The 112,585-nt window shown below is 58.7% G+C and carries 105 protein-coding genes and 2 tRNA genes (2 of these 107 running past the window's edge); 57 read left to right on the top strand and 50 right to left on the bottom strand.

The genetic code is table 11. The features are described from left to right. From HU739_RS16285 to HU739_RS16275, 3 genes are all read left to right on the top strand, one after another. On the top strand, positions 1–1,006 hold the 3' portion of the coding sequence (locus tag HU739_RS16285; RefSeq protein WP_186548539.1) for a RecQ family ATP-dependent DNA helicase. It extends 929 nt beyond the left edge of the window; the window shows 1,006 of its 1,935 coding nt (coding positions 930–1,935); its start codon lies off the left edge, out of view; the stop codon is at positions 1,004–1,006. A 123-nt stretch (positions 1,007–1,129) separates the two neighbouring features. After that, entirely contained in the window at positions 1,130–2,356 is a 1,227-nt protein-coding gene (locus HU739_RS16280; protein ID WP_186548537.1) for a 3-hydroxyacyl-CoA dehydrogenase, read from the top strand. Between the two features lie 130 nt (positions 2,357–2,486). Further along, positions 2,487–2,918, top strand: a complete 432-nt coding sequence (locus tag HU739_RS16275; RefSeq protein WP_186548535.1) for an acyl-CoA thioesterase — start codon at positions 2,487–2,489, stop codon at positions 2,916–2,918. 50 nt (positions 2,919–2,968) lie between these two features. Here the strand turns inward: HU739_RS16275 and HU739_RS16270 are convergent, their stop codons facing one another. The 4 genes from HU739_RS16270 to HU739_RS16255 form a co-directional block, all read right to left on the bottom strand. Beyond that, on the bottom strand, positions 2,969–3,454 hold the full coding sequence (locus HU739_RS16270) for a glycine zipper domain-containing protein (protein WP_186548533.1): 486 nt from the start codon (positions 3,452–3,454) through the stop codon (positions 2,969–2,971). A gap of 330 nt (positions 3,455–3,784) precedes the next feature. Further along, positions 3,785–6,133, bottom strand: coding sequence for an FdhF/YdeP family oxidoreductase (locus tag HU739_RS16265; RefSeq protein WP_186548531.1), 2,349 nt, complete (start codon positions 6,131–6,133; stop codon positions 3,785–3,787). Beyond that, a complete protein-coding gene (gene fdhD, locus HU739_RS16260; protein WP_186548529.1) occupies positions 6,130–6,966 on the bottom strand; it encodes a formate dehydrogenase accessory sulfurtransferase FdhD in 837 nt (278 codons plus the stop codon). Before fdhD ends, HU739_RS16265 begins: the two co-directional genes overlap by 4 nt. A 92-nt stretch (positions 6,967–7,058) precedes the next feature. After that, the gene (locus HU739_RS16255; RefSeq protein ID WP_186548527.1) at positions 7,059–7,946 is read right to left on the bottom strand and encodes a LysR family transcriptional regulator; all 888 of its coding nucleotides are present in this window, start codon (positions 7,944–7,946) and stop codon (positions 7,059–7,061) included. Between the two features lie 138 nt (positions 7,947–8,084). Between HU739_RS16255 and lysM the strand changes: the two genes are divergently transcribed. Next, on the top strand, positions 8,085–8,534 hold the full coding sequence (lysM, locus tag HU739_RS16250) for a peptidoglycan-binding protein LysM (RefSeq protein WP_186548525.1): 450 nt from the start codon (positions 8,085–8,087) through the stop codon (positions 8,532–8,534). Between the two features lie 150 nt (positions 8,535–8,684). Here the strand turns inward: lysM and yrfG are convergent, their stop codons facing one another. Continuing rightward, entirely contained in the window at positions 8,685–9,347 is a 663-nt protein-coding gene (gene yrfG, locus HU739_RS16245) for a GMP/IMP nucleotidase (RefSeq protein WP_186548523.1), read from the bottom strand. Between the two features lie 88 nt (positions 9,348–9,435). Here yrfG and nudE point away from each other — a divergent pair, with 88 nt between their 5' ends. Both nudE and cysQ read left to right on the top strand, forming a co-directional pair. Further along, the gene (gene nudE, locus HU739_RS16240; protein WP_186548521.1) at positions 9,436–10,005 is read left to right on the top strand and encodes an ADP compounds hydrolase NudE; all 570 of its coding nucleotides are present in this window, start codon (positions 9,436–9,438) and stop codon (positions 10,003–10,005) included. A 7-nt stretch (positions 10,006–10,012) separates the two neighbouring features. Further along, on the top strand, positions 10,013–10,840 hold the full coding sequence (gene cysQ, locus HU739_RS16235) for a 3'(2'),5'-bisphosphate nucleotidase CysQ (RefSeq protein WP_186548708.1): 828 nt from the start codon (positions 10,013–10,015) through the stop codon (positions 10,838–10,840). A 50-nt stretch (positions 10,841–10,890) separates the two neighbouring features. Here cysQ and HU739_RS16230 read toward each other — a convergent pair whose 3' ends face one another. From HU739_RS16230 to rfbC, 4 genes are read right to left on the bottom strand one after another with little or no spacing between them, the layout of a single operon-like run. Continuing rightward, a complete protein-coding gene (locus tag HU739_RS16230) occupies positions 10,891–11,346 on the bottom strand; it encodes a thioesterase domain-containing protein (protein ID WP_186548519.1) in 456 nt (151 codons plus the stop codon). Next, positions 11,343–12,728: a sigma-54-dependent transcriptional regulator gene (locus HU739_RS16225; RefSeq protein WP_186548517.1), complete on the bottom strand. Its 1,386-nt coding sequence runs from the start codon at positions 12,726–12,728 to the stop codon at positions 11,343–11,345. Before HU739_RS16225 ends, HU739_RS16230 begins: the two co-directional genes overlap by 4 nt. Then, complete coding sequence (locus HU739_RS16220; protein WP_186548515.1) at positions 12,725–14,533, bottom strand: sensor histidine kinase; 1,809 nt, start codon at positions 14,531–14,533, stop codon at positions 12,725–12,727. The genes HU739_RS16225 and HU739_RS16220 overlap by 4 nt, the downstream gene beginning before the upstream one ends. 42 nt (positions 14,534–14,575) lie before the next feature. After that, positions 14,576–15,121, bottom strand: coding sequence for a dTDP-4-dehydrorhamnose 3,5-epimerase (gene rfbC / locus HU739_RS16215; RefSeq protein WP_186548513.1), 546 nt, complete (start codon positions 15,119–15,121; stop codon positions 14,576–14,578). 161 nt (positions 15,122–15,282) lie between these two features. On the opposite strand from rfbC, the gene HU739_RS16210 reads away from it, so the two are divergent. From HU739_RS16210 to HU739_RS16195, 4 genes are all read left to right on the top strand, one after another. Next, positions 15,283–18,195, top strand: a complete 2,913-nt coding sequence (locus HU739_RS16210; RefSeq protein ID WP_186548511.1) for an aminotransferase — start codon at positions 15,283–15,285, stop codon at positions 18,193–18,195. A gap of 302 nt (positions 18,196–18,497) precedes the next feature. Further along, positions 18,498–19,376 carry an N-carbamoylputrescine amidase gene (aguB, locus tag HU739_RS16205; RefSeq protein WP_186548509.1) on the top strand — a complete coding sequence of 293 codons (879 nt, stop codon included), beginning with the start codon at positions 18,498–18,500 and terminating at the stop codon, positions 19,374–19,376. After that, positions 19,376–20,482 carry an agmatine deiminase gene (aguA, locus tag HU739_RS16200; RefSeq protein WP_186548507.1) on the top strand — a complete coding sequence of 369 codons (1,107 nt, stop codon included), beginning with the start codon at positions 19,376–19,378 and terminating at the stop codon, positions 20,480–20,482. The genes aguB and aguA overlap by 1 nt, the downstream gene beginning before the upstream one ends. A gap of 246 nt (positions 20,483–20,728) precedes the next feature. Further along, complete coding sequence (locus HU739_RS16195) at positions 20,729–20,941, top strand: hypothetical protein (protein ID WP_186548505.1); 213 nt, start codon at positions 20,729–20,731, stop codon at positions 20,939–20,941. A 185-nt stretch (positions 20,942–21,126) separates the two neighbouring features. Here the strand turns inward: HU739_RS16195 and HU739_RS16190 are convergent, their stop codons facing one another. Then, a complete protein-coding gene (locus HU739_RS16190) occupies positions 21,127–23,220 on the bottom strand; it encodes a TonB-dependent receptor (protein WP_186548503.1) in 2,094 nt (697 codons plus the stop codon). Between the two features lie 254 nt (positions 23,221–23,474). On the opposite strand from HU739_RS16190, the gene HU739_RS16185 reads away from it, so the two are divergent. The 6 genes from HU739_RS16185 to HU739_RS16160 all read left to right on the top strand — a co-directional run bounded on the left by HU739_RS16185 (position 23,475) and on the right by HU739_RS16160 (position 28,169). After that, positions 23,475–24,143 (top strand): DsbA family protein, encoded by a 669-nt coding sequence (locus HU739_RS16185; RefSeq protein WP_186548501.1) that lies wholly within the window; start codon positions 23,475–23,477, stop codon positions 24,141–24,143. A gap of 296 nt (positions 24,144–24,439) precedes the next feature. Then, entirely contained in the window at positions 24,440–25,726 is a 1,287-nt protein-coding gene (locus HU739_RS16180; protein ID WP_186548499.1) for an OprD family porin, read from the top strand. Positions 25,727–25,956: 230 nt separating this feature from the next. Further along, positions 25,957–26,703, top strand: a complete 747-nt coding sequence (locus tag HU739_RS16175; protein WP_186548497.1) for a 2OG-Fe dioxygenase family protein — start codon at positions 25,957–25,959, stop codon at positions 26,701–26,703. 79 nt (positions 26,704–26,782) lie between these two features. Then, complete coding sequence (locus HU739_RS16170; protein WP_186548705.1) at positions 26,783–27,160, top strand: GNAT family N-acetyltransferase; 378 nt, start codon at positions 26,783–26,785, stop codon at positions 27,158–27,160. Beyond that, on the top strand, positions 27,157–27,873 hold the full coding sequence (locus HU739_RS16165; protein ID WP_186548495.1) for an AzlC family ABC transporter permease: 717 nt from the start codon (positions 27,157–27,159) through the stop codon (positions 27,871–27,873). The genes HU739_RS16170 and HU739_RS16165 overlap by 4 nt, the downstream gene beginning before the upstream one ends. Further along, entirely contained in the window at positions 27,852–28,169 is a 318-nt protein-coding gene (locus HU739_RS16160; RefSeq protein ID WP_024011198.1) for an AzlD domain-containing protein, read from the top strand. The genes HU739_RS16165 and HU739_RS16160 overlap by 22 nt, the downstream gene beginning before the upstream one ends. On the opposite strand, the gene HU739_RS16155 is transcribed toward HU739_RS16160, so the two are convergent. Further along, positions 28,086–29,012: a LysR family transcriptional regulator gene (locus HU739_RS16155; RefSeq protein ID WP_186548493.1), complete on the bottom strand. Its 927-nt coding sequence runs from the start codon at positions 29,010–29,012 to the stop codon at positions 28,086–28,088. The genes HU739_RS16160 and HU739_RS16155 overlap by 84 nt on opposite strands. Before the next feature lie 320 nt (positions 29,013–29,332). On the opposite strand from HU739_RS16155, the gene HU739_RS16150 reads away from it, so the two are divergent. Both HU739_RS16150 and HU739_RS16145 read left to right on the top strand, forming a co-directional pair. Next, positions 29,333–29,740 carry an MbcA/ParS/Xre antitoxin family protein gene (locus tag HU739_RS16150; RefSeq protein ID WP_186548491.1) on the top strand — a complete coding sequence of 136 codons (408 nt, stop codon included), beginning with the start codon at positions 29,333–29,335 and terminating at the stop codon, positions 29,738–29,740. Between the two features lie 11 nt (positions 29,741–29,751). Then, entirely contained in the window at positions 29,752–30,417 is a 666-nt protein-coding gene (locus tag HU739_RS16145) for an RES family NAD+ phosphorylase (protein ID WP_186548703.1), read from the top strand. 44 nt (positions 30,418–30,461) lie between these two features. Here the strand turns inward: HU739_RS16145 and HU739_RS16140 are convergent, their stop codons facing one another. Next, positions 30,462–30,743 (bottom strand): DUF3077 domain-containing protein, encoded by a 282-nt coding sequence (locus HU739_RS16140; RefSeq protein ID WP_186548489.1) that lies wholly within the window; start codon positions 30,741–30,743, stop codon positions 30,462–30,464. A gap of 470 nt (positions 30,744–31,213) precedes the next feature. Here HU739_RS16140 and HU739_RS16135 point away from each other — a divergent pair, with 470 nt between their 5' ends. The 6 genes from HU739_RS16135 to HU739_RS16110 all read left to right on the top strand — a co-directional run bounded on the left by HU739_RS16135 (position 31,214) and on the right by HU739_RS16110 (position 38,026). Continuing rightward, on the top strand, positions 31,214–31,396 hold the full coding sequence (locus HU739_RS16135; RefSeq protein WP_186548487.1) for a type II toxin-antitoxin system HicA family toxin: 183 nt from the start codon (positions 31,214–31,216) through the stop codon (positions 31,394–31,396). Between the two features lie 31 nt (positions 31,397–31,427). Continuing rightward, positions 31,428–31,853, top strand: coding sequence for a type II toxin-antitoxin system HicB family antitoxin (locus HU739_RS16130; RefSeq protein ID WP_186548485.1), 426 nt, complete (start codon positions 31,428–31,430; stop codon positions 31,851–31,853). Positions 31,854–32,373: 520 nt separating this feature from the next. Next, positions 32,374–32,727, top strand: a complete 354-nt coding sequence (locus HU739_RS16125) for a type II toxin-antitoxin system HigB family toxin (protein ID WP_186548483.1) — start codon at positions 32,374–32,376, stop codon at positions 32,725–32,727. 52 nt (positions 32,728–32,779) lie between these two features. After that, positions 32,780–33,253 carry a helix-turn-helix domain-containing protein gene (locus tag HU739_RS16120; RefSeq protein ID WP_186548701.1) on the top strand — a complete coding sequence of 158 codons (474 nt, stop codon included), beginning with the start codon at positions 32,780–32,782 and terminating at the stop codon, positions 33,251–33,253. Positions 33,254–33,977: 724 nt separating this feature from the next. Next, positions 33,978–36,116: an ATP-dependent nuclease gene (locus HU739_RS16115; protein WP_186548481.1), complete on the top strand. Its 2,139-nt coding sequence runs from the start codon at positions 33,978–33,980 to the stop codon at positions 36,114–36,116. Beyond that, positions 36,101–38,026 carry an ATP-dependent helicase gene (locus tag HU739_RS16110; RefSeq protein WP_186548479.1) on the top strand — a complete coding sequence of 642 codons (1,926 nt, stop codon included), beginning with the start codon at positions 36,101–36,103 and terminating at the stop codon, positions 38,024–38,026. The genes HU739_RS16115 and HU739_RS16110 overlap by 16 nt, the downstream gene beginning before the upstream one ends. Before the next feature lie 116 nt (positions 38,027–38,142). Here the strand turns inward: HU739_RS16110 and HU739_RS16105 are convergent, their stop codons facing one another. After that, positions 38,143–38,502, bottom strand: coding sequence for a hypothetical protein (locus tag HU739_RS16105; RefSeq protein WP_124372913.1), 360 nt, complete (start codon positions 38,500–38,502; stop codon positions 38,143–38,145). Positions 38,503–38,770: 268 nt separating this feature from the next. Further along, positions 38,771–39,751, bottom strand: coding sequence for an integrase domain-containing protein (locus HU739_RS16100; RefSeq protein ID WP_017478148.1), 981 nt, complete (start codon positions 39,749–39,751; stop codon positions 38,771–38,773). Positions 39,752–40,862: 1,111 nt separating this feature from the next. Here HU739_RS16100 and HU739_RS16095 point away from each other — a divergent pair. After that, positions 40,863–41,210: a hypothetical protein gene (locus tag HU739_RS16095; protein ID WP_186548477.1), complete on the top strand. Its 348-nt coding sequence runs from the start codon at positions 40,863–40,865 to the stop codon at positions 41,208–41,210. A 31-nt stretch (positions 41,211–41,241) separates the two neighbouring features. Here the strand turns inward: HU739_RS16095 and HU739_RS16090 are convergent, their stop codons facing one another. The 8 genes from HU739_RS16090 to HU739_RS16055 all read right to left on the bottom strand — a co-directional run bounded on the left by HU739_RS16090 (position 41,242) and on the right by HU739_RS16055 (position 48,278). Then, a complete protein-coding gene (locus HU739_RS16090) occupies positions 41,242–42,561 on the bottom strand; it encodes a tyrosine-type recombinase/integrase (protein ID WP_186548475.1) in 1,320 nt (439 codons plus the stop codon). Positions 42,562–42,733: 172 nt separating this feature from the next. Beyond that, positions 42,734–42,809, bottom strand: a tRNA-Thr gene (locus HU739_RS16085). A gap of 75 nt (positions 42,810–42,884) precedes the next feature. Beyond that, positions 42,885–43,721, bottom strand: a complete 837-nt coding sequence (locus tag HU739_RS16080; protein ID WP_186548473.1) for an FkbM family methyltransferase — start codon at positions 43,719–43,721, stop codon at positions 42,885–42,887. Between the two features lie 344 nt (positions 43,722–44,065). Continuing rightward, a complete protein-coding gene (locus HU739_RS16075) occupies positions 44,066–45,301 on the bottom strand; it encodes a methyltransferase (protein ID WP_186548699.1) in 1,236 nt (411 codons plus the stop codon). Next, complete coding sequence (locus tag HU739_RS16070) at positions 45,282–45,971, bottom strand: ABC transporter permease (protein WP_186548471.1); 690 nt, start codon at positions 45,969–45,971, stop codon at positions 45,282–45,284. Before HU739_RS16070 ends, HU739_RS16075 begins: the two co-directional genes overlap by 20 nt. Then, entirely contained in the window at positions 45,968–46,663 is a 696-nt protein-coding gene (locus tag HU739_RS16065) for an ABC transporter permease (protein ID WP_186548469.1), read from the bottom strand. Before HU739_RS16065 ends, HU739_RS16070 begins: the two co-directional genes overlap by 4 nt. 78 nt (positions 46,664–46,741) lie before the next feature. Continuing rightward, positions 46,742–47,491, bottom strand: coding sequence for an ABC transporter substrate-binding protein (locus HU739_RS16060; RefSeq protein ID WP_186548467.1), 750 nt, complete (start codon positions 47,489–47,491; stop codon positions 46,742–46,744). 13 nt (positions 47,492–47,504) lie between these two features. Further along, a complete protein-coding gene (locus HU739_RS16055) occupies positions 47,505–48,278 on the bottom strand; it encodes an ABC transporter ATP-binding protein (RefSeq protein ID WP_025110949.1) in 774 nt (257 codons plus the stop codon). Positions 48,279–48,832: 554 nt separating this feature from the next. On the opposite strand from HU739_RS16055, the gene gabP reads away from it, so the two are divergent. Continuing rightward, positions 48,833–50,224 (top strand): GABA permease, encoded by a 1,392-nt coding sequence (gabP, locus tag HU739_RS16050; RefSeq protein ID WP_186548465.1) that lies wholly within the window; start codon positions 48,833–48,835, stop codon positions 50,222–50,224. A 70-nt stretch (positions 50,225–50,294) separates the two neighbouring features. Here gabP and vapC read toward each other — a convergent pair whose 3' ends face one another. From vapC to HU739_RS16025, 5 genes are all read right to left on the bottom strand, one after another. Next, complete coding sequence (vapC, locus tag HU739_RS16045) at positions 50,295–50,702, bottom strand: type II toxin-antitoxin system tRNA(fMet)-specific endonuclease VapC (RefSeq protein ID WP_186548463.1); 408 nt, start codon at positions 50,700–50,702, stop codon at positions 50,295–50,297. Next, entirely contained in the window at positions 50,702–50,932 is a 231-nt protein-coding gene (vapB, locus tag HU739_RS16040; RefSeq protein ID WP_039756568.1) for a type II toxin-antitoxin system VapB family antitoxin, read from the bottom strand. Before vapB ends, vapC begins: the two co-directional genes overlap by 1 nt. Positions 50,933–51,096: 164 nt before the next feature. Next, positions 51,097–51,549, bottom strand: a complete 453-nt coding sequence (locus HU739_RS16035) for a hypothetical protein (RefSeq protein WP_186548461.1) — start codon at positions 51,547–51,549, stop codon at positions 51,097–51,099. A gap of 6 nt (positions 51,550–51,555) precedes the next feature. Continuing rightward, positions 51,556–51,969 (bottom strand): hypothetical protein, encoded by a 414-nt coding sequence (locus HU739_RS16030; protein ID WP_186548459.1) that lies wholly within the window; start codon positions 51,967–51,969, stop codon positions 51,556–51,558. A gap of 29 nt (positions 51,970–51,998) precedes the next feature. After that, positions 51,999–52,940 carry an alpha/beta hydrolase family protein gene (locus HU739_RS16025; RefSeq protein WP_186548457.1) on the bottom strand — a complete coding sequence of 314 codons (942 nt, stop codon included), beginning with the start codon at positions 52,938–52,940 and terminating at the stop codon, positions 51,999–52,001. A 32-nt stretch (positions 52,941–52,972) separates the two neighbouring features. Here HU739_RS16025 and HU739_RS16020 point away from each other — a divergent pair, with 32 nt between their 5' ends. Both HU739_RS16020 and HU739_RS16015 read left to right on the top strand, forming a co-directional pair. Further along, positions 52,973–53,179, top strand: coding sequence for a hypothetical protein (locus HU739_RS16020; RefSeq protein WP_186548455.1), 207 nt, complete (start codon positions 52,973–52,975; stop codon positions 53,177–53,179). Positions 53,180–53,272: 93 nt separating this feature from the next. Beyond that, on the top strand, positions 53,273–53,563 hold the full coding sequence (locus HU739_RS16015) for a YceK/YidQ family lipoprotein (RefSeq protein ID WP_186548453.1): 291 nt from the start codon (positions 53,273–53,275) through the stop codon (positions 53,561–53,563). 12 nt (positions 53,564–53,575) lie between these two features. Here the strand turns inward: HU739_RS16015 and HU739_RS16010 are convergent, their stop codons facing one another. From HU739_RS16010 to HU739_RS15985, 6 genes are all read right to left on the bottom strand, one after another. Then, complete coding sequence (locus tag HU739_RS16010; RefSeq protein WP_186548451.1) at positions 53,576–53,923, bottom strand: hypothetical protein; 348 nt, start codon at positions 53,921–53,923, stop codon at positions 53,576–53,578. A gap of 95 nt (positions 53,924–54,018) precedes the next feature. Next, positions 54,019–54,094, bottom strand: a tRNA-Phe gene (locus tag HU739_RS16005). A 91-nt stretch (positions 54,095–54,185) separates the two neighbouring features. After that, positions 54,186–54,458 carry an oxidative damage protection protein gene (locus HU739_RS16000; RefSeq protein ID WP_186548449.1) on the bottom strand — a complete coding sequence of 91 codons (273 nt, stop codon included), beginning with the start codon at positions 54,456–54,458 and terminating at the stop codon, positions 54,186–54,188. Beyond that, positions 54,455–55,522: an A/G-specific adenine glycosylase gene (mutY, locus tag HU739_RS15995; RefSeq protein WP_186548447.1), complete on the bottom strand. Its 1,068-nt coding sequence runs from the start codon at positions 55,520–55,522 to the stop codon at positions 54,455–54,457. Before mutY ends, HU739_RS16000 begins: the two co-directional genes overlap by 4 nt. Then, complete coding sequence (locus HU739_RS15990) at positions 55,519–57,768, bottom strand: AsmA family protein (RefSeq protein WP_456154055.1); 2,250 nt, start codon at positions 57,766–57,768, stop codon at positions 55,519–55,521. The genes mutY and HU739_RS15990 overlap by 4 nt, the downstream gene beginning before the upstream one ends. Before the next feature lie 45 nt (positions 57,769–57,813). After that, entirely contained in the window at positions 57,814–58,218 is a 405-nt protein-coding gene (locus HU739_RS15985; RefSeq protein WP_186548445.1) for an acetyl-CoA sensor PanZ family protein, read from the bottom strand. Between the two features lie 221 nt (positions 58,219–58,439). Between HU739_RS15985 and HU739_RS15980 the strand changes: the two genes are divergently transcribed. The 6 genes from HU739_RS15980 to hisF all read left to right on the top strand — a co-directional run bounded on the left by HU739_RS15980 (position 58,440) and on the right by hisF (position 63,419). After that, entirely contained in the window at positions 58,440–60,104 is a 1,665-nt protein-coding gene (locus tag HU739_RS15980) for an OFA family MFS transporter (RefSeq protein ID WP_186548443.1), read from the top strand. A gap of 262 nt (positions 60,105–60,366) precedes the next feature. After that, complete coding sequence (gene hisB / locus HU739_RS15975; protein ID WP_007909204.1) at positions 60,367–60,960, top strand: imidazoleglycerol-phosphate dehydratase HisB; 594 nt, start codon at positions 60,367–60,369, stop codon at positions 60,958–60,960. Then, entirely contained in the window at positions 60,960–61,598 is a 639-nt protein-coding gene (gene hisH, locus HU739_RS15970) for an imidazole glycerol phosphate synthase subunit HisH (protein ID WP_186548441.1), read from the top strand. Before hisB ends, hisH begins: the two co-directional genes overlap by 1 nt. After that, entirely contained in the window at positions 61,599–61,859 is a 261-nt protein-coding gene (locus tag HU739_RS15965) for a DUF2164 domain-containing protein (RefSeq protein ID WP_137218353.1), read from the top strand. A gap of 42 nt (positions 61,860–61,901) precedes the next feature. Beyond that, positions 61,902–62,639 carry a 1-(5-phosphoribosyl)-5-[(5-phosphoribosylamino)methylideneamino]imidazole-4-carboxamide isomerase gene (gene hisA / locus HU739_RS15960; RefSeq protein WP_186548438.1) on the top strand — a complete coding sequence of 246 codons (738 nt, stop codon included), beginning with the start codon at positions 61,902–61,904 and terminating at the stop codon, positions 62,637–62,639. Positions 62,640–62,648: 9 nt separating this feature from the next. Continuing rightward, complete coding sequence (gene hisF / locus HU739_RS15955; RefSeq protein WP_007909211.1) at positions 62,649–63,419, top strand: imidazole glycerol phosphate synthase subunit HisF; 771 nt, start codon at positions 62,649–62,651, stop codon at positions 63,417–63,419. 72 nt (positions 63,420–63,491) lie between these two features. Here the strand turns inward: hisF and HU739_RS15950 are convergent, their stop codons facing one another. After that, positions 63,492–65,243: a trypsin-like serine peptidase gene (locus tag HU739_RS15950; protein WP_186548436.1), complete on the bottom strand. Its 1,752-nt coding sequence runs from the start codon at positions 65,241–65,243 to the stop codon at positions 63,492–63,494. Positions 65,244–65,266: 23 nt separating this feature from the next. Between HU739_RS15950 and HU739_RS15945 the strand changes: the two genes are divergently transcribed. Next, positions 65,267–66,022: a substrate-binding periplasmic protein gene (locus tag HU739_RS15945; RefSeq protein WP_186548434.1), complete on the top strand. Its 756-nt coding sequence runs from the start codon at positions 65,267–65,269 to the stop codon at positions 66,020–66,022. Here the strand turns inward: HU739_RS15945 and HU739_RS15940 are convergent. From HU739_RS15940 to gpmI, 5 genes are all read right to left on the bottom strand, one after another. Next, entirely contained in the window at positions 66,003–67,316 is a 1,314-nt protein-coding gene (locus HU739_RS15940) for a Vps62-related protein (RefSeq protein WP_186548432.1), read from the bottom strand. The genes HU739_RS15945 and HU739_RS15940 overlap by 20 nt on opposite strands. Positions 67,317–67,434: 118 nt before the next feature. Then, entirely contained in the window at positions 67,435–68,211 is a 777-nt protein-coding gene (locus HU739_RS15935) for a divergent polysaccharide deacetylase family protein (RefSeq protein ID WP_186548430.1), read from the bottom strand. A gap of 2 nt (positions 68,212–68,213) precedes the next feature. Continuing rightward, positions 68,214–69,533: a S41 family peptidase gene (locus HU739_RS15930; RefSeq protein WP_042608642.1), complete on the bottom strand. Its 1,320-nt coding sequence runs from the start codon at positions 69,531–69,533 to the stop codon at positions 68,214–68,216. A gap of 31 nt (positions 69,534–69,564) precedes the next feature. Next, the gene (locus HU739_RS15925) at positions 69,565–70,851 is read right to left on the bottom strand and encodes a murein hydrolase activator EnvC family protein (RefSeq protein ID WP_186548428.1); all 1,287 of its coding nucleotides are present in this window, start codon (positions 70,849–70,851) and stop codon (positions 69,565–69,567) included. Positions 70,852–71,081: 230 nt separating this feature from the next. Then, positions 71,082–72,611: a 2,3-bisphosphoglycerate-independent phosphoglycerate mutase gene (gene gpmI / locus HU739_RS15920; protein WP_186548426.1), complete on the bottom strand. Its 1,530-nt coding sequence runs from the start codon at positions 72,609–72,611 to the stop codon at positions 71,082–71,084. 153 nt (positions 72,612–72,764) lie between these two features. Between gpmI and HU739_RS15915 the strand changes: the two genes are divergently transcribed. Genes HU739_RS15915 through secB form a run of 3 tightly spaced genes read left to right on the top strand, consistent with a single transcriptional unit; the run spans position 72,765 to position 73,977 of the window. After that, positions 72,765–73,178 carry a rhodanese-like domain-containing protein gene (locus HU739_RS15915; protein WP_186533775.1) on the top strand — a complete coding sequence of 138 codons (414 nt, stop codon included), beginning with the start codon at positions 72,765–72,767 and terminating at the stop codon, positions 73,176–73,178. Position 73,179: 1 nt separating this feature from the next. After that, a complete protein-coding gene (gene grxC, locus HU739_RS15910; protein ID WP_186548424.1) occupies positions 73,180–73,434 on the top strand; it encodes a glutaredoxin 3 in 255 nt (84 codons plus the stop codon). A gap of 57 nt (positions 73,435–73,491) precedes the next feature. Continuing rightward, entirely contained in the window at positions 73,492–73,977 is a 486-nt protein-coding gene (secB, locus tag HU739_RS15905) for a protein-export chaperone SecB (RefSeq protein WP_016772114.1), read from the top strand. 234 nt (positions 73,978–74,211) lie between these two features. Here the strand turns inward: secB and HU739_RS15900 are convergent, their stop codons facing one another. Next, positions 74,212–74,667, bottom strand: a complete 456-nt coding sequence (locus tag HU739_RS15900; RefSeq protein WP_186552135.1) for a tRNA (cytidine(34)-2'-O)-methyltransferase — start codon at positions 74,665–74,667, stop codon at positions 74,212–74,214. Here HU739_RS15900 and HU739_RS15895 point away from each other — a divergent pair. Both HU739_RS15895 and HU739_RS15890 read left to right on the top strand, forming a co-directional pair. After that, a complete protein-coding gene (locus tag HU739_RS15895) occupies positions 74,666–75,106 on the top strand; it encodes a hypothetical protein (RefSeq protein WP_186552134.1) in 441 nt (146 codons plus the stop codon). The two genes, HU739_RS15900 and HU739_RS15895, sit on opposite strands and share 2 nt — an antisense overlap. Positions 75,107–75,292: 186 nt before the next feature. Continuing rightward, entirely contained in the window at positions 75,293–77,761 is a 2,469-nt protein-coding gene (locus tag HU739_RS15890) for a leucine-rich repeat domain-containing protein (RefSeq protein WP_186552133.1), read from the top strand. Positions 77,762–78,313: 552 nt separating this feature from the next. Here the strand turns inward: HU739_RS15890 and ntrC are convergent. From ntrC to glnA, 5 genes are all read right to left on the bottom strand, one after another. Continuing rightward, a complete protein-coding gene (ntrC, locus tag HU739_RS15885; protein ID WP_186552132.1) occupies positions 78,314–79,750 on the bottom strand; it encodes a nitrogen regulation protein NR(I) in 1,437 nt (478 codons plus the stop codon). Then, positions 79,747–80,832, bottom strand: coding sequence for a nitrogen regulation protein NR(II) (glnL, locus tag HU739_RS15880; protein ID WP_186552131.1), 1,086 nt, complete (start codon positions 80,830–80,832; stop codon positions 79,747–79,749). The genes ntrC and glnL overlap by 4 nt, the downstream gene beginning before the upstream one ends. A 230-nt stretch (positions 80,833–81,062) precedes the next feature. After that, positions 81,063–81,677, bottom strand: coding sequence for a DUF4124 domain-containing protein (locus tag HU739_RS15875; protein ID WP_186552130.1), 615 nt, complete (start codon positions 81,675–81,677; stop codon positions 81,063–81,065). Continuing rightward, on the bottom strand, positions 81,674–82,186 hold the full coding sequence (locus HU739_RS15870) for a DUF4124 domain-containing protein (RefSeq protein WP_186552129.1): 513 nt from the start codon (positions 82,184–82,186) through the stop codon (positions 81,674–81,676). Before HU739_RS15870 ends, HU739_RS15875 begins: the two co-directional genes overlap by 4 nt. Positions 82,187–82,470: 284 nt before the next feature. Then, a complete protein-coding gene (glnA, locus tag HU739_RS15865) occupies positions 82,471–83,877 on the bottom strand; it encodes a type I glutamate--ammonia ligase (RefSeq protein ID WP_186552128.1) in 1,407 nt (468 codons plus the stop codon). A 329-nt stretch (positions 83,878–84,206) separates the two neighbouring features. On the opposite strand from glnA, the gene thiI reads away from it, so the two are divergent. Together thiI and typA are read left to right on the top strand one after the other, a co-directional pair. Then, complete coding sequence (gene thiI, locus HU739_RS15860; protein WP_186552127.1) at positions 84,207–85,661, top strand: tRNA uracil 4-sulfurtransferase ThiI; 1,455 nt, start codon at positions 84,207–84,209, stop codon at positions 85,659–85,661. A 139-nt stretch (positions 85,662–85,800) separates the two neighbouring features. Beyond that, positions 85,801–87,621, top strand: coding sequence for a translational GTPase TypA (typA, locus tag HU739_RS15855; RefSeq protein ID WP_186552126.1), 1,821 nt, complete (start codon positions 85,801–85,803; stop codon positions 87,619–87,621). A 272-nt stretch (positions 87,622–87,893) separates the two neighbouring features. On the opposite strand, the gene HU739_RS15850 is transcribed toward typA, so the two are convergent. Continuing rightward, the gene (locus tag HU739_RS15850; protein ID WP_064117051.1) at positions 87,894–88,331 is read right to left on the bottom strand and encodes a YkgJ family cysteine cluster protein; all 438 of its coding nucleotides are present in this window, start codon (positions 88,329–88,331) and stop codon (positions 87,894–87,896) included. A 259-nt stretch (positions 88,332–88,590) separates the two neighbouring features. On the opposite strand from HU739_RS15850, the gene HU739_RS15845 reads away from it, so the two are divergent. The 5 genes from HU739_RS15845 (at position 88,591) to HU739_RS15825 (ending at position 98,199) form a co-directional block, all read left to right on the top strand. Next, entirely contained in the window at positions 88,591–91,041 is a 2,451-nt protein-coding gene (locus tag HU739_RS15845; RefSeq protein WP_186552125.1) for a glycogen/starch/alpha-glucan phosphorylase, read from the top strand. Positions 91,042–91,296: 255 nt separating this feature from the next. Then, positions 91,297–94,890 carry a DUF2339 domain-containing protein gene (locus HU739_RS15840; RefSeq protein ID WP_186552124.1) on the top strand — a complete coding sequence of 1,198 codons (3,594 nt, stop codon included), beginning with the start codon at positions 91,297–91,299 and terminating at the stop codon, positions 94,888–94,890. Beyond that, positions 94,887–96,251 (top strand): DUF3999 domain-containing protein, encoded by a 1,365-nt coding sequence (locus tag HU739_RS15835; RefSeq protein ID WP_186552123.1) that lies wholly within the window; start codon positions 94,887–94,889, stop codon positions 96,249–96,251. Before HU739_RS15840 ends, HU739_RS15835 begins: the two co-directional genes overlap by 4 nt. A 331-nt stretch (positions 96,252–96,582) precedes the next feature. Then, complete coding sequence (locus HU739_RS15830; protein ID WP_039756611.1) at positions 96,583–97,593, top strand: class 1 fructose-bisphosphatase; 1,011 nt, start codon at positions 96,583–96,585, stop codon at positions 97,591–97,593. Between the two features lie 3 nt (positions 97,594–97,596). Then, positions 97,597–98,199 carry a DUF924 family protein gene (locus tag HU739_RS15825; RefSeq protein WP_186552122.1) on the top strand — a complete coding sequence of 201 codons (603 nt, stop codon included), beginning with the start codon at positions 97,597–97,599 and terminating at the stop codon, positions 98,197–98,199. Between the two features lies 1 nt (position 98,200). On the opposite strand, the gene HU739_RS15820 is transcribed toward HU739_RS15825, so the two are convergent. The 3 genes from HU739_RS15820 to HU739_RS15810 form a co-directional block, all read right to left on the bottom strand. Continuing rightward, positions 98,201–98,533 (bottom strand): type II toxin-antitoxin system RelE/ParE family toxin, encoded by a 333-nt coding sequence (locus tag HU739_RS15820; protein ID WP_186552121.1) that lies wholly within the window; start codon positions 98,531–98,533, stop codon positions 98,201–98,203. Next, on the bottom strand, positions 98,530–98,802 hold the full coding sequence (locus HU739_RS15815; protein ID WP_186552120.1) for a type II toxin-antitoxin system Phd/YefM family antitoxin: 273 nt from the start codon (positions 98,800–98,802) through the stop codon (positions 98,530–98,532). The genes HU739_RS15820 and HU739_RS15815 overlap by 4 nt, the downstream gene beginning before the upstream one ends. A 218-nt stretch (positions 98,803–99,020) precedes the next feature. Beyond that, positions 99,021–100,913, bottom strand: a complete 1,893-nt coding sequence (locus HU739_RS15810) for a methyl-accepting chemotaxis protein (protein WP_202884250.1) — start codon at positions 100,911–100,913, stop codon at positions 99,021–99,023. Positions 100,914–101,194: 281 nt separating this feature from the next. On the opposite strand from HU739_RS15810, the gene HU739_RS15805 reads away from it, so the two are divergent. Beyond that, positions 101,195–101,449 carry a hypothetical protein gene (locus HU739_RS15805; protein ID WP_186552118.1) on the top strand — a complete coding sequence of 85 codons (255 nt, stop codon included), beginning with the start codon at positions 101,195–101,197 and terminating at the stop codon, positions 101,447–101,449. A gap of 30 nt (positions 101,450–101,479) precedes the next feature. Next, a complete protein-coding gene (locus HU739_RS15800) occupies positions 101,480–102,049 on the top strand; it encodes a lipocalin family protein (RefSeq protein ID WP_186552117.1) in 570 nt (189 codons plus the stop codon). A 148-nt stretch (positions 102,050–102,197) separates the two neighbouring features. On the opposite strand, the gene HU739_RS15795 is transcribed toward HU739_RS15800, so the two are convergent. After that, positions 102,198–103,562 carry a formimidoylglutamate deiminase gene (locus HU739_RS15795; RefSeq protein WP_186552116.1) on the bottom strand — a complete coding sequence of 455 codons (1,365 nt, stop codon included), beginning with the start codon at positions 103,560–103,562 and terminating at the stop codon, positions 102,198–102,200. 146 nt (positions 103,563–103,708) lie between these two features. Between HU739_RS15795 and hutC the strand changes: the two genes are divergently transcribed. The 8 genes from hutC to hutH form a co-directional block, all read left to right on the top strand. Continuing rightward, complete coding sequence (gene hutC / locus HU739_RS15790) at positions 103,709–104,419, top strand: histidine utilization repressor (RefSeq protein ID WP_163013658.1); 711 nt, start codon at positions 103,709–103,711, stop codon at positions 104,417–104,419. After that, positions 104,416–104,988 carry a HutD/Ves family protein gene (locus tag HU739_RS15785; RefSeq protein WP_186552115.1) on the top strand — a complete coding sequence of 191 codons (573 nt, stop codon included), beginning with the start codon at positions 104,416–104,418 and terminating at the stop codon, positions 104,986–104,988. The genes hutC and HU739_RS15785 overlap by 4 nt, the downstream gene beginning before the upstream one ends. A gap of 474 nt (positions 104,989–105,462) precedes the next feature. Further along, complete coding sequence (gene hutU / locus HU739_RS15780) at positions 105,463–107,154, top strand: urocanate hydratase (protein WP_186552114.1); 1,692 nt, start codon at positions 105,463–105,465, stop codon at positions 107,152–107,154. Between the two features lie 163 nt (positions 107,155–107,317). Then, complete coding sequence (locus tag HU739_RS15775) at positions 107,318–108,790, top strand: purine-cytosine permease family protein (protein WP_186552113.1); 1,473 nt, start codon at positions 107,318–107,320, stop codon at positions 108,788–108,790. A gap of 69 nt (positions 108,791–108,859) precedes the next feature. Next, positions 108,860–109,828 carry an ABC transporter substrate-binding protein gene (locus tag HU739_RS15770; RefSeq protein WP_186552112.1) on the top strand — a complete coding sequence of 323 codons (969 nt, stop codon included), beginning with the start codon at positions 108,860–108,862 and terminating at the stop codon, positions 109,826–109,828. Positions 109,829–109,898: 70 nt separating this feature from the next. After that, on the top strand, positions 109,899–110,750 hold the full coding sequence (locus HU739_RS15765) for an ABC transporter permease (RefSeq protein WP_186552111.1): 852 nt from the start codon (positions 109,899–109,901) through the stop codon (positions 110,748–110,750). Then, entirely contained in the window at positions 110,747–111,577 is an 831-nt protein-coding gene (locus tag HU739_RS15760; RefSeq protein ID WP_186552110.1) for a quaternary amine ABC transporter ATP-binding protein, read from the top strand. Before HU739_RS15765 ends, HU739_RS15760 begins: the two co-directional genes overlap by 4 nt. Positions 111,578–111,761: 184 nt before the next feature. Beyond that, on the top strand, positions 111,762–112,585 hold the 5' portion of the coding sequence (gene hutH, locus HU739_RS15755) for a histidine ammonia-lyase (protein ID WP_186552109.1). It continues 700 nt past the right edge of the window; 824 of the gene's 1,524 nt are visible here — the first part of the coding sequence; it begins with the start codon at positions 111,762–111,764; the stop codon falls past the right edge of the window.

Here is a 112,585-nt window from a genome sequence, read left to right as displayed (position 1 = left end):
CAGTCAGGAGATCGGCCGCGCCGGGCGTGATGGGCAGCCCTCGGATTGCCTGGTGCTGGCCAACCGCGACAGCCTCAATGTGCTGGAAAACTTCGTTTACGGCGATACGCCCGAGCGCGACGGCATTCGTTATGTTCTCGACGAACTGAAAGCCTCGGAGCCGGAAGGACAATGGGAGTTTTTGCTCGGCCCGCTGGCGGATCAAAGCAATATTCGCGCGTTGCCGCTGAAGACGTTGTTGGTGCAACTGGAGCTGCGCGGTCTGATCGCTCCGCGTTACGCCTACTACGCCGAGTACCGCTTCAAATATTTGCTGGAACCTGAAGCACTGCTCCAGCGCTTCGAAGGCGAGCGCAGGGATTTCGTCGCGGCGATCATCCAGACGTCACCGCGCGCACGAACCTGGGCCACGGTGAATTTCGAGGCCATGTATACGCAGTATTCCGCCGAGCGCAATCGCGTGGTGACGGCGCTCGATTACTTTCAGGAAAAAGGCTGGGTCGAGCTTGAAAGCAAGCAAATGACCGAGGTTTACAGCCTGCTGCACAGCGACTTCGACAGCGATGCCCTGAGCGCTGAGCTGCACGAGTATTTCTCCCGGCACGAACAGACCGAAGTGGCGCGGATTCACGCCATGCTTGAGGTGTTCGCCACTGAACGCTGCCTGGGTTATCGCCTGGCCGAGTATTTCGGTGATCACCATGCCCCTGAGCGTTGTGGCCATTGTTCGGTGTGTCATGGCCAGGTCGCACGATTGCCGGAGCCGCCAGCGTTGCCAGCGCTTGTGGATAAAAACTTTGCGGCGTTGTGTGGGGACTTTATCCACAAGCATGAACAGCACACGGGCAGCGTTCCGACGGCTGAACGCCTGACGCGGTTCCTGTGCGGTATCAGCGTACCGTTGTTCACCAAGCTGAAGGCGCGGGCGATCCCGGGGTATGCGGCGCTGGAGGAATATCCCTACGCGCAAGTGCGTCATTGGGCTGACGACCATTTGCTCGATTAACGAGGATTTCGCGAGCGCTGCATCCATCCGCTGAATGTCGCTCATCACGCTAATAAACTTCAAAAACCGCGACGGGCTGACTATGGTTGGGATCTGTCTTCGGATCGCCAACAAGAGAACAACATGAGCCAGACATCCTTCGATATTCAGCAGGCTGCCGTGATCGGCGCGGGCACCATGGGCCGGGGCATTGTCATGTGCCTGGCCAATGCCGGCGTGGCTGTGCAGTGGGTCGACAACAATCCACAGATGCTCGATCAAGCGCTCGACAGCGTGGCCGAGACTTACGCCCACAACGTGCGGCAGGGGCGGATCGATCAGGCCGAGGCCGATGCGCGTATGGCTCGGGTCAGTGCAGCGGCGGATTACTCAGCAATCCGCAACGTCGACCTGGTGATCGAAGCGGTGTACGAAAACCTTGAACTCAAGCAAAAGATCTTTCGTGAACTGGATGGCCTACTCAAGCCCGAAGCGCTGCTGGCGAGCAACACCTCGGCGCTGGACATCGATGCTATCGCGGCGGCTACGCGGCGCCCGACACAGGTGTTGGGTCTGCATTTCTTCAGCCCGGCGCACATCATGAAACTGCTGGAAATCGTGCGCGGTGCGCAAACTTCACCGGCAGCGCTGGAAGCTGCCTTGGCGTTAGGCAAACGCATGAGCAAAGTCAGTGTCGTGTCGGGCAACTGCCACGGTTTTATCGGCAACCGCATGCTGCATCCGTATGTTCTGGAGGCACGCAAGATGCTGCTTGAAGGCGCTTATCCACATCAGGTTGACGCGGCGCTGCAGGGTTTCGGTTTTGCCATGGGCCCGTTTCGCATGTACGACGTGGTGGGCATCGATCTGGAATGGCGCGCCCGCGACCTGGCAGGCAAAGGGCAGGATGCGCCGGAGGTCCAGGTGGATAACCGCTTGTGCGAAATGGGGCGTTTTGGTCAGAAGTCTGGCAATGGCTACTACCACTATGAGCCGGGAAGCCGGCAGGCCGAGCATGATCCTGAGGTGGATGCGCTGGTATTACGCGTCAGCGAGGAACTGGGTTTCCAGCGGCGCGAGATCGGGCCTGACGAGATCCTGGAGCGCTGCCTGCTGGCCCTGGTCAACGAAGGCGCGAAGATTCTTCAGGAAGGCATTGCCGGGTCGGCCCATGACATCGATCTGGTGTATCTGAACGGCTATGGGTTTCCCGCCGACAAGGGCGGGCCGATGGCCTGGGCGGACCGGCAAGGGCTGGCCGCTATCCATCAGCGCTTGCTGGCGCTGGAGACGCGGCAGGGCGATCAGTGGCAGCCGGCGCGGTTGATCGGCGATTTGGCAGCGCAGGGGAAAGGGTTTGCTGAGCGTTGACACTGCTCGTCCATGCTGACGTCTTCGCGAGCAGGTTGGCCTATTCCATTGTGGGAGCGAGCCTGCTCGCGAAAGCCATATCCGGATTATGAATTAGACTCGCAGAAATACTCTTGGGAATTGCCGATCAATGTCCAACCCCACGCCTCAACGCACCGACTACCCACACTTCCAGCCCATCACCACGCGCTGGCACGACAACGACGCTTACGGTCATGTGAATAACGTCACCTATTACAGCTTCTTTGACACGGCGGTAAACACCTACCTGATCCAGGTCGGCGGTCTGGATATCCATGACGGTGAGGTGGTGGGATTCGTGGTCAGCTCGGCGTGCGATTACTTCGCGTCGATCGCTTTCCCGGATCTGATCGAGATCGGCTTGCGGGTAGGCAAGCTGGGCAACAGCTCGGTGCAGTACGAACTGGCGGTATTCAAGGTGGGCGAAAGCGAAGCGTGTGCGGCGGGGCGGTTCGTGCATGTGTTTGTGGATCGTGCGAGTAATCAGCCTGTGCCGATTCCTGCCGGGTTGCGCGGGGCGTTGGAACGACTGGTTATCTAGCCGAAAAAAATCGCAGCCCTGGGGCTGCGATTTCTATTCAAGCCTTCGCCTTAATCGTGGCGATAGTGCTTGTGGTGCTTGCGATGGCCGTAAGCGTGGCCGCGACCTGGGTGGCCACGGTCGCGATAGTAGCGACGATCGTCATAGCGGCGATCGTAGTGACGATCATCGTCGTCGCTCTTGTTGCCCATGTAGTTACCCAGCGCGCCACCCGCGCCGCCGCCTGCGGCGGAGCCGATCAGGCTGCCGGTGGTGCCGCCCAGGCTGCGGCCAACCACGTTACCGCCCGCTGCACCCAGTGCACCGCCGATGGCGGCTTCGCCACGGCTGCGTTTGTCTGCGCCGACTGCGCTACCACCCGCGCCGCCCAGGGCTGCGCCGATAGTGGAACCTGTGTTGCCGCCTAACGACTGACCGACGACCGAGCCAAGAACCCCGCCCAATGCGCCGCCCACACCTGCTTCGGTGGTGCCTCCGGCAGAAGCTAAGCCACTGACCAGGCCAAGGGACAACAAGAGAATCGAGGAGAACTTCATAGAGGATGAGCCTCAAAGGGATGACGGCGCCGATCCTGAGGCTCTGCGATGGGCGTGACAATCAAAATCCGACGAATAACACGACTTGTATACAATATTGCAAGTTACTGTTTTTTCACCGGAACTTAACCGGTTTTCGCCGGTCTTTAGCTACTTCGGACAGGCCGTTTTTATGCAAAAACGGCCTTTTTTGTGGGCGGTCGAAAAGGGACTGAGCTTAGAAATTCATCGCCTGAATCGACGCCTTCGCGAGCAAGCCCGCTCCCACATTTGAAACGCATTCCAGGGTGGGAGCGGGCTTGCTCGCGAAGGGGCCAGTTCAAGCGCCGGTTAAGCCGACCTGGCCATGATCAACCCCGTCTCACTCGCCGCTTCCAGCCGGATCGCAATGAACTTGGAAGTCGGCGTGTGGCTGCCATCGCCCGTGCTTTCCAGCGGCACCAGCGGATTGACTTCCGGATAGTACGCCGCCGCCTGTCCTGCGGGAATATCGAACGCCAACAATGTAAAACCTTTCACCCGGCGCTCACGTCCATCGTCCCACAGCGACACGATGTCGGCCTTCTGTCCTGGCCGGAAGCCCAGGCGGATGATGTCGGCCTCGTTGACAAACAATACGTCACGCTGGCCCTTCACTCCGCGATAACGGTCGTCGAGGCCGTAAATCGTGGTGTTGTACTGGTCGTGTGAACGCATCGATTGCAGGATCAGATCCGGCAATTGCCCGGTGGCGCGGGTGCGTTCGTGGACCAGGTCTTTTGGCAGCTGATTGGCGCGGAAGTTGGCGCGGCCCGAGGGCGTGTTCCACTTGCGTGCACCGGCCGAGTTGCCCAGATAGAAGCCGCCCGGGTTTTTGATCTTTTCGTTGAAGTCTTTGAAGTTCGGGATCGTGTCGGCGATCAGTTCGCGAATGCGCCCGTAATCGGCCACCAGCCAGTTCCAGTCTACCGGCTTGCTGCCCAGTGTCGCGGCGGCGATGCCGGCGATGATCGACGGTTCCGAGCGCATCTGGTTCGACAGCGGCTGCAACTGGCCGTTGGAGGCGTGAACCATGCTGAACGAATCTTCGACGGTCACCGCTTGCGGGCCTTCGCTCTGGATGTCGATGTCGGTCCGTCCCAGGCACGGCAGGATCAGCGCATCTTTACCGTGAGCCAGGTGACTGCGGTTGAGTTTGGTGCTGATTTGCACGGTCAGGTCGCAATTGCTCAGTGCTGCGAAGGTGCGCGGACTGTCCGGCGTGGCCTGGGCAAAGTTGCCGCCCAGACCGATGAAGACTTTGGCGCGACCCTCGGCCATCGCATGGATCGCCTCGACCACGTTGTGACCGTTGTGGCGCGGCACCTTGAACTGAAAGCGCCGCTCCAGCGAATCGAGGAATGCCACCGGCGGACGCTCGTTGATGCCCATGGTGCGGTCGCCCTGCACGTTGCTGTGGCCGCGCACCGGGCACAGACCGGCACCCGGCTTGCCGATGTTGCCGCGCAGCAGCATCAGGTTGGCGATTTCTTGAATGGTCGGCACCGAGTGGCGATGCTGGGTGATGCCCATCGCCCAGCACATGATCACGTTCTTGCCTTTGGCGTACATGCGCGCGGCTTGCTCGATTTCGACCAGCGTCAGACCGGACTGCTCAACGATTTGCTCCCAGGGTGTGTCATCGACCACTCCGAGGTACTCCAGCACGTTGGTACTGTGGGCATTAAGGAAATCGTGATCGAACACCGCCGGCTCGCCGGCCTTCTGCGCGTCGCGTTCCCATTGCAGGAGGAACTTGGCCATGCCGCGCAATACCGCCATGTCGCCGCCGAGGGCCGGGCGGAAATACGCAGTGTTGGTCGGCTTGTCACCGTTGGTGAGCATTTCGATCGGGTGCTGCGGATGCTGGAAGCGCTCCAGGCCGCGCTCTTTCAGCGGATTGACACACACCACCTGAGCGCCACGCTTGACCGCTTCACGCAGAGGTTCAAGCATCCGCGGATGGTTGGTACCGGGGTTCTGGCCCCAGACGAAAATCGCATCGGCGTGTTCGAAATCATCGAAGGTCACCGTGCCTTTACCAACCCCGACGCTCTGCGCCAACGCCACGCCGCTGGCCTCGTGGCACATGTTCGAGCAATCCGGGAAGTTGTTGGTACCGAAGGCGCGTACGAATAATTGGTAGAGATAAGCCGCTTCGTTGCTGGCGCGCCCTGAGGTGTAAAACTCGGCTTGGTCCGGACTCGACAGGCTCTGCAGATGCCTGCCGATCATGGCGAAGGCATCGTCCCAACTGATCGGTTTATAGCGATCGGTCTCGGCGTCATACACCATCGGCTCGGTCAGACGGCCCTGGTATTCAAGCCAGTAATCGCTCTGCTCCAGCAGCGACGTAACACTGTGCTTGGCGAAGAATTTGCCATCCACACGGCGCTTGGTCGCTTCCCAGTTAACCGCTTTGGCGCCGTTCTCGCAGAACTTGACCATGCCGCTTTCCGGCGAATCGCCCCAGGCGCAACCCGGGCAGTCGAAACCGCCGTTCTGGTTGGTCTTGAGCATCATGCGCAAGTTCTTCAGGGCATTGTCGCTGGTCAACCAGGCCTGAGCCACACTGATCAGGGCGCCCCAGCCGCCGGCGGCGCCTTTGTACGGCTTGTAACGCGGGACAGGTTTCTGGTCGGCTTGATGATGTTGGCTCACGCTTGATTCTCCATCGCGGGGCTGTACACCCGCGGCGCACTTTTCTGCGGCAGGTGGATGAGATTGAGGTTGTGGCGCCGGGCCCATTGCACGGCAAGGCCCGTGGGTGCGGACAGGCTGACTAACGTCTGAATGCCGGCACGCAACACTTTCTGAATCAGTTCGAGGCTGCAACGGCTGGTGACGATCGCCAGCCCGCCTGTTGTGCAAATCTTCTGACGGATCAGCCCGCCGATCAGCTTGTCGAGGGCGTTATGCCGACCGATGTCTTCGCGGCCCAGCAGCAGTTCTCCGCTGGCGTTCATGAACACCGCCGCGTGTACCGCGCCGCAATGCTGGCCGAGCGGCTGGAAGGCGCCGATGCGTTGGCGCAGGCCATCCAGCCATTCGATCGGCGGCAACGCCGCGCCAAGCAACACCTTGAGAGCAGGGAGGGCTTGCTCGACAGCTTCTACACCGCACAGACCGCAACCGCTGGTGCCGGCCAACTGGCGACGTTGCTGTTTGAGGTTCCAGAAGGCGCGGTTGGCGATGGTCACTTGGGCGTATTGCGCTGAGCCGGCAGCGGTCAGTTGCAGGTCGTAGATATCGCTGGCGTGTTCAATGATGCCGCTGCCAAGACTGAAGCCGACGATGAAATCTTCAAGGTCGGTCGGCGTCACCAGCATCACGGCCTGGCTGATGCCGTTGTAGGCAATCGCCAACGCGACTTCCTCGGCGAGCGCAGTGCTGGCCGATTCCTCGCGGGGCAAATCGCTGTAACTGTACGTCTGGCTGGCGGTCGCGGGCGTTTCGAGTGCAGGCGCCGCGCAGGCTGGGCGCTTGGCGTTCATGGCATCACCGACGGTTTGATCAACGTTAAGACTAGGCGCGGCAAGATGTCGCGTCTAATCGCTATTACCGATCTACCGATAGATGCCGTCGATCAAGCGTCTTCGGGCAATTTCTGGTACAGCGCGAAACAGGCTTCCGCCAGCGCCGAACGCGGCGCGCCGCGGCGCATGATCAGGCCCAGCGGGGCGAGGGTGCGGGCGTTTTCGATCGGGTGCAGACGCAGGTGATCGGCCAGCGTTTCCGCACCGCCATCCAGCGGCATGATCGCGCAGCAAAAACCGCCGTGTACCGCTTGCAGCAATTGATGGACGGCGTCGGTTTGCAGCAGCGGTTGCGGCGTCAGACCACGGCTGTGGAAGTTGTGGTCGATGGACTGGCGAAAGTGCATGCCGCTGGTGAGCATGCACAGCGGCAATTCAATCAGCGCCTCCCAGCTCAGCGGCGCCTCGCCAAACGTGAAGGAGCGCTCGTCGTAGAGCAAACCCATGCGCGTCTCATTGAAGGCCAGCGATTCGAATCGCTCATTGTCCAGACGCTCCAGATACGACACACCGATATCGATGCGGTTGTTCGCCAGATGTTCAAGCACCTGCTCGGAGCTCAGTGACGACAGCTCGAAGCGCAGCTCCGGGTGCGCGGCGTGCAAACGCTGCATCAGCGGCAACGGATCGAAACTCGACAGCGGCACCACGCCCAGACGCAGCGTACCGATCAGGTTACCGCGACACGCCGCCGCCTCGGCCTGTAAGCCGTCGTACGCCGCAAGCACCGTGCGTGCCCAGGCCAATACGCGTTCGCCCGGTGCGGTAAAACCTTCGAAGCGCTGGCCACGGTTGACCAACGGCAGGTCGAGTTCCTCTTCGAGGCTGCGCAGGCGCATCGACAGGGTCGGCTGGGTGATGTGACAACGCGCGGCGGCCTGGCCGAAATGGCGCGTTTCGTCGAGGGCGATGAGGAATTTCAGCTGCTTGATGTCCATCTTCGCTCCGGGCGGTTGGCGGGGTGCGACGATTCTACCGCCTGCGGCGCGGCAGCGTCATTGGTCGGACTGGAACCGGGATTGTCCGGGGTGGTCTAGGCTTGTGCGACTGACCTTTTATTCCATGGAGAGAACGCAATGAGCCTATTCAGCTTTTTGAAAGATGCCGGTGAAAAAATCCTCGATGCCCTGACGCCGGACAAGGCCGAAGCCAACAGTGCAGCATTGACCAAGCATGTGCAGGAAGCGTTGACCGGTATCGACACATCGAAGATCCAGGTCAAGGTTGAAGGCGAGAAGGTCATCGCTACGGGTGAAGCGGCCAGCCAGGAAGAGAAAGAGAAGATCCTGTTGGCGTTGGGCAACGTGGCTGGTGTGAGTGGCGTGGACGATCAGATCACCGTGACCGGACCGGTGGTGGTGGCAGCCGAATTTGTCGAGGTCAAAGCAGGCGACACACTCAGCGCAATTTCGCTGCGCGTCTATGGTAACGCCAACCAGTACCAGAAGATTTTCGAAGCCAACAAACCGATGCTCAAGGATGTGAACAAGATCTATCCGGGGCAAAAGCTGCGTATTCCGAAGTAGTTCGCAACCCTGTGGCGAGGGAGCTTGCTCCCGCTGGGCTGCGCAGCAGCCCCAGACCGACAAACGCGGATTGTCTGACACCGCGTTTTTCGGGTTTCGGGAGTCCTTCGGCCTCCAGCGGGAGCAAGCTCCCTCGCCACAGTTCGGCGTTTATAAACCGGCAATCAAATGGCGGTAATCCTCCACCGCAGCAAATTCCGCCGTGTCCTTCGGCCCCTTGCGGCTGTCCGGCTCTTTCACCGCGAGCAAATGCGCCACGCCAAAATCCCGCGCGCTGCGCAGGATCGGCAAGGTGTCGTCGATAAACAGGCTGCGCGCCGGATCAAAACCGATGTCCGCCTTCAGGGCATCCCAGAACTGCGGATTTTCTTTCGGATAACCATAATCATGCGAACTGATCAGCCGTTCGAAGTACGGCGCCAGTTCGATTCTTTCCAGCTTGAGCGACAGCGAATCGCGGTGCGCATTAGTGATCATGATCACCCGTTTGCCGGCACGCTTGATCGCGTCGAGAAAGGTATCGGCATCCGGGCGCAGGGCAATCAAGTGCGCGGTCTCCTGTTTCAGCTCGCGCACCGACAGCTTCAGTTCCGCACTCCAGAAATCCAGGCAATACCACTGCAACTGGCCGGCGTGGCGCTCGAACAGCGGCTGCAACTCCATCTCGGCCATGGCCCGGCTGACGCCGTGCAGTTCGGCATAACGCTGGGGCAGATGTTCCAGCCAGAAGTGGTTGTCGAAGTGCAGATCCAGCAACGTACCGTCCATGTCCAGCAGAACGGTATCGATGTCGGACCACGGTAATGAAGGCATGGCAACGTCTCGAACAGTAGAAAGATATCCGACGCAAACAATCGGGAAAGCCGCGTTATAGTAGCGCGTTCACGCCAAGGAGCTTTGCATGCGCCAGAAACCCACCGTACTTGCCCGCGAGATTGTCGCCACCAGCCGCCTGTTTTGTGTCGAAGAGCTGAAGTTGCGTTTTTCCAATGGCGTGGAGCGCACTTACGAGCGCCTGGTCGGCAAAAGTGCAGGTTATGGCGCGGTGATGATTGTGGCGATGCTCGACGCCGAACATGCGGTGTTGATCGAAGAATATTGCGGCGGCACGGACGAATACGAACTGTCGCTGCCCAAGGGCCTGATCGAGCCGGGCGAAGACGTGCTGGCGGCGGCTGAGCGCGAACTCAAGGAAGAGGCCGGTTTTGGCGCGCGGCAATTGGAGCATCTGACCGAGCTGTCGCTGTCGCCCGGTTACATGAGCCAGAAGATCCAGGTGGTGCTGGCGACCGATCTCTACGAAGAGCGGCTGGAGGGCGACGAGCCGGAGCCGATGCGGGTCGACAAGGTCAATCTGCGCGAATTGTCGGCGCTGGCGCTCAACCCGCAATTTTCCGAAGGGCGCGCGCTGGCGGCGCTTTATTTGACCCGCGATCTGCTGAGCCAGCGCGGGGTGTTCAATTATGAGTGAGACGTCGATGAATTTCCCCCATCCCCTGATGGCACCCGTGGTGCAACTGGCCTTGCAGTCCGGCGAGGCGATTTTGCCGTTCTGGCGCGCCGGTGTTGAAGTGACGGCCAAGGCCGATGATTCGCCGGTGACGGCTGCCGACATGGCTGCGCACCACATCATCGTTGCCGGCCTGACAGCGCTGGATCCGAGCATTCCCGTGTTATCCGAAGAAGACGCCAATATCCCGCAAAGCGTTCGCGCCGGATGGCAGCGCTGGTGGCTGGTCGATCCGCTGGACGGCACCAAGGAATTCATCAGCGGCAGCGAAGAATTTACCGTCAACATCGCGCTGATCGAAAATGGCCGAGTGGTGTTTGGCGTGGTGACGATGCCGACCAGCGGTCGTTTTTACGTTGGCGGTGCCGGGCTCGGTGCCTGGCGCGGCGACAAGGGCGCCACGCCGGTCGCGATCCAGGTGCGCGATGTCCCGGGGCCGGGAGAAGCGTTCACAGTGGTCGCCAGCCGCCGGCATTCCAGTGCCGAGCAAGAGCGTCTGCTGGCGGGGTTGAGCGCAAGTCTCGGTGAGCTGCAACTGGCGAATATCGGCAGCTCGTTGAAGTTTTGTTTGCTGGCCGAAGGGGCTGCCGATTGCTATCCGCGACTGGCGCCGACCTCGCAGTGGGACACGGCGGCGGCGCAGGGCGTTCTGGAAGGGGCGGGGGGCGAGGTGCTGGATCTGAACGGTGAAGCGTTTTGTTACCCGGCGCGTGAATCGTTGTTGAACGAGTTCTTTCTGGCATTGCCGGCGAAGGCTGCATGGCGCGCGCGGTTGTTGGAGCTGGCTCGCTCCTGAGATCAACAGATCGTCCGAACGCGGCCCGAGCCTTCGGACGATCTTTTGCCTCAACGGTGCAAAACGTACTGCCCGGTAAACCTCACCGCATCGTCTGCAGTTCCCGCATTCACAATCCGCGTATCGAGCGCCAACCTCGCCCGGCCATAACGCCGATACATCGCCACAAACCGCTTCCATACCGCTGCCTCCGGTGCTGGACAAATCGCCACGGCGTCGCCCGTCACAGGGAGCGGATAATGGATCTGCCCTTCTTGAATCACGATGTGTCCGTCTTCAATCCCTTCTTCTTTCAAGCGCAGATGCAGCCAGCCCCAACCCGCCAGCACCGCGCCGCAGTACAGGCTGCCGCCAAACATGGTGCTCTTGTGATTGACGTTGGGCGCAAGCGGCAAGCGCAGGCTCAATTGCTGCTCACGCCATTCAAGCACCTCAAGACCCATCTCGGCGGTCAGCGGAATGTCGTGATGCAGCACCGTTTGCAGATATTCCCTTTCGCTGCTCATTCGTTGTCTTCCCCGTGGCTGCTGTCGCCAAAATTCAGGCCGTGCTTGCGCAGCTTGTCGTGCAAGGTTTTGCGAGGAATACCCAGCGCTTCCGCGAGGCTGCGCACTGAGCTGTGCGAGCGTGCCAATTCTGCGGCAATCAACGACTTTTCGAAATTTTCCACCTGCTCGCTGAGGCCGCCGTGGATGACCGTGGCGGGCGTGCCGCCAGGGCCTTCGGCAGCGCCGTTGTCCAGCGCCAGTTCCAGGCCGAGGGCAAAGCGCTCCGCGGCATTCTGCAATTCGCGGACGTTGCCCGGCCAGGTATGGCGCAGCAGCAACGCACGTTGTGCCGGTTGCAGTTCGTGGGGCGGCAAGCCGTGGCGGGCGCTGGCTTCATCGGCGTAATGCTGGAACAGCATCAGCGCGTCTTCGCCACGCTCGCGCAGCGGCGGAATGCGCAGCGGCGCGACGTTGAGGCGGTAATACAAGTCAGCGCGGAAACGGCCTTGATCGGCGGCCTGACGCAGGTCTTCCTTGGTGGCGGCGATGACCCGGATGTCCAGCGGGATCAACTGGTTGCCGCCCAGGCGTTCGACCACGCGCTCCTGCAACATGCGCAGCAGCTTGACCTGCACGTCCATGCTCATGCTTTCGATTTCATCGAGAAACAGCGTGCCGCCATTGGCGAATTCGAATTTGCCGATTCGGCGCTTCTGCGCGCCGGTGAATGCGCCGGGCTCGTGACCGAACAGTTCGCTTTCCACCACCGACTCGGCCAGCGCGCCGGCGTTGATCGCCACGAACGGGCCGTTGCGGCGGCTCGACAAGTCGTGCAGTGCGCGGGCGACGACCTCTTTGCCGGCGCCGGTTTCGCCGAGGATCAGCACGTCAGCCTTGGTCGCTGCCAGGGCGCCGATCTGCTCGCGCAGGCGCAGCATCGGCGTCGAGTGGCCGACCAGCCGCGCACTCAGTTCGTTGCGATCGCTGAGGGCCAGGCGCAGGCTGCGGTTGTCCAGTACCAGGCGGCGCAGCGACAGGGCGCGGCGCACGCTGTCGAGCAGGGCATCGCTGGCAAACGGTTTTTCCAGAAAGTCGTAAGCGCCGGCGCGCATCGCCTGCACCGCCAATGGCACATCGCCGTGGCCGGTGATCAGCAGCACCGGCAACTCAGGATCCTGCGCGTGCAATTCACTGAGCAGTTCGAGGCCGTCCATGCCCGGCATGCGAATGTCGCTGACCACAACGCCCGGCCAGTCACGCTCAAGTTGTGCGGCCAGGCCCTTGGCTTCGGACAGCGGCAGGATTTTCAGACCGGCCAGATCCAGTGTCTGGCCGAGGGCCTGGCGCAGATGTGGATCGTCGTCGATCAGCACCACCTGAATGCGATTGTCGATGGTCATGCACTTCGGTCCTCGGACGGTTGCAGGCTGACCCCGGGTGCGCCGGCGCGCAGGCGCAGGGTGATCAGGGCGCCGCCTTGTTTGTGGTTGGCGAACGACAGTTCACCGCCAAAGGCGCGCATCAGGGTTTCACAGATGGCCAGGCCCAGACCCAGGCCCTGGGTGCGCGTCTTGGTGGTGTAAAAGGGCTCGCTGGCGCGCCCCAGGGCTTCCATGCAGAACCCCGGGCCGTTATCGCGAATGTACAGATTGACGCCGTCGGCGGTGGCTTCGGCACTCAGCCAGAGTTTGCGCGGCGGGCCTTTTTCGGTCAGTGCGTCGAGGGCGTTGGCCAGCAGATTGCCGAGCACCTGGCGCAGACGCGTCTCGCCGGCTTCGACCCAGAGCGTGGCGGCCGGCAGATCGCGGATCAGTTCGACTTCCATGCTGCGCCGACGTTTGGCCAGCAACGCCAGCGCATCGTCCAGCGCCGGTTGCAGGGCGACGCTTTCCGGGGCGTGGCGATCACGGCGGGCGAAAGCGCGCAGGTGGGCAATGATCGAGGCCATGCGCCCGGTCAGTTCGCTGATCAGTTTAAGGTTGCCGCGGGCGTCTTCGGTGCGCTGATGATCAAGCAACACTTCGGCGTTTTCCGCGTAACTGCGAATCGCCGCCAGCGGCTGATTGAGTTCGTGGCTGATGCTCGCGGACATGGTGCCCAGCGCCGACAGTTTGCCGGCCTGAACCAGATCGTCCTGAGCGCGCACCAGTTCCTGCTGCGCCTGTTCGCGCTCCAGCACTTCCTGTTTCAACCGGCGGTTGAGGCCTTCGAGATCGCTGGTGCGTTCGGCGACCCGGCCTTCCAGCTCGCGGCGGGCCTTGGCTTCAAAGGCGATGCGCTCCAGATAATGGCGGCGACGCTGCATCATCAACCCCACCAGCAGCATCACCACCAGCAGGGTGGCGCCGCCGATCGCGACAACGGTGCGCACCGGTCGATCGATCAGCGTGCGCGGGGCGAGAATGCTGACGCTCCAGCCGGTTTCGGCGATGTCGTGGGTCTGTGTCAGCCAGGCGTCGGAACTCAGGTTGAGCGGCCGTGGTTCGCGGGTCGGGTAGGGCTGGATTGCGGTGATCGCCGCACGCTCGGCATCGCTCAGCGTGCGGGTTGCGCGAAAACGCCATTCCGGGCGCGAGGTCAGGATGACCACACCGTTGTGGTCGGTGACCAGCAGCTGTTCCGGGGTTTTGCCCCACAGGCTTTCGGTGTGGTCGAGGTCGACCTTGATGACCAGTACGCCGATGATCGTTTCGCCCTTGCGCACAGCCGCGGCGAAAAAGTAGCCGCGTTTGGCCGAGGTGGTGCCGAGCCCGAAAAAGCGCCCCAGGCGCCCGGCCATGGCTTCGCTGAAATACGGCCGGAAGGAAAAATTGCGGCCGACGAAGCTGTCGCGTTTGTCCCAGTTTGACGCTGCCAGGGTCTTGCCTGAAGTGTCCATCAGGTACATGACTTCGGCGCCGGTCTGCGCCGCGATGTTGTTCAACAGACGATTGGCGTTGCCTTGGGTAACGCCGTCATCAGGCGCTCCGAGTACAGCGCGCAGGGCCGGCAGGTCGCCGAGGATCTGCGGCAACACTTCGTAGCGGTGCAGGGTGCCCAGCAGGTTGGCAACATAGAGGTCGAGGGTCTGGCGGTTCTGGCTGGCCAGTTCGCTGCGGTAATAGCGCTCGGCTAGATGTTCCAGTGGCCACAGCAGTGGCGCCAGGCACAGGGCCAGCAGCGCGAGGCTGCGCCAGCGGGGTCTGTGGGGGAGAGTGGGTTTCATAAGCCGGTTGCGCCTGAGGTGACAGGCGCATTATGCCCGGCCTCAAGCGAAGACGTCAGCGTCCTTGAGCAGCGCGGCAGCCGCATCCTTGGCCGACAGCTTCGGCGCTTCGTCCAGTTGCCAGTCGATGCCCAGCGCTGGGTCATCCCAGCGAATGCTGCGCTCGGAAGACGGGTCGTAGTAGTTGGTGGTCTTGTAGAGGAATTCTGCGAACTCGCTCAGGACCACGAAACCATGGGCGAAGCCTTCCGGTATCCACAACTGACGGTGATTCTCAGCGGAAAGACGCACCGTCACCGACTTGCCGAAATGCGGCGAGCTGCGGCGGATGTCCACAGCCACGTCAAGCACTTCACCGACGGTCACGCGGACCAGTTTGCCCTGAGTGTTTTGCAGTTGGTAATGCAGGCCACGCAACACGCCTTTTTGCGAACGAGAGTGGTTGTCTTGAACGAATTGGGTATCCAGACCGGTCGCTTCCTGGAACGCCCTGGCGTTGAAGCTCTCGTAGAAAAAACCGCGCTCGTCGCCGAAAACCTTGGGTTCGATGATCAGAACACCGGGCAGATCGGTGGTGATTACATTCATGAGAGTTTCCATTGATAGGGTGTGAATGGGCGACATTCTTGCGCAAAGTGCCGAAGGGTGCGAGCGTCGGGTGGAAATACCGGTCTGCACGCGCCTGGGGGTTGCGTAACGACCGAGGCAATGGCGATATAAGCGCCTAATAAAATTTCAGGGGTCGTTTCATGCCGCTCGCCACGTTGATTCATCGCGCCAGTTTGCCCGCTCCTCAGGTTTCAGAAGCCCAGGCGCTGCAATGGCTGCACGAACATTACGGTCTCAGCGGCACGTTGCGGGCACTGGGCAGCCAGCAGGATCTGAACTATCGCCTCGACAGCGCACGCGGGCGCTTCGTGCTGAAAATCTGTCGTGGCGATTACGCCTTGGTGGAGCTGCAAGCCCAGCATGCCGGCCTCAAGTACCTCGCCGAGCATTCTTCGATCAGGGTGCCCGGCGTGATTACGGCCAATAACGGCGAAGATCTGTTGTCATTGCAAGCCGATGGCGCAGCGGTGCACGTGCGGCTGCTGGAGTACATTGACGGCCAGCCGCTGACCGATTTCAATCATCTGGGCCATGAGGTGGTAGCCGGTTTTGGCCGGCTCTGCGGTGAGATGGACCTGGCATTGGCAGCCTTTGACCACCCGGGTCTTGAGCGCACCTTGCAATGGGACGCGCGTCACGCCAATGCGTTGATCCAGCATCTGCTGCCAGTGATCACGGACGCGTCGCAACGCGCATCGATCAGCGCTGCGGCCGAGCAGGCCGAGCGCCGTTTGCAGCCGCTGCTGGACACACTGCCGGTGCAGGCAATTCACATGGATATCACTGACGACAATGTCGTCTGGCAGCGGGATGCCCAGCGTCATTGGCAATTGCAGGGAGTGATCGATTTCGGCGATCTGGTGCGCACCTGGCGCATCACGGATTTGTCGGTGACTTGCGCCGCTTTGCTGCATCACGCCGATGGCGATCCGTTTGTGATCCTGCCGGCAGTCAAGGCCTATCATGCCGCCAACCCGTTGCAGTACGAAGAGCTGCAAGCCTTGTGGCCATTGATCGTGGCGCGGGCAGCGGTGCTGGTGCTCAGTGGCGAGCAGCAGGTCAGCATCGATCCTGGCAACATTTACAGTCGTGACAATCTCAGCCACGAATGGGAGATTTTCCGCGTGGCCACTTCCGTGCCGTTGGCACTGATGGAAGCGGCGATTCTCGACGCCGTCGGTTACGCCTTGCCCGCCATCGACAGCGATGGGTTTGCGCCGCTGCTGCCGAGCCTGGTGGGACGTGAATTCGCTTTGATCGACCTGGGCGTGCTCAGTCCGCATTTCGAGGCTGGCAACTGGGAGCAGGCGGGCATCGATCAGCGCCTGCTGGCTGAAGCGGCCGCTGCCCATGGCCTGGCGGCAAGCCGTTACGGCCAATACCGGTTGTCGCGTACCCGTGCCGACAGCGCTGAAGAGCCGGACACCTTCGCGCTGCATGTCGAATTGCACGTGCCCCATCGCACCGCTGTGGCAGCGCCGTTTGCCGGAGTGCTGCAGTCAGCAGGTGACGGCGCGGTGCAACTCAACGGTGCGCAACTGAACGTTCGCCTGTGGGGCGTCACGACCCATCTGCCCAGCGGCACGGCGCTCGACAAAGGGCAGGCGCTGGGTGAAATCAGCGGGCCGTTGCGCGTGCAATTGTGCCGGGGCGAACACCTCGACGCGCCGTTGTTCTGCATACCCTCGCGTGCGCCTGCGTGGCAGGCCTTGTGTCCGTCGCCGGCAGCGCTGCTGGGACTGGCCTGCGATGCCGAACCGGAGCTGGACGGAAAAACCGTGCTGGAGCGTCGCGCGGCCAGTTTCGCCCGCACGCAAAAACACTATTACGTTGACCCGCCGCGCATCGAACGCGGCTGGCGCAATCACCTGATCGATATGCAGGGCCGTTCGTACCTCGACATGCTTAACAACGTCGCGGTGCTCGGTCACGGTCATCCGCGCATGGCCGCGGTCGCGGCGCGTCAGTGGTCGCTGCTCAATACCAACTCGCGCTTCAACTACGCCGCGGTCGCGGAGTTCTCCGAGCGCCTGCTCAAACTGGCGCCGGCGGGCATGGATCGAGTGTTCCTCGTCAACAGTGGCAGCGAGGCCAACGATCTGGCGATTCGCCTGGCGTGGGCCTACAGCGGCGGTCGCGACATCATCAGCGTGCTGGAGGCCTATCACGGCTGGACGGTTGGCGCCGATGCGGTGTCGACATCGATCGCCGACAATCCGAAAGCGCTGGAAAGCCGCCCGGACTGGGTACATCCGGTGACTGCGCCGAATACCTATCGCGGTGAATTCCGCGGCCCGGACTCGGCGCCGGATTACGTGCGCAGCGTCGAGCATCATTTGCACAAACTCGCTGAACACAAACGCCAACTGGCCGGCTTCATCTGCGAACCGGTTTATGGCAACGCGGGCGGTATCTCGCTGCCGCCGGGCTATCTGCAACAGGTCTACGCGTTAGTACGTGCGCAGGGCGGCGTGTGCATCGCCGATGAGGTGCAGGTCGGTTACGGGCGCATGGGCAAGTTTTTCTGGGGCTTCGAAGATCAAGGCGTGGTGCCGGACATCATCACCATGGCCAAAGGCATGGGCAACGGCCAGCCGCTGGGTGCGGTGATCACCCGCCGGGAAATCGCCGAGGCGCTGGAAGCCGAGGGTTATTTCTTCTCGTCAGCCGGCGGCAGCCCGGTGAGTTGTCAGATCGGCATGGCGGTGCTGGATGTCATGGAGGAAGAAAAACTCTGGGAAAACGCGCAGGCGGTGGGCGGTCACTTCAAGGCGCGACTCGAGGCCTTGATCGATAAACATCCGCTGGTGGGCGCGGTGCATGGTTCCGGGTTCTACCTCGGGCTTGAATTGGTCCGCAACCGCGAGACGCTGGAACCGGCGACCGCAGAGACTGCATTGCTGTGCGATCGCCTGCGTGAGCTGGGGATTTTCATGCAGCCGACCGGCGATGACCTGAATATTCTCAAGATCAAACCGCCGATGGTGACGTCGCGCCAGAGTGTGGACTTCTTCGTCGATATGCTGGATCGGGTGCTGACCGAAGGGTTGTAAACACCGCAAATCCCTTGTGGGAGCGGGCTTGCTCGCGAATGCGGTGCGTCCGTCCCACCTTGGGTGGCTGACACACTGCATTCGCGAGCAAGCCCGCTCCCACATTTATTTTGCAGTGAATTATCGATTTTTATCGGCTTAATTTAATTATTTTCAGATGGAGCGCTCTCGTAGCGCTTCTAAACCAGATATTTATCGGCTATAAAGTCGCCATTGCTCCGGCATGGCGGTTTCATTCCGGTGCGCGCGTTTCCTTTTCGGTCGACTTTCCGACTGTCAAAGCACTTGCCCGGAGATGATTCATGAGCCGTATCGTTACCGTCGCCGCCACGCAGATGGCCTGTTCCTGGGATCTGCAAGCCAACCTCGCAACCGCTGAAAGACTGGTCCGCGAAGCCGCCGCCGAAGGCGCGCAGATCATCCTGATTCAGGAACTGTTCGAGGCGCCGTACTTTTGCCAGAAGCCGAATCCGGATTACCTGCAACTGGCGACCCCGGTCGAGGACAACCCGGCGATCAAGCACTTCCAGGCCATCGCCAAAGAGCTGCAAGTGGTGCTGCCGATCAGCTTCTACGAATTGGCTGGGCGCGCGCGTTTCAACAGCATCGCGATCATCGACGCCGACGGCAGCAACCTCGGTATTTATCGTAAAAGCCACATTCCGGACGGTCCGGGTTATCACGAAAAGTATTACTTCAACCCGGGTGACACCGGTTTCAAGGTGTGGAATACCCGTTACGCGAAAATCGGCGTGGGCATTTGCTGGGATCAGTGGTTTCCGGAAGCGGCGCGCAGCATGGCCCTGCAAGGCGCGGAAATTCTCTTTTACCCAACCGCCATCGGCAGCGAACCGCACGACAAGACCATCTCGTCGCGCGATCACTGGCAGCGTGTGCAGCAGGGCCATGCCGGCGCCAACCTGATGCCGCTGATCGCCAGCAACCGCATCGGCAACGAAGAACAGGACGGCTACGACATCACGTTCTACGGCTCGTCGTTCATCGCCAATCAGTTCGGCGAAAAAGTGCAGGAGCTGAATAAAACCGAAGAAGGTATTCTTGTGCACACGTTCAACCTCGACGAGCTGGAACATATTCGCAGCGCGTGGGGTTCATTCCGCGACCGCCGTCCCAATCTGTACGGCGCGTTGAAAACCCTCGACGGTTCCCTGGAGTCCTGATGACCACATTGACAAGTACCCCGCGCGCCGACGGCTTCCACATGCCGGCCGAGTGGGCGCCACAGACGCAAACCTGGATGATCTGGCCCGAGCGCCCGGACAACTGGCGCCTGGGCGGCAAACCGGCGCAAGCCGCACACGCGGCGGTGGCCAAGGCCATCGCCCGTTTTGAACCGGTGACCGTGGCGGTCTCCGCCGGCCAATACGAAAACGCCCGCGCGCGCCTCGACGTGCCGAATATTCGTCTGGTCGAGATGTCCAGCGATGACGCCTGGGTCCGTGACAGCGGCCCGACCTTTGTCATCAACAACAGCGGCGAAGTGCGCGGTGTGAACTGGGATTTCAACGCCTGGGGCGGCTTCGATGGCGGCCTGTATTTGCCGTGGAACCGCGACTCGCAAGTCGGCGGCAAGATCCTCGAGATCGAGCGCAGCCCGCGTTATCGCACCGAGGGCTTCGTGCTCGAGGGCGGTTCGATTCACGTTGACGGCGAAGGCACGCTGATCACCACCGAAGAGTGCCTGCTCAACCGCAATCGCAATCCGCACCTGAGCCGCGAAGAGATCGAAGCGGTGCTCAGCGCCAATCTGGCTGTGGATAAGATCATCTGGTTACCGGACGGCTTGTTCAACGACGAAACGGACGGGCATGTGGATAACTTCTGCTGCTATGTGCGTCCGGGCGAAGTGCTGCTGGCGTGGACGGACGATCCGCAGGATCCGAACTACCCGCGTTGCCAGGCCGCGATGAAAGTGCTGCAAGGCAGCACCGACGCCAAGGGTCGCCCGTTCACGGTGCACAAAATGCCGATTCCGGGGCCGTTGTACGCGACCGAAGAAGAGTGCGCCGGGGTCGATGCGGTCGAAGGTTCCCAGGAGCGTAACCCGTCCGTGCGCCTGGCCGGTTCCTACGTGAACTTCCTGATCGTCAACGGCGGCATCATCGCGCCAAGCTTCAACGACCCGATGGACGCACCGGCCAGGGAGATTCTGCAGAAGCTGTTCCCGCAGCATGAAGTGGTGATGGTGCCGGGCCGCGAACTGTTACTGGGCGGCGGCAATATTCACTGCCTTACCCAGCAACAGCCAGCGCCGCACAAAGAGTGAGTTGAGTCGTAACAGCTTGAGTTGGTTAATAAATCGGCCAGGCTAATGATTAGCTCGCTACGCATGGACACAAGCCCGCAGCCCGAAAGGACGGCGGGCTTTTTTGTATCCGCCTGTCGACAGATGCCGAGTCTTGGCATAGCTCTTGTATCGGTTCCAGTGCACTAGGGAGGGAGAAGAACTTCAACAGTTCTGTCATGAATCTTGGATACCGTAGCCGCTCATGAACGGGGAGAGAGCGCTGAAATGAACGCCGAAATGAACGTAGTCAGCGAGCGGACTGTGCATCCCATGGCGGTAAACGGCGAATCGCTGCAGTTGGTCGCGCACTGGTTGAAGTCCAATGGAACGCGTCAGATCAGGGAACCTGATCCGCGCCGGATGATGATCGAGCGCTACCCCGCTGGCCTGTTCAGCGAGGCCGAACTGCAAGCGTTATGGGATGTAATGGAAGGATAAGAACAACAAGGACAGGTCAAAGCGCTGCCGGGATGGCGGCGCTTTTTTATGCAGGACACAAAAACCATTGTGAACATTGAACCTGTGGGGGGGCTTGCTCCCGAATGCGTCGGGTCAGTGACAATAATGTCGACTGACCCGACGCCTTCGGGAGCAAGCCCCCTCCCACAGTTTTTTGCGCTGGCCTAAAAGCTGTAGGTGCCCGTCATCACCACGCTACGCGGCGCTCCCGGCTGAATCTGGAAAGCGCTGGTCGCCGAAGCGTAGTACTCGCGATCGGTAATATTGTTCAGCGCCGCGCGCAGATCCCAGTCTTTCAACCGGTAACCCAGCAGCGCATCCCAGCGGCCATAGCCCGGCAACACCACAGTGTTGGCGTTGTCCGCATAGCGCTGGCCGACCAGTGTCAGGCCGGTTTCGCCGTACCAGCCCATTTGCGGTTTCCAGGTGAGAAACAGGCTGCCATTGCGCTTGGCCACGTTGTTGATGCGCTTGCCTTCCAGGCCGTTGTTGTCTTTTTCGATGGTTGCATCCTGCACACCGACGCCGCCACGTAGGTACCAATTGCCGACGATGTTGCCGGTGGCGGTCAGTTCGATCCCGCGTGAGCGTTGCAGACCGGACATTACCGTCAGCGTCGGATCATTCGGATCGGTGGTGCGGCGGTTGTAGAGTTCCAGGTCATAGACCGCCAGCGTGGTGCTGAGGCGATCGTAGAGCCAGTCGCTTTTCACGCCGATTTCTTTCTGCTTGGTCAGCTCGGGGCTCAAGTCGTTGGTATTGCCGGCCGCGCCCGGGGTGATGCCGATCAATCCACCGCCCACGGGTGAAAACGTCTTCGACCACGAGGCATAGACGGAATGATTCTGCAGGGGCGTCCAGACCAGGCCCACGCGCGGGCTGGTGCTGTGGCTGTCACGGTCTTCGGAAATGTTGCGCAGCTTGTTGGTCGATTCGATGTCGAAGGTGTCGTAGCGCAAACCGCCGAGCAGTTGCCATTGATCGTTCAGGCGTAGCTGATCCTGAACGTACACTGCGCGGCTTTCGACCTCGGTGTGGCTGCTGCTGGAGACTTGCATGCGACCGATGTGACGCAGGTCGCGGTTGGGGTTGTACAGGTCGAGTGACGGCACGGGCTGCGCGCCGGGCGTCCTGCCGGTGGCGGCGTTGTACAAGGTTGGATCGCGGCGCTGGCTGCCGATTTCAACCCCGGTGAGCAAGCGATGCTCAAGTCCGAACGTATCGAAACCGCCTTCCAGTTCAAGGTTGTTGTAGACGTTGCGGGTGGTCAGGTCCTGCTGCCAATGCTGGCGCGTGACCTTGTTGGTCGCCGGCGTGTAGCCGGTGAGGTAGGTGTTGTCGAAATCACTGTCGAGCTTGAACACGCCGAGGGTCTGGCGCAGTTGCCAGTTATCGTTGATCTCATAGGTGAGTTTCGAGCGCAGCGATTGCGATTTGTCGTCGATGAAGTCGTGGTCGTTGCCGTAGCTCGTGTCGCGGCCGACGTCGGCGGGGCGCCCGTTGACCCCGGGAATACCGCGATCCGGCGTGCGGTTGTAACGGCTGTATTCGTACTGCACCAGCCAGTTCAGGTCGGGCGTCAGTTGCCAACTCATCGACGGCGCGAGCAACTGGCGATTGCCACTAACGCCATCGCGGAAGCTGTTTTCATCCATGTTGCCCAGGTTCAGGCGCAGGCTGATGGTGTCGCTCGGGTCGGTGCTGAGGTCGGCGTAAAGACTGCGCAAATCTTCGCTGCCACCCTGGGCTTCAACAGTGGAGCGACGCCCGGCTTCCGGCGTTTTGCTCACCCGATTGACGATCCCGCCCTGACTGCCACGGCCATAAAGCACGGCGGCCGGGCCTTTGAGCACTTCGACGCGTTCGATGTTGTGCAGGTCGCGTTTGTACTGGCTGTCGTCGCGGATGCCGTCCAGATAGAAATCATTGCTGGCATCGAAACCACGGATGCGCAGGCTGTCGAAGCGGGTGTCGGCGCTGCTGCTGACGTTGGGCATGCCGCTCAGGGCGTCGCCGATGTCATTGCTGCCGTAGTTGGCGACGTTGGCGGTCTTGATCGAGTCGATTGCCTGCGGTACGTAGCGTACGGGTGTCGAGGTACGGGTCGCGGTATTGCTGACTTTCACGCGCGGATCGTCCGCTGCTGCTTCGGCGCTGATCGAGGTGGCGGGCAGTTCGGTCGCCGCGAAGGCAAGACTGCTGGACAAAAAAGCCGAGAGCCCAAGGGTGACGGGCGTAAAACGGAACGGGGCAGGCATCTGAAGCGCATCCGAAAGGGTGGAAGAATTCGAGCGCGCGAATGGTAATGCTTAGCATTTGCTAGCGTTAATTATTCCTGAGAAGTGCGGTCGCTTGATTGTTTCATTATGTGTCCGTTTCGATACACAGCTTCGCAGCCGGTATTTGACCGATCAGCGAAACAGACTGAAAGCCTTTCCGAGGTTTTTCCGCAGCAGTTCCAGGATTAGTCTGCCGGCATTGATTTCTCTTACTTTTTGCCGGAGCTTTATCGATGATGCTTCACTATATTTACGACCCACTGTGCGGTTGGTGCTATGGCGCAAAACCTTTGGTGGAAGCCGCGCAACAGGTGGTATCCGTGACGGCTCACGCGGGCGGAATGATGAGCGGCACCAACCGCCAGCAGGTGTCGCCGCAGTTACGCGATTACGTCATGCCCCACGATCGACGCATCGCCGAGTACACCGGGCAGCCTTTTGGCGAGGCGTATTTCGATGGCTTGCTGCGTGACCCTTCGGCGGTCTTCGACTCGATGCCGCCGATCACCGCTGTGCTGGCGGCGGAGAAGATCGACGGGCGCGGCCTGCGACTGCTCGGCTGCTTGCAAACGGCACACTACGTTGAAGGACGGCGCATTGCCGATGCGGCTGTGCTCATGGAGCTGGCGGCCCGAACGGGATATGCCGAAGCGCTGTTTCGGGCGACGTTTGACGCCATTGATGCGCAGGCCCATGTACAGGCCAGTCGCGCATTGCTCGCGCGGCTCGGCGGCCAGGCTTTTCCGACGTTCGCTCTGGAACAGGCTGGGCAATTCACGCTACTCGATATCACTCCCTGGTTGGGCAAGCCTCAGGCATTTGCCGCTTGGCTAGGCCAGGCTGTTAGCGCCGACAAAACGGGCGAACCCCCGTCGTTTTGTGGTGTGCACGGCTGCGCGTGACAGGCGTTGGATTCACTGAATCGAGGCATTTCTGTGCAAGGAGTCAGCGCAAACTTTACGTTTCTTAGACGTTTTTCGCCTATTTAAAGACGATTCTTGAAATTGACACACTGTTCAGGGCGCGGCTACGATTCGGCCCAACGCCTGTGGCCAACCGCCATGATTCAAAACAAGGAGCAGGCCCGCCATGATTCGATCAAGGCGGGTCTTTTTGTTTCGGGGTGAATAGAAGAGTGCAAAAGCGCCGTTTCAGCCGTTCGACACAGCGCGTTTCAACCCGTAATAAGGAAAACAACATGTTGAACAAGCGGATCAGTCTGATCGCACTGGGGATGTTGAGTGCTACACAGGCCATGGCTAACGACCAGGCCGAATCCAAGGGGTTCGTCGAAGACAGCAGCCTTAAAGTGCTGTTGCGCAACGCCTACATCAATCGTGATTACAAAGACGGTCGTCCGGACAAGGCTGAGTGGGGCCAAGCGGCGATCGGGACGTTCTCGTCCGGCTTCACGCAGGGCACCGTGGGTGTCGGTGTTGACGCCTTTGGTCTGTACGCACTGCGTCTGGATGGCGGCAAGGGCCGCACCGGCGCGCAAGGTATCGACTTCTTCAAACAGGAAAATGACGGTCGTGCGGCGCATGACATCGCCAAGGGCGGCGCAGCGGTCAAATTCCGTTTCTCCAACACCGTACTGACCTACGGCGACCAGATGCCGGCCCTGCCGGTGCTGAGCTACGACAACGTGCGCCTGCTGCCGGAAAGCTACACCGGTACCTTGATCACCTCCCGCGAGATCAAAGGCCTGGAGCTGAACGCCGGGCGTTTCACCGCCGAATCGCGCAAGAGCGATGAAGGCCGTGACAGCGGTGGTCTGAAGGCGATCAACGTGTTGGGCGGTAGTTACCAGTTCACCGAAAACTTCAAAGGCGCGCTGTACGCGTCCGACGTTGAAGACGTGTTGAAGAAACAATACGTGAACGCCAACTACGTGATTCCTTTCAACAAGGAACAATCGCTGACCCTGGACTTCAACGGCTATCGCACCAAGCTGGACAACTCCTATGTCCGCGAAAACGCTGTAACCGGCGACGACAACAAGATCTGGAGCCTGGCCGCCACCTTCGCTACCGGCCCGCACTCGTTCACCGTGGCGCACCAGCGTTCCACCGGCGACAGCAATCTGGGTTACGCCTACGGCGGCTATCAGAAAGATCAGGGTCGTGTCGGTGACGGTGGTAACTCCATCTATCTGGCCAACTCCTACTGGTCGGACTTCAACGCTGAAGACGAACGCAGCTGGCAGCTGGGCTACGGCCTGGACTTCGGCGCATTCGGCGTACCGGGTCTGAGCTACAACTTCGCGTATGTGCGTGGCGACAACATCACCACGTCCACCAGCGAAGGCGGCACCGAGCGCGAGATCTTCAACCAGTTCAAGTACGTCGTGCAAAGCGGCCCGGCCAAAGACCTGAGCGTGAAGCTGCGCAGCTCGATCCTGCGCGTGTCGCAGAAATCCAGCGAATACAACGTCAGCGGCAACGAGCTGCGCGTGTTCGTGGACTACCCGATCAACATCTTCTGATGAACGATCGCGCGTAAGAAACAAGAGAAAACCCCGAGGCCTTCGGGGTTTTTTTTTGATGTTTTTCCAGCAAAAAACCGGAAAACCCGTGTTTTTGTCATGTAAAAGTGGTTTTCAAGTCGCTACAAGCCTCGTTTCAAATGGCTTTTCAAATGCCTGAAATTCTTTCTCATGGACGCAAATTCTCCACCTAATAGATTAGGCCGCTCAACGCAGCGGAGATTTGGGTAATGATCGTTTTAAACAGAGAAGTGGGCGAATCGCTACGGCGCGACAAGTTTGTCAACGTCCAGGGTGGTGACTTCAATCTCTACGGTCATTTCGCCGACTTTGTCAGACTGACCAAAAGTTGGGAGAACATGGAGCCAGACAGTTATTACGGTCAGGCCGACGCGGGTATGCGTTACCGTCGTTACAGCGACTTCGAGTACAACCCGAAGACGCGTGAACTCAAGCAACTCGAACATCGCGCCTACGTGCAGTCGAAAGAGCACAACGCCTATGTTGGCGGCGTGGTACGGCACTTTCAGGACTTCTCCGAGGAAGTGCTGACTTCACCGGTGATGCGCAGCCTGATCGACACCGATTTCGAGGTGTACAAAAGCGTGTTGCCGGAAGAACTGCACGACGAAATCTGGCAGTGCCAGATTCATCAGATCCGCATCGAAATCAAACCCGGCAAGCAGCTGGAAATCACCCCTGAAGGCATTCACTGCGACGGCTATCCGTTCAGCGGCGTGCACTTTTGGGGGCGTAACAATGTCGAGGGCGCGGAGAGTCGTTTGTACGACATCCACGAGCATCAACTGGCGGCGACTACGTACGAGGAAATTCTCGATACCACCTACTTCCTCGACCGTGACATGCGCCACTATGTGACCGCTGCGCGCAACACCCATACCCATGCCATGGCGTACCGGCAGATTCTGGCAATTTCTTTCTCGCGGCCCGGGACCGCTTTCGACATTGTTCGCTAATCAGATCACCCCAATCGACGGCGTCGAATGCTCGACGCCGGTGGTGCTGCGCCGCGCCACGGCCAAGGATGCACAGCGCATGGAGCGTTTCTTCCGGCAGTTCGACGAAGTGTCGTTCTGCGAATGGCAGGACGCCAAATGCCTGCGCGGCGTACTGATCCAGAAAACCACCACGGCTTACCTCGCCTTCGACGTGACCGGCGAGATCGTCGGCGCGGTGCTTGGTGGCATGCTTGGCAGCCGCGGCACGATCAATCATCTGGCCGTCAGTTCGCGCTATCGCAGCCAGGGCGTGGGGCAGCGCCTGGTTGAAGCGGCGTCGTCGGACATGAAACGGGTCGGCGTGCTGCGGATGTTTCTGTTCGTCGACGATGCTAACCTCGCGGGCAAGCGATTCTGGACCGCCCAGGGTTTTTGCGAGCCCCATGGCGAACGGACATTTGAGAGGGACCTATGAATGAAACGTCCGGCAGTGCGCCGCTGATGGCTGCTGATCAGCCGTCGCGCACATTTGCCGAAGCCAGTCCGGTGGTCGCCGGGTATTTCACCGTGTCGTTCGTGTTCGGGCTGATGGCCGTCAACGCCGGGTTGCCGATGTGGCTGCCCGTGGCGATGTGCCTGTTCGTTTATGCCGGTGCTTCGCAGTTCGCCGCGCTGGCGCTGATTTCCAGCGGCGCTTCGCTGACCACCATCGTACTGACCACGTTTCTGATCAACGCCCGCCATATGCTGATGTCGGTGTACATGGCCAAGGCCCTGCGCGCATTGGGCTTGAGTCGTATGGAGCGCTGGTGCTACGCCAGCGGCCTGACCGATGAGTCCTTTGCGTTTCACAGCGTGAAGCTCGGCAGCGGTGCGCCGGTGAACGTGCGCTACCTGATCGGCTTCAACCTGTTCTGCCACACTTCGTGGGTACTCGGCGGCTTGCTCGGTGCGGTGTGCGCGCAGTACGCGGCGCACCTGATCAAATATCAGCTCGACTACGCGCTGACGGCGATGATGCTCTACGTACTGGTCTCGCTGTGCAATACGCGCAACAAACTCATTGCGGCCGCGGCTGCCGTGGTGTGCATGGGGGTGCTGAGCCTGATCGGCAGTTCGCCATTCAACGTATTCATCGCCACGTTTGTGGGCTGCGGAGTGGGTGTATGCCTGACCAAACGTTCCTGATTCTGGTGGTCGTGCTGATGATGGCCGTGACCTTTCTGCCACGCGCCTTGCCGCTGCAAATCAACACCGAGCACTGGCCGCCGTTCGTGGCGCGGGCGCTGGAATATTTGCCGGTGGCGATCGTCGCTGCGATCAGCCTCACGCCCTTGTTGATCAAGGACCGGCAGATCCAGCTCGATCGCCCGGAATTCTATGCCGCGATTCCGACGTTGTTATGTGCGTATTTCAGCAAAAACCTCTTTCTCAGTGTGGCGGTGGGGACGGCTGCGTACATTGCGCTCGGCTCGTTCATGTAGCGGCAAATCGACGACATCGTTCAACGCCTGGTGCGACAACTCCGGATTGTTTACCGCCAGGCGCACTTCGAGGAAATCCTCGAACCCGGGGAAAATTGTCAGGCCGTTTTTCTGCGCCGCTTCACGCGAAACCATGCCGACCGCATCCATCTGGGTGATCAGCGACAGCGTCAGGGTTTCGCTGCACGAATAGACCATGCGCTGGCCGTTCTCTTGATTGCCCAGCCCAGCGTCGAGAAAACGCAAAAAGCTGTGGGAATAAGGACAATCCTCCGCAGGACGCACCTGAAACTTATTGCCCAGCAGCGTCAGCGGATCGTTTTCCTGGCCGCAATGCGCGCCCACCACCTGCACCTGTACCTCCGGCAGAACGATGCTCGGCAGCCCCGGCCGCTGCGGGCCGATCAGCACGGCGAGGTCAAAATCCTCGTTCTTCAGCTTGCTGAGGTTTTCCATCGACTCGGCGTAACTGAATTCCATCTGGTAATCGGGAAACACCTCGATCAGCCGTCCGATCATGCGTCGGTTGAAGTCAGGCGACAGCGTGTTGTTCAACGCCACCTTCAACGTGCGCTGGCCCGGCACTTTCAAGGCCGCGACTTTTTCTTCCATCTGTCGCGTCGCAATCAACACTTTGTCGATGTAAGGCGTTAGCTCCGTGCCTTGCGGCGTCAGCGTCAGGCCCTTGTTGGAACGCCGAAACAAGCGGAAACCGAACTGCTCTTCGACCTTGTTCAATTGCGCGGCCAACGCCTGCACCGTCAGGCACGAATGCTCGGCTGCGGCCGACAACGAGCCGGTCTGCACGATGCGCATGAGGTTGCGTAGGGTTCTGCTATCCATGGGTAATGCCCTCTGAAGTGGGCTGGGTATTGTTGTTTACGGGGCGACCGGTCCGGCGCCTATGCCGGCTATATTCCTGCACCTGAGCATAGTTGTCGCGGATTTAGTAGCGAATTGATTTCCCCGCCGATGGCTGGAGGCTGACAGAGGATTGGGGTTTTTGCTGGGGTGCGGGTGATGAGGGTCAAAAAATAGCTACGGTTTCGACAACACGGACGGCTTGGTTTAAGCAGGGCTTAAATCCAGTTATGTACTAATCTTGGATTTAGATACATATCTGTACTACGCTGCGAGCATCGATAAATCTAAGGAGGCGGCAAATGCCATCTTCATCCCCCGCTTTACAACCACGCGAACAACTCGATGCCCCCGAAGCCGGTCGCGTTGCGCTGAAGTTCTTCTTTAACCTCATGGAGCACTGGGGCTGCAACGCTGAGCAGCAGCGCACCCTGCTCGGTGGCGTCGGCAACACCACGTTCTACAAATACAAACACCTGCCAAACATACGTCTGCCCCATGACACCCTTGAGCGCATCTCGTATCTGATGGGCATTCACAAGGCGTTGAGCATCATCTTCAGCAACAGTCGCGAGCGCGCTTACGCCTGGGTCAGCAGCCCGAACACAGCAGCGCCGTTCAATGGCAAAACCGCCCTGGATTACATGCTGGCGGGGAGGGTGGTCGACATCGCCGATGTGCGCCGCTACCTCGACGGAGTCCGCGGTTGAAAGCGCCGGCGCTGGTCGATGTGCCATGGCCGCGCGCCTATCGCATCGTTAACAGCAGCTTTCCGCCGATTGCGCTGTTCGAAGACGTACTCGACCCCGAAGACCTCGAAGTCGCCTACGCCATCGAAGCGCTGACCAACGATCGCCTGATTGAGCAGGCCGGCGTACTCGCCCGCGTCCGTCCCGAAGACCGCCTGTCCGGCCCCGGTTCCAGCCCGGTAATGGCCGCGTTCACCCACGTCGGCAAACGCAGCCGCTTCAGCGACGGCACCTTCGGCGTCTACTACGCCGCCAGCAGCCAGGCCGCCGCCATCGCCGAAACCTGTTTCCATCAGGAGCGTTTTCTTGCTGCGACTCAGGAAGCCGACCTTGAATTGACCATGCGCACTTACGTCAATCAGGTGGTCAAACCGTTGCATGATGTTCGCCACGGCTTCGAACATTTGCATCAACCCGATCCCGAAGCATACGGACCATCACAGGCGTTCGCGCGGCAACTGCGCGATGCCGAATCCTGGGGGCTGCTCTATAACAGCGTGCGATTGCCCGGTCAGGAATGCGTTGCTGCGTTTCGGCCGCCTGCCGTGTCGATTCCGAAACAGGGCAAGCATTTGCGCTATGTGTGGAGTGCGAGTCAGGGGAGGATTTCGTTTGTGTTTGAAGTGAGTCAGGTCTGAAACGCAAAAAGCCCTCGCATCAACGAGGGCTTCATACGCATGATTTACATCAACGGCTTGTCTGGCGGCGCGTCCATCACTTTCACCACATCATCGATCAGCGCCTTGCTTAACTCTTGCAGATATTGAGAGGCGTAGGCGTGAAGGTCAGGGTCGCTAGAGACCGTAGAGTCCGCGGTGAGTAGTTTCGAGATGTGAAGCAGGTGTGAGGCGTGCGAGAGGGCGGCGATCACTGGCACACCGCGGTTGGTGCGGAACATCGCTTTATTGGATTGGAAGGAGAAGTGCGTGAGGCCTGGGGTTTTCAGATCCGGATAATTGGTCATTTTCGCTTCACCTGTTATTCGACAAGAGGTGGGAAGCGACGGGCATCGCTGACAGGCGGATTGCGGATGGATCAATGGCATTCATTTGTGAACTCCCTGTATCAAATGAGAGCCGCCATTTTCGTTCTCAGGCGAAAGGGTGGCAGCTATGCGCAGGCTGAGAAACCGGAGATACAGGAACCCGGCAGACCCGAAGGTCTCCCACGCACAGCCGCCATTACACGTGAATGCAGACACAAAAAAGCGCCGGCAATCGTGGGTTGGCGCGCTGGTGCGCCTGTATCTTACCCGGGTTCTCAGGCCCGGTCGCTGAATTGGCAGCGACGGGTGTGACGGTAGCCTGAGAAGATCGAGCGCACAATCGTGGCCGAGTGCTGGCCTTGAGGGTTTCAGTTGCACATGCAACACTCGTGTTGCAGGTGCAACAAATATGTTGCACATTCGCTCTACCGAAACAGCGAGTGATGCACATGAAGTACAGCGAGTTTCGGCGATGGTTGAAAGCCCAAGGCGTTGAGTTCCAAGCCGGTAAGGGCAGCCACTTCAAGGTTTCCTTGAGTGGCAAATCAACTGTGTTTCCCGACCACGGAGCCAAGGAAATGGGCGAAGGATTGAGAAAAACGATAATCAAACAGTTGAGCCTCAAGGACTGAGGCTCAGCTGTACCCCATGAGAGGAAGCGTGATGTTCGAATATGCCTTGGAAGTTCACGAAGAGCCGGGCAGCGTCTGGCTGACTTGCGCGGCGATTCCAGAGATGCACGCCGTCGGCGATACCCTCGGGGAGGCATTGGATACCGCCATTGACGCGATTGAGACAGCATTCTCCATCTATGCGGATGACCGCCGGATGATTCCTACTGGTCATTCAGGAGACCAGGAGAACGATATCGTGTTGCGTCTTCCTGCTCTGACTGCCGCGAAGGTTGCGTTGTGGAATACGCTTTTGGAATCAGGTTTAAGCAAGGCCGAATTGGCGCGTCGTCTCGGCGTGCAACGGCCGCAGGTCGATCGGCTGGTCGATTTCCTGCACCACTCCAAGATCGAAAACGTTGAGCGAGCGCTGCAGCAGCTAGGGCGAAGGATTTCGCTTTCGGTTGAGGCTGCGTAGGTTCAGCGCGGACGGTTGGAAAAGCAGCGCCGTGGCCCTCAGCCTGAGAAAGTATGTTCGGGGCGAGCTCGATGTTTTTACAGCAGGCTTGCCGAAGGCGAAATTCTGTTATCTGCCTGCGACCGTCCTTGTGCAATTCAAGGAGGAGTGATGAGCACATCCCAGAAAAAACGAAGCCCCTGCATTATGCAGGGGCTTCGTTTTGTATGGTGCAGCACCAGGAGTCGATTGTTTCCGCACGACATTTGATGCCAGCCAATCTGGCTGGAACAGATGCTTCGTTGGACATAACGATTCTCCGGCCCCGCCACTGCGTACCCGGCTACCGCAGCTTCCAGGACTAAAAAATCATGGAAATCGTCAAACAACGCAGTACCGTTTCCAGCTTTGCAAAGACGGGTAGATTTGTGCTTTGGCAGGTGTTCGAAATGTTATCTGCAATCCAGATATATCTGTTTGACAGATATCTGAATTCGCGATAATCTTCGCTGCATGTAGGGACGCCGGAGAAAAAAAGAACATGCGAGTGATTGCCAAAACGGCGGTAGCTGAAGCCATCGAAAAATACAGCCAGTGGAAAGACCCACTCACATTGTGGCTTTCCACCTTTGACAGACCGCCCCTTCGGTTCGAGTCCTTTGAGCAGATTCGTGAGGTTTGGGTCAATACTTCAGGATGGAACGTTGACCGTATTCCTCGCTCCAAGCTAAGACTCCCAAGCCAAAAAGGACCTCTTGATATTTATGTGTTTGATATCAAGAAGAATGAGTGTCGAATTATCGTGTGGATCAACACGCGGAATGGCACCATTTTTATCAAGGATATTTTGCCCCATGCTGGATATGACAAGTGGTGCAATAGTGATGTTAAGTAGTTGACAAGGAAGATCGACTCAATTTATGTATTATGAAATTATAGGTGACGAGATGAAGCGTGATAAGATCGAAGCCACTGGACTAGAGACCTTCATAGCTAATATTTCACCAATGTTTGATAGTATGAGCGATCAAATAGCGACAGTGTCCAAGTTGTTATCTGCATGTCATGATCCTATAGAAAGCGATGATGACTTGCGGGGGCGGATGACGCTTATTGATGAGCTCTACTCTCATGCAGATAGTGAAGATCACGCAGCTGCCCGTTTTGCGGAGTTGGTTGCAGATCGCGTGTATGAGTATGAGACTGCAACCGTGCTGATTCCGTACTCTTCACAATCGGAAGCATTAGCCTTTCTAATGAATGATCGTGGCATAAAGCAGAAAGATCTAGCTGATATTGCAAGTCAGAGTGCTATTTCGGAAATATTGAACAACAAACGAAAAATGACTGTAGCTCAAATAAAAGGCTTTTCTGACTTTTTTAAAGTTCCAGTTGAGTTTTTTATGCATGGTGTTGTGTAAGAACTTGAGAGTTGTACAGTTTAATATTTAAAGTAACTGGTAAATTAACGAAGAGCAGATCGTGCTAACTAACAAATAATTGTACTCAGAGCCCCGCCACAGTCGATGTGGAACGGGGCTTTTTAATAGCTCTAAAGCATCCTCTTCAGGAAACGCCTCGTAAAATAAGCAGCGCCTACGTCTCTAACAAATTTTGCCTAGAGTAGCCGCAACATCATCAACCACCGCTTTTCCCATCCCGACACTTTCAGCAAAAGGCAGAAGTCAATGATTGACTTCTGAAACGACAAAGCCCCGCATTGCGGGGCTTTGAATATGGTGCGGCACCAGGAGTCGAATATCAATCTAATTTATTGTTTTTATTTGATATTTATAATGTTTCTGAAATTTCTACCTCTAAATTTATCCTGAGATCTAGAACATCTCTCTCACTCGAAGAGTGCGATGCCAGATGCGCCTTTGCTAGCTGCTTGCAAGGTAGACCAAGCTTTAGCTACTGTCTGGCAAGTGGCCAGCTCCTTGGGTCATGTAACCCTTAGCAGCGGCGAGGCTTGATTAGCATGGATGCAAATAATCCGCTTAAGCGATTAAGCTCATTAATATCAACCTCTTACACATCGATAGCTCTAATGTTGTTGATTGCTAACTGATTGTTTTATGTCAGGGACTAGATGTGTCTGATATCTAATTGCGGGGCAATTTATTTTAATACAAGGATAGGTTTATGAAAGTAGTAAGGATCGAAGTTAATAATTTTCGCTTGCTGAAGAAGTTCTCTCTTGACCTTGAGAGCAATCTTTCTCTGGTGTTGGGTAAAAATAATAGCGGAAAGACTTCGCTGCTCTCTGCATTAGAGAAGTTTATAAATTCTTCTGAAAAGCAGAAAATAGTTTTTGACGATTTCAACGTCGATTTAAAAGCAGCCTTAATTAAATTGGTGAGTGGGGCTGACCCGATAGGTCCAGAGAATGCCTATACCCCCTTGGGTATAACGTTGAAGTTATATATTGAGTACGATGGAATCGATAATTTATCACCAGTAAGCCAGTTAATAATGAGCTTGGATCCTGATGATAATCATATAGTGCTTGGGTTTGAGTATCTGGTTAGCTATCCGCAGTTAACGGCGATGCGGAATGATTACAATGATGTAAAAGAAAAATATGACAACGATTCGAGTTTGTTTCTTAAGGAAAATCAGCATATTTACTTTGATCAAGTCAGGAAGAAAAGTTTTTCCTATAGTGATCCGGATGTGTTCACAGACTTGACTAAAGAAAATATTAGTTTGGCTGATGTTATTTCATTTAGATCTATCGGTGCGAAGCGGAGTGTTACGAATAAAGATAATGATAAAACACTCTCTTCTCAGACTGCAATCATATACAAAAAGACATCTGAGAACCAAGAGCAGCAAGAGGCTGTCGAGGGCTTTAAGAAGCAACTGCGTTCGACTGATAAGGAGCTGAGCGAAATATATCAGGATATGTTTTCTGGATTGTTGGGGAAAGTTGCAAAGTTTGGCGGATCTAGATTGTCCGAGACGCATATTAAGATTGCATCCACCCTGCAGCATCGAGAACTGTTGGATGGAAATACAACTGTGATGTATACCCACGATACCCATGATCTTCCAGAGCACTTTAATGGGCTTGGCTATATGAATCTAATCAGCATGATTTTTGAAATAGAAATGCTGATGACTTCTTTTCGGAGATCTAGTAAAGAAAATCCTGCTGCGATTAATTTACTTTTTATTGAGGAGCCGGAAGCGCATACACATCCTCAGATGCAATATACGTTTATAAAGAATATAAAGTCCCTGTTGAAAGAAAGCAGGATGAGAGAAGATGGGGTGGAGATTCATCTTCAAACGATTATCAGCACTCACTCATCTCATATCGTGGCAGAGTGTGACTTCGACGATATCAAGTATTTGAGGAAGTCACCTCTTGCTAACAGTGTGGACGCAAAAAATCTTAAGGCGCTCAAGTCGGAGTATTCGTCCGATGATGTGAATGACAATGCCCAGGCTGAACTCCACTACAAATTCCTTAAGCAATATCTTACGTTGAACCGCGCCGAGCTATTTTTTGCTGATAAAGCAATACTTATTGAGGGTGATACTGAGAAAATTCTTCTACCAGCAATGATGAGAAAGTTTGACCAAGAGACTCCTGATGCTGGCGCTATACCTCTACTTTCACAGAATATTTCAATTGTGGAGGTAGGAGCACATGCTCAAATTTTTGAAAAATTTATCCATTTTATTGGTATTAAAGCTTTAATTTTGACTGATATAGATAGCGGGATTAAAGAATTGCTTTTTGAAAAGGATGGAGTTACTCCCCAGCTATACAAAAAAGGCACTCAGAAAATAGAGACTATAAAATGTCGTCCTGATGACCCAGCGGCAGACCATACAGCTAATGGATCATTAATATTTTATCACGGCAAGGTCAGAGAGGATTTGGGCTACTTTACCTCCCTTAATATTGAAGGTAAGGCTTTATCTAAAGTCGGAGGCGAATGGAAGGTCGATGTTGATGGCTGTATTTTTCTAGCATATCAAACTAAAGACGATGGCTATCATGGAAGAAGCTTCGAAGATGCATTCTTTTCGCTAAACAAAGCACTACTTGGAACTGACTCTGAAAAATTCCCATCTCTAACGCCTAAGTGGTTCAACAAATATATAAATGGCGAGTGCGATGCATTTGAGTTTGCAGAGAAGGCAGTTGGCAAAAAGCCTTCGTTAGCGATTGAAATCTTGCTTAATAGTATACCTGATAAAAAATCTGACTTTTCCAATTGGAAGACTCCTCACTATATTCAAGAGGGCCTGGGATGGTTGCGCAAATGAAGAACTTAGAGGAGGTTAGTGACGAGGCGAAAAAGATTCTTGATACTATCTGTGAGGGTAAGAGTTTTTTACTGAGTGGCGGTGCTGGAAGTGGTAAAACCTACTCTTTGGTAGAAGTTATAACGAATCTGGTTACCCTCAAGCCTTTGGCACGCGTAGCGTGTATTACCTACACCAACGCCGCGGTGCGGGAGATTGAGGGCAGAGCCAGCCATCCAAATCTGCACGTTTCTACGATTCATGACTTTCTCTGGGGAGTAATAAAACATTTTCAAGTAGAACTAAAGGAGGTTTTGTTAGCGCTGATTAATGATGACGAAATATTAGGTTTTAAAGTTTTAGATGGCAACGGCGAACCAGAAAAGTTAGATGCTATTGAGGGGGATGTTAGGTATAAGGAGTACGTAAAATTTAGGGAGGGGGTAATTTCACATGATGAAGTTATTGTACTTGCTAACGAGATGTTTAAAAGATACGACAAACTATGCCGAATACTGAAAGATTGTTATCCATATATCATGGTGGATGAGTATCAAGATACTCAGGCGGAAGTTGTAGATATACTTCTTACGCAGTTGACTAGAGTTGGCGATCCAAATGTTATTGGTTTTTTTGGCGATGCAATGCAGGCAATTTATGATGAAGGCATTGGTGATTTAGATGCTTACAAAGGGGAGGGGGTTGGGCAGGTTAGAGAAATAAAGAAAGAAGAAAATCGAAGAAATCCAAAAAATGTAATCGATTTGGCAAACAAACTTAGGAATGATGGACTTTTCCAAGTTCCTTCTAAAGATTTAAATGCTCCCAATATGACCAGCGATGGGGGTGTAAAAGATGGTCATATACAATTTCTATATTCATCAAATGATGACGTTAATATTGTAAAAGAATATTTGGGCTGGGAGTTCTCCGAGTCATCAGGCGCTAAGGAACTCAATCTCACTCATAACCTTATCGCTGCCAAAGCAGGGTTTAGTGAGTTGATGAGGATTTATGATGGCGATAAGATTTTAGAGTATGTCCGTAGGATCAAAAGTTATATTAAGAAAAAGGAGCCTGCTTTTAACTCCGAGGGAAAATCGTTCGGAGAAGTATTGGCCGAGTTGAAGTATCAAAAGACAGGTAAAGCCTTAAAAGAAGTTGATCCCACAGACGGCATGGCCATATATATTGCAGAACACCAAGCTATATATGATCGAGCGCTAGATTTCCCATATGGTGAGCTGGCTTCTTTATATATCGACAAAGACCAGCTTATAGACGATCAGAAATCTGATCGAAGTGAGCTGGGGCGTGGCGGGGGTAATAGAGATGACCTGATAAAACATTTATTTAAAATACAAAAAAATGTCCAGCTTTACTTGGATGGAAATTTTAATGAGTTTCTTCGCGTAACTGAGCATGCGGTCACATCTAAGAGTGATAAAGTTAGACTGAAGGAGAGGATTGTCAATTTATCTAAAATCGATGATAAAACAGTACAGCAAGTTATCGATGAGGCAAATGTAAACGGCCTTGTTAGGGTTGACGATCGCCTTCAATCATTTATCGAGTCGAAGCGTTATATTTATAACCAAGTGGCTGCGCTCCCATTCTCTCAATTTCAGAAATTATTTGAATATCTTGAAGGATTCACACCATTCTCTACTCAGCATAAAACCAAAGGTCGAGAATTTCCTGATGTTCTGGTTGTTCTGAATAATGGGCGGTGGAACTCCTATAACTTTGATTATTTGTTTACTGATCGTATGGATAAAGAAAGTGTGGTGAATAGGACGCGTAAAATTCTCTACGTATGCTGTACCCGTGCAAAATCAAATTTGGCTTTATTTTATCACTCGCCATCTGACGCAGTTGTTGAAAAAGCGAAGGACTGGTTCGGCCATGAGAACGTAAAAAATCTAGATTAGCTTCCGGTGCTGGAAGGCAGTGCCTGATACTATCTGGAAATCTGGATAAGTCAGGCAGTGCTAATGAAGTTCAGATGCATATTTAATTGGTGACGCTTTTAGTTAGTTCTTAGCGTTTAAATGCTGTAGTTGTAGTGTGTTCCAGTATCGTAATCGTACAGAGAAATATTTTTTCCATTTATGGTTCCGCTAAAATATTTTTTTGTGTCGTAGTCATAGCCATCAAATTTATTTCCGTTCATTTTGAGATTTACATGTTTTGAATTGTTGTAGTCATAGAAGTCTAGTGAGTTGTTGCTGCTTCCAGAAAAGAAGCTAGATGTTGTATAGTCATACCCTTCAACTTTTCCGTTTGAGATGCTAGCTGAAATATTCCTATGGCATGAAGTCGAATAGTCGTAAATAGAACTTATTTTTTTCTGATTTTTGGCAGCGCCGACTATGGCGGCGACCCTAGCTCGCGTTGTTTCTTTCATGTGTCAAATCTCCATTTTTTACTTAATCGCATAGCAATTAACTCTGCAGTCAGCTTATAGTAATAACGCGTGGACGCGGCTCGATGTCGTATTTTCCTGCACAAAAACCATAGCACATGCTTTCTTTGCCACGTCCATGGATTGTCTCGGTTCCAGCGCACAGCTATAGCTGCTTGGATGGCTTTTGCTTGGTGTAGGTGGCGCTGACGTGTCGTTTGCGATCCGCTCATGACTCCCGCGAGGAATACCTCCATATCGAATGGCTTGCTCATGCTCGGCCACCGATGTAAGCCGAAACTACGTCGATACGACCGTGCCCCAGCTCATAGCTGATTTGTGCGCGTGCCTCCTGATCGAGGTGTTGGTCGAGCTGGTAGCAACTACCTCCTTTGATTGGCGCAAGTTGGTTTGTAATCTGCTCATACCGTTCGCATGCGTAGGCCGCACGCAATTCGTGGAATCCCTTGAGGTTGTGCGCGTGAAGGATGTCCCGTGCAGGGCGGATGATTCGCTGTTGAAAGTCTAGGTAGCTTTCGTTCAGTGCAAGCAAGTTGTCGCTTCCGACGGGAGAGGCCTGCTTGGCGTACGTGAGCGCTTCACGAATATGATTATCCACCCAGATCCAACGAGGCGCCGACGCACCCGAGCGGCCACCTTTGGTGCCATCTTGAATGTTGATCTTGCCGTATCGTTCGGCCTCCCTTTGCAGTCGAGGAAGATCAGCCAAAATGGCCTCTCGCAGGCGCATGCCGGTTGCTCGCGCCAACTGAGCGATGGCCGCGGCGCGCGGTTGCAGATGTTCAGAGAGGACGTCGACGATACGTTTTACGTGATCGCGGTCCTGGCCTTGCGGAGGCATGGTGCGGACGCCGGTGCGCTGCATCCCAAGCACCTTGCTCGGACTTGCCACCCTTACATACTGATCACCACGAAGCGCTGCCATGGTTCTGTTGACGCTGGACAATCGGTTTTGCGCAGTCGCGATGGCAAGCTCACCATTTTCAACTTGCTGGCGTAGGTACCCGGCGTAGTCCAGCAAGGTCTGCCGATTGATCTTCCTCGCATCGTTGAATTCCGGCCCACCTTCGGACCGACACCAGCGCACAAACGCCCGCCACCGATCACTGTGCGCTTTGACCGTGCCGTAATGCCCGTCGCCAAATAGATCTTTCAGCGCCTGCGGCCCGGCATAACTCAGTTGTCGCCCATAGCCAAAATTGCGCCCATCCCGTCTACCGACCAATGCCATGATCCAACTCCTCTCGAAGCCAAAACCCTTGAAGCTTTCCCCACGTCATCCCGCCACGGATGTTGAGTGTTATCAGGGATCAAGGCCCCTGCGACCTGTGAGGGTTGTCCACTAACGCGGGACTGGCGGCTCTTTACGACCGGGAGCTTGGGCATCTCATGATCTGGCCTCCTGAGCACTTCCGAGGAAGTGGGCGGGTGGAGGCTGCACTGGCTGACGAGACCGGTGCCGCGAGATCCTGAGTCAGGTGAAGGCAGTGAAGCGATGACCGGGGCGTGCCTGACTGTCAGTCAGGTGCAGTCCATTCTGTAGGCTGCGGCACCATCATCTGCATCGCTGTTGCTGGTGACTTTCCGGTGTTTGTCACGCCGATTGTCACGAGGGGAAATGCCGCAATGCCTTGTACGAGTAGGGCTGCAGCAGTGGTAGGAGCGCCCGTCTCTTTCCGGGAGAAAGAGACGGGCGCAGGTTGGCACAAGGAAATGGCCAAGCGGATAGGTTGCTGCAGGGCAGCTATGAAAGGGGGAAGTTGCCGCAGTGGGCACACTGGTAAAAGTAGGCATCCATCACATCGCTGTGACCGTGCGAGCCGCCGGACGCTAATCGCACTTTGGGAGAACCACCACGGTGTGGCGTAGCCTTAAAGGTTCTGGCTACCTGGGTTGCTGTCAACGACAGCGCTTTGCCCGATCTTTTCTACGCCTGTGGATAATTTGGGTCAAGGCTCGAATTTTCGAGAGTTCTGCGGCTGTGGATGAAATTATCCACCGGTGGAAATCTGTGGTTTTCCACAGACAGTTGCGTGGGCTTTAGATTTTTTAAGTGAGGTCCATCCAAGCAGGGCGGCTTTGCAGCCCTGTTTGGATGGACCCGCATGGACAAGCAGGTCACCGAGATATGAAGGCCGAGCGCTTACTCAATTGCGCCACGTTTTGCTTTTAGGCGAGTGACGTTCGCTCCGGTCTGATTTGCGAATTCGTGTGGAGTGACATGCTCCTGTCAATTTGCGGGGGTAATGCGCCTGCTTTGGGTGGAAACGGTCAGAGAGAGTTCTTAATCTGTGACTGGATGACATGGTGATCGGCACTGTGATCTCAAAAGGAGCATATCAATGAGACCGAATTTCTTTCTGGACGATGAAGATGAAGCCATCGCCAAGAGCTATTTCAAGAAGGTTAATAGCATTGGTTTTGTTTGTGTCGGTTTGGCGTTGACGATAATCACGATGCCTCATCCCGAGCGCGCTGCATGGTTTGTCTTCGCGGTGGCGATCATCTATGCGTTTAGCCACGGCGATGGTTACAGGAAGATTGTTGCCAGCTATTTGTTGCGTCATAAAGGATTCGGCGGTGGTATTCGTTTGGTGTTGAAAGTAGCTCTCTTCGTGTTGGGCACAAGTCTGTTGTCTGGGATTGGGCTTCAGGTCTTGACGCCTGAGGTTTTAGGCATGCTCCCATAGCAGGACTGTCTCAGTGACTTGGGTGGCGGATTCAATCATTGGTCCGCTTCACCTTCATCCGGGTAACATTCGCCCGAATCTGATTAGCGAACTCATGCGGAGTGACATGCTCCTGCCGGTTGGCCTCCAGGTACCGGCTCCACCAGTTCATGATCAGCCTGCGCTCCTCAATGAACTCTGCCTTGTGGATGTAAGCGGCGCGGACGTTGTTGCGCTCCTTGTGGCTCATCTGCCGTTCAATAGCTGTCTCGGACCACAATCCTGACTCGATCAGTGCGCTGCAGGCCATCGAACGAAATCCATGCCCGCAGATATCGGTTTTGGTGTCGTATCCCATCGTCCGAAGCGCGTTGTTCACGGTATTTTCGGACATGGGCTTCCAGGGTTTGGCATCCCCTGCGAAGACCAATGCGAATTTGCCTGTGAGTGCATGGATTTTTTCGAGTAGCGCCACTGCTTGCGGCGATAAGGGTACTAAATGGATATCCCCTGCCATCTTCGTACCCCTTGTGGAAAAGGGTACTCCCTCCAACGCGGGTCGAGTGTCCGGTATCTCCCAGGTGCCACGCTTGAGGTCGAACTCGCTCCAGCGTGCGAAACGCAGCTCGCTGGATCGTACAAACACATGCAGCGACAGCATCACCGTCAGACGGGTAAGTGCCCGGCCTTTATAGGTGTCGATCCGCTCCTGTAGTTCCGGTAGTCGCGATAAGGGTAGAGCGGGGCGATGTACCACCCGCGGGGCTTTGATCAAGCCTTCGAGGTCGTAAGCAGGGTTTGAGGTAATAAGCCGGAGGCGTTTTGCTTCGCGCATGATGCTCTGCAGGTAGTTTTGTACCCTTAAAGCTACGTCTATCGTTCCGCGCTTCTTGATCGCTTCCAAGGGCTGCATAAGGTCATGGGTGTCGAGATCAACAATGGCGCGTGCGCCGATCAGCGGGAATACGTGGGTTTTGAGGCGGCTCATCACTGTCTTGGAATGGCCTGGTGCCCACTTGGCCGACATTTCCGTATGCCAGTCGAGCGCAACGCTTTCAAAGGTTCTGCCTTTGATTACGGCTTCCGCCTTGGCTTGGTGCTTGGTCTCTATAGGATCAACGCCATCCGCCAGCATTCGCTTGACTTCCAAGCGCTTGCGGCGCGCATCGGCGAGGCCAATCACGGGGTAGTTGCCGAACGAGGTCAGTCCTTCCCGTCCGTCAGGTTTGACGTAACGGAGCCGCCAGCCTTTGCGGCCATTGGGTTGGACTAGGAGATAGAGGCCATCGCCATCGAAAAGCTTGTAGGCGCGGTCTGTAGGTTTTGCCAAGCGGCAAGCTACGTCGGAGAGCGGAGCTGTGGTGCGCGACATAAGGGTACTCCCTTTTATCGAAGTGACCTGTACCCCAAACTCTACCCTTAAAACGATTGGAATCCACCAGTTTCTGACGGAAACCGATGGAACGCCAAAACGAAAAAACCCGCCAGAAGGCGGGTTTTTCGGGGGTTCCAGAGATTTTGAAAGCCTTCTATGGAACCTTGGATGGTGCCGGCACCAGGAGTCGAACCCGGGACCTACTGATTACAAGTCAGTTGCTCTACCAACTGAGCTATACCGGCGTGTGGGCGACGATTATAGCGATTGGGTGGATCCTGTAAACCCCTGAATTCAGACTATTTTTGTGGCGGCTGCAATCAAGCGCTGCGCAGGGTGTTACGCAGCTTTTGCAGAAGGCGCACGGTGCGGCTGTTTTGCAGTGCGTGCAGTTGCGTTTCGGCCTGTTCGGCGCGGTGCAGGGCTGCGGCGAGTTGTCGGGCGGTGTCGGGTTCGTCGGGGGTTAGCGGATGGGCGAGGGCGTGGCCGCGGCAGAGGTGGAAGTTATCGAGGTTGCAGGGTGGGATGTCGAAGGCGGGTTTGAGGTTGAGGTGTTCGTCGGCGAGGAACCAGGTGTTGAGGCCGTCGAACAGGATTGACTGGTAGCCGGCATCTGTGACCAATGGCTCCCAGGTGTGGTCGCGCAGCCATGGGGTTTCGACAACGATGATCCATGGGCGGAAGCGGCTGAAGTCCATGCCGCGCAGGACGGTCTCCTCGTGGCCTTCGACGTCGATCTTGAGGAAGTGGATGGGTCGGTCGGCAGCGTGTTGTTCGCAGATTGAGGTGAGCGTGCGGGCCTGGACCGTGAGCGGGTGCACGTTCATGCCGAGGTCTTTGCGTTGCTGGGCCACGGCGGGATCGGCGGTGGACAGGCCGGTGTCGGGGATGCCGTAGAAGGTGACTTCGCCGGGCTGGTCGCTGGCGATGCACTGCACGGTGGTGTCGCGCGGGCGTTGCTGGCAGAGCGCGTCGTAGAAATTCTGCATCGGTTCGACGTTGATTCCCTGCCAGCCATGGTCGTAGAACGCTTTGGTGACCGAATCGTGGCACGGGTCATTGGCGCCGACATCGATGTAGAAGCCGTTTTCGAATTGCTTGAGCGCGCGCCACAGGCGGACGTCTTCAAAGTTCTGTGCATAAGAAATGAACGGCACGGTCGCTTCCTGTCGGTCGGTTTTTCTTGTTCTGCGGTGCGCGGGCGGCGCGTTCAGGCTTTGTATAGCAAGGCTGGCGGACACTCGCAAATATTCGCTGTGCAGGCTGCAGATTCGGCGGTTATGTCGTTTCGATTGGCGCCTTATGCACAACTCGCAGGCGCGATGGGGCGCTTAGGCCTGTTTTTGCGGAGCCGTTCTCATTTTGGGTGCAAATCCCTGTTTTGCAGGTTTTTTATTCATGTGAACAAAAAGTGACCAATGTCAATATTGCCGTGAAACAGGCGAGGATATTGGATCCAGCGAAATTTCATCAACAGAGTTATCCACAGGCTGCCGGCCGTCTATTCGCGTTCGGCGAGCAGCAGCAAGTTGCGCGGTGTGAGCGGTATTTCGCAGAAGGTGCCGAGGCGGACGTTGTAGCCCTGCTCGACAAGGAAAAGTGCTCGATCCAGGTTCAGCCAAAGCTCCAGCGGACGTCGGAAAAGTCCGCGCAGTAATTCCAGATTGCGTACTTCGGCCAGGCGCTGCCAACCGGCGGCTTCCAGTGCTGCCCAATCTGGCGAGCCGACGGTGGATAAGTTTTTCAGCGCTGCCAGATCCCGGCAGTAGTCGGCGAACGGCTTATCTAGCCACGCACTTGGCAGCGAGGGGGTAGGCAAGTACTCGTCGATGCCGCGCGATGTTCTTTGCAGCAAGTCGAAGGCGAGGCGTCGGGCCATGGAGTTGTCGCGCTGGCGTCGGACCCGTGTCCCGGCGGTTACGGTTTCGCTCATTGGCAAGGCCAGATCTTCCAGCGAGAGCTGTAGGACTGATCGCCGGCCCGCCGCAGATAACGCCTGATATTCGTTGCGGCTGATACGGTTGTAGCAGCACGGGGCAATCGCCATCTGTTGGCAGCCGGCCGCGCTGGCCAGTTGTATCAACCGCACATGCAGATCGCCGCAGGCATGGAGCGCGACGGGGGTGTGGGCCGCGCTCAAGACCTTGGAGGCATCTGCCGCCAGGACATCCTGCTCAACATGCAAGGCATGCAAATGATGACGCTGGCTCAACGCCTGACCGCTGGCAACGAGCGCGGGATCGTATTCGACACAGGTCAGCTGTTGCGCGCCACTCAACAAGCGCCGCCCCAGATGTCCCTTGCCCGAACACCAATCCAGCCAATGCGTCGGCTGCGCAGAAAAAGACAAGCGACTGGCAAACGCCTCGATCTGCTGCCATTTGCGTCCCGGTACGTCGACATTCAAGCGATGGCCGGCGGCGTCCAGTGGATGCCCCGGCAACTCACCGACAGCACTCAGCTCGGCCGACAACCTCGCCAGAGAAGCGAACGGCTCCGGAGCGTCGATGAGATCGGCAGGATGATTATGAGCTTGCTCGGCGTCTTCAAGCGATCGCCCGCGTAGCCACGAAGACAACTCGGGGCAGGACGCTTCCCAAGCAAGCGAAAGATGAGTGAACGGTCGGGGTTTCCACAACGCCTGATGCGTCGTAAGAAAAGCATCCAGTGCGGTGAAGCGGGCGAGTAAGTCCTCGCCCGTCAGCACGTGGGAAGTTTCAGCGGCCTTGGCAGGCATCGACACGCAGCCAGCGCTCCAGCAGCTTGAAGCCGCGCACCAGCACATAGGCCATGACCAGATAGAACACGCCCGCCGCGAAGAAAATCTCCACTGGCAGGTAGGTGCGGGCAATGATCGTGCGCGCCATCCCGGTCAGTTCGAGCAGGGTGACAGTGCTGGCCAGTGCGCTGGCCTTGAGCATCAGGATCACTTCGTTGCTGTAGGCAGGCAGGCCGATGCGCGCCGCACGGGGCAGGATGATGTAGAACATCGCTTTGGGCCTGGACATGCCCAAGGCCCGCGCCGCTTCGATCTCGCCCGGTGGAATCGCCTGAATGGCGCCACGTAGAATCTCGGCGATATACGCCGCCGTGTGCAGGGTCATGGTCACCGTGGCGCACCAGAACGGATCGCGCAGGTACGGCCACAGCGAGCTTTCTCGTACGGCGTCGAATTGCGCCAGGCCGTAATAGACCAGGAACAGTTGAACCAGCAGCGGCGTGCCGCGGAAAAAGAAGATGTAGGCGTAGGGCAGCGAACGCACGTACCACAGCTTCGAGGAGCGGGCGATGCCCAGCGGAATTGCCAGCAGCAGGCCGGCTATTACCGCGATGGCGACCAGTTCCAGGGTCAGGGTCGCGCCTTGTGCCAGTTTCGGCAGCCATTTGATGATGACGTCCCAGTTCATTGAGCGCTCCTCGCAAAGCCGCGGGCGGCGCGTTTTTCCAGGAAGTGCATGCCGGTCATCGCCAGCACCGTCAGGCCGAGGTACATCACCGCCGCCACCATATAGAAGGTGAACGGTTGTTTCGACACGGTCACGCCGATCTGCGCGTGACGCATGATCTCTTCCAGGCCGATCACCGACACCAGCGCGGTGTCCTTCATCAGGATCATGAACAGGTTGCCCAGGCCCGGCAGGGCGATGCGCCACATCTGCGGCATGATCAAGCGGGTGAAGATCCGCCATTTCGACAGGCCCAAGGCCTGGCCGGCCTCACGGTGGCCTTTGGGAATGGCGAGGAGCGCGCCGCGGAATACTTCCGTGGCGTAGGCGCCGAAGCACAGGCCCAGTGCGATTACACCGGCGGCGAAGGCGTTGAGTTGCAGGTCGGGGTTGCCGAAGTACTCACCGAGGGCGCGCATCAGGTTGACCGTACCGAAGTAGATCAGCAGCACCCAGAGCAATTCCGGGACGCCTCGCACCAGGGTCGAATAGGTGCCGCCAAGCCATTGCAGCGGCTTGTACGGGGAAGTCTTGGCCAAGGCGCCGAGCAGGCCGAGCACCAGCCCCAGGCACAGGGCCGTGAGCGCCAGCTGGACAGTCATCAGCGCGCCGGCAGCAAGGGCCGGGCCGAATCCGTAGAGGTTGATAATCATGGATTTCTGTTCAAATCGCGGCAGGCAAGGTCGGGAACCGACGCCGAACGATCTCGGCGCCGGTCCCGCAGGTCAGAATCAATAGATGCTGAACGGGAAGTACTTGTCGTTGATCTTTTTGTAGGTACCGTCAGCGACGATTTCCTTCAGTGCGGCGTTCAGCTTCTCGCGCAGTGGATCACCCTTGCGCACGGCGATGCCGATCTTGTCGCTTTCCACGACCGGGTCGCCCTTGAACTCGTAGTTCTTGCCGGCGTCGGTTTTCAGCCAGTCATAGTTGGCGTACTTGTCGGCGAGGATGGCGTCGACACGACCGGAGGTCAGGTCGAGATAGGCGTTTTCCTGGGTGTCGTAGAGGCTGACTTTGATGTCATCGCCATAAGTGTCTTCCAGCCAGGTGCCGGCCAGCGTGGCGCGCTGGGTACCGATGGTCTTGCCCTTGAGCGAGTCCTTGTCGGTTTTGAAATCGACGTTTTTTGGTGCGATGTATTGCAGCTTGTTCGAGTAGTACGGGTCGGTGAAATCAACCGCGCCCTTGCGCTCTTCGGTGATCGACAGCGAGGAGATCAGGAAGTCGAACTTCTTCGCGTTCAGGGCCGGGATGATGCCGTCCCAGTCGGACGTGACCACGGTGCATTCGGCTTTCATCTTCGCGCACAGGGCGTCGCCGATGTCTTTGTCGAAGCCGACAACCTGACCGCTGGCGTCTTTGTTGTTGAACGGCGGGTACGCCGCTTCGATGCCCATCTTCAAGGTTTCAGCCATGGCACCGGCGCTGAACGCGAGGGTGACGGCTGCGGCCAGGAAGACCTTTTTATAGTTCTGCATGCATGTTGCTCCGTTAGCGGTTGCTGGACATGAATTGTTTGCAGCGCGCCGAAAGCGGGTTTTCGAACACCTGCTGTGGCGATCCTTGCTCCTCTACCAAGCCCTGGTGAAGGAACACCACTTCGCTGGAGACCTGACGGGCGAAGCCCATTTCGTGGGTCACGAGCAGCATGGTGCGGCCTTCTTCGGCCAATGCGCGGATGACACTAAGTACTTCCTGAACCATTTCCGGGTCAAGGGCGGAGGTGGGCTCGTCGAACAGAATCACCTTCGGCTGCATCGCCAGTGTGCGAGCGATCGCTGCGCGTTGCTGCTGACCGCCGGACAGTTGCGCTGGATAGGCGTGGCGCTTGTCAGCGATGCCGACCTTGGCCAGCAGGGCTTCGGCGACTTCAATGGCCTCGGCCTTGCTCTGGCCGAGCACGCGGCGCGGGGCTTCGATGATGTTGTCGAGCACGCTCATGTGCGGCCACAGATTAAAGTTTTGAAATACAAAACCAATCTCGGAACGCAGGCGATTGATCTGCTTGCCATCGGCGGCAACCAGTTCGCCGTTTTTAGCGGCTTTGAGTTTGAGTTCTTCACCCGCCACCAGAATCTGGCCCTGGTGCGGGTTTTCCAACAGGTTGATGCAACGCAGGAACGTGGACTTGCCGGAACCGGAGGAACCGAGGATCGAGATCACATCGCCGTCGCGGGCGGTCAGCGAGATGCCTTTAAGCACCTCAAGCTGTCCGTAGCGTTTGTGCAAGTTGCGGATTTCAAGCGCGGGCGTGGCCTCAGCCATGTGCGTTCCTCATATATGTTGCGCTCCTGCTGTTGGCGGGCCTTCCTGGCGAGGCGGCCAAGCTAGCATAGCGTTTCAATGGCAGCCAACAGCGCTACGAGCGGTAAACGGGTGGCATGTGGCAGGTTGTCGCATCGGCGCAGCAGACTGTCGCCCCATCAACAACCGAACGGGTGTTTGATCGCGCAAGCCCGTGGGTGTCGCGTAAAAAAAGGCGCGATGTTGCCAGCTTTGGCGGGGTGTTGGAAGCGCTATCCGGCCGAACGTTCCTCAATTGCGCTTTTTCTGTGCATCGCGCACTTTTCAGGTGTGTTTCTGGTGCGCGAATTCGTCTTGAAAGTGAGTCGCAGGGTAACGCTTGGGCGAATAGCCATTAAACACAAGGACTTGCATCGAAAGCTGAACCAACCGCCACGCCCCCGGCATGCAGGGATTTGAAACATTTTGGCGCAAATCTTGCGTGCAGAATAAGGAACAGCCCGTTGGATTCTTTTTACGAGAAAGGATTTTCAGACGGGCCGGATGCACTCGCTTTCCTTGCAAAGGTAGTTTCGATGAGCAGTATTCCAAGCTCCAACGGCCTCGAACAGGGGCTCAAACCGCGTCATGTGACCATGTTGTCTATCGCCGGTGTGATCGGCGCCGGTCTGTTCGTTGGCTCCGGCCATGCCATTGCTGCCGCCGGCCCCGCTGTGCTGCTGGCCTACGCTGCTGCCGGTACGCTAGTGGTGCTGGTGATGCGCATGCTCGGCGAAATGGCCGTGGCCTCGCCGGACACCGGCTCCTTTTCGACGTACGCCGACCGCGCCATCGGCCACTGGGCCGGTTTCACTATCGGCTGGTTGTATTGGTGGTTCTGGGTCCTGGTCATTCCGCTGGAAGCCAACGCCGCCGCGACCATCCTGCATGCGTGGTTCCCGGGCGTCGATATCTGGGCCTTTGCTTTAGTCATCACGATGTTGCTGACCGTGACCAACCTGTTCAGCGTGAAAAATTACGGCGAGTTCGAGTTCTGGTTCGCCCTGATCAAAGTGCTGGCGATCATTGGCTTTATCGGCCTTGGCCTTGCGGCGATTTTCGGCTTCCTGCCGACCAGTCAGGTCAGCGGTGTTTCGCATTTGTTCGACAGCGGCGGCTTTCTGCCGAACGGCATGGGGGCTGTGCTGGGCGCGATCCTGACCACCATGTTCTCATTCATGGGCACCGAAATCGTCACCATCGCGGCGGCGGAATCGAAGAACCCGGGCCAGCAGATTTCCAAGGCGACCAACTCGGTGATCTGGCGGATCGGCCTGTTCTACCTCGTTTCGATCTTCATCGTTGTGGCGCTGGTACCATGGAATGATCCTACGCTGGCCAATCTCGGTTCCTACCAGACCGTGCTTGAGCGCATGGGCATCCCGAACGCGAAAATGATCGTCGACATCGTGGTCCTGGTCGCGGTGACCAGTTGCCTGAACTCGGCGCTCTACACCTCTTCGCGCATGCTGTTCTCCCTCGGCAAGCGCGGCGATGCCCCGGCCATGTCGACCCGTACCAACAAAAGCGGCACGCCTTACTGGGCGGTGATGCTATCGACTGGCGCCGCGTTCCTCTGCACCTTCGCCAACTATGTCGCTCCGGCTGCGGTGTTCGAATTCCTGCTGGCCAGCTCCGGCGCCATCGCCCTGCTGGTGTATCTGGTGATCGCGTTCTCGCAACTGCGTATGCGCAAACAGCGCATGGCGCGGGGCGAAAAAATCGTCTTCAGCATGTGGCTGTTCCCAGGCCTGACCTACGCGGTGATCATTTTCATCATCGCGGCGCTGACCATCATGCTGTTCCAGGAGGCGCACCGCGTGGAAATCCTCGCGACAGGCCTGCTGAGCCTGATGGTGGTGGCCGCCGGTCTGCTGGTGGCGCGTCGTCGCAAGCTGGAAAAGCGTGGCGCGGTGGTGTTGAACTGATCCATTACGCGTAATGCAAAACGGCCGCTGTCAGTGATGACAAGCGGCCGTTTTTGTTTGTGAGCTTTGCTCAGTCGGGATAAACCCAGTCCTCAATACGCAATCCGGAAACACGTTCAAATTCCCGCACATTGTTCGTGACCACGATAAGTCCAAGTGACCGCGCGTGGCCTGCGATCATTTGGTCGTACGGCCCTATCGGTGTTCCCGCTTTCGCAAGTTCAGATCGAATCATCCCGGTCTGTGCGGCTGCGTCATTGTCGAAAGGCAAGACTTCCAGTCGCGCAACGAAACCTTCGACGATCGCCAGATTCTTTTCCGGGGCCGCGGACTTTTCAGCACCGTAAATAAGCTCCATAAGCGTGATAGCGCTGACGCACAATTGCCCGGAATGTCGATTGAAAGCTTCCCGGACAACCTGTGGTTTGTTCTTGATGGTGAAGATGCAGATGTTTGTATCTAGCATGTATTTGATCATCAGAACGACTCGCGCTCCTGATCAGTGGGTTGCTCACGGTCAGCCATGAAATCAGGGCTGACGCTGTCGCCATCAAACCAGCTATCCCAGCTTTCTCCAGCAGGCGTAATGACGCGTGTTCTGCCAATCGCAATGACTTCCACTCGTTTAACGTCGCCGGGCATCGCAACTGCCTTTGGCAGCCGAACTGCCTGACTTCTGTTGCTCATGAAAATTGTGGTCTGTTCCATATTTGACCTCTGGGTCTGATCCTGTGATGGCCTAAGGATAAGTTGTGCTCGGGATATGTCAACGGGATATACACTGTCATCGGACAAAGGGTAGCTAAGCCATCCAAACAAAAAACGGCCGCTGTCAGGGATGACTCGCGGCCGTTTTGATTTCTGAGCAGCGGTTATTCGCTCTTTTCTTCCTGGTTGTCTACCGACTTCCCATAAGCATCCAGCGCCACCCCGAAATCGGTGATGAACTGCGGCTCGCTCAGCCAGGCCTGGGCTTCTTCGATGGTCATGCCATCGGCCCACATGCGGTAGTCGATCAGCATGTCGGCGGCCAGGTGGGTGGCGGCCATGCCTTCGTTGTCGGCGTTTTCCATGTCGAGCAATTCAGGTTGATCGACGATGATGAACGCCAGTTCGCGCAGCAGGGTCAGCAACATCTCGTCGCGGCTGACGGCTTCGGCGTCGCGCATTTTGCTGAACATCGCCAGGGTGTAATCGGGGATCGGCTCGGCGAGGTGGCCGAGGTCTTCGTCCTGATCCAGCGGCTTGCGCCCGACCATACGGATTTGCTTGGCTTTGGCCTTGGCGCGTTTGGCGCGTTTCTGTTGCTTGTTCAGGGATGCCATGGGAGCTCAGTTCTTCTGTTGGGTTTGTGCGGCGATCACGTCGGACGCCGCCACATAGTCGGCCTGGAAGGCCGGGGATTCGATCCATGCCAGCGCGCCGGCCTCGTCGGTTTCCTGCGACCACTGGCGATACTCGATCAACGCCGCGAGGATGAAATCCATCGCGCCTTCTTCGCCTTCCTGCTCATACACCAGCTCCAGCAGCGGGTCTTCAAGGAAAGCCGCGCACATCGCTTGTTGGCTGATCTTCTCGGCGTCGATCATTTTCTTGAACAGTTCGGTCAGGTCCACCGATTCGAAATCGATGCGGTCGTCGTTCGGGTCGAGCTCGACCGGCGCTTCGGCGCGCTTGGTGCGGTTCTGCTTGGCCTTGGCTTTGGCCCGGGTGGCACGTTTTTGCTGCTTGTTGGCGGAGGCCATGATCTGTTCCGTGGTGCGTTGAGAGGGGCTCAGCTGCAGGGCAATTGCCGCCCGGGAGCATCGGCGGCCAATGCGCCGGTTTGCAGCCAGGTCAGAGCGATGGGCCATAGTGTGGCTTGGTATGCGCTGCGAAAAAAGGCGAAATGTCCGACTTGTTGCTCGTCGATGTCCTGCGGCGCGATGCGCAGGTGGGTTCTGGCCGCGTTGCTGAAGTAGCCGAGCAGGCGTTCGATCGCCGGGATCGTGCCGTAGGGGTCATCGCTGATACTGACGGCCAGGGTTTGGGCGCGGACGTTGGCGAAGGGCAGGGCACCCGTTTTCTGCAACAGGGCGCGACCGCTCGGGCGCTGTTCGAAGCGCGCGGCAGGCGTGCTCCAGTCTCGTACAACGCCGGTTGGCGTATCTTCCAGCCAGCCGAGCCGCTTGCCGGGGAAATAGCCGCAGAGCAGCGTCATCAAAGGCATCACCACATGCCACTTGCCGAACATTCGCCAGCGCTGCTCGGGAGCGTAATCGCGCCAATACGCAAACTGTGCGCCGACGGTGACCAATCGTCGGATCACCCTCCCGGATTCGGCCAGGCCCGCCGCGCAACCGCCGAAACTGTGGCCGACCACATCAATCGGCTGCCCGGGAAACTCCCGCTGCGCACGTTTGAGCATCGCTTCGAAATCCAGCGCGCCCCAGTCGCTCCACGAGGCGCGCAGCCCTTTGATCGACTCGCCGCGCGATTCGCCGATGCCCCGGTAGTCGTAGGTCATCACGTCGAAGCCGTGGTTGAACAGATAGGCTGCGAACCTTGAGTAATGGCGACAGCGCACGGACGTGGCGGCGTTGATGATGACCACTGGGCACTGTGGATCGGGCGAACTGTGGCGCCAGGTGAAGCCGCCGAGTGCGTAGCCGTCGGCTGCGTTCTCTATGAACGGTTCGCCAATGGTTACCGGGTTGGTCGAAAGGCATTTGTTCATAAAGGCTCGGCCTTTGCGAAGGTGGATCAAGAATGAGCCTGGAACTGGCGCCGAGCAATATACGGAACGCAGTGCGTTCCGAATTCAATGTGATCGAATTCGTGACGCGCTGCGTCACGATTTACATAAGTCCAAGAGACCGTTCATTTCACATCCGCTCCAGTTCATGCAACGCGCAGCGGCATAATCCCAACATGACAGCGTTCGAGTACCGCCGCGCAACAGGCAATCTGGTCTAACCGAGATGCCGAGTCAGCAGGAAAAGCAGTCACGAGTGAAAGGCGCGAGTACAATCCCGCGCCCAGTATTTTGTGACGTAAGGAAACGCTGTTTTGAAAGGGATTCTGCGAATTGGCTGTGTCATAGGCCTGGCACTGCTGTTGGTTGGCTGCGGAACGTTTATCGGGCGCTTGAATGATGGTCTGTCCGACGCCGAGTATTACCGAGGGGTCGATGGCGGCCTACACCTGCTCGGTGTTCGGGGAGGAGGCAGCGATGGCATGCCGGCAGCGATCATCTGTTACATGATGATCGTCTGCCCGGTCATCACTGTTGTATCCCTGCCAGTGGATGCCGCTGTGGATACAGTCTTGTTGCCCGTCGATTACATCAACACCCTGTGAAGGCGGCATGCACTATCGACCTGTGCGCTTGCGCTTCGGCCTCTGCTCACGTACCCGCTCTTTGCGATAAATCCACAACCCAAACACACCAATGGCCAGCATGAACGCCGTCCAGAAGCTCTGCCAAACGAACTCGAACCAGTATCTCCGAGGTTGCAGTGCCAAGGTGTAGGTGCTGCGCGGCCCGCGACTGTTGGTGGTGATGGAGCCGGTGATCCAGCTTTCGATCAGCATGTAGATTGAGAGGCAGATGGCAATCGCGATCAGCACGCCGGCGAGGACGGTCAGCCAATAACTTACCCGGCTTTGCCGATACGGCGAAGGATGGGGCAGGGGGACGCGGGTTCGTTTTTGATTCATCGAGTGATGGCCCTTTTCCGTAAGGGGTAAGCAGTGTCCATCAAATCCCGGACATAAAAAAACCCTGAATCTTGCGATTCAGGGTTTTCGGTATTTGGTGCCCAGAGACGGAATCGAACCGCCGACACGGGGATTTTCAATCCCCTGCTCTACCGACTGAGCTATCTGGGCAACGGGGCGCATTAAAAGGGTTTTTCGGATTTACGTCAACGACTTTTTGAAAATTTCTTAAATTAATTCCGTCGCTTACGAAGTATGCGAGTTATTCGGCTGGCGGCACGTAGCCTTCGGCCTTGGCGTATTCCTCGCCGGAGAAGTACTTGTCCATTTCGCCCTGAAGGTATTTGCGATCTTCGGCGTTCATCATGTTCAAGCGCTTTTCGTTGATCAGCAGGGTCTGGTGTTTCTGCCAGTCCGCCCAGGCCTTGGCGGACACGTTGTCGTAGATGTCCTGACCTTTGGCGCCCGGGAACGGGGCGCGCTCAAGGCCTTCGAGTTGTTCTTTGTACTTGCGGCACATTACGGTGCGGGTCATGGCGATTCTCCTGCATTCAAGACGGCGGCCGCGCGTTCGAGCAAGGTCTTGACCGGGGCGGCGAGGCCCAGGCGCGGCGGGGTGGCGAGGTTATACCAGAGCCAGTCGGCCTCGGCCACGTGGTGGCTGGCTTCCTGCACCTGGACCAGCCAGGGTTCGATGGACAGCTGGAAATGGCTGAACGTGTGGACGAGGCTTGGCAGCGCCTGCTGTTGGCCCATTGTCAGCGAGTGTTGATCGGCCAGATGCTGCAGATCGTCGAGGTCGTCAAGTTCCGGCAGGCTCCACAAACCGCCCCACAGACCCGTCGACGGGCGGCGGTAAAGCAGGATTGCGCCTTCGTCGTTGGCAAGCATCGGCATCAATGTGCGTTTTTGCGGGATGGCCTTGCGCGGCTTGGGGATCGGGTAGCGGGTTTCCAGGCCGAGCATGTGTGCCTCGCAGCCGCGCTCCAGCGGACACAACAGGCAGCTCGGCTTGCTGCGCGTGCAGAGTGTGGCGCCGAGATCCATCATCGCCTGGGTGTAGGCGTTGACCCGGTCGTGCGGGGTAAAGCGCTCGGCGTTGGCCCACAGCTGTTTAGCCACTTTCGGTTCGCCGGGATAACCCTCTTGCGCGGTAAAGCGCGCCAGCACGCGTTTGACGTTGCCGTCGAGGATCGGCGCGCGCAGGCCCATGCTGATGCTCGCGATGGCGCCAGCGGTGGACAGGCCAATGCCCGGCAGCTCGGTGAGTTTTTCCACATCCCGTGGAAACTCGCCGCCGTACTGGCTGACGACAATCTTTGCGGTTTTCTGCAGATTGCGTGCGCGAGTGTAGTAACCCAGCCCGGTCCACAGGTGCAGCACTTCATCCTCCGGCGCGGCGGCCAGTGCTTCGACCGTCGGCAGCGCGGCCATGAACCGGTCGAAGTAATTGAGCACGGTGCTGACCTGGGTCTGCTGCAACATGATCTCCGAAACCCACACCCGATACGGGCTGATGTTCTGCTGCCAAGGCAAATCGTGGCGGCCGTGGCGGTCGAACCACTCCAGCACCGCCGTGGAAAACTGCTCCGCTGTCATCGCTTGAACAGCCCCTTCAATGCGTCTTTCAGTTCCGGGCTGACTTTGTCGCCCAGTTTTTCGTCGATCTTTTCGCTGAGTTTGTTGCCGGCCAGTTTGCTCGCCACCTGACCGAGTCGGTCATTGTCGATGCGGCACGCCTTCGCGCCCAGCTCCAGCGGGCCACGGCAGCGCAGCGGCCACTCGATGCCGACGAATTTATCGCCGACCTGACAGGCCGGGTCGGGCATGGCGCTGGTGTCGCCTTCGACGATGATGCCGACACGATAATCCATGCCCAGCACGCGCAGGTCGATATCGCCGTCACCGTTGACGGTCATGCCGGGGATACGCACTTTCAGGTCCGGGTTGCTGGCGACGCCGTTGCGCACGGTCAGGTTGCCCTTGAGTTCCTCGAAAGGCGTGTCTCTGCCTCGAGGCTCGCCGCTGAGGGTTTTGCGATTGAGCGTGGCGATGCCTTTGCACAATTGCTGCTCAAGGTTGGCATTGAGCAACACACCGTTGTTGATGACGAAACTGGCGTTGCCGTTCAGTGTGTCAATCAGCGCCTGCTGGCTGTTGCCGCTGCCGGTAACGGTGCTGGTCAGGGTTACCAGACCTTTGACCGGCGGATTCTTGCCCTGGCTTTCGATGATTTTTTCCGCCGGAACGCGATTGAGGCGGGTCTGCAAATTCAATACGGGGGCGCTTGGGCGCACGTCCAGCGTGCCGTTGGCGACGAAACCGCCGTTGTACAGGTCGCCACTGAGATTGGTCAGGGTCAGCAGACCGCCCTGGCCGGTGGCTTTCAGCGCAGCGTTCTGGATCGGCAGTTTGTCGAGGGTCAGTTGGCCGAAGGTCAGGTCGGCATCGACGTCGAGTTTGGCCAGGCGCTCAACCGGCAGCAGGCGTTCGGTGCTCCAGGCGGTTTTGCTCGGTTTGTCCGGCAGTGGCGTAGTACCTGCCACGGCACCTGCCTCGGTATTGGCGACTTCAGCCTGACGTGTTTGTGTGGCGCTATTGGCCTGAGCCGATTTCGGTGGCAAGTAGCGGTCGACGTTGAACGTGTCAGCCTTGAGGATCGCGCGTAGCGACTGTTTGGCGAAGTCTTCGATGGCGATGCGCCCGCTGAAACTGCTGTCGTCGAGTTTCAGGTTGATGTTGTCGAACGACAGACTGGTCGGGGTAGCCGCAACGCGGCTGACCAGCTCGACCTTGCTCAGGCTGCCTTCGCCCATCTTCGGCAAGGTCTGGCCGATGCTGTCGACGAACTTCGCCAGATCGAACTGCGCGATGGAGATACCACCGCTGATCTGTGGTGTCTTGTCGAGGTCGTTGGCCTTCAGCTCACCCAAGGCCCGCAACTGGTTGGCGGAGATCTTGATGCCGGTCCATTCGGCGACGTTTGCTGCCTTGTCCAGCAACAACTGGCCTTGGGCCGAGAAGGTCATGGTCTTGCCTTGCAGCGGATCGCCAGCGAGTTCGCCGGACAGCTTCAGGTCTTCGAACTTGTAGCGTTGCAGGGCGCGTTCAAAGCGCAGTTCGCCACTGAGCTCGGTGCGCACGCGCAGCACCGGCTGATTGGTGCCGAGGAATGCGGTGGCCTTCACCGGAATGTTGGTCGAATCGTGGACCGGGCCGGTGCTCAACTGGATGCTTTCAGCGCTGAACTGCTTGCCGGTCAGCTCATCGGTGTATGCGACGCGGGCGTTATTGACGGTCAGGCTGTCGATGTCGAGGCGAATGGGTTGCGCCGGTTTTTCCACGGCGACCGTCGGTTCGCTGGCGGCAGCGGCAGGCGTGGCTGGCGCAGTCTCGCCGGGCGCCACCGGCACCTTGCCGATGTCTTCCCAGTTGCCATGACCGTTTTTGTCACGGTTCAGGCGCAGGTTGAGACCTTCGACGCGCACGTCGCTCATCTGCACTTCGCGGCGCAGCAGTGGCAGCACGCGCACCGACAGGCCGAGCATCTGCAAGTCGGCAAACGGTTCGGCAGGCTTTGCCAGAGTGGCGACGCTGGCCTCGTGCAGTTCCAGGCCGAGCCAGGGGAACAGGCTCCAGCCGATATCGCCATTGAGCGTCAGCTCGATGTGGGCCTTGTCGCGGGCAATCTGGCGGATCTCGTCTTTGTAGTCGTTGGGATCGAAGAGGTGGGTCAGGGCGAAACCTGCCGCCACAATGATCAGCAACAGCCCGAGAAGTACCAGACCCAGGATTTTGCCGAACGCTTTCATGGGCGAGTCCTTGTAATTAGTCGAATTCGTCATCTAGCCGCGCAGTATAGCGCTGCAACGGCCTGCTTCGGGGTGGCGTCATGTGGCCAGTACCGTCAGCGGTACCTGTAACCTGGCGGCCAGAGCCTCAATCTCAAGATGCCCGGCAGGCGCCAGCAGGCGCAAGTCAGCCCCCGCTTGCGACGCCATTTTCTGCGCTTGGTTCACCAGGCGTTCAGCGACCCCGCGGCGTCGAGTAACTTTTCGTACGCATAAATGAGACAAATACCAAACGTCCTGGTGCCTTTGCAGGCGCCCGGCGCCGAGCAGCCGATCATTGAAACGCCCGGCAATAAAAGAACCATCCGCCAACGCAGTTTCGATCAGATCGGCCTCGGTGGAAAACGGTGCAAACAGCCATTGGGGCGCGTCGCGATAGATTTTCTGCAAATCCTGTTGATCCTGATAAGTGGCGTCTTTCAGCGTCTGGACAATGATTGGCATGCGTTTCCCCGAGGTGTAGAGATCAGATGACTGAAAAAAGGTGATATCAGTTTGGTTTTTCTGTCACCTGAGAATGGTAACCTTCGCCAGTTCGTCCGCCCTTCTGCGACTTAACGTCGCGCCTTCAAGGAGCTTCACCTAAAAAAACGGTCATGCCTGCGTGCATAAGGCCGAGGGTGAACAGTGGCTGGCGAACCATACTAATAATTGGGGGATACACAATGAGCACGAGCATTACGGCGGACGGTCTCGACACCGCCCAGCCTGGGTTCCTGTCCAAGGAACGCATTATCGCCAAGCCCGGTTTCAACCGCTGGCTGGTGCCACCGGCCGCGCTGGCCATTCACTTGTGCATCGGCATGGCCTACGGCTTCTCGGTGTTCTGGTTGCCGCTGTCCAAGGCATTGGGCGTTACCGCTCCAGTGGCTTGCGCACCGGACATGAGCTTCATCGCACAGGTGTTTTCTTCGAACTGCGACTGGCCGATCTCCATGCTCGGCTGGATCTATACGCTGTTCTTCATCTTCCTCGGCTGCTCGGCAGCGATCTGGGGTGGCTGGCTGGAACACGCCGGTCCGCGCAAGGCAGGCGTCGTCTCGGCCCTGTGCTGGTGCGGCGGTCTGCTGATTTCTGCGTTGGGTATCTATACCCACCAGATCTGGCTGATGTGGATCGGCTCCGGCGTGATCGGCGGTATCGGTCTGGGCCTGGGCTATATTTCGCCAGTGTCGACCCTGATCAAGTGGTTCCCGGACAAGCGCGGCATGGCGACCGGCATGGCGATCATGGGCTTCGGCGGCGGCGCGATGGTCGGTGCACCGTTGGCAACCGCGTTGATGAGTCACTTCGCTTCGCCACAAGGCGTGGGCGTATGGCAGAGCTTCGTGGCCATGGCGGCGATCTACTTCGTGTTCATGATCGGTGGCGCTCTGTCGTACCGCGTGCCGCCAACCGGCTGGAAGCCTGAAGGCTGGACCGCGCCGGCGAAGAAAGCCTCGAACGCGATGATCACTAACCGTCACGTCCATGTGAACGTAGCGTGGAAAACCCCGCAATTTCGTCTGGTGTGGCTGGTGCTGTGCCTGAACGTTTCGGCGGGTATCGGCATCCTCGGCATGGCCTCGCCACTGTTGCAGGAAGTGTTCGGCGGCAAACTGCTGGGCGTTGACGTGCCGTTCGGTCAACTCGATGCAGGCCAGTTGGCCTCGATTGCCGCGATCGCAGCCGGCTTCACCGGTCTGCTGAGCCTGTTCAATATCGGTGGCCGCTTCTTCTGGGCTTCGTTCTCGGACTACCTGGGCCGCAAAAACACCTATTTCGTGTTCTTCGCTCTGGGTTTTGCTCTGTACGCATTGATTCCGAACATGGGCCATCTGGGCAACGTTGCGCTGTTCGTGGCGGCGTTCTGCATCATTCTGTCGATGTACGGCGGTGGTTTTGCCACAGTTCCGGCCTATCTGGCCGACCTGTTCGGTACGCAGATGGTCGGTGCGATCCACGGTCGTCTGCTGACTGCCTGGGCCGCTGCGGGTGTGCTCGGTCCGGTGCTGGTGAACTACCTGCGTGAATATCAATTGAGCATCGGCGTGGAACGCGCAGCTGCCTATGACATCACCCTGTATATCCTCGCTGGCCTGCTGGTGCTGGGCTTCCTGTGCAACCTGATGGTGCGCCCGGTGGCCGACAAGTACTTCATGACCGACGCCGAACTGGCGGCCGAACAGGCGCTGGGCCATGACAAGGGTGCTGATGCCAGCACCGTGCTGGAGTGGAAAGCCGCGCCGGGCAGCAAGCCGCTGGCTATTGCTGCGTGGCTGGTGGTCGGTATTCCGCTGGCGTGGGGTGTATGGGTGACCCTGCAGAAGACGTCGGTACTGTTTCACTAAGTAAAATGTAGTACCCCTGTAGGAGTGAGCCTGCTCGCGATAGCGGTCTGACAGTCACAGAAATGGTGACAGTCAGGCCCTCATCGCGAGCAGGCTCACTCCTACAGTTGTTTCTGGGTGCCTGTAATGGCTTGTATGGACATGTCTACCCGCGACAGCCGGGCGTTCTATCCGTCAGCCATATCACCTCTCGTGTTTCTGTTTGCCTCCTGCGTGCCTATAATGGCTGCCTTTTTCGCCCAATGATTTTGCGGAGCTGGTGATGGCCGAACGTAAGGCGTCTGTCGAGCGCGACACTCTGGAAACCCAGATCAAAGCCTCGATCAACCTTGATGGCACCGGAAAGGCCCGATTCGATATCGGTGTTCCTTTTCTTGAGCACATGCTGGATCAGATTGCCCGTCACGGGTTGATCGACCTGGATATCGAATGCAAGGGCGATCTGCATATCGACGACCACCATACGGTGGAAGACGTCGGTATCACCCTCGGCCAGGCCTTCGCCAAAGCCATCGGCGACAAGAAAGGCATCCGTCGTTACGGTCACGCCTACGTGCCGCTCGATGAGGCGCTGTCGCGTGTGGTCATCGACTTCTCTGGTCGTCCGGGCTTGCAAATGCACGTGCCGTACACCCGCGCCACCGTCGGCGGCTTCGACGTTGACCTGTTCCAGGAGTTCTTCCAGGGCTTCGTCAACCACGCGCTGGTCAGCCTGCACATCGACAACCTGCGCGGCACCAACACTCACCACCAGATCGAAACCGTGTTCAAGGCTTTCGGCCGCGCGCTGCGCATGGCCGTCGAGCTGGATGAGCGCATGGCCGGGCAAATGCCGTCGACCAAAGGCGTTCTGTAATGCAGACGGTTGCAGTTATCGACTACGGCATGGGCAACCTGCACTCGGTGGCCAAGGCCCTGGAGCACGTTGGCGCCGGCAAGGTGCTGATCACCAGCGATGCGAACGTGATACGCGAAGCCGACCGCGTGGTCTTCCCCGGTGTTGGCGCGATTCGCGATTGCATGGCGGAGATCCGTCGCCTCGGCTTTGACTCGCTGGTGCGTGAGGTCAGCCAGGATCGGCCGTTTCTCGGCATCTGCGTCGGCATGCAGGCTTTGCTCGACAGCAGCGAAGAGAACGACGGCGTCGACTGCATCGGCCTGTTCCCCGGCGCGGTGAAGTTCTTCGGCAAGGATCTGCATGAAGACGGCGAGCACCTGAAGGTTCCGCACATGGGCTGGAACGAGGTCAAGCAGAACATCAGTCACCCGCTCTGGCACGACATTCCGGATCTGGCGCGTTTCTACTTCGTGCACAGCTACTACATTGCCGCCGCCAACGCGCGGCAGGTGGTGGGCAGCGGTCATTACGGGGTCGATTTCGCCGCAGCATTGGCCGATGGTTCGCGTTTCGCCGTGCAGTTCCACCCGGAGAAAAGCCATACCCACGGTCTGCAACTGCTGCAGAACTTCGCCGCGTGGGACGGTCGCTGGTAAATGGCTGCCAAGAAGTCCAAGCCGCCGATCCTGACGCTCACTGCCGAGCAGGAGAGCGAGGCCAATCGCAAGATTCAGCGGTTCATGGAAGACCGTTTCGAACTGGACCTGGGTTCGTTCGAAGCGGCGGAAATTCTTGAGCTGTTTACCCGCGAGATTGCTCCGCACTATTACAACAGGGCGATTTTCGATGTGCAGACCCACCTCAAGGAGCGGTTTGAAAGCATCGAAAGTGACCTGTGGGCGCTCGAGAAAAATTGATTCCCGAGCCAAGCTGAACATTCCAATTTTAAGGTTTGCCAGATGCTGATTATTCCCGCTATCGATCTCAAGGACGGCGCCTGTGTCCGTCTGCGCCAAGGCCGTATGGAAGATTCCACGGTGTTCTCCGATGATCCGGTGAGCATGGCTGCCAAGTGGGTGGAGGGCGGTTGCCGTCGTCTGCATTTGGTCGATCTGAACGGCGCGTTCGAAGGTCAGCCGGTCAATGGCGAAGTGGTCACCGCAATCGCCAAGCGCTACCCGACCCTGCCGATCCAGATTGGTGGCGGTATCCGCTCGCTGGAAACCATCGAGCACTACGTCAAGGCCGGCGTGAGCTACGTGATCATCGGCACCAAAGCGGTGAAGGATCCGGCGTTTGTCGCTGAAGCCTGCCGCGCCTTCCCGGGCAAAATCATTGTCGGTCTGGATGCCAAAGACGGGTTCGTCGCCACCGACGGCTGGGCTGAGATCAGCACCGTGCAGGTCATCGACCTGGCCAAGCAATTTGAAGCCGACGGCGTGTCATCGATCGTTTATACCGACATCGCCAAAGACGGCATGATGCAGGGCTGCAACGTACCGTTCACCGCCGCGCTGGCCGCTGCGACGAAGATCCCGGTGATCGCTTCCGGCGGCATCCATAACCTGGGTGACATCAAGTCGCTGCTCGACGCCATGGCACCGGGCATCATCGGTGCAATCACCGGCCGGGCGATTTATGAAGGCACTCTCGATGTCGCCGAAGCGCAAGCTTTCTGCGATTCGTACCAAGGCTGAGGACTGACCATGGCGCTGGCCAAACGCATCATCCCTTGCCTGGACGTGGACAACGGCCGGGTCGTCAAAGGTGTGAAGTTCGAAAACATCCGCGATGCCGGTGACCCGGTGGAAATCGCCCGTCGTTATGACGAGCAGGGCGCTGACGAGATTACCTTTCTCGACATCACCGCCAGCGTCGATGGGCGTGACACCACGCTGCATACCGTCGAGCGCATGGCCAGCCAGGTGTTCATTCCGCTGACCGTCGGCGGTGGCGTGCGTACCGTGCAGGACATCCGCAACCTGCTCAATGCCGGCGCGGACAAGGTGTCGATCAATACCGCCGCCGTGTTCAACCCGGAATTCGTTGGCGAAGCGGCGCAGCATTTCGGCTCGCAGTGCATCGTCGTTGCCATCGACGCCAAGAAAGTCTCCGGCCCCGGCGAAACCCCGCGCTGGGAAATCTTCACCCATGGCGGGCGCAAGCCAACCGGCCTTGACGCGGTCGAGTGGGCAAAAAAAATGGAAGGCCTGGGCGCTGGCGAGATCCTGCTGACCAGCATGGATCAGGACGGCATGAAGAATGGCTTCGACCTCGGCGTGACCCGCGCCATCAGCGATGCGCTGGGCATCCCGGTGATCGCGTCCGGTGGTGTCGGCAACCTTCAGCACCTGGCTGACGGCATTCTCGAAGGCCATGCCAGCGCGGTGCTGGCGGCGAGTATTTTCCACTTCGGCGAATACACCGTGCAGGAAGCCAAGGCGTACATGGCCAAGCGCGGCATCGTCATGCGCTGATCAGGTTGAGTCTGCATGCTGCCGGGCGGGACCCATACGGGTTACTCTCCGCCCGGCTTGCAGCCCGACGGGTCAAGGTTTTTGCAATATCTCGGTGCGCACCGCCGACGTATTGAAGTCGCGATCCATGGTGTAGCTGCACAGCGTCAACGGCAGGGCTTCGTTGGGTATCAGGAAGCTGTCGCCTATCTTGGTGTAGCTTCTCGAATCGATGCCGGCGCAGTCTGTTGAGTCGACCGCCCCAACGTATACCTGAGTCCAGATATTACGATCCGTGTTCTGACGATATTCGATCAACAGCTCGTCACTGCCGTGCTTGAGGTGAGGCGCTGGTTCAGGCAGTGAAATCCCGCCTGGATTGACTAGGCGTGCCGGCAGGACTTGTGTGTTGCGTAAGTTTCCCTCGATGAGTTGTTGATCAACTGAGTCGACACCCACCAGGCACAGATAATATAAGCCCGCCTCACTGCCGATAGGTGCATCAACAAGGCCGGTGCTGATATCGATCGGGTTGCTGTAATGTTCTGGCAAGTAACAGGCATGTGCGTCGCGCACAGTTTTGAATCGAAAGAAGTCAGTGCTCATTGAAAACCTGACGTCCCAGTCTGGCCTCTTTTCATGTTCTTTCTGAGGTGCTTTATAAAGTGTCACGTCTGCGTCGGTTCTGGCTCTGAAATTGAAGTCAGGCTTCAGCGAGCAGGCGGGCGCATTCATGTTGAAGCGGCCGTCAGAAAAACAAGACATCAAATAATCGATCGGGAAACTCTGGCTGGCCTGATCAGGCAAAACGGATTGACGATCAGGCTTTGCACAAAGTCCATGCCAGAAGCACAGGTCGCTCGCTGTGATTGCGTAAGTGGTTCCCGACATGACACCGGTGACTTCCCCTGTAGCGATATCAATGACCGGGGAACCGGATGACCCCGGTTCGATGCCTTTGCAATCCTGCTTCTGGTAATCGGTATGAACGGTCAGATATTTGATGAGCGTGGTGTCTGCTGGCTCTTGGGTGCAGGACGAGAGCCTGAGGCCTGGCGCGCTTGCGGGCGCGCCGATGACCCTGACTTGGGTGAGTTCGTCGGGCGCTTTGCGTGCCACCTTGAGGGGGTTGATGCCGTCGGCGATCACCGCTTGTAGCGAACTGTTCAATTCCATGATCGCTACATCGGTGCCAGCCAGGCTGGCCCAGTTGATCTTTTGGATGTCGTAACGCTTGGCCTCCAGCAGCGTGTCTTGAAAATAATTAAATTGCACCTGGCCCTGATAGGTCATATCCGCGACTGTTCCAATCCGGATTGATGCGCAATGTCCGTTGGTCAGGATATACGCCGGAGCGTCTGTATTATTGTCAGCGTCGCGGTTGTCGATGAGAAAAGCCGTGCAATAGCGGCGGTCTCCTTTGATGATCTGCCCGATACCGTTCAAGTGATTGTTCTGGCCAAGAGCATTATGCAAAAGAACCGGCTCCGCGGGTGCCGGGACAGCATATGAACAAGACGCCACAGCGAAGGTGGTTGTCAGGAAGGCAAGTGTTGCTGCCACTTTTGATTTGTAATTCATGACCGGTCCTTGGTCGAAGGTTGAAATAATGAAGTCTGGTTTTAATAACTCTAATTTGAATTCTCCGTTGTGGTGTTGTTTGTGCTGTAGCGAAATGTAAGGCAAGTGTTTTTTTGAAAAGGCTTTCAACTGTTTTTTATTGTCGGGGTAGTTAAAAAATGTCCACCGTGGCGATGTCTTGCCGCCGCTCCCGACTGGACCGAAGTGCATTGATTTCGTGCCGGCCAGTGGACACCATGGCGCACCCAAGGCACTCTTGGGCACGCCATGGATTCCGGTAGCCCGACATGATCAAACACCTGCTTCTTGTGCTTGCCAGTGCCTCGGTGTTGTTGTTCAACACCGCTCGGGCCGAAACCGGTCCCGCCACCGATCTGGTGCTGCTCACCGAAAACTTCCCGCCGTACAACATGGCGAAGAACGGCAAGAATTTCGCCCAGGGCGAGAACATCAACGGCATCGCCACCGACATTGTCCGCGAAATGTTCCAGCGCGCCGGCCTCACGTACAGCCTGACCCTGCGTTTCCCTTGGGAGCGTGTCTACAAGCTTGCGCTGGAAAATCCAGGGTACGGCGCCTTTGTAATGGCGCGTTTGCCCGATCGGGAAAACCGCTTCAAATGGGTTGGCCCGATCGGCCCCGACGACTGGATCCTGTTAGCCAGGGCCGACAGCAAGATCACCCTCCAAACCCTCAATGACGCCCGCCAATACAAGATCGGCGCCTACAAGGGCGATGCGATTGCCGAGACCCTGACCAAGCAGGGCCTCAAGCCTGTGGTGGTGCTGCGCGATCAGGACAACGCGAAGAAACTGGTCAACGGTCAGATTGATCTGTGGGCCACCGGCGATCCTGCCGGGCGTTATCTGGCACGGCAGGATGGCGTGACCGGTCTGAAGACCGTGCTGCGCTTTAACAGCGCCGAGTTGTATCTGGCGCTGAACAAGGAGGTTTCCGACGAAGTCGTGAACAAGCTTCAGACCGCGCTGGATCAACTGCGCAAAGAAGGCGTGGTCGATGAAATCATGGGGCGCTATCTGTAGCGGCTGGCGCTTGTGCGAGCGCTGGCTCGGCGGCGGAGCCTGTCACCGTCGGTTCCGGTGGCGTGTATTCACTGAAATGCAGGCTGCTGCAGTCGGTGTGACTGATGTCGCTGGTAACGCGACTTCCGTCCGCGCGCAGCAGCGTGTAGTCACTTTGCAACACATAGACTGCTAATGCGCTGTTTCTGGGGACGATGGCGGCGACCTCGAGGCGCCCGGTGTCGTGCCATTGGTTCGAGTGGGTGTCGCTGCGGGTGAACCCACCATTTAATCGCGCTTTGAACTGGAATGGCTGTGCAGCCTGGTTTTGCCATTGCGCATCGAACTCGATCGAGGTGAGTTCGCTGAACGCTAGTAAGCTGCCTGAGCGCTGGCTGCGCGCGACGGTCCAGCGGGACGTGGTGGTGGCGTTTGTGCGGTTATGACTATGGCCGACGAGCTGATAATGATCCGTGCGCTGCAAGTCGTAGAAGGGCGAGTTACGCAGTTGTTCGGGTGGCGAGAGCTGCGGATCCTTTACCGTGAACCACGGCAGTCGGACGCAACCGGTCGGTTGTTCTGGTTTTTGCACAGAAGGTGGTGTTACACCCTCAAGTACCGGTGCGGGAGGTAAAGGGCGGTCCTCGACCGGCATCCTGAAGCGCAACGAGTAGGCGAGAAAATGAGCCGGTCTGGAGTAACCGTTGAAGCCAAGAAACGTACCTGGCGCCAAGTGGATTTCATCCGCAGAGGGCACTGGCGGTATGGCGCCCCAGGCGCAAATGCTTTGTCGAGCTCCGCTGCCTTTGTCGGACCACAGCGGTTCGCCGGAGGCTGAAGCGATAACCAGATCGGCGCGCACACAACGTATCGCGTTGAATGAAGGTTTGTCGTGGCCGTCGGAGCATACCGATCCCAGCGCCACGTAACCCTCGGGAGGAACAGGGCGCCAGATGGCCCCGTCTTTCTTCGATCCGGAGCCTGAATCCTTCCAGATAAGCTCGTAATCATCAGGCCGAGCCAGTGCTTTGCCTTTGGCCGGATCTGTACGGGCTGCTTCGTCCTCGCAAACCACGGCTACCACGTGTCTGCCGCTAATGTTTTTGTGCTCATCGATCACAACGTCGCCCAACGAAAAGAAGCCGGGAAGCACATCGGCTGGGGGCGTTGGGCGCCAAAAGGCTGCTGGTTTTGCTCGCGAACCGGTGGTGTCCCAGATGCGCAGAAGTTCCGTTGTGAAATTGATCAGCAGGTTGTCGTAACGGATGGTTTTCATTTGCTCGGCCGAGACGGCCGTCTTGTCATGCGTGCTCATGGTCAATCCTCGATAGTTGAATGCGACTCGGGGGAGTCGCGACCTTTTGCAGGTCTCACTATCCGGATGCGGGCAAGGCCCATGGCGGTAACTATGTATGTTCACGCGTGACAGCGTATTACCGATACACGCCGCCCTTGCCATGACCCGCCATGGCGCGATTGCTGCGCACGCTGATCATTTGCCTGACATCGATCCAGTCGATGCCCTGCGCCTTCAGCTTCGGCAGTTCGCGTTCCAGCACTGCCAGGGTCTGCGGATACGGATGGCCGATCATGACTGCTGAACCCTGCTTGTGCGCCAATGCGATCGCGGTCTGAAGCTGATTGGTAATCGCCGCTTCGGTACGCTCGTCATCCAGAAAAACATCCCGCGAAACGCTGGCCAGATCGATTTTTTGCGCTTGCTGAGCGGCGACGGTCTGCGCGCTGGTGCGGCTGTCGACAAAGAACTTGTGTCGTCGCTGCAACTCACCCATCAGCCACGCCATTGCCGCTGGCTGTGCGGTCATGCGGCTGCCCATGTGGTTGTTTATACCGGCGGTGAACGGTACTTTTTCAAACGCGGCGTTCAGGCGTTTCTGCAGTTCTTCGATGGGCAGTTCAGGATGCCAGGCATAGGGGCCGGTGGCCGGGTCCATGGGCATGTGCAGGATGACGATCTTGCCGGCGCGATGGGCTTCGCGGGCAAACTCGGTGGCGTGAGGGGTGTCGGGCATGATCGCTGCCGTCACCGGGCCGGGCAGGGCGAGTACACGGCGATCCCGGGGCAGATTCTGCCCCAGATCGTCGATGATCAATGTCAGATAGGCCTTGTGCGGCGCTGGACTGGTGGGCTCTGCATGCGCAGCACCCGCCAGACAGCACAACAGGACGCCGAGAAAGCGCAGCAACATCCTCAGCGGCCGGAGGTAATGCTCAGCCCTTTGAGCAGGCTCAGGGCCTGGGCCAACTGGTAATCGTCATCCTGCGGCATGGCTTTGGCCTTGCCTGCGGAGCCGGAAGGTTTGTCGGCGCCGCCGTTGCCGTTGCCCAAGTGACCTTGCAGATCGGCTTCCTTGAAGTATTCGCTGTCGGCTTCGTTGGTGATCTTCGCGCGGCGCACTTCGATGTCCGGGACGATGCCTTGGGCCTGAATCGAGCGGCCGTTCGGTGTGAAGTACAGCGCGGTGGTGATCTTCAGCGCGCGGTCGTTGTTCAGCGGCAATACGGTTTGCACCGAGCCCTTGCCGAAACTGGTGGTGCCCATGACCACGGCGCGTTTCTGATCCTGCAGGGCGCCGGCGACGATTTCCGAGGCCGAGGCGCTGCCACCGTTGATCAGCACGACCATTGGCACCGCTTCGCTTTCGTCCTTGCCGGTAGCCGAGAATCGCAACTCGGAGTTGGCGATCCGGCCTTTGGTGTAGACGATCAAGCCCTTGGTGATGAAGTGGTCGACCACTTCCACCGCCGATTGCAGCACGCCGCCGGGGTTGTTGCGCAGATCAAGGATGATGCCGTTGAGCTTCTTGCCGTTGTCCTTGCGCAGCTTGGCCAGGGCTTTGGAGACTTCTTCACCGGTCTTGACCTGGAACTGGGTGATGCGGATGTAGCCGTAGCCCGATTCCAGCAGTTGCGCCTTGACGCTCTTCACCTGAATCACTGCGCGCGCCAGGGTCACGTCGAACGGCGTGCCGCCGTCGCGGACCAGAGTCAGAGTGATTTTCTGGCCGATCTTGCCGCGCATCTTGTCGACGGCTTCGGTCATGGTCTGGCCGCGGGTTGGCTGGCCGTTGATCTTGACGATGAAGTCGCCAGCCTGAATGCCAGCCTTCGACGCGGGCGTGTCATCGATCGGCGAGACGACTTTGATGAAGCCGTCTTCGGCGCCGACTTCGATGCCCAGGCCGCCGAACTCACCGCTGGTGCTTTCCTGCAGTTCGGTGAAGTCTTCCGGGCCGAGGTAGGCCGAATGCGGGTCGAGGTTGCTGAGCATGCCCTTGATCGCGTTTTCCAGCAGGGTCTTGTCGTCCACTGGTTCGACGTACGCGGCTTTGATCCGGTCCATGACCTCGGCGAAGGTGCGCAACTCTTCCAGCGGCAACGGTGCCTTGGCGGTCGCGGCAGTGCCTGCCGGAGCGACGGTCGGGGCCGGTTGCGCGGCGAACGCCAGAGGCGCGCCGATCACCAGGGCGATCGTCAGGGCCAGCGAGGTAAGGCGGGACAAATGCAGCATGTCGAACGAACTCCTGAATTAGGTTACGTGCTTATCCTTGCGCACGACACCATTGCGCCGGATCACTCGGGTGACCCTGCTGACGAATTGCGAAATACAGCGCGGGCGTGTCCTGACCGCCACTGTTACCGACAGTGGAAATCGACTCGCCCGCTTTGACCACATCCCCCGCTGACTTGAGCAGCGTCTGGTTGTGACCGTAAAGACTCAGAAAACCATTGCCGTGATCAAGGATCACCAGCAGCCCGGCACCGCGCAGCCAGTCGGCAAACACCACGCGCCCGCCGTGTACGGCATGCACCTGACTGCCGGCGGAAGCGCTGATCATCACGCCATCCCACTTGGTCCGGGCATCGTCGCCACGGCTTTCACCGAAGCGTGCGAGTAATCGACCATCAACCGGCCACGGAAGTTTTCCCCGGGTTGCAGCAAAAGGCCCGCCAAACGTTTCGCCGCTGCTCGATACCAGTGCGCCGGGGCTTGATCTGACGGGTTTGCGTGGGGCGTCGCTGGTGTCAGCCTGCGCCTCACGCAAGCGCTTTTTTTCCGCTTCCTGCTGGGCGATCAGCGCTTTTTGCCGCGCTTCTTCTGCCTCACGAGCCTGGCGGGCCAGGGTTTCTTCAATAGTTTTAAGGACTTTAGACAGGTCTGCCTGATCCTGCTCGCGGGCGGCAAGTTTCTGATCGCGGGCTTTCACGTCATCGTTGAGTTTGGCGAGGACCTGCTGACGCTCCTTGCGGACTTTCTCGAGTGCTTCGCGTTGGGTGTCGAGGTCTCTTTTCTGCACCAGCAGTTGCGCCTGCTGCAAACCGATGTCTTTTTCGACATTGGCCAACTGGCGCAGGGTTTCGTTGAAACTCTTTAACTGCTCCAGGCGCGCCTGGCTCAGGTAATCGTAATAGGTCAGGGTGCGGGCGAACTTCTCGGGGTTCTGCTGGTTGAGCAGCAGCTTGAGGTATTCCTGGCGACCGTTCTGATAGGCCGCCCGGGCCTGAATGGCGATCAGTCGCTGCTGTTCAGTGCGCGCGCTCTGGAGTTTTTTTTTCTCTGCATCGAGCCGCTGCAGCTCGGATTCGCTTTTCTGCAGTTCTTTCTGCAGCGCGTCGACCTGCTTCTGCAGCTTGCCCATCTCGGTTTCAGTGCCCTTGAGCTCTTTCTGCACGCCGGACTTTTCTTCCTGGAGCTTGCCCAGGAGTTTTTTCAACTCGGCAATGTCCTGACGCGTGGCGTCCAGTTGCTGTTGGGTTTGCGCGCGCTCGTCAGCGAAGGCCGGTTGGAGCAGGCAGGTCAGAGCAAGGGCGATCAGGACGCGAAGCATAGGGGCGGGCGGCACCAGGGTAAGGGACGGCCTAGTATGCCCGCCCGAGGCTGCAAAAAAAACGCCCAATTGGGGCTGTGTGATAACTGGACAGAAAAACACTGCACACCAATGTAGGAGTGAGCCTGCTCGCGATGGCTTTCTCACATTCAACAGGGTAGTTGACTGTCAGATGGCTATCGCGAGCAGGCTCACTCCTACAAGGGTTTTGCGGTGTTTGGGCTATTCGGTCAGACCAGGATCGAGGTACCGGTCATCTCCGCCGGTTTTTCCAGCCCCAGCAGCATCAGCATGGTCGGTGCCACGTCCGCCAGCACGCCGCCTTCGCGCACTTTCAGGTCGCGCTTGCCGACATAGATGAACGGCACCGGCTCGGTGGTGTGTGCGGTGTGCGCCTGGCCGGTGGATTCGTCGGCCATTTGCTCGACGTTGCCGTGGTCAGCGGTGATCAATGCTTCGCCGCCGACTTTTTCCAGCGCTTCAACAATACGACCGACGCAGGTATCCAGGCATTCAACGGCTTTTACCGCCGCGTCGAACACACCGCTGTGGCCGACCATGTCGCCGTTGGCGTAGTTGACCACGATCACGTCGTAGCGCTGGTTTTCGATGGCGTCGACGATCCGGTCGGTGACTTCCGGGGCGCTCATTTCCGGTTGCAGGTCGTAGGTGGCGACTTTTGGCGACGGGATCAGGATGCGCTCTTCGCCCGGGAACGGTTCTTCGCGCCCGCCCGAGAAGAAGAATGTCACGTGGGCATATTTCTCGGTTTCAGCGATGCGCAGCTGAGTTTTGCCGTTTTTCGCCAGATAGTCGCCGAGGACGTTTTCCAGACTGCCAGCGGCGAACGCCGATGGCGCGGGGATGCTGGCGGCGTATTGGGTCAGCATGACGAAGCCGGCCAGTTTCGGCTGGCGCGCGCGTTCGAACTCTTTAAAGTCGTCTTCGACAAATACGCGGGTCAGCTCGCGGGCGCGGTCGGCACGGAAGTTCATGAACACCACGGCGTCGCCGTCTTCGACTTTCACCGGCTCGCCGATGGAGGTGGCTTTGACGAATTCGTCGCTCTCGCCACGGGCATAGGCGGCTTCAAGGCCTTCCTGCGCGGTGGCGGCGTTGAATTCGCCGTTGCCGTCGACGATCAGGTTGTACGCCTGGCCCACGCGGTCCCAGCGGTTGTCACGGTCCATGGCGAAGTAACGGCCGATGATGCTGGCGATCCGGCCTTTGCCCAAAGCCTGGAACGTTGCGTCGAGCAGTTCGATCGACGACGCGGCGCTTCTCGGCGGCGTGTCGCGGCCATCGAGGAAGGCGTGCAGGTAGATTTTTTCGGCGCCGCGCTTGAAGGCCAGTTCGGCCATGGCGATCAGGTGATCCTGGTGGCTGTGCACGCCGCCATCGGAGAGCAGGCCCATGAAGTGCACGGCTTTGCCGGCGGCCACGGCTTTGTCCACAGCGGCGCAGATGGTCGGGTTCTCAAAGAACTCGCCGTCGCGGATCGCTTTGGTCACACGGGTGAAATCCTGATACACCACGCGCCCGGCGCCGAGGTTCATGTGGCCGACTTCGGAGTTGCCCATCTGGCCGTCCGGCAAGCCGACGTCCATGCCGCTGCCCGAGATCAAGCCGTTTGGAACAGTGGCCCACAGGCGATCGAGGACAGGCTTCTTCGCCGCAAACACGGCATTGGATTCGGGGCTGTCGCTGTGACCGAAGCCGTCGAGAATCATCAGGACCAAAGGTTTAGGCGTAGTCGTCATGGAATCCACTCGTGGCTAATAAAGAAGAGGGCGATGCAAAACGGAGTTGGAGTTTAAAGCGAAGTTCCGACCGCGTCACCGCCGGACGGGGTTTGGCCGACCATAGTGGCTGTGTATACTGGCCGACATTTTAACGCCCTGGAACCTCCTTCGATGGTTGCTCACCTGATTGAATTTGCCACTAACCACTACATTCTTGTCGGTATCTTCGTCGTACTGCTGGCTCTGTTGCTGGCGCACACGATGCAGGGCGGCGGTAAAAGCCTGAGCACCGGCGAGCTGACCGCGCTGGTCAATAAAGATGCAGGCGTGGTGGTGGACATCCGTCCCGTCAAGGATTACGCCGCTGGCCACATCGTTGGCGCGCTGAACATTCCCCACGACAAACTGACTGCCCGCGTTGCCGAGCTGGAAAAGCACAAGGCCAAGACCATCATTCTGGTTGATGCCCTCGGTCAGACCGCCGGTACCCACGCCCGCGAGTTGATGAAGTCCGGTTTCACCGCCGCCAAGCTGTCCGGCGGGATTTCCAGCTGGAAAGGCGACAACCTGCCATTGGTGAAGTGATATGAAAGATGTCGTCGTCTACTCCAGCGATTACTGCCCTTACTGCTCCCGAGCCAAGTCTCTGCTCCTCAGCAAAGGCGTGGCTTTCGAAGAGATCAAGGTCGATGGCAAGCCGCAGCTGCGCGCCGAAATGACCAAAAAGGCCGGGCGCACGTCCGTGCCGCAGATCTGGATCGGCAGCCAGCACATCGGCGGTTGTGATGATTTATACGCCCTGGAGCGCGCCGGCAAACTCGACGCGCTGCTCAAGGCCTGAACGGCTGCACCCACGTACAGCACTCCCTAAAAGACCCAAGATCGATAAGGATCTGAGATGACTGACCAACAGAACACTGCAGCCAGCGAAGAAGAAACCGCACCGCAATTCTCCTTGCAGCGCATCTACGTACGCGACCTGTCCTTCGAAGCCCCGAAAAGCCCGGCGATCTTCCGCCAGCAGTGGGACCCGGCGGTCGGCCTGGATCTGAACACTCGTCAGAAAGCGCTGGAAGGCGATTTCTACGAAGTCGTGCTGACCTTGTCGGTGACCGTGAAAAACGGTGAAGAAGTCGCCTTCATCGCAGAAGTGCAACAGGCCGGTATCTTCCTGATCAAGAACCTGGACGCGGCTTCGATGAGCCACACCCTGGGCGCGTTCTGCCCGAACATCCTGTTCCCGTATGCGCGTGAAACCCTGGACAGCCTGGTGACCCGCGGTTCGTTCCCGGCGCTGATGCTGGCCCCAGTAAACTTCGACGCCCTGTACGCGCAAGAGCTGCAGCGCATGCAGGAAAGCGGCGAGACCCCGACCGTTCAATAATCGGTCGATGTGTTGACGCAAGTCCAATGTGGGAGCGGGCTTGCTCGCGAATACGGTGTGTCAGGCGACATTGATGTCATCTGACACTCTGCATTCGCGAGCAAGCCCGCTCCCACATTTGCTGATCGTTCCCACGCTCCCGCGTGGGAATGCCTCAAGGGACGCTCCGCGTCCAGTGACGCGGAGCGTCACGGGCTGCATTCCCACGCAGAGCGTGGGAACGATCAGTGGTGGTTATTTGAAGTCGTTCTGGCGCCACGCTTCGTACACGGCAACCGCCACGGTGTTGGACAGGTTCAGGCTGCGGCACCCCTCTCGCATTGGCAAGCGCAGGCGCTGTTCGGCAGGCAAGGCGTCGAGAACGTCCCCTGGCAAGCCACGGCTTTCCGGGCCAAACAAAAACGCATCGCCAGGCACGAACGCAGCATCATGAAACGGCCGCGAACCCTTGGTCGTGAAGGCGAACAGCCGTGGATTGCCCAGGCTTTCCAGGCAACTGGCCAGATCAGCATGACGCTGCAACGTGGCATATTCGTGATAGTCGAGACCGGCGCGGCGCAAGCGCTTGTCGTCCATCTCGAACCCCAGCGGTTCGATCAAATGCAGGTGGCAGCCACTGTTGGCGCACAGCCTGATAACGTTGCCGGTGTTCGGCGGAATTTCTGGTTGAAAAAGGATGACGTGAAACATGCACGGCTCCGAAGGTAAAGATGACGCGCATTCTACGCCGCAAGCGGACTGGCGTTCGAAACTATTCCCGCGAGTGATCGGTTCCCTGGCGATTTTCGGTTTGATGGTCGGTTTGATGATCGGCCGTCTGACCACGCCGGATCCGAGCGTGCTGGAGCAGGTTGAGGTCACCGATGGCGGCCTGGTGGTGTGGTTCAACAACGAACCGAAACTGCATGGTGAAATCATCGACGGCACCATCGCATTACTGTTTCAGGCTGAGGGCCGGGCGCAAAAAGGCCAGCTCAGGCTCAACGGCAAGGACGTGAACTGGCGCGCGCGCAAAAGCGATGGCGGATTATTGCTGACGGTGCTGGCGGCACGACCGCTGCAGGGTGACTGGGCCGGCAGCGAAGTCGATGATCGCTGGCGGCTGGAAATCCGCCTACAAGAGCGCTAGGCAGGGTGTTCCCCTAACCGCCGTCCGCTCCGACGCTCTTTGGCGTTGTTTCCCACGGATACTATCCATCTTTCCGACCTCCATTCGAGGCTCGCGCACGCTATCGTTCGCCCCTTCAAGCGGCAGGATGCCAATACCCATCGTCTCTTGCACGAATGCAAGGGGCGACTTTTCAAGGATGGAAATATGCCAGTAAAACCACCTCGCGGTGGCAGCACCCGCGTGGATACGGAGGTTTACACCCACTCGAACCGAAATCCGGACAAGGATTTTTCACCGGCTGGCACGCCCGGCCGCGATGGCACGGCCTCTTCGGTTCGTGTCGATGATTCGAAGCTGCGAAGCACCTCGCTCGGCGATGATGCAGGCCGGGATACGATCTTGCGGACACCGATGGTCGAAGGTCGCCCGCAGCCGCGGCCTGCTGAAACCCTTCTCTTCAAATACAGGTCGCTTGAGCATTACAGGCTGGAGTCAGCGACCGGACTGCCGGATGCCGACAGCGAAGGTTTCAGGGTGCACAGAAATCGCCAGTATGTGGAGGTGCCTGACGGTGGCATCGTTCTTGTCGGGGTGGACCTGGACACGGGGTTGTATCGCGCACGACTTCCCAGCGAGTTGCTGCCCTCCGGCCCATGGTTGCTGCGTGATATCGAGAGCGGCATCTGGCATCCGCACAGCGACTTCAATGCACGCACCAATCCTCTGACCGACGCAAACTTGCAAGCCTTTCGTACCGGAGTGGATGTCAGTGGTGCAGAACCGGGCAGCGACGGCGTGATACGACACGATGGCAAGCTCTATGTGGCCATCAATGAACAGGCGTATCAGGTGATGCAGGATCTTGATGCGTCCCGCCCGGAATACAAGACTTGGCGTCTGGTTCATCCCGAGGACCCCGTCGCCACAGACAGCGCGAATATTTACCGCGCCAGCCGTAGCGGTGAAACCCTTGCCATCACCCGGAACGAGCGGAACACCTGGGTTTGCATCCTCACAGGTTTGCGCGGCGGCGCGGACGGCAATGCCCCGGCAGATGCCAACCCGTTCAACTTTCATCGCCCCTGGCTCACCGGCGCGGCACCCTCGGGTGGGCAAGCGCCGGTCGTTGTCGCGGCCACGCGGGCGCAGGTCAAACGCTACTTTGCAGACGTGACGGATCAGCATGCCGATGATTTCATTGCGCTATTTGGTGAAGCGGCCGACGCAGAGGTGGAACTGAAGCGGCTCCAGCTTGAGTTTCCTCAACTGAACCGTGAGGTTACGGCTTGGGAGGCGGGTTATAAGGGCAAGGATGATGCAGAGCGTAGTCGGCGACTGGCAATAGGTGCCAAGATACGCCGGCTGTACAAGTGGCAGGGAGAGAGTTCGGAGAAAGTCTACCGTGAGGGGCGGCTGGTCGGCTTCAAGTTGGAACTTGACTTGGGAAGTCGAGGGAATCTGGCGCTACCGGGTTTTTCGATTCGACTTGAATCCATTGTCTCTCTTCGCCTGGAGGGCAGCCCCTCGAGAAGTCTGGAAAATTTATTCTCGATGTTTTCCCACATTGAATCCCTCGACGTGCGCGGATTCAGGGGCAAGAGCCAAGAGCTGTTTGCCGAGATCAATAAACTTCCTGCGTTGAGCGTATTGATGATGCAGGACAGCCGGCTCTTGCTGCCGGCCAATTCTGAACATTTCACGCGGTTGACCCGCTTGCAGGAGTTGAGCCTGACGAACTGCAGTATTTGGCCGACTCTTTCTGTGCAGGGAATGACCGAGTTGCGCGTCTTGCGCGCGCGTTCTTGTGATTTGCTCTTTGTGCCTCTCGGACTGGGTGATGCGCCCGCAGCGTCTCGGTTACAGGTGCTTGATCTTTACCATAATCCTGAATTGCGCCATGCGCCTGATGTCACCCACATGTCCGATTTGCGAATATTGGATCTGTCCTATACCGACATATCCGCGCCACCGCTCGGGCTCGGTTTGCAGAACGGTCCGTCGCGACTTGAGATATTGAACTTATCGCAAACTCCGCTTGCGATAGCACCCTCATTGCAGGGAATGACGGCGTTGCTGGAAGTCGATCTTAGCCGTACTCGGATAAATAGCTTCCCGGACGGCGTGACACCCGAAATTCCCAGGACACGTTTGGATCTGGCCAATAGCCTGATCAGATCTATCCCCGAAACCGTTGAACTCAGAACAGAGCTGGATCTGACCGGCGCGCTGATTTCTGACCCTGCCTCTTTTCGGCGGTTAATCGCTGCACGTCGGCAAACAGGTAAAGATTTCTGGTTGGGAAAATCCTCGCACGATCTGGTGATCGATCATTGGATGCGCAATATTCCACAGGCGCAACACGCCGCGAAAATTGCCCTTTGGGGCTCGCTGACCCACCAGACGAACATTGCGATGATGAAAAAAATCAGGGATCTGATCCGTACGCCTGAGTTCCTCGTCGAGCGCGCACTTTTGCAGCGCCGAGTCTGGTCCTTTCTTGAGCATTTCGAAAAGGCAAGTATGGGTGAGCAAGAAACTTTGCGAGAAATCGCGTTCGCTGAGCCCAGTCCAGGGAGAATGCTGGAAAGGCTCGAAGAGGAAACAAGAAAATTTGACCCAACGGCGCAACACCAGCCCTTGCATCATTTGCCCAAGCGGCCACGGTTTGATTAACGTGGCGCGAACGGCGATGAAAAAGCGGGAATCCCTGACCTGCCTGTATCAGGGTTCCCAAAAAAGTGGGCTTCGCTTGCCGCGTTAGCCCGGTATAAAGAGGGAACCCCCGGCCTGCCTGTACCAAGGATCCCAAAAGGGTGGACGCATCGCGCGGCGGTGCGACCCGGTGTAAAGAGGGGAATCCCCGGCCTGCCTGTACCAAGGTCCCCGAAACGGGTGGTGAAACGAATCACCTGTGAGAGGTATTGCAGGGGGCGTGCCAGGTTTAAATCTGCGGAAACAAAAAATCGCATCGCCAAAACGAAAGCCCCGGAATCCGGGGCTTTCGTATTTATTGCGCGTGGGAATACCCAGGGGCTTGCCGAGAACTCTGGCAGTAATGCTGTGCGCGATTACGGTTCATCGTGCCTTGCTGCGGTGCACCGGAAACAAATGTGGGAGCGGGCTTGCTCGCGAAGGCGTCGTGTCAGTCACCTTATATTTCAATGACCCACCGCATTCGCGAGCAAGCCCGCTCCCACAGGAGCTACCGGGTGTAATGTAGGCGGATTAACCCTCTTCCCCCTCATCATCATCCCCACCATCAACCTTCATGCCCAGTTCCTTGATCTTGCGCGTCAGGGTGTTACGCCCCCAACCCAGCAGCACCGCAGCATCACGCCGACGCCCGGCGGTGTGCTTCAGCGCCGTCTCGATCATGATCCGTTCGAAGGCCGGCACTGCGCTGTCGAGCAGACTGGACTGGCCGCGGGCCAGGGCCTGGTCGGCCCACTGGCGTAGCGCCTGCTCCCAGTTGGTCACCGGGGCCGAGTCCTGTGGCAGGTTGAGCAGTTCCGGCGGCAGGTCGCTGATATGCACTTCGCGTCCGGAAGCCATCACCGTGATCCAGCGGCAAGTATTCTCCAACTGCCGTACGTTGCCGCCCCACGGCAGGTTTTTCAGGTATTCCTCGGTTTCGCTTTTCAGCAGCTTCGGCTCGACCGCCAGCTCCTGCGCGGCGCGGCTGAGGAAGTGTTTGGCCAGGGTCGGGATGTCTTCGCGACGATCAGACAGGCGCGGGATATGGATGCGGATCACGTTGAGGCGGTGGAACAAGTCCTCACGGAATTTCCCGGCGTGAACCAGGGTTTCCAGATTCTGGTGCGTCGCCGCGATGATGCGCACATCGACCTTGACCGGGACATGACCGCCGACGCGATAGAACTCGCCATCAGCCAGCACCCGCAGCAGGCGCGTCTGGGTGTCGGCGGGCATGTCACCAATTTCGTCGAGGAACAGCGTGCCGCCGTCAGCCTGTTCGAAGCGTCCGCGGCGCAGATTTGCCGCGCCGGTGAACGCGCCTTTCTCGTGGCCGAACAGCTCCGACTCCATCAAGTCCTTGGGAATCGCCGCCATGTTCAGCGCGATGAACGGCGAGGCCGCGCGCGGGCTGTGACGATGCAGGGCGTGGGCAACCAGTTCTTTACCGGTGCCGGATTCGCCGTTGATCAGCACGGTAATGTTGGAGTGGCTCAAGCGGCCGATGGCGCGAAACACTTCCTGCATCGCCGGCGCTTCGCCGATGATCTCCGGGGTGCGGGTCAGCGCGGGCACGACTTCCAGGCCTTGCTGCTCCTGCGCGTGCTGGTTGGCGCGTTTGACCAGCGACACCGCTTCATCCACGTCGAAGGGCTTGGGCAGGTATTCGAAGGCGCCGCCCTGATAGGAAGCGACAGCGCTGTCCAGATCGGAGTGCGCGGTCATGATAATCACCGGCAACCGTGGATGCTGCTCGCGGATCCGCGCCAGCAGGTCCAGGCCACTGGCACCCGGCATGCGAATGTCGGAAATAATCACGTCCGGCTGCTGCCGGGCCAGGCGACTCATCACGCCGTCGGCGCTGTCGAAACTCTGGGTGGTCATGCCTTCCTGCTGCAAGGCCTTTTCCAGAACCCAACGGATAGAACGGTCGTCATCGACGATCCACACGGTTTCACTACGGCTCATGTCGATGTGGCTCCTTGTTCCAGTGGCAGAAAGATCGAGAAGGTGGTGTGGCCTGGATGGCTCTCACACTCGATCAGGCCCTGGTGCTGACTGATGATGTTCTGGGTAATGGCCAGGCCCAGCCCGGTACCGTCCGGACGACCGCTGACCATCGGAAAGAAAATGGTTTCCTGCAGTTCCGCCGGGATGCCCGGGCCGTTGTCGATAATCTCGATCTTGGTCACCAGACGATGGCGGATGTGGCCAATGGTGAACTGGCGCATGGCGCGGGTGCGCAGACTGATGCGGCCCAGGCGCAGTTCGTTCTGGCTGCTGATCGCCTGCATGGCGTTGCGCACGATATTCAAAACGGCCTGGATCATCTGTTCGCGGTCGATCAATACGTCGGGAATGCTTGGATCGTAATCGCGCACCAGGGTGATGCAGCCTTGGCTTTCGGCTTCGACCAGATGGCAGACGCGCTCCAGCACTTCGTGGACGTTGCACATTGCCAATGACGGCAGTTTGTTCGAGCCGAGCATGCGGTCGACCAGATTGCGCAGACGGTCGGCCTCTTCGATGATCACGTTGGTGTAGTCGCGCAGGCTTTCTTCCGGCAGCTCGCGGGCCAGCAGTTGCGCGGCGCCACGGATGCCGCCGAGCGGATTCTTGATTTCGTGGGCGAGGCCGCGCACCAGCATCTTGCTGGTTTCCTGCTTGGACAGTTGCGCCTCTTCTTTGGTGATGCGCAGCAAGCGGTCCCGGGGATGAACTTCCAGCAGCAGCAAAGTCGCGCCGTTACTCAGGATCGGCGTTACCGCGTAATCCACCGTCAGGGTCTGTCCGGTAAGGGCAGTGAGCATCGCTTCGCGCTTGGTGAACGGGTGCGCCTGCTCCACGGCCTGGCGCAGAGAATTGAGCGCCTCGGGGGATTCGGTAAACAGCTCGCTGATGAATTGTCCGTGGCTGCGCTGGCCGCTCACGGCCAGGAGCATTTCTGCCGCCGGGTTCATGTACTCAAGGCGCAGTTCGGCATCGAGCAGGATGGTCGCCGTGGTCAGGTTGTCGAGCAGCAAACGGTGGATTGCGTCGCTTATGGTCATCTGGACCCCTTTTGGAGCAAGGCGTGCGCGAGAACAAAGCGCTGATAAAAGGAAAATGCAAAAACCAAACCAAGGCTCCGAAAAGAAGCGTTCGGCGCCTGAAACAGGCGTTTGACGCGCGTTTGTATGGCACGGAGCCAGCTCAAGCGGGAAGTTTCGAACCAAAATGGGTTGGGATATGAGTACGCTGCGAGTTGTTGCACCAATATAGTGCGCAATGCACAAAGGCGTTAGAAGAAACGCAGGAAGGGGTTTTTCGGCTCGGGCGGTTTGTCTTTCAGCGGGCATTCGGGACGCACGCCATAGTCATCGGCAACGCAGGGTTTGACCTGGCGTTTCTGCGCCAGGGAGATACGCAGCATGTGGAAAGGCTGGTTGGCCGTGCGCTCGATCGTCCGCCCCTGGGCGTCGAGAATTTCGATCGAGAGGTTATGACTGCCACGATCGATGTTGGCCAGCGGGAACACCGGGCTGAGTCCAGGCTCACCGGTACTTTTGCCGTCCAGCAGCAGGCGATAGCGATGACCGCTCTGCAGGCCGGGTTCGCTGGTGACGCTGACGATCAGTTCCCCGGCGCTGTTGCGAATCGTCGCGTCGGGTTCGGGGATCAGAATGCGCAGCATGTCGTAGTGGAACGGCGGCTGTTGCGCTGGTTTTCTGGCCGGGGCGCTCGGCGCAGTGGCGGTTGGCGCCGACATGCTATTACTGGTCGCGATCGGCACCCGCTGGGCGTTGGCTCGCGGCTGATCGGTGTAGACACGATTGCCTTGGGCGTCGACGTAGGTGAAGACTTGCGCCGTAGCGGGCAGGGCCAGGCAGCAGAGGACCAGCCATAAAACCCTCATGGCGTATGCACCCGCTGCACGGTGAAGACGGCGGGCGCGCTCTGCTGGATGACGGTTTGCCCGTCGATCACCTGTACGGCCAGTCGATGCTCGCCGCGATCAATATTCACCAATTGCAGAACCGGCACATTGCTTGGCTGGCCATAGGGTTGTTCGTCGAGTACCAGCCTTAGCTGATGCGGCGGTTGCAGGCGCGGCTTGATCAGTACAGTGACGGTGAAGGTGCCGTTGTTGGCGCGCAGGGCTTCATCGCCGGGCAGGCCGGCCAGCTCGAGAATCTCATAGGCATTGCGCGGCGCCTGGCGCTCGGCGGCGGCGGGCGCAGGTGCCGCAGCCGGCGTTTGCGGCTCGACCCGATTGAGCGGCGGCAGCTCGACCGGTTGTGCCTGCACGCCGTCCGGCGGCTGATTGCTGTACGCGGTATTGCCGTTGGCGTCGGTGTACTTGTAGATCTGCGCGACGGCGGGCAGGGCGGTCAGCAGCAGAAGGAAGAGCAAGGTGCGACCCATGAAATCGACCGGGGTTGGAAACGATGGATAGCAGCATAGGCCAGGTGCGGCGGTTGGCCCAACTGGGAACATATCCAGAATCATTCAGCCGCCACAAATCCCCTGTAGGAGTGAGCCTGCTCGCGATGGCGTCGTGTCAGTCGCCAGCTTTTTCAATGGCCCACCGCGATCGCGAGCAGGCTCACTCCTACAGGGGGCTTGGTTGGCCATAAAATCCGGGCAATAAAAAAGGCCTTCCGAAGAAGGCCTCTTTTTGTCACGCTGCGTTACGCAGCGCTACCGGATCAGCAGCTGTAGTACAGCTCATATTCCAGTGGGTGTACGAAGGTGCGAACCTTGATTTCTTCTTCCGATTTCAGCGCGATGTAAGCGTCGATGAAGTCGTCGGAGAACACGCCGCCCTTGGTCAGGAACGCGCGGCCCTTGTCCAGCTCTTCCAGGGCTTCTTTCAGGCTGCCGCAAACTTGTGGGATCTCTTTCGCCTCTTCAGGCGGCAGGTCGTACAGGTTTTTGTCAGCAGCGTCGCCTGGGTGGATCTTGTTCTGGATACCGTCCAGACCGGCCATCAGCAGTGCTGCGAAGGCCAGGTACGGGTTGGCTGCCGGATCCGGGAAACGTGCTTCGATACGGCGGGCTTTCGGGCTCGACACGTAAGGAATACGGATCGAAGCGGAACGGTTGCGAGCCGAGTAGGCCAGCATGACCGGTGCTTCGAAGCCTGGTACCAGACGCTTGTAGGAGTTGGTCGCCGGGTTGGTGAAGCCGTTCAGGGCCTTACCGTGCTTGATGATGCCGCCGATGAAGTACAGCGCGGTATCGGACAGACCGGCATAGCCTTCGCCAGCGAAGGTGTTCTTGCCGTCTTTCCAGATCGACATGTGTACGTGCATGCCCGAGCCGTTGTCGCCGTACAGTGGCTTCGGCATGAAGGTCGCGGTGCGGCCGTAAGCGTCAGCAACGTTGTGCACAACGTACTTGAGGGTCTGGGTTTCGTCGGCTTTCTTCACCAGGGTGTTGAACTTGACGCCGATTTCGTTCTGGCCGGCGGTCGCCACTTCGTGGTGGTGAACTTCGACGGTCAGGCCCATTTCTTCCAGCGCGTTGCACATGGAGGTACGGATTTCGTGGTCATGGTCGAACGGCGGAACCGGGAAGTAGCCGCCCTTGACGCCTGGACGGTGGCCTTTGTTGCCACCTTCGACGTCCTGGTCGGACATCCACGAACCTTGCTCGGAGTAGATCTTGAACATCGAGCCGGAGATGTCCGACTTGAATTTCACCGAGTCAAAGATGAAGAACTCAGGCTCTGGACCTGCGAACACGGTGTCACCGATACCGGTGGCTTTGAGGTGTTCTTCGGCGCGCTTGGCGATCGCACGTGGGTCGCGGTCGTAGCCTTGCATGCTCGAAGGTTCGATGATGTCGCACACCAGGATCAGGGTGGCGTCTTCGGTGAACGGGTCGAGAACGGCGGTTTCGTCAACCGGCATGAGGATCATGTCGGAGGCTTCGATGCCTTTCCAGCCAGCGATGGAGGAGCCGTCGAACATTTTGCCGACTTCGAAGAAGTCTTCATCCAGCGCATCGCGAGCCGGCATGGTCACGTGGTGCTGAGTGCCTTTGGTGTCCGTGAAGCGCAGATCAATCCACTTGACGTCATGATCTTTGATGAGTTGAACCGTCTTCGACATACTGTCCTCCGGGTGGCTTAGGGCTTGGTAGTGGATGCCCTTAAATGTGGGTGATGCCGGCGCGAATACTCTGCCAAGGCAACCTGCCTCACAAGGGAGCAAATTGCATGCCAGTGCCCCAGCATGGGTTTTTTGCCCCAAATTCACCCCTATTAAGGTGCAAAGCGCTGGATTGCGGAAAATCTCGCCCTCTAATGTAGCGTCTTCAATCGAAAATGACCCGTTTTGGTGCGAGCAAAACCTTCTGCACATTAACTGGTTAAACCTTGAGCAATTTCCGCTATAATCCGCGCCCCCCTTTTTCGGCTGGCCGTTCGCGCGCTGTTTTCATGAAACTAATCGTAAAAGTCTTCCCCGAGATCACCATCAAAAGCCGACCTGTCCGGACGAAGTTCATCCGCCAGTTGGCCAAGAACATCCGCACCGTGCTCCGTGACCTGGACCCGGCCGTGGTGGTGAGCGGTGTGTGGGACAATCTCGAACTGGAAACCCGCGTTACCGACCCCAAAGCCTTGAAAGAGATGGGCGAGCGCCTGACCTGCATGCCGGGCATTGCGCATTTTCTGCAGATCGACGAGTACCCGCTGGGCGACTTCGACGACATCACCGAAAAGTGCAAACAGCACTATGGCGATGCGCTGGCCGGGAAGATTTTCTCGGTGCGCTGCAAGCGTGCGGGCAAGCATCCTTTCAGCTCGATGGACGTCGAAAAGTACGTCGGCAGCAAGTTGCGTCGCGAGTGTGGCGCTGCCGGAATCGACCTCAAGGCGCCGCAAATCGAAGTCCGTATCGAAGTTCGCGACAAACGGTTGTTCGTGATCCACAGCCAGCACAACGGCATCGGCGGCTACCCGCTCGGTGCGCTGGAGCAGACGCTGGTGCTGATGTCCGGTGGGTTTGACTCCACCGTGGCGGCCTACCAGATCATGCGTCGCGGCCTGATGGCGCATTTCTGCTTCTTCAATCTGGGCGGGCGCGCCCATGAATTGGGCGTGATGGAAGTCGCGCATTTCATCTGGAAGAAGTACGGCAGCTCGCAACGCGTGCTATTTGTCAGTGTGCCGTTCGAGGAAGTGCTGGGCGAAATCCTCGGCAAAGTCGATAACAGTCATATGGGCGTGGTTTTGAAGCGTATGATGTTGCGCGCCTCGTCCGAGATTGCCGAACGCTTGCACATCGATGCGCTGGTCACTGGCGAGGCGATTTCCCAGGTGTCGAGCCAGACGCTGCCGAACCTGTCGGTGATCGACTGCGTGACCGACAAACTGGTCCTGCGTCCGCTGATCGTCGCGCACAAGCAGGACATCATCGACACGGCCAACGAGATCGGCACCGCCGATTTCGCCCGGCACATGCCGGAATACTGCGGGGTGATTTCGGTCAACCCAAAGACCGCCGCCAAGCGCGGTCGCGTCGAGCATGAAGAAAAAGAATTCGACATGGCGGTGCTCGAGCGTGCGCTCGCCAACGCCAAGCTGGTGCCGATCGATCGGGTGATCGACGAATTGGGCCAGGATTTGCAGATTGAAGAAGTCAGCGAAGCGCTGGCCGGTCAGATCGTGATCGACATCCGCCACCCGGATGCCGCCGAGGATGACCCGCTGGAACTCGCTGGCATAGAAGTACAGACGATGCCGTTCTATGCAGTGAACGCACGTTTCAAGGAACTGGACCCTACTCGCCAGTACCTGCTGTATTGCGACAAAGGCGTGATGAGTCGCCTGCATGCTCACCATTTGCTCAGTGAGGGGCATGCCAATGTGCGCGTTTATCGACCGAGCTAAGTGCCCGGGGCTGTTTGCCTGTGGCCTGCGTCACCGGCCCCCCGACACCGCCGTCAAGCTGTAACGGCCATGCCGGACACTACTGCTAATCGCTGCCAAGACTTGTCAGCAAACCGAATCCTCTGATCGAGATACACAAGTGATCGAAAATCTACGCAACATCGCCATCATTGCCCACGTTGACCATGGTAAGACCACCCTGGTAGACAAACTCCTGCGTCAATCCGGCACCCTGGAGCGCAACGAGCTCAACGACGAGCGCGTGATGGACTCCAACGACCAGGAAAAAGAGCGCGGTATTACCATCCTGGCGAAAAACACCGCCATCAACTGGAACGGCTACCACATCAACATCGTGGACACCCCGGGCCACGCCGACTTTGGCGGCGAAGTTGAACGCGTCATGTCGATGGTCGACTCCGTTCTGCTGCTGGTTGACGCTCAAGACGGCCCTATGCCGCAAACCCGTTTCGTGACCAAGAAGGCTTTCGAAGCCGGCCTGCGTCCAATCGTGGTGATCAACAAGGTTGACCGTCCAGGCGCGCGTCCGGACTGGGTTCTGGATCAGATCTTCGACCTGTTCGACAACCTCGGTGCTACCGAAGAACAACTGGACTTCCAGGTTGTTTACGCTTCGGCCCTGAACGGCATTGCCGGTCTGGACCACACCGCCATGGCGGAAGACATGACTCCGCTGTACCAAGCGGTCGTCGACCACGTTCCGCCTCCGGCCGTTGACCGTGACGGTCCGTTCCAGATGCAGATCTCCGCGCTGGACTACAACAGCTTCCTGGGTGTTATCGGTGTTGGCCGTATCGCTCGCGGTCGCGTCAAGCCGAACACTCCGGTTGTCGCGATCGGTGCCGATGGCAAGCGTCGCAACGGCCGTATCCTGAAGCTGATGGGTCACCACGGTCTGCACCGCGTTGACGTTGAAGAAGCTGCTGCCGGCGACATCGTCTGCATCAGCGGTATGGATTCGCTGTTCATCTCCGACACCCTGTGCCACCCGGACACGGTCGAGGCGATGAAGCCGCTGACCGTCGACGAGCCAACCGTTTCGATGACCTTCCAGGTTAACGATTCGCCTTTCTGCGGCAAGGAAGGCAAGTTCGTGACGTCCCGTAACATCAAGGACCGTCTGGACAAAGAGCTGCTGTACAACGTTGCACTGCGCGTTGAAGAAGGCGATACCGCTGACAAGTTCAAGGTTTCCGGCCGTGGTGAGCTGCACCTCTCGGTACTGATCGAAACCATGCGTCGCGAAGGCTTCGAACTGGCCCTGGGCCGTCCTGAAGTGATCATCCGTGAAGTTGACGGCGTCAAGCAGGAACCGTTCGAAAACGTCACCATCGACATCCCTGAAGAATCCCAGGGCAAGGTGATGGAAGAGATGGGCCTGCGTAAGGGCGATCTGAGCAACATGGTGCCGGATGGCAAGGGCCGTGTTCGTCTGGAATACAACATCCCTGCTCGCGGTCTGATCGGTTTCCGTAACCAGTTCCTGACCCTGACCAACGGCGCTGGCATCCTGACCTCGATCTTCGATCGTTACGACACCGTCAAGTCGGGCCACATGTCCGGCCGTCAGAACGGCGTTCTGGTTTCGGTTGAAACCGGCAAGGCACTGACCTACTCGCTGGAAACCCTGCAGGCTCGCGGCAAGCTGTTCGTAGAACACGGCCAGGAGATCTACAACGGTCAAATCGTTGGTCAGAACAGCCGTGACAACGACCTGGGCGTCAACCCTACCAAGGGCAAGAAGCTCGACAACATGCGTGCTTCGGGTAAAGACGAAACCATCGCTCTGGTTCCACCGGTGAAGTTCACCCTGGAACAGGCTCTGGAATACATCCAGGAAGACGAGCTGTGCGAAGTCACGCCTAAGTCGATCCGTCTTCGCAAGAAGATCCTCGACGAAAGCGAGCGTACCCGCGCTGCCAAGAAAGCCAAGGCGTAATTTAGCCCTGGTATGAAAAACGCCCCCGGTCGCGAGACCGGGGGCGTTTTTGTTTGTCTGGAATTCAAGGCAAAAAAAGATCGCAGCCTTTGGCAGCTCCTACAGGGATACGCATTCCCATGTAGGAGCTGCCGAAGGCTGCGATCTTTTGATCTTGGATCGTTCCCACGCTCCGCGTGGGAATGCCTCAACGGACGCTCCGCGTTCGGCTTCAGAAAGGACGCGGAGCGTCCCGGGCTGCATTCCCACGCTGAGCGTGGGAACGATCAAGCTCAAAACTTCTCGATCGCCCGGAAGTTCTGCACACGCTCGACTTCTTTCGGTTTATAAGCGCAATACCCCGGTCGCGGCCCGATTTTCGGGTGGTTGCGGCAGGTGTCCGGGCGCTTGTCATAAATGGTGCACAGGCGGCTTTTACGATCGAGGTAATAGCAGTCGTTGTTGCTCATGCGCTGCAGGGTAAAAATCCCCGATTTCTGGTTGAAGCGCTCGACCAGACCTTCCTTTTGCAGACGCTTGGCGATGTTCTTCGGCGGGTCGCCCAGTTCGAATTCGTCGACCACGCCGATGCGCACCAGGTCCTTGATCTTGACCTCGACCGGCAGCGTGCAGCAGCTGGAGATACACGAGCCGCACATCGGCGCCGAGTATTTGGCCCACGTATCGAGACGATCAATCTCGGCGGCGGCGATCAGGTTGGGCTTCATCATCGGGAGTTACCAGGCGTGTATGCATCAGGGCGCGCGATCATACCGGGACGGGTGGAATTTTGAACAACCTTTCGCCGGATATTTTTGTGTGCACTGCATTTTGCCCGGTACGACGGCACGGCCCCTGCATTCATTGGCTCATCCGCCAAGGTTATGTCGGACTGTCGCACAGTCCGAGGAAATGCTGCCGAACCAGAGCCAATACCGTCGGTCAGACCGTCTAGGCTCAGACAATTCCCGCTCGCTCGAGGTCTTATTGATGACTCAAGAACCACTAGTTCGCGAAGCAGAGGTGGCCGCATTCCGCGACGCCGTCCTGACCAAACTCACCTACGCCGTGGGCAAAGACCCCGATCACGCCTTTGACCATGACTGGTTCGAAGCCATCGCCCTGGCTGCGCGCGATCACATGGTCGAGCACTGGATGGACCATACGCGGCAGATCTACCGCAAAGGCCAGAAGCGCGTTTATTACCTCTCGCTGGAATTTCTGATTGGTCGCCTACTCTATGACAGCCTGAGCAACCTCGGTCTGCTCGACGTCGCCCGTGAAGCGCTGACCGAACTGGGCGTCGATCTGGAGCGCATTCGCTTGCTGGAGCCCGACGCGGCGCTGGGCAATGGCGGCCTCGGGCGTTTGGCGGCATGCTTCATGGAAAGCATGTCGACCCTCGGTATCGCCGGCCATGGCTACGGCATTCGTTATGAACACGGCTTGTTCCGCCAGGCGATTGTCGATGGCTGGCAACAGGAGCAAACCGAGCACTGGCTGGATTTCGGCAACCCCTGGGAATTCGAACGGCCGGAAGTGGTTTACCCGATCGGTTTCGGCGGCAGCGTCGAAACGGTCACCGACGCCAATGGCAAAACCCGCCAGGTCTGGTCGCCGGCAGAAACCGTGCGGGCGATTGCCTATGACACCCCGGTGGTCGGCTGGCGTGGGGCGAGCGTGAACACCCTGCGCCTGTGGCGCGCCCGCGCCATGGAAGAACTGCACCTGGAGCGCTTCAACGCCGGCGACCACTTGGGCGCCGTCGCCGAAGTGGCCCGCGCCGAGAGTATCTCCCGCGTCCTTTATCCGGCAGACAGCACCGAAGCCGGCCAGGAACTGCGCCTGCGTCAGGAATACTTCTTCGTCGCCGCCTCGCTGCAGGATCTGCTGCGTCGCCATCGCAACATGCACACCTCGGTGTTGACCCTGGGCGATCACGCTGCGATTCAGCTCAACGACACCCATCCCTCGATTGCCGTCGCCGAACTGATGCGTCAACTGGTCGACGTCTATGACGTGGCCTGGGACGCCGCGTGGCAAGTCACCGTCGATACACTGTCGTACACCAACCACACGCTGTTGCCGGAAGCGCTGGAAACCTGGCCGGTAGGTTTGATGGAGCGCATGCTGCCACGACACATGCAGATCATTTACCTGATCAACGCTCAGCACATCGATTCGCTGCGGGCCAAGGGCATTCACGATTTCGACGTGCTGCGCGCGGTGTCGCTGATCGAAGAAGACAACGGTCGCCGGGTGCGCATGGGCAACCTCGCGTTCCTCGGTTCGCACAGCGTCAACGGTGTGTCCGGCCTGCACACACAACTGATGCGCAAAACCGTGTTTGCCGAACTGCACAAGCTCTACCCGGAGCGAATCAACAACAAAACCAACGGCATCACCTTCCGCCGCTGGTTGTATCAGGCCAACCCGGAACTGACCTCGATGCTGGTCGACGCCCTCGGCCCGGACCTGCTCGACAATCCCGAAGAACGCCTGCTCGATTTGCAGCCGTTCGCCGAGAAAACCGCGTTCCGCAAAGCCTTCGCCGAGCAGCGCCTGCACAGCAAAAAAGCCCTGGCTTATCTGATTCACGAGCGGCTGGGCATCGCCGTCAATCCGGCGGCGATGTTCGACGTGCAGGTCAAACGCATCCACGAGTACAAACGGCAATTGCTCAACCTGTTGCACACCGTGGCGCTCTATCAGGCGATTCGCGCCGAGCCGGAAGTCGACTGGGTACCGCGAGTGAAAATCTTCGCCGGTAAGGCTGCGGCGAGTTATCACCAGGCCAAACTGATCATCAAGCTGACCAACGACATCGCCCGGGTGGTGAACAACGACCCGACGGTGCGCGGCTTGCTCAAAGTGGTGTTCCTGCCCAACTACAACGTCAGCCTGGCCGAGAGCATCATCCCGGCGGCGGACTTGTCCGAGCAGATTTCCACTGCCGGTTTCGAGGCGTCGGGTACCAGCAACATGAAGTTCGGCCTCAACGGTGCGCTGACCATCGGCACCCTCGATGGGGCCAACGTGGAAATGGCGGAACGCATCGGTGCCGAGCACATGTTCATCTTCGGCCTCAGCGCCCAGCAGGTTGAAGCGCGCAAACAGAACCACGAGTTCAGTGCGCTGCCGGACATCGCCGCGTCCCATCGCCTCAACGATGTGTTGCAAGCGATTCGTAGCGGGGTGTTCTCGCCGGACGACACCTCGCGCTACACCGGGCTGATCGACTCGCTGATCGATTACGACCGCTTCCTGGTCTGCGCCGATTTCGATTCCTACTGGGAAGCGCAAAAACGCGTGGAAGCGCATTGGCATGATTCGAATAACTGGTGGCGCTCGGCAGTGCTCAACACCTCGCGGATGGGCTGGTTCTCCTCGGACCGGACGATTCGCGAGTACGCCACGGATATCTGGAAAGCGCTGGAGTAACTTTCCGCAACAAATGTGCGCAAGGCCCAACGTTTGTTGGGCCAGATCGATATACTGAGCGCCGGTTACCGGAGGCATCAGTCACCGCAGTCCTCCTGTGGAAGCGGGCTTGCTCGCGAAGGCGGTGTGTCAGTCAATTTGATTTCGACTGACACACCGCCTTCGCGAGCAAGCCCGCTCCCACAATGGAAATTTGCCTAGACTGAAGCCATCGCCGGACTCGCCCCGTCTCGGGGCCGCTTAGGGATATCGACCATGCAATGGATGTTCATGTTGATCGGGCTGGTGCTCGGCGGACTGCTCGACGAGTCGTTCACCGCCGCGCTGCTGGGTGCGCTGCTGGGCCTGGTCGTCGGCCAGACGCTACGTATTGCACGCCTTGGCACCCAGGCGGCGGAGCAACAGCGCCAACTTGAGCAGGTGCGAGAGGCGTTGCAGGGCGTGGCCCAGCGCCTGTTTGTGCTGGAGGGTTCGCCCACGCACGCGGCGGCACCGCCCAGCGTGGCACCTGAAGCCGAGCCAATCGCCGAATCCGTCGAGGTGGCCGATCAGGCCGCGGCCCCAGTCTCTGAGCTGATCTGGGAACTGCCGCCCGAACTCGAACCGATCACCACTGCTGCCCGCGAGACCAGCCAGCCGTTGCCGGCCGATGTCTGGCGCGCCGAGCCGGCGCCTGTTGAACCACCACAAAAACCTGCCGAACCGCGTGGCCCGAACCTGATCGAGCGCGGCATCCACGCCGCGCGCAACTGGTTGTTCGGTGGCAACACGGTGCTGCGTGTCGGTGTCGTGCTGTTGTTTTTCGGCCTGGCCTTTCTGTTGCGTTATGCCACTGAAGGTATGGTTGTGCCGATCGAGTTGCGGTACGCCGGGGTCGCTGCGGCGGCGCTCGGCTTGCTCGCGCTGGGCTGGTGGCTGCGCCGGCGCAACAGCAACTACGCGTTGATGCTGCAGGGCACCGGCATCGCGGTGCTGTACCTGACGGTGTTCGCGGCGATGCGTTTGCATCCATTGCTCGACCCTTCGGCGGCGCTGGGATTGCTGGTGGCAGTGACGGTGTTCTCGGCGATTCTGGCGATCACCCAGGATGCGCCGGGGCTTGCGGCGGGGGCAGCATTGGGCGGCTTCGCTGCGCCGATCCTGACCTCGACCGGCGCCGGCAACCATGTCGCGCTGTTCAGTTATTTCGCCCTGCTCAACGCCGGCATTCTCGCCATCGCCTGGTTCAAGGCCTGGCGTCTGCTCAACCTGATCGGTTTCGTCGGCACCTTCGGCATCGGTTTCGCCTGGGGACTGCGCGCGTATACGCCGCAGTTGCTGTGGAGCACCGAGCCATTTCTGCTGCTGTTTTTCCTCATGTACCTGGCCATCGGCCTGCTGTTTGCCCGGCGCAAGTTGCTCGACATGCCGGACGCGCCAGCGGATAGCGACCGTGAGGCGCTGCTGCACTGGTCGGCGCGCAAGGGCGATTATGTCGACGGCACAATGCTCTTTGGTCCGCCGATCGTGGGTTTCGGTCTGCAGTTCGCGCTGGTGCAGCACCTGGAGTTCGCGGCAGCCTTCAGTGCGTTGGCCTTGGGCATGATTTACATGGCGCTGGCCAAAGTGCTGATGGGTGGACGCGCGGTGTTGCTGGGGGAAACCTGTCTGGCGCTCGGGGTGATCTTCGCCAGTCTGGCGATTCCATTGGGGCTCGATGCGCGCTGGACCTCGGCGGCGTGGGCCGTCGAAGGCGCAGGGATTTTCTGGCTCGGCTTGCGCCAACAGCGGCCATTCGCCCGGGTCTTTGCCTTGTTGCTGCAACTGGGTTCGGCGCTGGCATTTCTCAGCCAATTACGTGCCGGCGAAAACAGCCTGCTCGACGGTGCGCCGCTGGGCGCGTTGATGCTCGGCATGGCATTGCTGTTCAGCTTCGTTCAACTGCGCAAGGCCGCGCCAGAGCAGGCATCGCTGTGGGAGCGCCAGGGCTTGCCGGTGCTCGCGTGTCTGGGGCTGACCTTCCTGTATCTGCTGGCACCGCTGTTCTTCTTTATTCAGGGCACGGCAATCAGTTGGGCGCTGGCCGGGTTGGTGACGCTGTTGGTCGGCCTGCGCATTCAATCGCGCACGTTCCTGTTCACCGCGTTCGGCGTGCAATTGCTTGGCGGGGCGTTGTTCCTGTTGCGCCTGCAAGGGGCGGGAGAGGATTCGAGCGCCGTGTTCAGCGCCGGCTGGAGCGGTTTGCTCAGTGCTTCGTTGATCGGTCTGGCGTTGATCGCCGGCATGTTGCTGGCGGCTCGCGATGACATGGTGCGCGGCGATGTGCGACTGCTGCGCGGTCTGTCGGTGGTGCTGCTGGCGGGGTTGGTGCTGATCAATCTGGCGGTGCTGTTCGTGCTGCCGTGGCAGACCGCGAGTGCGGTGTGGGCCGCCAGTGGCGTGCTGATTATCTGGCTGAGCCTGTACCTGCAGCAGCGGGTCAGTTTTGTTTTCGGTTTGCTGTTACAGGTGATCGGCGGCGCGGCGTTCTTGCTCGCCGGTCCGCAATGGCTTGGGCCATTGTCGAGCGAAGGATTGAAACCGTTGGCCCATGGTGGCTTCTGGACGCCGCTGGTACTGGGGCTGGCGGCGATGATCGGTGCGTGGCGCTTGCAACTGGGCAAGCATGCCACGGCGTTCGATGCGTTGAGTTTGCAGCGCTTGTCGGCCGTGTTGCTGGTGTGGGGGGGTGGCTGGTGGACGCTGGCGTGGCTCAGCGAAATCTTGCGTTTTGCCCCCGCGAATCTGCAAGGCCCGTGGTTGCTGCTGGCCGCGGCGCTCAGTGTGGCGTTGTGGACGCTGTTGTCGCTGCGCCTGAAATGGCCGGCGCTGGGTCTGCTTTGCACCGCGCTGGTCCCGGCCGCAGCGCTGGTCTTGCTCGGCGCCTGGCATGCGCGTTATCACCCGGCGGCCGACTTCGGCTGGCTGGCGTGGACGGCGGTATTCGCGGTGCATTTCTTCAGCCTGCGACGGCTGGCGCCGATGTTGCCGGCCCGGGTCTTGAGCGCGGCGCATGTACTCGGCTGCTGGCTGTTGATAGGCGTGCTGGCGCTGGAGTTGCGTTATGGCCTGCTGCTGTTGTCCGAGCAATACAACGCCTGGCGTTGGCTGGGCTGGGCGATTCTGCCAAGTGTGTATCTGCTGCTGATGGCCGCACCGCGCAGTGGGCCGTGGCCGGTCGCCACGTTTACCCGCGAGTACCGCTTGTACGCTGCCGCGCCGCTGGCGGTGTTGATGCTGGCGTGGTTCTGGCTGGCCAACAGCGTCAGCGATGGCAATGCCGAACCGCTGCCTTATGTGCCGCTGCTCAATCCGCTGGAGCTGGGTCTGTTGTTCGCCTTGTTCGGCGTGTATGTCTGGTCGCGTCGTGCGGTGGTGCAATGGGCGATCCGTCAGGATTACGCCGATCATGCTACGCAACTGATCGCCGGGGTTTCGCTGTTCGCCTTCTGCACCGCAATGGTGACCCGTGCCGCGCACCATTGGGCGGCGATCCCTTTCGAGCTGGATCAACTGCTGGCCTCGATGCTGGTGCAGGCCGGGTTGTCCATCGTCTGGACGCTGATGGCGCTGGGGCTGATGATCGGCGGGCATCTGCGCCATCGCCGCGAAGTGTGGCTGATCGGTGCGGCGCTGATTGCGCTGGTGGTGGCGAAACTGGTTTTTGTCGAATTGAGCAACCGTGGCGGCCTCGCCCGGATCGTTTCGTTTATTGGCGTCGGCGTGTTGCTGTTGGTGGTGGGCTACTTCGCACCGCTGCCGCCCAAGCGTGTTGAAGCTGAACCGGTGGCGGACAAGCCCGCGCCGGAAACCGAAGGAGTTGTATCTTGAGTCGCATGCTGAATCTGGGTTGGTTGGCGTTGGGCGTGGTGATGCTGGCCGGCGCCCAGGAAAAACCGGCGGACTTCGCCACGCAGGTGCCGCTGGCAATCAGCGGTAACGGCCCGTGGTATCGCCTCGACCTGCCGTTGAGCGTGCAGTTGCAGGCGCGCCAGACCGATCTCAGCGACTTGCGCGTGTTCAACGCCGCCGGCGAAGCGCAGGCCTACGCCCTGGCTCGCGAATCGGCGCAGACCCGCGACGGCGGCAAGCTGCACGAAGTGAAGTGGTTCCCGCTGTACAACGCCGCCGACGCCAGCGAGCGCGCGCCGAACGTGCGCGTGCAATCGACGACCAGCGGCACGCTGGTCGAAGTGCAGCCATCCTCGCAACTGGAGGCAGGCGAAGAAGTGTTGCGAGGCTGGCTGCTGGATGCCAGCGCAATCAAGGCGCCGCTGCAGCAGTTGATCCTCGACTGGACCAGCGAACGCGACGGTTTCCAGCGGTTCAGCATTGAGGCCAGTGACGATTTGCAGCACTGGCAGCCGTGGGGTGAGGGGCAAGTGGCGCGGTTGACCTTCTCCGATGAGCGGATCGAACAACACGAAGTGGCCTTGCCGGGGCAGTCCGCGCGCTATTTGCGCCTGTTGTGGGATTCACCGAATTCGGCACCGACCCTCACCTCGGTGCAATTGAAAAGCAGCGATCCGCGCAACGTCCCGCTACCGCTGGTCTGGTCGCAGGAAGTGGCCGGCAGCAGCAGCAAGGCCGGGGAGTACACCTGGCAATTGCCGGTGGGACTGAACGTCGAACGGGTGCAGGTTGAGATCCGGCAGTCGAACAGTCTGGCACCGGTGACACTGGCCGGCCGCCGCGAAAGCAGCCTGCCGTGGCAGACCTTGAACAGCGGTTTGCTCTATCGCCTGACGCAGAACGCTCAGGACGTGGTGCAGAACGAATTGCAGCTCTACGGGCAGACCGTGCAACAGTTGAAGCTGACCGTGGATGAGCGCGGCGGCGGTCTGGGTGAACAGGCGCCGAACCTGAAGTATGCGGTGCGGGCGACGCAGGTGATTTTCCTCGCGCGTGGCGATGGACCTTACAGCCTGGCGGTGGGTAATCCCCGCGTGAAAACGGCGAATCTGCCGCTGGCGACGCTGATTCCGGATTTCAAACCAGAAAAACTGGCGACTTTGGGCAAGGCGACGGTGCAGAGCGAAGCCGTGGTCACACAGACCTCGACGGCGACGACGGCCGCGGTGGCCGGGACCAACTGGAAGAAGATCGGGTTGTGGGCGGTGCTGTTGCTGAGTGTGGTGTTTTTAGGGGCGATGGCGTTCAGCCTGTTGCGCAAGCCTCCTGCCAATACCTGACAAGGCGGATGCTGCGCATCCGATCGCGAGCAGGCTCACTCCTACAGTGGCCTGCATTTCTTCAGGTGGAAAGCGGTCCCTGTAGGAGTGAGCCTGCTCGCGATAGCGATCTACCTACCAACAAAAGACCAAAACTGTCGCATCACTCGCCCCCCCCCGCCGCCTCGTTTCGAACTACGCTAAACCCGCTACCTGAACTCTCCACCGACAATCACGTCTCATACAGGCAAATACACCCAGGCGCACGTTAGCCGGCGTCTTCGCTCGCTAGGTTTTCAGACTCCCTGTAAACTGCGCGGGTTTTTAGCCCCCCATTCCACCGGAGCCGTCCATGTCCCGCGTTACCTTGAGTCGCTATTTGATTGAGCAGACCCGCAGCAACAACACTCCTGCCGATCTGCGCTTCCTGATCGAAGTGGTGGCGCGTGCCTGCAAGGAAATCAGCCACGCCGTGTCCAAAGGCGCCCTGGGTGGTGTTCTGGGCAGCATGGGCACCGAAAACGTACAAGGCGAAGTGCAGAAGAAACTCGACGTGCTGTCGAACGAAATCCTGCTCGAAGCCAACGAGTGGGGCGGTCACCTGGCCGGCATGGCGTCCGAAGAAATGGACAATGCCTATCAGATCCCTGGCAAATACCCGAAGGGCGCCTACCTGCTGGTATTCGACCCGCTGGACGGTTCGTCGAACATCGACATCAACGCTCCGGTCGGCACCATCTTCTCGGTACTGCGTTGCCCTAACGAATACCTGAGCCAGAACGAGCCGCTGAACGAAAAAGCTTTCCTGCAGCCAGGCACTCAGCAAGTGGCTGCCGGTTACGCGATCTACGGCCCGCAGACCATGTTGGTACTGACCCTGGGCGACGGCGTCAAAGGCTTCACCCTGGACCGCGAAATGGGCAGCTTCGTGCTGACCCACGAAGACATCACCATTCCTGAAACCACTCAGGAATTTGCGATCAACATGTCCAACCAGCGCCACTGGGAAGCCCCGGTGCAGCGCTACGTCGGCGAGTTGCTGGCCGGTGAAGAAGGCCCGCTGAAAAAGAACTACAACATGCGCTGGGTCGCGGCGATGGTCGCTGACGTGCACCGCATCCTGACCCGTGGCGGTCTGTTCATGTACCCGCGCGACAGCCGCGAGCCGTCCAAGCCGGGCAAGCTGCGCCTGATGTACGAAGCCAACCCGATGTCGTTCCTCGTCGAACAAGCGGGCGGCGCCTCCACCGACGGTCACCAGCGCATCCTCGACATTCAGCCGGAAGGCCTGCACCAGCGCGTCGCGGTGTTCCTCGGCTCGAAAGAAGAAGTCGCACGGGCCACGGCCTACCACAAGGAATAAACCATGCACGCGCCCTGGCAGCCGTTGCTCGATTGGTGGTTCGGACAGGCCGAATCGCCGAATGACGTAGCGGCCGAGAAGGGCAAGTTGTGGTTTGGCAAGCGAGACAGCCAGGACCTCGAAGCGCGTGAGCGGTTCGGGGTCTTTGTCGATCAGGCCCTGGCCGGCGAATTGACCGAGTGGACGCAACGTCCCGAAGGTTGGCTGGCCGTGGTGCTGTTGCTTGATCAACTGCCGCGCATGATCTATCGCGACACACCGAAAGCGTTTTCCGGTGATCTGCGCGCGCAGAAACTCGTCGCGCAAGGTATAGCGGCGGATTTTGATCGGCAGTTGAAACCGATTCAGCGGGTATTCATTTATCTGGTGTTCGAACACTGCGAAAACCTCGCGGTGCAGAATGAGGCGGTTTCCCGGTTTATCGAACTGGTGGCTGAACAGCCGGAGGCGGAGCGGGCGGTGTTCGCCGATAACCTGGACTATGCCGAACGGCATCAGAAGGTGATTGCCCGGTTTGGAAGGTTTCCGCATCGCAACGCGGTGTTGGGGCGGGAGTCTACGGCTGAGGAATTGGAGTTTCTTTCGCAGCCTGGCTCGCGTTTTTAATTCAAGGATTACCTTGTAACAATCGCTTCATCAGGAGTGCAGGTAAGCTTTTTCGAGTGTCGACAACGATGTGGATGTAGACAGTTTTTTCCCGCACCTCATAAATCACCCGATTCATTCCCGAAACTATTTGCCGGTACTGGCCGAGGTTGAGCTTTTCGATTTCTTCCGGAATTGATCCGGAAAAAGGCGAGTCAGCCAAGCCGTTAATGGCAGTCTTGAGATCGGCGCAGGTGATTTGCCAGATTGCATTTGAAAATTGTTTGATGAGATAGGTGCGCAGTTCTTTGAGATCGGTTTGGGCTGACTGGAGAATGACGACCCTTAACTTCATTGCAGATCGGCCTTGTCCAGTTCCGAGAATACCCTCTCGGCGTCATCGAATTTGCCTTCCTCGATTTCCCGATTGCCCATTGCCAGTAATTTCAGCAAGGCCATCGTGTCTTCCTGTTCTTCAAAGCTTTTAACGTCCATGACCACGAGCTTGGCTTCGCCGTTTTGTGTGATCACCAGTGGCTCGCGGCTTTCTGTGATCGTTTTGACAATCTCCGCCGTGTGACTTTTCAGATAACTGATAGGTTTGATTTGTACTGAAAGCTTCATGGAATTAGCCCGCCAATTGGAGTCGGACTGAGTTTAGTCTTAATTCAGTCCGGCGTCAGTGCGAGCTGATCAGTGTATTCGATGTTGAGGTGTGCCCATTGAGGCCGCCTTCGCGAGCAAGCCCGCTCCCACAGGGTTTTGTGGCGGAACACAAATCGTGTACACACCGAAGACCCTGTGGAAGCGGGCTTGCCCGCGAAGAGGCCAGTGCCAGCAACCTAGATCCTGAAGCTGCCGACCAACTGCTTCAGACGCGCCGCCTGTTGTTCCAGGTCCGAACACGCGCGCAACGTTGCCTGCAAGTTCTCCACACCTTCCTGATTAAGCGTGTTGATCTCGTTGATATCGACGTTGATCGACTCGACCACTGCGGTCTGCTCTTCGGTCGCGGTGGCCACCGACTGGTTCATCCCGTCGATTTCACCGATGCGCTGGGTCACGCTGCCCAGGCGTTCACCCGCCTGGTTGGCGATGCCGACGCTGCTTTCGCTCTCGCGCTGGCTCTCGGTCATGATGGTTACGGCCTGACGGGCGCCGACCTGCAATTCCTCGATCATCTTCTGCACTTGCTGCGCCGAATCCTGGGTGCGGTGCGCCAGATTGCGCACTTCATCGGCAACCACGGCAAAACCGCGCCCGGCTTCACCGGCGCGCGCAGCTTCGATCGCGGCATTGAGCGCCAGCAGGTTGGTCTGTTGGGAAATGCTGGTGATCACTTCGAGAATCTGGCCGATGTTCACCGTGTTGCTGTTGAGGGTTTCGATGTTGCCGCAGGAATCGCTGATCTTCGCCGACAGTTGTTGCATGGCCTGGATGGTTTTATCCACCACCTGCTGACCGTCAACCGCCAGGCTGCGCGCGTCGCTGGAATGCTGCGAGGCGAGGGCCGCGTTCTGAGCGATTTCCTGGGCGGCGGCGCCGAGCTGATTGATCGCCGCGGCGACGCTGTTGGTGCGGCTGGCTTGCTGGTCGGAGTTGTACATTGACGAGTTCGAAGCAGCGACGACGCGCAGGGCGACTTCGTTGACTTGGCCGGTGGCCGAGGACACTTCGCGGATCGAGGTGTGGATGCGCTCGACGAAGCGGTTGAACGACGTGCCCAGCGCGCCGAATTCATCGTTGCCGTGAATCACCAGACGCTTGGTCAGGTCGCCTTCACCTTCAGCGATGTCTTGCATGGCACGGCCCATGGTCAGCAGTGGTTGCATCAGGACCCGAATCAACAGGCTGAGCAGGGCGATGATGATCAGCACGGCAATGGCCATGGCGATCAATGCCGACGTGCGGAACTCGCTGAGCATCGAGAACGCGGTGTCTTTATCCAGCACCAGTGCCACGTACCAGTCGGCCGACGGCACGCCGTTGATGCGGGTGAAGGAAACCAGTTGGGTCTTGCCGTCGAATTCGACTTCCTTGAGGCCCGGGCTGACTTGCGGCGCACCGTTCGGATAGGCCTCGGCGAGCGTCTTGAGCACCAGTTTGCTGTCCGGGTGGATCAGGATTTTGCCGTCGGCGCTGACAATGAACGCATGGCCGTGGCCGTCGAAATTCAGCGAGTTGATGATCGCGCTGACGCTGCTCAGGTCGATGTCGGCACCGGCGACGCCGAGCATCTGACCCTGGCGCTGCACCGGCGTGGCGACGGTGATCACCAGTTTGCCCGAGGAGGCGGCGATGTAGGGTTCGGTGACGATGGTCTGTTGTGCGCTGTTGGCTGCCTTGTACCAGCCGCGGGCGCGCGGATCGTAGTCCGGCGCACGGTTACCGGCCGGCACCGAGAACATTACGCCGTCCGCGCCGCCAAAATAGCTGAGCTGGAAATTGCCGGTGTAGGCGGGCAGATCAATGATGCGCTTCAGACTGGCGGGCGCGTTGCCGTCCACTGCAACTTGCTGGGACAACGATTGCAGCAACTGAATGCGGCTGTCCAGCCAGGTCTGGATGTTGCTGGACGTCAGGCTGCCCAGTTCCTGCATCGTCGAGTCGGTGCTGCTCTCCAGGGCTTCGCGTTGGCGATAGTCGTTGAACAAAATGAAACAGGCGAACGCAACAGCCACCACAAGGGCGGCAGCCAACAGAATCTTGTGGCTGAATTTCATGTTTCTGGTCATTGAATGAACTACCGCGAAGGGACTGGTCAAGAAAGCGCGGCAATTTGCCATATCCGGCGGCTGTGCGCTGCTCTTATTTCGACCGCGCCGCGCCAAAGATTAGGCGGCTACGACGAAAGTCGACGAAATGCTCGACAGCGTCACGAAGTTTTTGATTTGCCGAAAAAAGCCAGACGGGCGGGCAAATAAATAGCCGTTCGCCCACGGAACCAGATGAGGGTTTTCTCTTCTAAGCTTCTGGTTGGCACCATGCCATCCCCCCTCGTTCCAGGAGTTACACCATGTCGCTGCGATCTCTCGCCCTGCTGTCGTTTTGCGTGCTGTTGGCCGCATGCAGCAAGGTCAATCAGGAAAACTACTCGAAGCTCTCGGCCGGCATGGCCAAGTCAGACGTGGAGACCCTCCTCGGCAAACCGACTGATTGCTCGGGCGCGCTCGGTATGTCCAGCTGCACCTGGGGCGACCAGAAAAGCTTTATCAGCGTGCAGTATGCTGGTGACAAAGTGTTGATGTTTTCCGGCCAAGGCCTGAAGTAAACCGGGGCTTCGCGCCCACGGAGAAGAAAAATGAAGCGGTTATTGCTGATCCTTTTTGCCGGCCTGGTACTGGCCGGCTGCGCCACTTCCGGCGTGGACCCGTTGGCGCCGAAGACCGTCGACAGCGTCAATCTGAAACGTTACCAAGGGACCTGGTACGAGCTGGCGCGTCTGCCCATGTATTTCCAGCGCCATTGCGCACAATCCGAAGCGCATTACACGCTCAAGCCTGACGGCAACATCGGTGTACTCAATCGCTGCCTGACGCCGGACTGGCAGTGGGAAGAGGCCAAAGGCACGGCTTATCCACAAGTCCCGGGCAAGACCGACAAGCTTTGGGTCGAATTCGATAACTGGTTTTCGCGCCTGATCCCCGGTGTGGCGAAGGGCGAATACTGGGTGCTGTACGTCAGCGACGATTACAAGACTGCGATTGTCGGCGACCCGAGCCGCAAGTACATGTGGCTGCTGTCACGCACACCGACCGTCAATGGCGTAATCCGTGAAGAGCTGCTGAGCAAGGCACGTCAGCAGGGCTACGACACCACGCGACTGATCTGGCGCGCGTCGGATCGGCAGATGGCCAAAACTTCGAATTAAGAGCAAAAAGATCGCAGCCTTCGGCAGCTCCACATCGATCGTTCCTACGCTCCGCGTGGGAATGCCTCAATGGACGCTCCGCGTCCGCTGTTGGGACGCAGAGCGTCCCGGGATGCATTCCCACGCAGAGCGTGGGAACGATCAGCTTTCAGCCTAAAAGATCGCGCAGGACCTGGGTGAAGGCCCGCGCGCTGTCTTCTTCCCCGGCATGCCGGCCATCGCGCACCACCCACTGACCATTGACCAGCACATCGCGCACCTGCCGATCGCCACCAGCAAACAGCCAGCGATTCAGAATCCCGTCACCCGAGGCCGTCGCCAGATACGGATCGTTGCCATCGAGCACGATCCAGTCCGCACGTTTGCCCACGTCCAGCGCGCCGATCGGCTGCCCCAGCGCCTGCGCGCCACCGTCCAGCGCGGCGTCATACAGCGTGCGTCCGACCATCGGCTGATCCGCGCCATACAAGCGGTTGCGCCGTTGATCGCGCAGGCGCTGGCCATATTCCAGCCAACGCAGTTCCTCTACCACACTGAGCGACACATGGCTGTCGGAGCCAATGCCCAGGCGCCCGCCCTGCGCGAGGAAATCCACTGCCGGGAAAATCCCGTCGCCCAGATTCGCTTCGGTGGTCAGGCACAGACCGGCGATGGCGCGACTCTTGGCCATCAGCGTGACTTCTTCCGGATTGGCGTGGGTCGCATGGACCAGGCACCAGCGCTGATCGACTTCGGTGTTCTCAAACAGCCATTGCAGTGGACGACGCCCGCTCCAGTTCAGGCAGTCGTCGACTTCCTTTTGCTGTTCGGCGATGTGGATGTGCACCGGGCATTGTTTGTCGCTGGCGGCGAGCACTTCGCTGATCTGCTGCGGTGTCACCGCGCGCAACGAGTGGAAACACAGCCCCAGCGATTGCGCCTTTTTCTGCGCCAGTAATGGCTGCAGGCGCGATTGCAGGTTCAGGTAGTTTTCCGTGCTGTTGATGAAACGGCGCTGGCCGTCGTTCGGGGGCTGACCGCCAAAACCGGAGTGGCTGTAAAGCACCGGCAGCAGGGTCAGGCCGATGCCGCTTTCACTGGCGGCGTGGCTGATACGCAAGGCCAGTTCCGCCGGATCGGCGTACGGCTGGCCGTTGCTGTCATGGTGCACATAGTGAAATTCGGCGACCGAGGTGTAACCGGCCTTGAGCATTTCGATGTACAACTGCCGGGCAATGACGCCGAGCTGATCGGGGCTGATTTTTCCAACGAGGCGATACATCAAATCGCGCCAGGTCCAGAAACTGTCGTTCGGATTGCCGGCCACTTCGGCCAGACCCGCCATTGCCCGTTGAAAGGCGTGGGAATGCAGATTGGGCATTCCCGGCAGCAACGGCCCGCTCAGCCGTTCGGCGCCATCTGCAGTGGAATCGGCCTGGATGCGGGTCAGCAGGCCTTCGGCGCTGACCTCGAGACGTACATTGTTGGCCCATCCGTTAGGCAGCAGCGCGCGTTCGGCAAAGAAAGCGGACATGGTTCAGCACCCCATCGTGTGTTATTTGTATATACATATACAGACGTTTGCCTGCCCGGTAAACTCCGGCAAGCTAGTCACTTTCATCCAATGAACAGGGATCAACCGTGCCGACTCCGCCTCCAGTCTCTCCGTTGGCCGCGAACATGGGCGACAGTCCGGCGCCCTTGTACGCCCGCGTCAAACAGATGATCACCCAGCAGATCGACAGCGGTAACTGGCCGCCGCACTACCGCGTGCCATCCGAGAGCGAGTTGGTCAATCAACTCGGTTTCAGCCGCATGACCATCAACCGTGCCCTGCGCGAAATGACCGCCGACGGTCTGCTGGTACGCATGCAGGGCGTCGGCACGTTTGTCGCCGAGCCGAAGAGCCAGTCCGCGCTGTTCGAAGTGCACAACATCGCCGACGAAATCGCCTCGCGCGGCCACCGTCACACCTGCCAGGTCATCACGCTGGAAGAAGAGGCCGCCGGTTCCGAGCGCGCACTGGCGCTGGACATGCGCGAAGGGCAGAAAGTGTTTCACTCGTTGATCGTGCATTACGAAAACGACATTCCCGTGCAAATCGAAGACCGTTTCGTCAACGCACTGGTCGCCCCGGAATACCTCAAGCAGGACTTCACCCTGCAAACTCCTTATGCCTATCTGAACCAGGTGGCGCCGCTGACCGAAGGCGAACATGTGGTCGAGGCGATCCTCGCCGAACCGTCCGAGTGCAAATTGCTGCAAATTGAAAAAGGCGAGCCGTGCCTGTTGATTCGCCGGCGTACCTGGTCGGGGCGCCAGCCGGTGACGGCGGCGCGTTTGATCCATCCGGGTTCGCGTCATCGTCTGGAAGGGCGGTTCCATAAATGAAATATGAAGTGAAGGTTCTCCGCGCCGAGGGCTACCCGCGCATGCCGTGGAAAAATGGCGGCGGCAGCACTGAAGAAATCACCCGCGACGCGGGTGCCGGCCTGGACGGTTTCGGCTGGCGGCTGTCGATTGCCGACATCGCCGAATCGGGCGGTTTTTCGACCTTCGCCGGCTACCAGCGAGTGATCACCGTGTTACAGGGTGACGGCATGACCCTGTGTGTCGACGGTGACGATACCTGTCCACTGTTACCCCTCGACCCGTTCGCCTTCAGTGGCGAAAGCCAGGTGTCGTGCACCTTGCTCGGCGGTGCGATTCGCGACTTTAATCTGATTTATGCGCCGCAACGTTACAGCGCGCGGTTGCAGTGGCTGGATGGCGAGCAACGGTTTTTCAGTTCGGCGGGGACGGTACTGGTGTTCAGTATCAGTGAGCTGATGGCCGTGCGTGTTGGCGACGGTGTTTCGCAGCTCGGTCGGCATGATTGCCTGCAACTGGACGGCAACAGCGGGCTGGTCGAAGTCTCCACCAGCGCCGCCTGCTGCGTGATCGAACTCTTCCAAAACTGACTACCCCCTGTGGTGAGGGGATTTATCCCCGTTGGGCTGCGCAGCAGACCGCTTTTTTTAATCAAGAATGGGGCCGCTTCGCGACCCAGCGGGGATAAATCCCCTCGCCACAAAAGTCATCCCACTGTTGTTTCTCACCGCGCACCAACTTGTTACCGAACGCCCCAGCGTGGCGCAATACCACGCTCTCGCAGCCAATCCCAACCTCCTCAAAATACTCGCGAAGAAAATTTCATTCACGCCAGGACCCTTGATTCAGGCGTTCTCCAGCCTCGTTCGCAATTTTTCTTGAACAGCCCTTCAGCAAGTTGGCCGCTTGATTGCATATGCTTGTATGTACAAGTAAAGACGTATGCGTATGAGTCGCTCGAGACTCTCCGCAGCGTCCACTGATTCGCTTGTCGCGCATTGATGCGCGCAGGCTGCTGCCCACTGCCAGGGTTGGTTTGAATTGATCGCTGAGGAGTCTTTTTCGTGACTGACAATACCCGGAAAACCACAAAGTATCGCGACGTCGAAATCCGTGCTGCACGCGGTAACACGCTGACCGCCAAGAGCTGGCTGACCGAAGCGCCGCTGCGCATGCTGATGAACAACCTCGACCCGGAAGTCGCCGAGAACCCTAAAGAGCTGGTGGTCTACGGTGGCATCGGTCGTGCTGCGCGCAATTGGGAATGCTACGACAAGATCGTCGAGAGCCTGACTAACCTGAACGACGACGAAACCCTGCTGGTGCAATCGGGCAAGCCGGTCGGTGTGTTCAAAACCCACAGCAACGCGCCGCGCGTACTGATTGCCAACTCCAACCTGGTGCCGCACTGGGCAAGCTGGGAACACTTCAACGAACTCGACGCCAAAGGCCTGGCCATGTACGGCCAGATGACCGCCGGCAGCTGGATCTACATCGGCAGCCAAGGCATCGTTCAGGGCACCTACGAAACCTTCGTCGAAGCCGGTCGCCAGCATTACAACGCTGACCTTAAAGGTCGCTGGGTGCTGACCGCGGGCCTCGGTGGCATGGGCGGCGCACAACCGTTGGCCGCCACCCTGGCCGGCGCCTGCTCGCTGAACATCGAATGCCAGCAGGTCAGCATCGATTTCCGCCTGAAAAGCCGTTACGTCGATGAGCAAGCCAAAGACCTCGACGACGCCCTGGCGCGCATCGACAAATACACCAAAGAAGGCAAAGCCATCTCGATTGCCCTGCTCGGCAACGCCGCGGAAATTCTCCCGGAGCTGGTCAAGCGCGGCGTGCGTCCGGACATGGTCACCGACCAGACCAGCGCCCACGACCCGCTCAACGGTTACTTGCCGGCCGGCTGGAGCTGGGACGAATACCGCGCCCGCGCCAAGACCGAACCGGCCGCGGTGATCAAGGCTGCCAAGCAGTCGATGGCCGTGCACGTCAAAGCCATGCTGGAATTTCAGAAGCAAGGCATCCCGACCTTCGATTACGGCAACAACATTCGTCAGATGGCCCAGGAAGAGGGCGTCGAAAACGCCTTCGATTTCCCAGGCTTCGTACCGGCCTACATCCGTCCGCTGTTCTGCCGTGGCATCGGCCCGTTCCGTTGGGCGGCGTTGTCGGGTGATCCGCAAGACATCTACAAAACCGACGCCAAGGTCAAAGAGCTGATCCCCGACGACGCGCATTTGCACAACTGGCTGGACATGGCCCGCGAGCGCATCAGCTTCCAGGGTCTGCCGGCGCGTATCTGCTGGGTCGGTCTGGGCTTGCGCGCCAAGCTGGGTCTGGCCTTCAACGAAATGGTCCGCAGCGGCGAGTTGTCGGCGCCGATCGTGATCGGTCGCGACCACCTCGATTCCGGCTCGGTCGCAAGTCCCAACCGCGAAACCGAATCGATGCAGGACGGCTCCGACGCCGTGTCCGACTGGCCATTGCTCAATGCGCTGCTCAACACCGCGAGCGGTGCGACCTGGGTGTCCTTGCACCACGGCGGCGGTGTCGGCATGGGCTTCTCGCAGCATTCGGGGATGGTGATCGTCTGCGACGGTACCGATGAAGCGGCCGAGCGCATCGCGCGCGTGTTGCATAACGATCCGGCTACCGGGGTCATGCGTCATGCCGATGCCGGCTACCAGATCGCGATCGACTGCGCGAAAGAGCAGGGGCTGAATCTGCCGATGATTACCGGCAGCAAGTAACACGCTTTTGCTTTATGTGGGAGCGAGCTTGCTCGCGAAAGCAATCTTTCAGCCAGCAAAGATGTTGAATGTGCTGGCCTCTTCGCGAGCAAGCTCGCTCCCACAGAAAAGCAGCTCCACCGAAGCTCAGTGAACCCGAATAACAATCCACAGAGGTTGAATCATGGCGGTTAACCACGATCGTGCAGGCAGCAAACCGTTGATCGAAAGGCGTTCGATCGATTACATCCCGGAAGCGGAAAGACACGGTCGTCTGTTCAGCCAGTTCACCCTGTGGATGGGCGCCAACCTGCAAATCACCGCGATTGTCACCGGGGCCTTGGCCGTGGTGCTCGGCGGTGATGTGTTCTGGTCGTTGATCGGTCTGCTGATCGGGCAACTGCTCGGCGGTGGCGTAATGGCGCTGCATGCGGCGCAAGGGCCGAAACTGGGCTTGCCGCAGATGATTTCCAGTCGTGTGCAGTTCGGCGTTTACGGCGCGGCGATTCCCATCGTGCTGGTGTGCCTGATGTACCTCGGCTTCACTGCCACCGGTACGGTGCTGTCCGGGCAGGCGCTGGGTCAGTTGTTCAACGTCAGCGACAGCGTTGGCATCCTGATTTTTGCCAGCGTGATCGTGCTGGTGACGGTGCTCGGTTATCGCGTGATCCACTGGATCGGCCGCGTCGCCAGTGTCATTGGCGTGATCGCCTTCGTGTTCCTGTTCTGGCGGCTGATGAGCCAGACCGACGTGGGCGCGCTCCTGCAAATTCGCCACTTCAGCTGGAGCAGTTTCCTCCTCGCGGTATCGCTCGCCGCCTCTTGGCAGATTGCTTTTGGGCCTTACGTCGCTGACTACTCCCGTTACCTGCCGAGCAATACGTCGGCGGTCAAAACCTTCTTTGCCGCCGGTGCAGGTTCGGTGGTGGGCGCTCAGGTTGCGATGATTCTCGGGGTGTTTGCCGCGGCCTCGGCCAACGGTCAATTCGCCGGACATGAAGTGGCCTACATCGTCGGTCTGGGCGGCACCGGCGCCACCGCTGCGCTGCTGTATTTCAGCATCGCGTTCGGCAAGGTCACCATTTCGACGCTGAACTCCTACGGCAGCTTCATGTGCATCGCGACCATCATCAGTGGTTTTCGCGGCCACTTGCAGGTCACGCGTTTGCAGCGGCTGGTGTTCGTGCTGTTTATCGTCGGTGCGGCAACCTTGATTGCCTTGCTCGGCCAGCATTCGTTCCTTGGTGCGTTCAAGTCTTTCATCCTGTTCCTGCTCGCGTTTTTCACGCCGTGGAGCGCGATCAACCTGGTGGACTACTACTGCATTACCCGCGAGCGCTATGACGTGCCGGCGCTGGCCGATCCGAACGGTCGCTACGGCCGCTGGAACCTGCTGGGTATCGGCGTCTATGTGTTCGGCGTGCTGGTGCAGCTGCCGTTCATCTCGACCAAGTTCTATACCGGGCCGCTGGTGGCTGCCCTCGGTGATGTGGACATTTCCTGGATCATCGGTCTGGTGCTGCCCGCTGCCGTCTATTACGTCTGCGCAAAAAAATGGCACAGCGCAGTGCCCGATCACCTGATTCTGCCGGTCGAGCAGAACAGCGTTGTACAACCTAAAACAAGCGGGGCCGGTCGCGCTGCGGCGCAGGCCTGAATTGGACGTGGACAGGCTGGATGCCTCTTGACTGCCGTAAGCCCATTCATGATTAGGAGCGTCACAACAATGAAATCGAACAAGACCCTGCTGACCACATTGCTGTCCATGGGCCTGTTGGCCAGTGCCGGCGCGACCCAGGCTGCCGGCTGGTGCGAATCGGGCAAACCGGTGAAATTCGCCGGCCTGAACTGGGAAAGCGGCATGCTGCTGACCGACGTCATGCAAGTGGTGCTGGAAAAAGGCTACGGCTGCAAGACCGACAGCCTGCCGGGCAACTCCATCACCATGGAAAACGCCCTGAGCAGCAACGACATTCAAGTGTTCGCCGAAGAGTGGGTCGGCCGCAGCGAGGTCTGGAACAAGGCCGAGAAGGCCGGCAAGGTCGTCGGTGTCGGCGCGCCGGTGGTGGGTGCAATCGAAGGCTGGTATGTGCCGCGCTACGTGATCGAAGGCGACGCCAGGCGCAAGCTGGAACCGAAAGCGCCGGAGCTGAAAAACATCGCTGACCTGGGCAAATACGCCGCCGTGTTCAAGGACGCCGAAGAGCCGTCCAAGGGCCGTTTCTACAATTGCCCGGCCGGCTGGACCTGCGAGCTCGACAACAGCGAAATGCTGAAAAGCTATGGCCTGGAGAACAGCTACACCAACTTCCGCCCGGGCACCGGACCTGCGCTGGATGCAGCCGTGCTGTCGAGCTACAAGCGTGGCGAGCCGATCCTGTTTTATTACTGGTCGCCAACCCCGCTGATGGGGCAGGTGGATCTGGTCAAGCTTGAGGAAAAACCCGGCGTCGACAAGACCGTGAGCATCAAGGTCGGCCTGTCGAAAACCTTCCATGACGAAGCGCCGGAACTGGTCGCCGTGCTGGAGAAGGTCAACTTGCCGATCGACCTGCTCAACCAGAACCTGGGGCGCATGGCCAAGGAGCGCATCGAGTCGCCAAAACTGGCGAAAATCTTTCTCAAGGAACATCCTGAAGTCTGGCACGCATGGGTGAGCGAAGACGCAGCCAAAAAGATCGACGCGGCCTTGTAGGTCGAGCCATTCCGGCTGCCGCCACCGGCAGCCGGACGCTTGATCGCAACCCCTTGATTGAGAGTCTCTTATGTTTCCCGAAAGCTTTACCTTTTCCATCGCCGACTGGGTCAACGGTTGGGTCGATTCGCTGGTCACCAACTACGGCGATGTGTTCCGCCACATCTCCGACACCCTGCTCTGGGCCATCGTCAACCTCGAAGGTCTGCTGCGTGCGGCGCCGTGGTGGCTGATGCTGGCGATCGTCGGTGTCGTCGCCTGGCACGCCACGCGCAAAGTGGTGACGACGGCCGTCATCGTCGGTCTGCTGTTCCTCGTCGGCGCGGTCGGCCTGTGGGACAAGCTCATGCAAACCCTGGCGCTGATGATGGTGGCGACGCTCATCTCAGTGCTGATCGGCATTCCGCTGGGGATTCTCTCGGCCCGCAGCAATCGCCTGCGTTCGGTGTTGATGCCGCTGCTCGACATCATGCAGACCATGCCCAGTTTCGTGTACCTGATCCCGGTGCTGATGCTGTTCGGCCTGGGCAAGGTCCCGGCGATTTTCGCCACCGTGATCTACGCCGCGCCGCCGCTGATTCGCCTGACCGACCTCGGTATTCGCCAGGTCGACGGTGAAGTGATGGAGGCGATCAACGCTTTCGGCGCCAACCGCTGGCAGCAACTGTTCGGCGTGCAACTGCCGCTGGCCCTGCCGAGCATCATGGCCGGGATCAACCAGACCACCATGATGGCCCTGTCGATGGTGGTGATTGCCTCGATGATCGGTGCCCGTGGCCTGGGTGAAGATGTGCTGGTGGGGATTCAGACCCTCAACGTCGGACGTGGCCTTGAGGCCGGTCTGGCGATCGTGATTCTCGCAGTGGTCATCGACCGCATTACCCAGGCGTACGGTCGGCCACGGCACGAGGTGAGCAAATGAGTAACGCAACCGTGAGCAAGATCGAAGTCAAAAACGTCTTCAAGATTTTCGGCAACCGCGCCAAGGATGCGCTGGCCATGGTCGGTCAGGGCAAGACCAAGGATCAGGTGCTGAACGAAACCGGTTGCGTGGTCGGGGTCAACGACCTGTCGCTAAGCATTGGCACCGGCGAGATTTTCGTGATCATGGGCCTGTCCGGCTCGGGCAAATCCACCTTGGTGCGCCACTTCAATCGCCTGATCGACCCGACCAGCGGGGCGATCCTCGTCGACGGCGTAGACATCCTGCAATACGACATGGACGCCCTGCGCGAATTTCGCCGGCACAAGATCAGCATGGTGTTCCAGAGCTTCGGCCTGCTGCCGCACAAGAGCGTGCTCGACAACGTCGCCTACGGCCTGAAAGTGCGCGGCGAGAGCAAGCAGATGTGCGCCGAACGCGCGCTCCACTGGATCAACACCGTGGGCCTCAAAGGTTACGAAAACAAATACCCGCACCAGCTCTCTGGCGGCATGCGTCAGCGTGTCGGCCTCGCCCGGGCATTGGCGGCGGACACCGACATCATCCTGATGGACGAAGCGTTCAGTGCGCTGGATCCGTTGATCCGCGCCGAGATGCAGGACCAGTTGCTGGAGCTGCAAAAGACCCTGCACAAGACCATCGTCTTCATCACCCACGACCTCGACGAAGCCGTGCGCATTGGCAATCGCATTGCGATTCTCAAGGATGGCCGGTTGATTCAGGTCGGTACGCCGAGAGAGATCCTGCATTCGCCGGCGGACGAGTATGTCGACCGGTTTGTGCAGCGGCGGGCGGCGGTGGTCTGAGACTGAGTTGCCTTTGTGGCGAGGGGATTTATCCCCGTTGGGTGGCGAAGCCGCCCCAAACAATGCCCCCAAATCTGTCAGACAGACCGCGGTGGCTGGTTTTACGACTGCTTCGCAGCCGAACGGGGATAAATCCCCTCGCCACAGGGTGACCTGCATCAACAGAATTGGTATGAGGTTAAAGATGTCCCAGGCTGAAAAAATTGTGATCACCGGTGCCCACCTGCGTTGGCAGGACGTGGTCGCTGTCGCCCGTCATGGCGCGCGGCTGGAGCTGTCCAGCGAGACCTGGGCGCGTATCGAAAACGCCCAGGGCATCGTCCAGCGCATTGTCGCCAGCGGTGAGCGCGCGTACGGCGTCAACACCGGCCTGGGCGGTTTGTCTAACGTCTCCCTGCAAGATGAACAACTCAGCCAGCTCTCGCGCAACACCCTGCTCAGCCATGCCTGCGGGGTCGGCCCGGTTCTCGCCGACGAGCAGACCCGCGCGATCATCTGCGCCGCGATCCACAACTACAGCCACGGCAAATCCGGCCTGCATCGGCGGGTGGTCGAAGGGCTTCTGGCGCTGCTCAATCGCGGCATCACCCCGCAGGTGCCGTCGCAGGGTTCGGTGGGTTATCTGACCCACATGGCGCACATCGGCATCGCGCTGCTCGGCGTCGGCAATGTCAGCTATCGCGGGCAGATCGTGCCGGCGCAACAGGCGCTGGCCGAGGAGGGCCTGCAACCTGTGCCGCTCGGCGCGAAGGATGGTTTGTGCCTGGTCAACGGCACGCCGTGCATGACCGGCCTCAGTTGCCTGGCCATCGCCGACGCAACACGCCTGCTGCAATGGGCCGACGTCATCGGTGCGATGAGCTTCGAAGCCCAGCGCGGCCAGATCGATGCGTTCGATGCCGAAATCATCGCGCTGAAAGCGCATCCGGGCATGCAGCAGGTCGGCGCCAATTTGCGTGCGCTGCTTGCGGGCAGCGAAGTGATCGCTTCGAGCAAGGGCATTCGCAC

This window comes from Pseudomonas hamedanensis, assembly GCF_014268595.2.
Lineage (GTDB): Bacteria > Pseudomonadota > Gammaproteobacteria > Pseudomonadales > Pseudomonadaceae > Aquipseudomonas > Aquipseudomonas hamedanensis.
This window is presented reverse-complemented; position numbering and strand designations above follow the sequence as displayed.

What these genes read in the sequence shown, in the direction of transcription:
- HU739_RS16280 (WP_186548537.1), top strand. Translation starts at nt 1,130, where the DNA reads ATGAGCCAGACATCCTTCGATATTCAGCAGGCTGCCGTGATCGGCGCG.
- HU739_RS16275 (WP_186548535.1), top strand. Translation starts at nt 2,487, where the DNA reads ATGTCCAACCCCACGCCTCAACGCACCGACTACCCACACTTCCAGCCC.
- HU739_RS16270 (WP_186548533.1), bottom strand. Translation starts at nt 3,454, where the DNA reads ATGAAGTTCTCCTCGATTCTCTTGTTGTCCCTTGGCCTGGTCAGTGGC.
- fdhD (WP_186548529.1), bottom strand. Translation starts at nt 6,966, where the DNA reads ATGAACGCCAAGCGCCCAGCCTGCGCGGCGCCTGCACTCGAAACGCCC.
- HU739_RS16255 (WP_186548527.1), bottom strand. Translation starts at nt 7,946, where the DNA reads ATGGACATCAAGCAGCTGAAATTCCTCATCGCCCTCGACGAAACGCGC.
- lysM (WP_186548525.1), top strand. Translation starts at nt 8,085, where the DNA reads ATGAGCCTATTCAGCTTTTTGAAAGATGCCGGTGAAAAAATCCTCGAT.
- yrfG (WP_186548523.1), bottom strand. Translation starts at nt 9,347, where the DNA reads ATGCCTTCATTACCGTGGTCCGACATCGATACCGTTCTGCTGGACATG.
- nudE (WP_186548521.1), top strand. Translation starts at nt 9,436, where the DNA reads ATGCGCCAGAAACCCACCGTACTTGCCCGCGAGATTGTCGCCACCAGC.
- cysQ (WP_186548708.1), top strand. Translation starts at nt 10,013, where the DNA reads ATGAATTTCCCCCATCCCCTGATGGCACCCGTGGTGCAACTGGCCTTG.
- HU739_RS16230 (WP_186548519.1), bottom strand. Translation starts at nt 11,346, where the DNA reads ATGAGCAGCGAAAGGGAATATCTGCAAACGGTGCTGCATCACGACATT.
- HU739_RS16225 (WP_186548517.1), bottom strand. Translation starts at nt 12,728, where the DNA reads ATGACCATCGACAATCGCATTCAGGTGGTGCTGATCGACGACGATCCA.
- HU739_RS16220 (WP_186548515.1), bottom strand. Translation starts at nt 14,533, where the DNA reads ATGAAACCCACTCTCCCCCACAGACCCCGCTGGCGCAGCCTCGCGCTG.
- rfbC (WP_186548513.1), bottom strand. Translation starts at nt 15,121, where the DNA reads ATGAATGTAATCACCACCGATCTGCCCGGTGTTCTGATCATCGAACCC.
- HU739_RS16210 (WP_186548511.1), top strand. Translation starts at nt 15,283, where the DNA reads ATGCCGCTCGCCACGTTGATTCATCGCGCCAGTTTGCCCGCTCCTCAG.
- aguB (WP_186548509.1), top strand. Translation starts at nt 18,498, where the DNA reads ATGAGCCGTATCGTTACCGTCGCCGCCACGCAGATGGCCTGTTCCTGG.
- aguA (WP_186548507.1), top strand. Translation starts at nt 19,376, where the DNA reads ATGACCACATTGACAAGTACCCCGCGCGCCGACGGCTTCCACATGCCG.
- HU739_RS16195 (WP_186548505.1), top strand. Translation starts at nt 20,729, where the DNA reads ATGAACGCCGAAATGAACGTAGTCAGCGAGCGGACTGTGCATCCCATG.
- HU739_RS16190 (WP_186548503.1), bottom strand. Translation starts at nt 23,220, where the DNA reads ATGCCTGCCCCGTTCCGTTTTACGCCCGTCACCCTTGGGCTCTCGGCT.
- HU739_RS16185 (WP_186548501.1), top strand. Translation starts at nt 23,475, where the DNA reads ATGATGCTTCACTATATTTACGACCCACTGTGCGGTTGGTGCTATGGC.
- HU739_RS16180 (WP_186548499.1), top strand. Translation starts at nt 24,440, where the DNA reads ATGTTGAACAAGCGGATCAGTCTGATCGCACTGGGGATGTTGAGTGCT.
- HU739_RS16175 (WP_186548497.1), top strand. Translation starts at nt 25,957, where the DNA reads ATGATCGTTTTAAACAGAGAAGTGGGCGAATCGCTACGGCGCGACAAG.
- HU739_RS16170 (WP_186548705.1), top strand. Translation starts at nt 26,783, where the DNA reads ATGGAGCGTTTCTTCCGGCAGTTCGACGAAGTGTCGTTCTGCGAATGG.
- HU739_RS16165 (WP_186548495.1), top strand. Translation starts at nt 27,157, where the DNA reads ATGAATGAAACGTCCGGCAGTGCGCCGCTGATGGCTGCTGATCAGCCG.
- HU739_RS16160 (WP_024011198.1), top strand. Translation starts at nt 27,852, where the DNA reads ATGCCTGACCAAACGTTCCTGATTCTGGTGGTCGTGCTGATGATGGCC.
- HU739_RS16155 (WP_186548493.1), bottom strand. Translation starts at nt 29,012, where the DNA reads ATGGATAGCAGAACCCTACGCAACCTCATGCGCATCGTGCAGACCGGC.
- HU739_RS16150 (WP_186548491.1), top strand. Translation starts at nt 29,333, where the DNA reads ATGCCATCTTCATCCCCCGCTTTACAACCACGCGAACAACTCGATGCC.
- HU739_RS16140 (WP_186548489.1), bottom strand. Translation starts at nt 30,743, where the DNA reads ATGACCAATTATCCGGATCTGAAAACCCCAGGCCTCACGCACTTCTCC.
- HU739_RS16135 (WP_186548487.1), top strand. Translation starts at nt 31,214, where the DNA reads ATGAAGTACAGCGAGTTTCGGCGATGGTTGAAAGCCCAAGGCGTTGAG.
- HU739_RS16130 (WP_186548485.1), top strand. Translation starts at nt 31,428, where the DNA reads ATGTTCGAATATGCCTTGGAAGTTCACGAAGAGCCGGGCAGCGTCTGG.
- HU739_RS16125 (WP_186548483.1), top strand. Translation starts at nt 32,374, where the DNA reads ATGCGAGTGATTGCCAAAACGGCGGTAGCTGAAGCCATCGAAAAATAC.
- HU739_RS16120 (WP_186548701.1), top strand. Translation starts at nt 32,780, where the DNA reads ATGAAGCGTGATAAGATCGAAGCCACTGGACTAGAGACCTTCATAGCT.
- HU739_RS16115 (WP_186548481.1), top strand. Translation starts at nt 33,978, where the DNA reads ATGAAAGTAGTAAGGATCGAAGTTAATAATTTTCGCTTGCTGAAGAAG.
- HU739_RS16110 (WP_186548479.1), top strand. Translation starts at nt 36,101, where the DNA reads ATGGTTGCGCAAATGAAGAACTTAGAGGAGGTTAGTGACGAGGCGAAA.
- HU739_RS16105 (WP_124372913.1), bottom strand. Translation starts at nt 38,502, where the DNA reads ATGAAAGAAACAACGCGAGCTAGGGTCGCCGCCATAGTCGGCGCTGCC.
- HU739_RS16100 (WP_017478148.1), bottom strand. Translation starts at nt 39,751, where the DNA reads ATGGCATTGGTCGGTAGACGGGATGGGCGCAATTTTGGCTATGGGCGA.
- HU739_RS16095 (WP_186548477.1), top strand. Translation starts at nt 40,863, where the DNA reads ATGAGACCGAATTTCTTTCTGGACGATGAAGATGAAGCCATCGCCAAG.
- HU739_RS16090 (WP_186548475.1), bottom strand. Translation starts at nt 42,561, where the DNA reads ATGTCGCGCACCACAGCTCCGCTCTCCGACGTAGCTTGCCGCTTGGCA.
- HU739_RS16075 (WP_186548699.1), bottom strand. Translation starts at nt 45,301, where the DNA reads ATGCCTGCCAAGGCCGCTGAAACTTCCCACGTGCTGACGGGCGAGGAC.
- HU739_RS16070 (WP_186548471.1), bottom strand. Translation starts at nt 45,971, where the DNA reads ATGAACTGGGACGTCATCATCAAATGGCTGCCGAAACTGGCACAAGGC.
- HU739_RS16065 (WP_186548469.1), bottom strand. Translation starts at nt 46,663, where the DNA reads ATGATTATCAACCTCTACGGATTCGGCCCGGCCCTTGCTGCCGGCGCG.
- HU739_RS16060 (WP_186548467.1), bottom strand. Translation starts at nt 47,491, where the DNA reads ATGCAGAACTATAAAAAGGTCTTCCTGGCCGCAGCCGTCACCCTCGCG.
- HU739_RS16055 (WP_025110949.1), bottom strand. Translation starts at nt 48,278, where the DNA reads ATGGCTGAGGCCACGCCCGCGCTTGAAATCCGCAACTTGCACAAACGC.
- gabP (WP_186548465.1), top strand. Translation starts at nt 48,833, where the DNA reads ATGAGCAGTATTCCAAGCTCCAACGGCCTCGAACAGGGGCTCAAACCG.
- vapC (WP_186548463.1), bottom strand. Translation starts at nt 50,702, where the DNA reads ATGATCAAATACATGCTAGATACAAACATCTGCATCTTCACCATCAAG.
- vapB (WP_039756568.1), bottom strand. Translation starts at nt 50,932, where the DNA reads ATGGAACAGACCACAATTTTCATGAGCAACAGAAGTCAGGCAGTTCGG.
- HU739_RS16035 (WP_186548461.1), bottom strand. Translation starts at nt 51,549, where the DNA reads ATGGCATCCCTGAACAAGCAACAGAAACGCGCCAAACGCGCCAAGGCC.
- HU739_RS16030 (WP_186548459.1), bottom strand. Translation starts at nt 51,969, where the DNA reads ATGGCCTCCGCCAACAAGCAGCAAAAACGTGCCACCCGGGCCAAAGCC.
- HU739_RS16025 (WP_186548457.1), bottom strand. Translation starts at nt 52,940, where the DNA reads ATGAACAAATGCCTTTCGACCAACCCGGTAACCATTGGCGAACCGTTC.
- HU739_RS16020 (WP_186548455.1), top strand. Translation starts at nt 52,973, where the DNA reads ATGAGCCTGGAACTGGCGCCGAGCAATATACGGAACGCAGTGCGTTCC.
- HU739_RS16010 (WP_186548451.1), bottom strand. Translation starts at nt 53,923, where the DNA reads ATGAATCAAAAACGAACCCGCGTCCCCCTGCCCCATCCTTCGCCGTAT.
- HU739_RS16000 (WP_186548449.1), bottom strand. Translation starts at nt 54,458, where the DNA reads ATGACCCGCACCGTAATGTGCCGCAAGTACAAAGAACAACTCGAAGGC.
- mutY (WP_186548447.1), bottom strand. Translation starts at nt 55,522, where the DNA reads ATGACAGCGGAGCAGTTTTCCACGGCGGTGCTGGAGTGGTTCGACCGC.
- HU739_RS15990 (WP_456154055.1), bottom strand. Translation starts at nt 57,768, where the DNA reads ATGACGAATTCGACTAATTACAAGGACTCGCCCATGAAAGCGTTCGGC.
- HU739_RS15985 (WP_186548445.1), bottom strand. Translation starts at nt 58,218, where the DNA reads ATGCCAATCATTGTCCAGACGCTGAAAGACGCCACTTATCAGGATCAA.
- HU739_RS15980 (WP_186548443.1), top strand. Translation starts at nt 58,440, where the DNA reads ATGAGCACGAGCATTACGGCGGACGGTCTCGACACCGCCCAGCCTGGG.
- hisB (WP_007909204.1), top strand. Translation starts at nt 60,367, where the DNA reads ATGGCCGAACGTAAGGCGTCTGTCGAGCGCGACACTCTGGAAACCCAG.
- hisH (WP_186548441.1), top strand. Translation starts at nt 60,960, where the DNA reads ATGCAGACGGTTGCAGTTATCGACTACGGCATGGGCAACCTGCACTCG.
- HU739_RS15965 (WP_137218353.1), top strand. Translation starts at nt 61,599, where the DNA reads ATGGCTGCCAAGAAGTCCAAGCCGCCGATCCTGACGCTCACTGCCGAG.
- hisA (WP_186548438.1), top strand. Translation starts at nt 61,902, where the DNA reads ATGCTGATTATTCCCGCTATCGATCTCAAGGACGGCGCCTGTGTCCGT.
- hisF (WP_007909211.1), top strand. Translation starts at nt 62,649, where the DNA reads ATGGCGCTGGCCAAACGCATCATCCCTTGCCTGGACGTGGACAACGGC.
- HU739_RS15945 (WP_186548434.1), top strand. Translation starts at nt 65,267, where the DNA reads ATGATCAAACACCTGCTTCTTGTGCTTGCCAGTGCCTCGGTGTTGTTG.
- HU739_RS15940 (WP_186548432.1), bottom strand. Translation starts at nt 67,316, where the DNA reads ATGAGCACGCATGACAAGACGGCCGTCTCGGCCGAGCAAATGAAAACC.
- HU739_RS15935 (WP_186548430.1), bottom strand. Translation starts at nt 68,211, where the DNA reads ATGTTGCTGCGCTTTCTCGGCGTCCTGTTGTGCTGTCTGGCGGGTGCT.
- HU739_RS15930 (WP_042608642.1), bottom strand. Translation starts at nt 69,533, where the DNA reads ATGCTGCATTTGTCCCGCCTTACCTCGCTGGCCCTGACGATCGCCCTG.
- HU739_RS15925 (WP_186548428.1), bottom strand. Translation starts at nt 70,851, where the DNA reads ATGCTTCGCGTCCTGATCGCCCTTGCTCTGACCTGCCTGCTCCAACCG.
- gpmI (WP_186548426.1), bottom strand. Translation starts at nt 72,611, where the DNA reads ATGACGACTACGCCTAAACCTTTGGTCCTGATGATTCTCGACGGCTTC.
- HU739_RS15915 (WP_186533775.1), top strand. Translation starts at nt 72,765, where the DNA reads ATGGTTGCTCACCTGATTGAATTTGCCACTAACCACTACATTCTTGTC.
- grxC (WP_186548424.1), top strand. Translation starts at nt 73,180, where the DNA reads ATGAAAGATGTCGTCGTCTACTCCAGCGATTACTGCCCTTACTGCTCC.
- secB (WP_016772114.1), top strand. Translation starts at nt 73,492, where the DNA reads ATGACTGACCAACAGAACACTGCAGCCAGCGAAGAAGAAACCGCACCG.
- HU739_RS15895 (WP_186552134.1), top strand. Translation starts at nt 74,666, where the DNA reads ATGCACGGCTCCGAAGGTAAAGATGACGCGCATTCTACGCCGCAAGCG.
- HU739_RS15900 (WP_186552135.1), bottom strand. Translation starts at nt 74,667, where the DNA reads ATGTTTCACGTCATCCTTTTTCAACCAGAAATTCCGCCGAACACCGGC.
- HU739_RS15890 (WP_186552133.1), top strand. Translation starts at nt 75,293, where the DNA reads ATGCCAGTAAAACCACCTCGCGGTGGCAGCACCCGCGTGGATACGGAG.
- ntrC (WP_186552132.1), bottom strand. Translation starts at nt 79,750, where the DNA reads ATGAGCCGTAGTGAAACCGTGTGGATCGTCGATGACGACCGTTCTATC.
- glnL (WP_186552131.1), bottom strand. Translation starts at nt 80,832, where the DNA reads ATGACCATAAGCGACGCAATCCACCGTTTGCTGCTCGACAACCTGACC.
- HU739_RS15875 (WP_186552130.1), bottom strand. Translation starts at nt 81,677, where the DNA reads ATGAGGGTTTTATGGCTGGTCCTCTGCTGCCTGGCCCTGCCCGCTACG.
- HU739_RS15870 (WP_186552129.1), bottom strand. Translation starts at nt 82,186, where the DNA reads ATGGGTCGCACCTTGCTCTTCCTTCTGCTGCTGACCGCCCTGCCCGCC.
- glnA (WP_186552128.1), bottom strand. Translation starts at nt 83,877, where the DNA reads ATGTCGAAGACGGTTCAACTCATCAAAGATCATGACGTCAAGTGGATT.
- thiI (WP_186552127.1), top strand. Translation starts at nt 84,207, where the DNA reads ATGAAACTAATCGTAAAAGTCTTCCCCGAGATCACCATCAAAAGCCGA.
- HU739_RS15850 (WP_064117051.1), bottom strand. Translation starts at nt 88,331, where the DNA reads ATGATGAAGCCCAACCTGATCGCCGCCGCCGAGATTGATCGTCTCGAT.
- HU739_RS15845 (WP_186552125.1), top strand. Translation starts at nt 88,591, where the DNA reads ATGACTCAAGAACCACTAGTTCGCGAAGCAGAGGTGGCCGCATTCCGC.
- HU739_RS15840 (WP_186552124.1), top strand. Translation starts at nt 91,297, where the DNA reads ATGCAATGGATGTTCATGTTGATCGGGCTGGTGCTCGGCGGACTGCTC.
- HU739_RS15830 (WP_039756611.1), top strand. Translation starts at nt 96,583, where the DNA reads ATGTCCCGCGTTACCTTGAGTCGCTATTTGATTGAGCAGACCCGCAGC.
- HU739_RS15825 (WP_186552122.1), top strand. Translation starts at nt 97,597, where the DNA reads ATGCACGCGCCCTGGCAGCCGTTGCTCGATTGGTGGTTCGGACAGGCC.
- HU739_RS15820 (WP_186552121.1), bottom strand. Translation starts at nt 98,533, where the DNA reads ATGAAGTTAAGGGTCGTCATTCTCCAGTCAGCCCAAACCGATCTCAAA.
- HU739_RS15815 (WP_186552120.1), bottom strand. Translation starts at nt 98,802, where the DNA reads ATGAAGCTTTCAGTACAAATCAAACCTATCAGTTATCTGAAAAGTCAC.
- HU739_RS15810 (WP_202884250.1), bottom strand. Translation starts at nt 100,913, where the DNA reads ATGACCAGAAACATGAAATTCAGCCACAAGATTCTGTTGGCTGCCGCC.
- HU739_RS15805 (WP_186552118.1), top strand. Translation starts at nt 101,195, where the DNA reads ATGTCGCTGCGATCTCTCGCCCTGCTGTCGTTTTGCGTGCTGTTGGCC.
- HU739_RS15800 (WP_186552117.1), top strand. Translation starts at nt 101,480, where the DNA reads ATGAAGCGGTTATTGCTGATCCTTTTTGCCGGCCTGGTACTGGCCGGC.
- HU739_RS15795 (WP_186552116.1), bottom strand. Translation starts at nt 103,562, where the DNA reads ATGTCCGCTTTCTTTGCCGAACGCGCGCTGCTGCCTAACGGATGGGCC.
- hutC (WP_163013658.1), top strand. Translation starts at nt 103,709, where the DNA reads ATGGGCGACAGTCCGGCGCCCTTGTACGCCCGCGTCAAACAGATGATC.
- HU739_RS15785 (WP_186552115.1), top strand. Translation starts at nt 104,416, where the DNA reads ATGAAATATGAAGTGAAGGTTCTCCGCGCCGAGGGCTACCCGCGCATG.
- HU739_RS15775 (WP_186552113.1), top strand. Translation starts at nt 107,318, where the DNA reads ATGGCGGTTAACCACGATCGTGCAGGCAGCAAACCGTTGATCGAAAGG.
- HU739_RS15770 (WP_186552112.1), top strand. Translation starts at nt 108,860, where the DNA reads ATGAAATCGAACAAGACCCTGCTGACCACATTGCTGTCCATGGGCCTG.
- HU739_RS15765 (WP_186552111.1), top strand. Translation starts at nt 109,899, where the DNA reads ATGTTTCCCGAAAGCTTTACCTTTTCCATCGCCGACTGGGTCAACGGT.
- HU739_RS15760 (WP_186552110.1), top strand. Translation starts at nt 110,747, where the DNA reads ATGAGTAACGCAACCGTGAGCAAGATCGAAGTCAAAAACGTCTTCAAG.